The sequence below is a fragment of the Campylobacter concisus genome (assembly GCF_002914195.1).
Classification (GTDB): domain Bacteria; phylum Campylobacterota; class Campylobacteria; order Campylobacterales; family Campylobacteraceae; genus Campylobacter_A; species Campylobacter_A concisus_M.
This window is the reverse complement of the sequence record NZ_PPAU01000090.1, coordinates 1-115,343: the sequence shown is the minus strand read 5'-3', so window position 1 is coordinate 115,343 and position 115,343 is coordinate 1. Positions and strand designations below refer to the sequence as shown.

Genomic DNA, 115,343 nt, shown 5'->3' with positions numbered 1-115,343 from the left:
TATCATCGCCAAATGATAGCCAACTGGTCCAAAGCCCACGATCTGACCTGCAGCAACTGGCGCGATGAGGCTTTTGTGGCGGAATTCTTCTCTTCTATAAACGTTACTGATATGCACCTCGATAACTGGCAGCGCAACCGCACTTAGCGCATCACGGATAGCGATAGAGGTGTGAGTGTAAGCAGCTGGGTTTATGATGATGCCATCAGCATCGCCCAAGCACTCTTGGATCTTATCGACTAGCTCGCCCTCAAGATTGCTTTGAAAAAACTCGATTTCAACGTCATTTTGATCTGCAACGATCTTCATTTGAGAGTGGATATCCTCCATCTTCATTACGCCGTAAATTCCTGGCTCTCTAGCGCCAAGCATGTTAATATTTGGGCCTTGGATGACCATTATTTTTGGCTTCTTATCCATATCTTTCCTTTTTGATTAAATGGCCCAAATTATACATTTTAGTTCCTAAATTTTCGCTACAATAACAAAAATTTAAGGCTCAAATGTGGAAATTTTAAAAGCAAAAAAAATAATCACTGGCGGAGAAAATCCAAAAATTTTAAGAAATTCTTGTGTTGTTATTGAAAATGATAAAATTTTAGAAATTACAAGCGAAAAAGAGGCGCAAAAAAAATTTAAAGATGCAAAAATTTACGACTTTGGTGAGAGCGTGATCGCCCCAGCGTTCGTAAATACGCACGTTCATTTGGAGTTTAGCTCAAATGTTAGCACGCTAAAATATGGCGACTTTATAAAGTGGCTTGGCTCTATCGTCGATAAAGGCGGCGAGCTAGCCAAAATGGACGCTAAAAAGGCTATGAATAAAGCTATAAATTCGATGCTAAAAAGCGGAGTTTGCGCCATTGGCGAGATCTCTAGCTTTGGCTCTGAGCTTGAAATTTTAGCCGCTAGTCCGCTAAAAGTAGTGCTTTTTAGTGAAATTTTAGGCTCAAGCGAGCAGATGGTTCAGCAAAATTTACAAAATTTCTTAGCTAAATTTGAAAAAGCAAAAGGATATAAAAGCCAAAATTTCACCCCAGCCATCTCGCTGCACTCGCCCTACTCTGTGCATCCAAAGCTTGCTAAAGCCGCCCTTGAGATAGCCAAAAAAGATGACTTGCTAGTTAGCACGCACTTTCTAGAGAGCAAGGCTGAAAAGCAGTGGTTGGAGCGTGGCACCGGAGGGTTTAAAAAACATCTTTTAAGATTTAATCCGGCCCCAAAGCCAATGTATGACGCGCAGAGCTATTTTGCGATGTTTCGTGAGACAAATACACTTTTCACGCACTGCGTTTATGTGAGCGATTTTGCTAAATTTAAGCCTCATCACAGCGTGACACACTGCGCCATTTCAAACAGGCTGCTTGGCAAAAAGACACTAAATTTAAAAGAAATTTTCAAAAATAATGTCAGCTTAAATATCGGCACAGACGGCCTTAGCTCAAATATCAGCCTAAATTTCTGGCATGAACTAAGAGCTGCCCTATTTACCCACGCTAGCCTTAATCTAAATGAACTTGCCGCCAGGCTTTTTGTCGCTGCAACGCACGGGGGCGCAAAAGCACTTAGGACAAATAACGGTGAGATAAAAGCAGGACGTGCGGCTGATCTTGCGGTCTATAACGACCTAAAGTGCGATGATAGCGAGCTAATACTTCAGCTAATACTTCATACAAATGAGGCTAAAAAACTATATATCGGAGGCAAAATTTGCAAATTTTAAGGCTTATTTTTAGAGGAATTTTGGGAATTTTTAAATTTATAAATAACTACTTTAAGGCGCTCATATTTTTGCTCATCTTATTTTTTATTTTCGCGCCAGATAGCAAGATGAAAGAGCCAAATTTAGCCCGCATCGACATCACGGACACGATAATGGATACTAGTGAAATTTTAGATGCGCTCGAAAAAGCAAGGCTTGATAGCAACATCAAAGGTGTGCTGCTCTACATCGACAGTCCAGGCGGTGCAATAAGTCCTAGCGTGGAGCTAGCCATGGCGGTCAAGAGGCTAAAAGAGAGCAAAAAAGTGCTCGCATACGCAGCTGGCAACATGGCGAGTGGCAGCTACTACGCTGGCGTAAATGCCGACACTATCGTAGCAAATCCAGGTGCTTTCATAGGCTCTATCGGCGTCATCATGCAAGGGGCAAACATCGAAAATTTAGCCAAAAATTTAGGCGTGAGCGAGCAGGTGGTGAAGGCTGGCGAGTTTAAAGAGGCTGGCACCTTTATGAGGAGCTGGAGCAAGCAGGAGCGTGAGAGCTTGCAAGGGCTCGTAAATGACGCTTACATGCTCTTTGTAAGTGACGTGGCAGAGGCTAGAAATTTAGATATCAACAAAAAAGACGAGTGGGCAAACGCAAGAGTATTTTTAGCTTACAATGCCCTAAAAATGGGTCTAATTGATAGCCTTGGCAGCTACATAGACGCTCAAAACGAGCTAGCAAAAATGAGCCTCGTAGATGAGCCCATCTGGCAAGAAAAACCACAGCTCGAAAAGATAATGGAGAAATTTACAAAGCAAGGCATAAACTCGCTTTTTAGTGCATTTTTTGAGACAAAGCTTAGATAATTTTTCCAAAATTTATAAATTTAAGCACCAAACAATAGACTAAAAGAGTTTTAAATAAATTCTTTTAGCCAAGTCAAATGCTAAATTTTGCAATATTTTTTAGTTTAAACTCGTAAAGTAGATTTTGGATTTTGTCTGCTGATTTTATATCTAAACCAAGATCATTTGCTAAAATTTTGTAATAAATTTGCGGGCTATCTTTTAGATTAATTGGTGGTGATTTTGAGCTTTTTGAGAGCTTTTTGCCATCTTTTAAAAGTAGCTTATGATGAATAAAATTAGCATTATAAAAGTTAAAATTTAGCCTTTTTGCAAGGTATCTTTGAGCTAGCGTGCAAGCCTTTAAATCCTCACCTCTAACAACCAAATTTACGCCCATATCTTCATCATCTATCACGCTTGCAAAGTTGTAAGCAGGAGTAAAATCTTTTTTGTAAATCACAAAATCGCCCATTTGCTCTGCCACAAGCTTACCAATAGGATCACCCTCATCCACGCTTAGTCTAATGGTAGTCTTATCTTTTATAAATTTTAGATTTTTATTTTTACAAATTTTAGCGTAAATGCCGTTTATGTAGGCATTTTTTGTAGTTCTAGAACATTCGCAGATATAAATTTTATCTAGTTTTTCAAGTACATCTTCGTATCTTTTAGCTCTTACTTTAAAGCTAAAATTACGTTCAAAGTCACTTACGCTAATTGGCCCTTTATCATATTCAAGCCCCAAAAATTCTAAAACATCAAAGATATTTTGAACAAATTCTTGCCGATATCTACCAAGGTCATAGTCATCAATACGTAAGTGCAAAACACCACTTGCCGAACGTGTCAAAAGATAAGTTAGGATGAAGTTATAAGCATTGCCAGCATGCAAAAACCCACTAGGCGTAGGAGCTATGCGGGATACTATGCCACCACTTGGTGGCAAATAGTTATTAATCCCTTGGTCTGGCCTCATTTACCCTTAAAGTACGTCCGCCTAGTTCTTTTTCATTTAGCGCGGCTATAGCCTTTTGTCCCTCATTTGCATCGTCCATTTCAACAAAGCCAAAGCCTTTTGAGCGATCAGTTTCTCTATCTTTTACTATTTTTGCTCGCTTTACTTCACCAAATTGTGCAAAAGCTTCCTTTAATTCTGCCTCTGTCGTTCTATACGACAAATTTCCTACATAAATATTCACAGGAGTATTCCTTAAAAAAATTACCGATTTATTCGGTTAGTGTGATAATAGCTAATTTTCGTCAAAAAGATGTAAAAAATCAAAAATTTATTATATTTTTTTGAAAAATATTCTTAAAAGATACAAACTCGTATATATAGAGCTTCTATAACTATCACTAAATAAAATCTAATTTTAAGTTTAAAAAGAATAATTAAATAAAAAATTATTTTATCTTTATAAGCTATTTATAAAGTAAATCATTCTTTACTTTAAGATATACTTCATCACCAAGTAAATTTTTAACTATAAAAAGTGCGAATTCCATTGAAAAAGCAGGACCTTTTGCTGTAATAATATTTTGATCCCTCAATACACTCTTACCGTTATCATAGCCCCTTTTATCACTTCTTACATTTTCTTCAAATCCTGGATAACAAACAAAATGATCTTTTAGCACACCAGCACTCTCGAGCACCATAGGAGCAGCACAAATGGCACAAATAAGCTTATTGCTTTTATCAAAATTTTGCAAGATTGCTTTGAGCCTTGTATCGTTTGCTAGATTGCTAGCTCCTGGAAGTCCACCAGGAAGGACGATCGCATCATAGTCTAGCTCTTTCATCTCGCGAAGTGTCACATCAGCCTTTACACATATATTGTGACATCCTTTGATGTTTACGTCATTTAGCCCAACAATAGAAGCTATCGCTCCAGCTCTACGTAAAACATCAACAGAAGTTAGTGCCTCTATCTCCTCAAATCCATCAGCTAAAATCACAGCAACTTTTTTCATAAATTTATCCTTTACAATAATATGTTTTATTTGTTAAGTAAAATTCTATATAATGTTGGCTTATTTCACAAGAAAGGACAGAGCATGCAAGTAAAAATTATTTACTGCAACTCTTGAAACTATCGTCCGGTAGCTTCTCGTGTAGAAGATGAAATAAAAGCGAACTTTAGTGATGCAAGAGTCGAAAAGGTTATAGGTGATGGTGGAAATTTCATCGTCGAGGTTGATGGAGATGTTATATTTTCTAAGAAAGATCGCATCGGAAATGATGAAGCGAGATTTCCTCACGGTGAAGAGATCACAACCCTTATAAACAAATATCTTAAAGAAAAGTCGGCTTAATGCTAGCTACCGAGACGGGAAACCGTCTCGTTTTTCCCCTGTTTTTGACTTACGGTTCTACTATCTTGATATAAAAATTTTATAGTTAAAACATTTACTTATCTCGCTAAGAATTTTCATTATTTTATATATTTTTTGATTTTTAAATATTTTATGAGCCGATATTTGGCTATATTTGGATTTTTAAAAAATATAAAAATTTTGTGTATTCTAAGCTAACACTGTTTGAAATTTTACAATGTAGAAATGAAGTTTTTGCTAAAGCCAATACTTTTTAAATAGTGACTTTAGCTAAGCATTAGATTTACTAAACGTAAATTTAGTAAGAAAGATTAAACTGCTTTATTTATTCGCACGCTCGATATACTCGCCGCGAACAGTATCCACACGGATAACTTCGCCTTCAAGTACGTGAAATGGTATCTGAACTACCGCACCACTCTCAAGAGTAGCTGGCTTTTTACCACCTTGCGTATCGCCCTTGAAATTTGGTGGAGTCTCAACTATCTTTAGCTCAACTACTTGTGGCACTTCAACGCCGATCGCATTGCCATTGTGAAATAAAATTTCAACCATCATGCCATCGATCATCCATTTTTTAACATCACCCACATCCTCATCGCTAATAGCAACTTGTTCATAAGTAACCGTATCCATAAACTGACAATATTCACCATCGTCATAAAGATACTGCATCTCTTTTTCTTCAAGATGTGGTTGCTCGCATTTATCGCCTGCGTGAAAAGTCTTTTCAAGCACTTTTCCATCGATAAAAGATTTGATTTTTGCACGAACAAAAGCTGCACCTTTGCCCGGTTTAACGTGTTGATATTCTACGATTTTATAAGGAACGCCATCGATCTCGATCTTTAGCCCTTTTTTTAGATCGCCCATTGAATATGAAGCCATTTTTTATCCTTTCAAAATTTTATATAACTGCGTATTGAGCCCAAACGCAAGCTTCAAGTGTGTTTAGTCTCTCTAACGTTTCTGTTTTTATATGTTCATCAACCAAAATGACAGCAAGTGCCATATTGTGATCATCTCTACCAAGGCGGAAGTCTGCGATATTGATCTTTTCATCAGCTAAAATTTTACTAATCTGAGCAATAACACCTGGCACGTCATGGTTTTTAAAGATGATCATCTTGCCTTTTGGCTTAAAGTCGGTCTTAAAGCCATTTATCGTTACGATACGTTGCTGATTTTCACCAAATACCGTTCCACCAACGGTTACAATGCCATTTTCGGTAGTTAAGCGAACGGTGATTTTATTTTTAAAAATACTATCTCCACCAAGGCTAGTTTCAGTCACTATACCTTTTTCATCGCATAAAAATTTAGCATTTACGTAATTTATCGCATCACCAAGACTCTCTTTTAATGCACCAACTATGGCAAATGTTAGCATTGAATTTGCATATTCGCTGATTTGACCATGAGTTTCTATACGGATAGCCTTGATGACGCTTTTATTTATCTGTGCAGCAAGAAATGCCATCTTGCTTGTAAGATCGATATAAGGCTCAACAAATGGTGGTAGATCTTCTGTTTTTATAGGTAAATTTAACGCATTTGGATAGCTTATACCACGAGCTGCTAAAATAGCTTGTTCGACTGCCTCAACTGCGATATTTCGCTGTGATTCAAGCGTATTTGCTCCAAGATGTGGAGTTACACTTACATTGTTTAGATCAAGAAGTGGATGATCAGTTGCTGGCTCTCTTGTAAAAACATCAATACCAGCGAATGCTATTTTGCCACTTTTTAGTCCCTCATAAAGCGCTTCTTCGTTATAAAGACCGCCTCTAGCGCAGTTTATAAGTCTTACGCCATCTTTCATTTTTGCGATCTCTTTAGCGCCTATCATATTGGTCGTCTCTTTAGTTTTCGGCGTATGTATCGTGATAAAATCACATGCTAAAATATCATCAAAATTTTTAGTGTAAGTACCGCCCATGTCGATAACTTTAGATGGGTCAATATATGGATCATAAGCGATGATCTCCATACCAAAAGCTTTTGCACGAACAGCCACCCTTGAGCCAATATTTCCAAAGCCGATCACACCAAGCTTTTTCTTAAAAAGCTCAACCCCATACCATTTCTCACGCTTCCAGATTCTATCTAGCTTTAAATCATTATGAGCGTATTCAAGAGATCTAGCTGAAGCTAGCATATGAGCCATTGTTAGCTCAACTGCAGCAATAGTGTTTGCAGTTGGAACGTTCATAGCTATTATGCCACGCCTTGAGCATCCTTCTATATCGACATTATCTACACCAACACCAGCTCTAACAATAGCTTTTAGTTTTTTACCAGCGTTTAAAAAGGCCTCGTTTACTTCAGTTGAGCTTCTTGTTATAGCAACATCAGCCTCGCCTAAAATTTTTAAAAGTTCATCTTTGGGAGTATTAACTGCGTCTATTACATTTATATCTTGCTCTTTTTTTAAAAGTTCAAAACCTACTGGATGTATCGCATCGCAAACAATGATAGTTTTCATAATTTTACCTCTCTCACACTTGAGTGGATATCATAAACTCTTAGTTCTAAAATGATATTTTGTAGAAGCTTAGAGTCTTGAGTATTTAAAAATATCTGGCTTTTTGCACCATCTTTTACAACAGTAAAATCGACCTCACTTTTTCTTAAAGTCTGCATCAAACAAAACATTGAATAGATATCATTTTTATCTATCAAAAGCTCATATGCAGTAATCTTTGGTTTTTCTATTTTGGGTCGGTTGTATTCTATAAAAATTTCATTTACAGGCAGCACATAATCTCTTTTTTTAATAGTTGCTAGTTCACTCATCCAGTTGGTATTACTGGTTGTGTTTTTGGTTAAATTTTGCTCATTTGTGATATTTTCTTCATGTATCTGGCTGAAATTTACACTTGCAAATTTAACAAGAGAAATTCCAACCAAACCCAATATTACAAATAGCAGGACAACTACTAATAAAAGTACGCGTCTGCCCATTTAAACTAAAGTAATTGTTCTTTTATAATATCGCCGAGTGTTACTTTATCATCGTTATCATTGATCTCATTTAACACTTCACGCTCTTTTTGTTTTGCTAAACGGCGTATGCTTAGGCGAATTCTATTTTTCTTCTCATCGATAAATGCGATAGCTGCTTCGATCTCATCACCGATCTTAAGTGTACTAACATCTACACTACCTAGATCTTCTTTGCGGATCAGCGCATCAACGTTATCGCCAAGCTCTACAAATACGCCAAAGTCTTTGATGTCGCGAATTGTTCCTTTTGCGATATCGCCTACATTAAATTTATCAGCAAATGCTTGAACTGGACTTTGTTTTAGGTCTTTTAGACTAAGTGAAACTTTTTGTTCAGCACTATCGATTTTGATGATTTTTACTTCAAGCTCGTCACCAGCTTTAAACATATCTTTGCATTTATCGTTTCTATCCCAAGACGCGTCTTCATTATGTAGTAAGCCTTCAACGCAGCCTACTCTAACAAATGCACCAAAATTTGTGATAGTTGTCACAACGCCTTTTACTACGTCACCTTCTTTGTGTTTTGCCTTAAACTCATCAAATGGCTTTGGAAGTAAATTTTTAAGACTCACTCTTAAGCGGTGTCCTTTTGCATCTATCTCGATAACCTCAACATCAATCTCTTGACCTTCATTGATGTGATCTTTTGGATTTTTTATATTTTTGTCCCATGAAATTTCAGATATATGCAAAAATCCTTCAATATCATTTCCAAGATCAACAAATGCGCCGTAAGGCTCGATATTGCTAACTGTAACTTTGATAGTGTCACCAACTTCTAGTCCATCATTTATGATCTCTTCCCAAGGATCTGGAGTAGCTGCCTTGATAGATAAAGACAAGTGGCGCTTTTCGTTGTCATAGCTGATAACTTTAACTAAAACCTTATCACCTTCTTTATATAGCGAGCTAGGGTTTACTGGGCCTTTATAACTTATCTCACTATAATGCACAAGCCCATCGACACCGCCAACATCAACAAACATACCATAAGTTGTGATTTTTTTAACTGTGCCCTCTATAACGCTATCGTTTTCTACTATGCTTGATAGAGCTTCTTTACGCTTTTTGCGGTCGTCATCTAAAATTTTCTTTCTAGAGACAACTATGCTATTTTCCTCTTTATCAATTTTTATAACTCTTACTTTATATGTTTTACCAATTACGCCTTCAGCGTTTTTAAAGCCACTGTGAGTTTTTGGTAAGAAAAATTCCACACCATTTACATCTTGAGTTATAAAGCCACCTTTATTTTTTCCAACTACTTTTACATCGATTTCGCCAGAATTTTCAGGATCGTAAGCTTCGATGAAAGCTTTAACTTTCTCTTTTCTAAGTGCTTTTTTGTGCGACACTATAGGTCTTCCATTTCTTGATCCAGTTATTACAACTTTGATCGTATCGCCAACTTTATGCGTCAGGTTACCGTTTGCATCAGTGATCTCAGAAACATTTAAAATGCCTTCTGACTTCTTGCCAACATCAATTAAAACCTCATCGCCATTGATACTGACGATCTTTGCGTCACTATCTTCTTCAGTCTTTTTAAAAGACTCCTCTAACATCGCAGCAAAATCAATATCTTCGATATCCTCGTCTTTTGCTTTTCCTAATTGAACACTTTTGTTCACAGCCATCTTGATCCTTTAAATTTTATTATGCCAGTATGGGCAAATTGGCTTATTATAGTTAATTGTGGCTTTAGCTACGATAAATTTTATACTTTTTTGATTCTATCAACGACTTTTTGTATGATCCAGTCAGGTGTACTTGCACCCGCACTTATGCCACACAAATTTTTACCGTCAAACCATGATCTTTCAAGCTCTTCTTCACTTTCTATCAGGTAGCTATCTTCGCAGAAATTTTTAGATATTAGGTAGAGTTGTTTTGTGTTTGAGCTGTTTTTTCCGCCGATAATTATCATCACATCAGCCCTTTTTGCTAAATTTTTAGCAGCCTCTTGGTTTTCAAATGTTGCGTTGCAGATAGTGTTAAAAACACGTACCTCTTTTATATGAAGCATGAGGTAGCTTGCGATTTGCATAAATTTCTCGACTTTTCTAGTCGTTTGGCTAACAAGTGCGACTTTTTGTTTAAATTTAATACCCTCTAGTTCGCTCTCTTCAAGCACGACGTAGACATTGCCCTTAGCGTATGACTTCACACCTTTTACTTCAGGGTGGTGCATGTCGCCATAGATCACCACATCATAGCCCTCTTCACTCATTTTTTCACAAATTTGTTGTGGTTTTGTCACAAATGGACAAGTTGCGTCGATCACTTTTATATCAGTTTTTTTTAGCTCCGCAAGATCATTTTTAGTAATGCCATGAGTGCGGATGATCGCCTTTTTCTCATCTTTTAGCTCGTCTATACCCTCAAGTGTCTTTACATTGTAGTTTTTTTCAAGCCTGCTTATCTCTTCATTATTATGAATGAGTGGCCCAATGGTTGCAGCATCTCCTGCATTTTCAGCAATCTTTATCGCCCTTTTTACACCAAAGCAAAATCCATAACTACTAGCAAGCTCAATCTTCAACTCTAGCTCCCATTTTCTTCAAAATTTCAGCAAAATTTGGGAATGAGGTGGCGATAAATTCGCTCTTTTCTATCTGCATGCCACATTTTAGCCCAAGTATGGCAAAGCTCATCGCGATTCTGTGATCCCCATGACTATCTATCGTGGCAAATTTAGCCTCTGAACCATTTATGATAAAGCCATCTTCAAGCTCGCTAGCATCAACACCACACTGCTTTAACGCATTTATCGTGACAGCAATTCTATCGCTCTCTTTTACGCGAAGCTCTTTTGCATTTGTTAGCTTGCTTTGACCCTTTGCGCAGGCAAATGCGATGGCTAAAGCCGGGGCTTCATCAATGAGCCACGAGATATTTTCACTCACTTCTATACCTTTTAAATTTGGTGAGTACTTGACCTCGATATCGCCGATATCTTCATATTTGCTTGAAGTTTTATGAAATTTTATTTCAGCTCCCATTTTTTCTAGAATTTTATAAGCTTCGATGCGAGTTTTATTTAGCAAGACATTTTTTAAAATAATATGTGAGCCCGGAATGATAAGTGCTGCGACCGCAAAGAAAAATGCAGAACTTGGATCATTTGGCACATCTATATCAAGTGGTGCAAGTGGCGAGCTCATTGGCTCTAAAGTGATCTCTAGGCCGTCACGCTTTATATCAGCTCCCATGCCAGCAAGCATACGCTCGGTGTGATCCCTGCTTAGCTCTGGTTCGCTAAATTTGCAGCCATTTGAGTAAAGAGCCGCCAGCAAAAGCGCACTTTTTACCTGAGCTGAGGCGATCTTGCTCTCAAAACTAAATCTTTCAAATTTCGTCCCTCTTATGCAAAGTGGAGCGTTGTTTGCGTTGTTTGCGCCATCTATCTTTGCACCCATATCGTTTAGAGGTTTTGCTATTCTAGCCATTGGACGTGAGTTTAAATATCTATCACCACTTAGCACGAAAAAGCCCTCCTGCGCAGCAAGTAGCCCCATAAAAAGCCTCATCGCCGTACCTGAGTTGCCACACTCTAAAATTTCATTTGGCTCTTTTATCTTTTGTGGCGGCATGATCGTTATTTCAGAACCATTGTCCTCAACTTTTGCGCCTAAAAGCTCGACTATCTTTAATGTATTTAGCGTATCACCTGCTCTTAAGTAGTTTCTAACGCAAGATAGTTTATCGCTTAAAAGCGAAAAAATCGCGCATCTATGCGAGATAGACTTATCAGCTGCGATATCATCAATAGTTAAATTTAGACTTTTTTCTAATGGATAAATTCTCATCTTATTCCGATATTTAGTTTCTCTTTTAGCTCACCTAAAATTTTATCCATAAGTGCGTTTATATCATCATCCTCAAGCGTTTTTTCCATATCTTGGAATGTAAATTTAAGGCTAAGGCTGATCGAGCCATTTAGCTTCGCATCTTTATAAATATCAACTGGTAAAAATTCTTTTAGCTCTTTTAAATTTAGTCCTCTTATGCACTCATAAATTCGTCCAGCCTCAAAATTTTCAGGTACGATAAGGCTAAGATCCCTTGTAGTGCTTTGGAATTTTGAGTAAGGCACTGCCAAAATTGGCTCAAATTTAAGCTTAGCAAAATCAATCTCGCAAACATAAGTTTTTGGTAGATCCCTTTTTGCCTCAACCCTTGCATCAACTCTGCCGATATAGCCGATATTTTCGCTATCTTGATAGATGTGTGCTTGTTCGTATGGACTAAGGTACGTGATGCCCTGACAAGGTTTTAGTTCAAATTTGCCTATGACATTTTGTACCATCGATGCAAATGCGTAGAAATTTGCCTCCTCACCTTTTGCGCCGTTTATTAGTGTAGGCTCTTTTAAAAGACCAGACACAACAAAGCCTAAATTTAAGCCCTGATTTGCATTTTCATCAAAAATTTCTCCAAGCTCAAATAGTCTAACTGAGCGTTTCGAGTTTTTGATATTTTTCTCGCTTGAGCTTAGAAGGTGATTAACAAGTGTCGGTCTAAGCGTGTTTAACTCGTTGTTTATAGGATTTAGTATCTTAACTTTGCATGGTTTAAAATTTAACCCGCTAAGCTCATCCTCACTATCAAAGACATAGTGCACGCTTTCAAAAAAGCCATTATCAGCTGCTCTACGTCTTAGATTTAGGGCGTTTTTATAGTCAAAATATGTCTTGTTTAGCCTATTTTTCTCAGAGAAATTTAGTGGTTTTGAGGCGATATTGTCTATGCCTACTATCCTTACGATCTCCTCGCAAACATCGTGAGAATTTACTATATCGTGGCGAAATAACGGCACTTTTACGTTAAAGCTTTCTTGCTCAACATTTACTGCGATCTCAAAGCCAAGTTTCTTTAAAATTTTAACAACGTCATTTCTAGCAATATCTTGACCGATCATATTTTTAAGCTCAAAAAGAGAGATACTTAGTGTTATAGGTTCGGTGTTTAAAAGCGACTGCTGTGAGCCGGCAAAGAGATTTAGAGCATCTTTAAAATTAGCAAGCCTTTTAAATAAATAATCCGCACCATAAGCTAAATTTGGCTCACTACCACGACTTGAGCGATAAATTTGATCACCTTTTGGTAAATTTTTATTTTCAAAAATAGCTTTTGAAACTACATCTGGCTTTACGTAGCTAGCTTCTACTAGGATCACTTTTGACTTCTCATCTACTCTTGCTACATCACTTTGGTAAATTCCAGCAATGCCTAAATTTTTATCCCCGCAATAAATGACACATTCGCCATTTTTGCCATTTTTTATATCAAAAACAGCCTTTTCGCCTTCGCTTACTAGTTTAGCATGATCATAAGCCCTAAATAAAACACCCGTACAAAATGTCGCGTATTCAAGCAGTCTCTCCACTAAATTTGTCTTTTGGCACTCTATTAATGCTAGACGCATACGAGTTATTAGATTTTCATATAGTCCCTCTTTTAACTCAAAAGCCTTATATAAAAATGACCCATTTACTTTATCCTCTGCTCGTACAGAAGCTATTCTGCCAATACCTAGTAAATTTTCGCTTTCATCGTCTTCGTGGCTATCTTTCATATTTAGATCAAGCGCTGCACAAATTTCTCTTGCGATGCCGTGTAAATTTTGGCAATCGCCTCTGTTTGCTGTGACATCGACTTCGATTATCGTATCTTTAAATATCTCAAATTCACTAAGACTTGTACCAAGTTTTAGCTTGCCAATGCTTTCATCAAGTGGCAAAATTCCATCGTTTACCTTTGGAAGTCCCAGCTCGCTTGAAGAGCAGATCATGCCACTTGACTCGATACCTCTTAGCTTTGCTTTTTTTATCTCAAGACCATTTGGCATAGTCGTGCCAATAAGTGCAACTGGCACAAACTGGCCAGCTTCAACATTTTTAGCCCCACACACGATCTGAAGCGTCTCTCCACCAACATCCACTTGACAAATGCTTAGTTTATCGGCATCTGGGTGCTTCTCTCTACTTTTTATGTAGCCAACCACAATACTCTTTGGTAAATTTATCTCTTTATAGCTATCAACCTCTAGCCCGATAGAATTTAATGTCTTTGAAAGTGTCTCGCCGCTAACGTCGCTAAGGTCGATCCACTCGTTTAACCAATGCTTTGAAATTATCATTTAAACTGCTCCAACAATCTTAAATCTCCCTCAAAAAGCGACCTTAGATCAGGCACTCTATGAAGCAACATCGCAAATCTCTCAACGCCAAGACCAAAAGCGTATCCACTTACATTTTTATAGCCAACCGCCTTAAATACATTTGGATCAACGACGCCACATCCAAGCACCTCAAGCCAAGTAGTCTGCTTGCACACCCTGCAACCCTTACCATGGCAGAATATACAACTAATATCAACCTCTGCGCTAGGCTCCGTAAATGGAAAGAAGCTAGGGCGAAAACGCACTTCAACGTCGCCAAACATGTGCTTTAAAAAGCCCTCAAGCATTGATTTTAAATTTGCAAAGCTAACTTTCTCAGCATCCTCTACCACGAGGCCCTCAACCTGGTGAAACATCGGTGTATGTGTTAAATCCATATCACGTCTAAAGACCGTGCCAGGCGCTATCATGCGAATAGGCGGCTTTTGATTTAGCATAGTTCGCACCTGAACTGGACTCGTATGCGTCCTTAAAAGTCTAAAATCATCTAGGTAAAATGTATCTTGCATATCCCTTGCTGGGTGGTATTTTGGTAAATTTAGCGCTTCAAAGTTGTGAAAATCATCTTCTATCAATGGTCCAGTCTCGAGCGAGAAATTTAGAGCTAAAAAATATTCAATTATCTTATCCATCGTGGCCATCACAGGGTGCAGCGCTCCGCTGGCAACAGGCTCATTAAATAGTGTGATATCAGCGGCCTCTTTTTTCATCTTGTTATCTATCTCTTGCTCGCTAAGCTCAGCCTTTTTAGCTTCTATTAGCGCACCAAGCTCATCTCTTTGCTTGTTTAAATTTGCTGCAAATTCCTTTTTCTCATCTTCGCTAAGCCCTTTTAGCTTTGCAAAACCTTGCGCCAAGATGCCCTTTTTGCCAAAAATTTCTACCCTGACTTTTTCCAAATCATCAAGCGTTGAAATTTCATTTTTGATTTTATTAACGAAATCTTGCAATTTTTTGCCTTTATAAATTTTTGAGTCGATTTTATAGAAAAAGAGTTAAAATCAAGATAAAGAGCACGAAATTTAAGCACACTTTGATATAATTTTGCAAAATTTCAAAGGAGCTAAAATGACCATATTTGAAAAGATCGTAGCTGGTGAAATCCCTTGCAACAAAGTGCTTGAAAGCGAGAAATTTCTAGCTTTTAACGACATAAACCCAAAAGCACCAATCCACATCCTAATCATCCCAAAAAAACACTATAAAAATTTCCAAGAGATGGATCCGATTTTAATGGGAGAGATGACTAAATTTATCCAAGAAGTGGCGACCTTAATGGGCGTTGATAAGAGCGGATACCGCCTTATAACAAACTGCGGTGAAAACGGCGGTCAAGAGGTTATGCATCTACATTTTCACCTGCTTGGTGGAGCGAAGCTTGGCTGGAGCGAAGGCGTAGCTGATCCACAAAGCACATTTTAATAACTTCTAAATTTTAGACTCAAAGCCTGAGTCTAAAATTTTATTTTCTTGCAGACTTAATAGCTTCAAGCAACTCTTCAAAACCTACTTTACTTGAGTTTTCGACATCTTTTAATATTTCAACGCCAGGTAAATTTCCTTTGTCTTTATCAGCAAAAATAACCATCGCTTTTTCTAGTCCATGATGAACATTTTCATGATGAGCTGCGATACTTGAGAGAATTTTGGCATCTTTTACAAGAGTATTTTTCACATCTTTTTCATACCATTTGCCAAATCTACACTCATGAACATCTTGAATTTTATTAAATTCATTTAAAAGCACGCCTCTATATCCATTTAGCTTCATATTTATATGATCTATTTTTCCATTGCTTACATAGACTTCATTTGTAACATTTAAAGCCTGATTTAGGATATTTTGCGTATTTGCATTTACGCTTGAGATATTTCCTTCAAATCCACCTAAAATTTTCATAGCATTTGCAGAAATTTTTGAGAAATTCTCACTCATTTCGATCATCGTATTCGCACTTTGCTTAAGGCCATTTATATTTACTTCTACTTCAAGTGTCGCTTTTTGAGTACGCTCGGCTAGCTTTCTAACCTCATCTGCCACGACTGCAAAACCTCGTCCATGCTCACCAGCACGGGCCGCCTCGATAGCAGCATTTAGAGCTAGTAAATTTGTCTGATCTGAGATATCTTTAATTAGATTTATAATCTCAACAATCGAATTTACGCTTCCATCAAGTGAAGATGCGTCATTTGAAAGGTCATTACTCATCTGGCTTACTTGCTCGATCGAGTTTAAAATTTCAGCCGTTTGCGACTTGAGTTCGCCTGTCTCTTTGAAAGTCTTTTCATTTAGTCCATTTATACTTTCAAGCATTTTTAGGTTTTCTTCCATTGTTAATTGCAAGAAATTTATACCATCTTGATAACTTGAAAGCAATAAATTTACAGACTCTTGTTTATCCTTGGCTTGCTCTTTTGGCTCGCAAGTTTTTACATTTTTTAGCTCATTTTTAAGTGCTAAAATTTCAGCCTTTAAAGCTTCATTTTCTCTCTCTAAAGCTTCATTTTTACTACAAAGCTCTTTATTCTTACCATCAAAAAACATTTTTCATCCTTTAAAATTTGTAGATTTTGCATAATTATAACTCTTTTTACTTAAGCCAGTAGTCTAAAATTTCTATCTGCTCATCAACGCTTTTATTTGCCGTGCCGCCCTGCGAACAACGCGCCTCTTTTGAAGCGTGAAGATCTAAAAATTTAATAGCATTTTCGTCTAAATTTTCATCAACACTTTTTAGCTGCTCTTCATTTAATTCACTTAAATCAAGTCCTAAGTTTTCAGCCTTTGCGACAGCTTTGCCTGTGATAAAATGTGCCGTTCTAAATGGGATGTTTTTTTCACGCACTAGATAGTCTGCCAAATCAGTCGCACTTAGATGCCCAGTTTTTGTCGCTTTTAACATGTTTTTTTCATTAAATTTAGCTGTTTTTATCATCTCATTTAGGATAGTAGCCGAGCTTAAAATGGTTGAGACGCTGTCAAACACACCCTCTTTATCTTCTTGCATATCTTTATTGTAAGCAAGTGGTAGGCCTTTCATCGTAGTTAGTAGCGCTACTAAATTTCCATTTACACGCCCAGTTTTACCGCGTATGAGTTCGGCTACATCTGGATTTTTCTTCTGTGGCATAATGGAACTTCCTGTACTATAAGCGTCACTGATGCTTACAAAGCCAAATTCTTGCGAACTCCAAAGTATGAGCTCCTCACAAAGCCTAGAAGCGTGCGTCATAAAAACGCTAATGTTAAATAAAATTTCAAGCGCAAAGTCGCGGTCGCTCACGCTATCCATCGCATTTTGCGTGCAGCCTGCAAAGCCAAGCTCGCTTGCAACGATGTTCCTGTCTATCTTATGTGGCGTGCCAGCAAGTGCTGCTGAGCCAAGCGGACTTAGGTTATTTCGCTCATATGAGCTAATAAAACGCTCGAAATCTCTTTTAAACATAAACGCATAAGCTAGCAAATGGTAGCTAAGGCTTACCGGCTGGGCGTGCTGAAGGTGCGTGTAGCCTGGCATTAGCGTATCCTTGTGGTTTTTGGCTAAATTTGTAAGCGTGGCGATGAGCTCTTTGATGAGAGATGAAATTTCTAAATTTTTCTTCAATACGTAAAATTTAAAATCAAGCGCAACTTGGTCATTTCTACTTCTAGCTGTGTGCAGTCTGCCTCCAAGCTCGGCGCCGATGATCTGGCTAAGGCGCTTCTCAACTGCCATATGTATATCTTCATCTTCTAACTTAAACTCAAATTTACCAGCTCTTATCTCAGATAAAACCTCATCAAGCCCCCTTATGATCGCCTCTGACTTATCTTTTTTCAAAATTCCACAAATTCCAAGCATCTTTGCGTGAGCCTTGCTACTGGCAATATCTTCTTCAAAAAGATTTTTATCAAAATTTATAGAAGCATTAAATTCCTCGAGTAGCTTCGAACTAGCCTCGCTAAATCTGCCCTCCCACATCTTTTTGTGTGCGTTTTTCTCTTCTTTCATAGCTTTGCCTTTAATTAGTTTTGCGTAATTTTAACAAAATAGCACTTAACTGGGTATTTTAACTATAAAGTTGCAAAAAAGTTATAAATATAATTTATCTTTAAGGATATAGAAATATAATTCAAGATATAACTTTTCAAAAACTATTTTAATTTTCTATTGAGATAGTTTAAAATAAAAATAATCTATAAGAGGAAAGATGATATGCAAATAGATGCGAATATGAACTCAAACATTTTCTATCATGATGGCTATACATCTATCTCTTCAAATAGCTCAAAAACAAGCATGCTAGTATCTTCCGGTTATAACAAGAAAGATATTGTTAGAAGCAATGAAGTACATGTAGAACAAAGAGAGGATGCTAAAATTTCCCCTATAATTATTAATAAAGCGAGCACTATACAGTTACAAAAGGACTTAGAAAAATTACAAGATCAAAAGCTAGATATTTCGCATCAAATTTCAAGTATCCAAAGCCTAAAAGATCGTAATTCTATGCAAATGCTTCATTACTTAAATTTAGAGCAATCGGCAATCCAAAATAATATTTTAAGTATTAAAACTCAAATGATAGAAATGGCACAGGCTTAAAACTAAGACTTACCAATAATAGTTTCTAAAACTAAGCAAAAATCCTCTAAAAAATATCCCATTGATTTATAAAAATTGCTAGTTGCGTCTTTTTGGATATCTCTTGAAAGCTGTTTAGCATAAGGCAAGAAAAATGAGACACTAAAAGCTGCAAGAAGTTTCATAGACTCAAGAGTTGCCTCATTTTTTAAAATATTTGCTATTAAAATTAGCTGATTTGAGATGCTATCAAGCTCGCCCATCTTTGGCTGAAAATTTATAGCCTTATAAAATTGAGCTAGATCATCTTTTGCAGACGAAAAATAGCAACTTGCCTCAAATTTTGACTTTAAAATGACAAAATCGTCACATAAAGCAGCACTACTTTCATCTTTGATAAATTTGGCATAAAGCTCATTGCCTTTTTTATTTGCTTCGCTATTAGTCTGCGTTATCCACGCATTTGTCTTTTTGATACGCATAAAAGATGAAACATCCAAAATGCCACTAAAATTTGCAGCAAGCGCAGCCGCTACAACGCTATAAAGTTCTCCAAGTTTCAAATTTTAATCCTTAAGTCGTAGATATCTAAGTCTAAGTGCGTTTAAAACGACAGTAACAGAGCTAAGACACATCGCCATTGAGCCATAAACTGGGCTTAAAAGTAGCCCAAAGACAGGGTAGAGCACGCCTGCAGCCACTGGAATACAAATCGCGTTATACATAAACGCCCAAAACAAATTTTCTTTTATGTTTGCCATAGTAGCATTTGCTAGTCTAACTAGTCCAGTCACGCCACGCAAATCATTTTTAACAAGCACGATATCTCCAGCACCTTTTGCTATATCTGAGCCTGAGTTCATAGCGATGCCAACACTTGCTTCTTTAAGCGATGGTGAGTCATTTACACCATCTCCAACAAAGATAACGCCACCGTGGCTTGCAAGCTCTTTTATCTCATTAAATTTATCTTCAGGCAACATATTTGCGTGATATTTGCTTACATTTAGCTTTTTAGCGATATTTGCAACTACTTTCTTGTCATCGCCTGAGAGGATCACACTTTGTAAATTTAGACTAGTAAGCTCATTTATAACATCGCTTGCTTCGTCTTTTAGCTCATCACTAAGCGTTAAAAAACCGACAAATTTTTTATTTATAGCACAAAGTATTACGCCACTTCCATCATTTGTAGCCTCTTTTATAGCTTTACTTTCATCTAAATTTAAACTCACTTCATTTGCCAAAAGCAACTTTTCGTTTCCGATTATTATATGATTATTCTCATCTTCATAGATGATGCCTTGCCCGACAACATTTTGAAATTTTCCATTTAGCTTTTGTAAATCTATACATTTTTGCTTTGCATATCTAACGATAGCTTTTGAGATGAGATGCTCACTTAAATTTTCAGCAGAAGCGATAAGAGCTAAATCTTGCTCGCTTAAATTTGAGCTTTTGACGCTGATTTGCCCTTTACTAAGTGTGCCTGTTTTGTCAAATGCTACGAATTTAGCATCTTTTATTAGCTCTAAAACTTCTGGATTTTTTACTAAAATTCCAGCTTTTGCACCACGTGCAAGCGAGCTTACGATTGCTATTGGCGTGGCAAGTCCTAGTGCGCATGGGCATGAGATGATAAGCACGCAGATCGCGCTAGAGATCGCATAGGCGAAATTTCCACTAAAAATTATCCATATAAAAAATGTAAGAACTGAGATCGCCACCACACTTGGCACAAAGATGTTTGCTATCTTGTCAGCCAGCCGTCCGATAGGCATCTTTTTAGAGCTAGCGTCGCTTAATAAGCTTAAAATTTGAGATAGCAAGCTTTCAAAAGAACTCTTTGTCACCTTGACGCTTATGTAGCCATTTGTGTTTAGAGTGCCGGCAAATACGCCATCTCCCACCTCTTTATAAACTGGCAAGCTCTCTCCTGTAAGCATAGAAGCATCTATCTCAGCGCCACCTTGAACTATCACGCCATCACTTGGGATGTTGTAGCCATTTTTTACGATGACGATGTCGCCTACTTTTAGCTCATTTACATTTACCTCTTTACTATGTCCATCTGGCATGACCAAAAAGGCGGTTTTTGGAGAAATTTTAAGTAGCGTCTTTAGGTAGTCGCCTGCCTTTGCCTTTGAGCGCTCTTCAAGATACTTACCTAGCAAAACAAAGGCTATTATCATCGCTGCGCCCGAGACATAGACATTTTTTAGATCATCTGGGATGAAATCTGAAAAGATCACAGCAAAAAGCGAGTATAAAAATGCACTGCCGCTTCCAAGAGCTACAAGCACGTTCATATCGTAGTTTTTGTTTTTAACAGCCTCTATGGCGTGAGCAAAGAAGTCTTTGCCACTAAAAGCTAGCACCAAAAAGCCAAGCGCTAAAATGGCTAAATTTACAACCACGCTAGGCCTTACAAACATCTCAAGCGCCATGATGACCATGCTCGCTAGAAATGCAAATATAAATTTATTTCTGATCGCAGTTATATGCTCGTCTCTTTTGGCTTCAAATTCATCAATATTTGTCGCCACAAAATAGCCAAGCTTCTTTATCTTTTGCTCTAAAACTTCACGCACGCTAGCGTCTTTTAGGACAAATTCGCCGCTTGCATTTGCAAAATTTACATTTGCTTCAAGCACCCCATCTATCTTTTTAGAAACTTTCTCGATAGCGTTTGAGCAATTTACGCAGCTCATTCCCGCTATATTTAGCTTGACTTTTAAAGGCATATCAAAGCTCCTTTATAACGTCAAATCCAAGATCAGCCATTTCAGATTTAAATTTTTCAACTTCACTATCTTTAAGATCAACCCTAACTTGTCTTGGCTCTTTGCTAAGATCAACTTCTATCTTGCCAAAGTCATCTTCAAGTGCGTTTTTTATAGTGTTTGCGCAGTTTTGGCAGTGGATATTGTTTGCTTCAAATGTTTTCATATTATCTCCTTTATCATATGGTCGTATTCATGTAAATTTACAATTTTCTTGACATTAAATTTAAAGCCCAAACTCTCGTAAAATTTACGAACTTTTGGCTTATTTGTATCTACTATTAATGAAACCTTTTTATGCCCTAGCTCTTTTGCCTTGACAAACGAATGCCTTATGAGCTCTTTTGCAAGCCCTTGGCCTCTAAAATTTTCATCAACAGCGATACTATCTATATAGAACTCATCGTCAAAACACTCTTTTTCTACCTTGTCATCTTTGCCAAGAGCCATTAAATGCTGTGAAATTTCTCTATCAAGCTGCTCCACGTCGCCACCAAAGTAAGCACACATAGCAGCTATAATTTCCTCGTTATGTTTATAAACAAAGACATTTTTATAGCTAAGTCTATTTGTCTCACTTTTGAAAAAAATTTCTAAAATTTCATCACTTTTAATAGGATCGTCGTAGCCACTTAGCTTGTAGGCAATATCCTCCATTGCTAGATTTAGTAGCTTTATGCAGCTTTTTGCATCTTGTTTTTGGGCATTTTGTATCATGTGCGTCATTATAAAACTCTAGCTTAAATTTTTACCAAATATCAATTTATGATTTACAAATTAATAACCCCAATAGGCAAACTAAAAATGTTTTAAAAAAGTATAAAATTTTTTTAGTTATAATCCGTAAAAAATTTATTTAAGGATATTTATGGGACGAGCATTTGAGTACCGAAGAGCGGCAAAAGAAGCTAGATGGGATAAGATGAGCAAGGTATTTCCAAAACTTGCAAAGGCTATAACAGTAGCGGCAAAAGATGGCGGATGTGATCCGGATATGAACCCTAAACTTCGCGCAGCTATCGCAGCGGCAAAAGCTGAAAATATGCCAAAAGATAACATCGATGCAGCTATAAAAAGAGCAAATGGCAAAGATAGCGCCGATATTAAGACTATTTTTTATGACGGCAAAGTAGCTCACGGCGTGCAAATTATCGTTGAGTGTGCGACCGACAATCCAACAAGAACGGTTGCCAATGTTAAAGCGATATTTAGCAAAAATGGTGGAGAAATTTTACCAAGTGGCAGCCTTAGCTTTATGTTTACAAGAAAGAGCGTTTTTGAGCTTGAAAAACCAAGCGCAGATATCGAAGAGGTCGAACTTGAACTGATTGATTATGGTCTAAGCGATATCGAGGCTGACGATGAAACGCTATATGTTTATGGCGACTATGCAAATTTTGGCACACTTCATGAAGGTATCGAAAAGCTAAATTTAGTAGTTAAAAAAGCTTCACTTCAATACTTACCAAATCAAACCGTGAATCTAAGCGAAGAGCAAATGCTTGAGGTCGAGAGGCTTCTTGATAAGCTAGAAGACGATGATGACGTTCAAGCAGTTTATACAAATATTGAATAAAAAGGATATACATGCGTTTTGATGAATTAAAAATTTATGATATAAATTTAGACGAGCTTAAAAAAGATAAATTTGCAGTTTTAGAGACAGACAAAGGCGAGATAAGACTTGAACTTTTTGCCGAAGAAGCTCCACAAGCTGTCGCAAATTTTGTACATTTGATAAAAACAGGCTTTTATAATGGTCTAAATTTTCACAGAGTTATACCAAATTTTGTCATCCAAGGCGGTTGTCCAAATGGCACAGGTACAGGCGGTCCTGGCTGGAGAATAAAATGTGAATGTGGCAACCAAAAGGTAAAACACGAGCGCGGTAGCCTTAGCATGGCTCACGCAGGGCGTGATACTGGCGGATCACAGTTTTTCATCTGTCATAGCAAACAACCTCATCTTGACGGCGTGCATACAGTCTTTGGAAAATGCGTTGATGAAGAGAGCCTAAAGGTGCTTGACGCTATAAGACAAGGCGATAAGATCATCTCTGCTAAGATCAGAGAAAGCCTATAAAGGGGAAATTTATGAATAATACTAAAAAGCAAGGAAATCTTGCTGTAAGATTATTTACCAATCTTGCCTTTTGGGTTGTGATCGGTATTGTTGGTGGCGTTATCGTTGGCATGGTCGCACCTGAGCTTGGTATAGCAAGCAAGCCAGGCATTGATTATTTTATAAAAGCACTTAAAATTTTAATCGGCCCTATTATCTTTTTAACGATCGTTTCAGGTATCGTTGGGCTTGAGAGTTTGAAGGATCTTGGATCTATTGGATTAAAGGCATTTATCTATTTTGAGATAGTTAGTACGCTTGCGCTTGCTGTTGGTATCATCTTTGGCGAGACACTTCGTCCAGGACATGGCATGAATCTTGACTACACTCAGCTTGATGCCTCAAGCGTAGCTAAATTTACATCTCAGGCTGCAAATATGGACGCAAATAGTGGGTTTGTAGCACATACACTTCATCTTTTAAGAGGTGCTGTGCCAGTAGATGACATTTTTCCTTACGTGCATATACTTGATCCATTTATAAAATCAAACACACTTCAAGTACTTTTCATGGCTATTATCGTTGCCATCGTACTTTCACTGCTAGCTCATGATAAAAAACAAGCTTGCCTAAAGCCACTTGAATTTATTCAGCACTATGTCTTAAAACTTCTTAGTTGGCTTATGCTCTTTAGCCCGGTGGCTGCATTTTCAGCTATGGCTTATCTAATCGGTAAATTTGGTATCGGAACGCTTCTTGGCATGATGGAGCTTTTGGTTGTTATGGCACTTGCAAGTTGCTTTTTTATCTTTGTGGTGCTTGGCGTTATCTGCTATTTTGCGAAAATCAATGTCTTTAAATTTATGCGTTTTATTTCAAAAGAGGTATTGGTAGTCTTTGCGACAAGCTCGAGCGAAACAGCTCTTGCGCCGCTTATGCAAAAGCTAGAATCAGCTGGTATAAACAGAGGCGCTGTTGGCCTTATCATCCCAACTGGCTACTCATTTAACCTTGACTGCACAAACATCTATCTAAGCCTAAGCGTTATTTTCTTAGCTCAAGCATTTAATATACCGCTAAGTTTTGAGCATCTAATAAGCATTTTAATCGTGCTAATGATCACAAGTAAAGGCGCAGTTGGCGTTACAGGATCGGGCTTTGTCGTCCTTGCTGGCACATTAAGCGCACTTCCGAGCACTGGCATACCAGTAGTCACCGTAGCTGTGCTACTTGGTGTTGATAAATTTATGTCAGAGATGCGTGCTGTTGGTAACCTTTGCGGTAATGCCGTTGGCTGCATGATCGTATCTATCTGGGATAAAAAGGTCGATATGGAGAAATTTAGATACGCACTAGATCATCCAGAGGAATTTCACTTTCACTCATAATATACACTTATAACTATAAGGGCAACTTTGCCCTTATTTTTCTTTTTATTCTAAATTTAATGCGCTCTATCTACTTCCTCAAACCTATAAAAATTTTAAAAACAGCATCGCAATAAATGATATTTGATAACTGGTTCAAGCACAAAAAGAAAAACTAGAGGCTAAGTGTAATAGAAAAATTTTATTAGTAACTCATATATTTGGCAATACCTAATATTTTGTTACTTACTAGAATAAATTTGCAAATGTAATACTTGAGCTTGGAATTTGGAAGAGAGATACTTTAAATTTAGCCATATCAAAAATACCAACTAAAAATTCTTGTAAGATATTAGGAACAGCCTTACAAGAAGCTTTGCAAGGCCATATAAATTAAGCTTTTGGTCCAGCTTTAGCGTACTCAACACCCTCTTTTACATCTTCATAACGTTTGAAATTTTCAACAAACATTTTAGCGAGCTTATCACGTGAAGCGTTATACTCAGCAGGATTTGCCCATGTGTTTATAGGGTTTAGCAGTTTTGTCTCGACACCATCAAGCTCTTTTGGTATAGCAAAGTTAAATTTATCAAAATTTTCAAACTCACATTTTGTGATGCTGCCATCAAGGATTGCATTTATGCAAGCACGTGTCGCTTTTATGCTCATACGCTTGCCAATGCCGTAAGCACCGCCGCTCCAGCCTGTATTTACAAGATAGACATTAACGCCGTGTTTATCGATCTTCTCACCTAGTAGTTTTGCATAGACAGTTGGGTGAAGTGGCATAAATGGCTCGCCAAAGCAAGCGCTAAAAGTAGCAACAGGCTCAGTTATACCGCGCTCTGTGCCAGCAACTTTTGCTGTATAGCCACTTAGGAAATAATACATCGCCTGCTCTTTTGTCAGCTTTGCAACTGGAGGAAGCACGCCAAAAGCGTCAGCGCTTAAAAAGATAATATTTTTTGGATGGCCGGCACTTGAGCTTGGCTCGTAATTGTCGATGTGATAGATCGGATAGCTCACACGTGTGTTTTCAGTCTTTGAGCCATCTTTGTAATCAACCACGCCCTTTTCGTCAGCCACGACGTTTTCAAGTAGCGCATCACGCCTAATCGCTGCGTAAATTTCTGGCTCGCTGCTTGGATCAAGGTTGATACATTTTGCGTAGCAGCCGCCCTCAAAATTAAACACGCCATCATCGTCCCAGCCATGCTCGTCATCGCCTATTAGTTTGCGTTTTGGATCAGTTGAAAGTGTGGTTTTGCCAGTACCTGATAGGCCAAAAAATAGCGCTGTATCGCCCTTCTCGCCTACATTTGCAGAGCAGTGCATACTTAGTTTACCTTCAAGTGGCAACCAGTAGTTCATCATAGAAAAAATACCCTTTTTCATCTCGCCGCCGTACCATGTGCCGCCGATCACTGCAACATTTTCTTCGACGTTAAAGATAACAAAGACATCTGAATTTAGCCCATCAGCCTTGTAGTCTTTATTTTTTGTTTTACAAGCGTTATATACTACAAAATCAGGCTCAAATTTAGCTAGCTCCGCTTCACTTGGACGGATGAACATATTTTTTACAAAGTGTGCTTGCCATGCTACTTCAGTGACAAAACGGACTGATTTTTGGCTCTTTTTGCTAGCTCCACAAAATGCGTCTTGGATAAAAATTTCCTTGCCGCTTAGCTGCTCTTTTGCTTTTTTAAGAAGCTTGTCAAAAAGCTCTTTTGTGATAGGCTGATTTATCTTACCCCAAGCGATGTATTTTTGGCTTGGATCTTGCTTGACGAAATACTTATCTTTTGGGCTTCTTCCAGTAAAAATTCCCGTATCAACCATAAATGTACCGTTGCTTGAAACCCTGCCTTCGTTGTTTGCCTTTTCAAGCTCAAAAAGCTCGTCGTAGCTTAGATTGTGATTTATCTTTTTGATCTCTTTTAGACCTAGTTCGTCTAGTTTGTTTATCATGTTATTTCCTTTTAAAATTTCATTTTTTATAAATTCTGACCTAAAAGTCATCAAAATGTTAATCAAATTTCGCTTAACACTCTCTTTTTAAAATGGGCAAATTTATTTAAATTTAGCCACCACTTGATTGTTCGCGACACTTTGACCTTTGCTAACTTCAATAGAGCCTATCACACCATCTTTTGGGGCTTTGACCTCTATCTCCATCTTCATTGCTTCAAGCACGACTACAGCTTGCCCTTTTTTGACTTGATCGCCAGGACTTACTAAAATTTTATGCACAGCGCCTGGCAAGCTAGCAACGATATCATTTTCAGTTGCACCTGCTGCTGCACTTTTGGCATTTTTTACGCTCTTACCTTCAACTTCAGTGATTGATTTTACTTGGATGCTATCGTTAAAGCCCTCGCTTACTTCGACATTGTAGCGGCTACCATTTACGACGACACTATATCTGCCACTTTGAGTTTGTCTGCCCTCGTTTGCTTTAGCATTTGGATCGATCTTTCTTACATTTACTTTGGCTTCACCTTTTAAAAATGCGATGCCCTTTTCTTTACAAGCAGCTGCTATAAATATATTTTCTTCGGTAGTTTTTATATTGTTTTGCTTTAGAATTTCTTTTACATGCGCAAGTGACTTGCTCTCATCTTTATCAGCTATATCAACAGCGTGTTTTGTGGTTGGTTTTAAGCCTAGTTGCTCGCTAGCAAGCTTGATGATCTCTTTATCAGGTGTGACCGGAGTCTTGCCAAAGTAGCCAAGTACCATTTTGCCGTACCCCTCGGCGATCTTTTTCCACTTGCCAAACATCACATTGTTAAATGCTTGCTGGAAGTAAAACTGACTAACCGGGGTCACTGAAGTACCGTATCCACCCTTTTGCACTACTTCACGCATCGCAAGGATAACCTCTGGAAATTTATCTAAGATGTTGTTATCTCTCATCATCTGGGTATTTGCAGTGAGCGCACCACCTGGCATCGGTGAAAATGGTATGAGCGGACTTACTTGCACGGCTTCAGGTGGTAAGAAGTACTCTTTTAAGCAGTCATTCAAAACGCTTTCGTATTTTAAAATTTTCTCCACGTCAAGTCCGCCAAGATCATAGTTTTTGCCTTTAACTGCGTGAAGCATAGTTAAGATATCTGGCTGGCTTGTACCGCCACTTACTGGGCTTGCGGCTAGATCTATGCCATCGACACCAGCCTCAAGCGCTGCAAGATAGCAAGCCACACTTACGCCTGCGGTTTCATGAGTGTGAAGTCTGATATGAGTTTTTTCTGGTAGTAGCTTTCTAGCCATTTTTATGGTTTCATAGACCTTTTGTGGGCTGCTTGTGCCACTTGCATCTTTAAAGCAAACGCTGTGATAAGGGATGTTTGCATCTAAAATTTCTCTTAAAATTTTCTCATAAAATTTAACATCATGAGCTCCCACACAACCACTAGGTAGATCCATCATAGTAACGACGATTTCGTGTTTTAGTCCGTGATGAGCGATCCTCTCGCCTGAATATTTTAAATTTTCAACGTCATTTAGTGCGTCAAAATTTCTGATGGTGGTGGTTCCATGTTTTTTGAAAAGCTTTGCGTGAAGGTCGATTAGCTCACGGCTGCCAGTATCAAGTGTGACGGTATTTACGCCCCTGCTTAGGGTTTGAAGATTTGCTTTTGGTCCTACGATGCTTCTAAATTTATCCATCATTGCAAAAGCATCTTCATTTAGGTAAAAATAAAGGCTTTGAAATCTCGCTCCTCCGCCAAATTCAAAATGCTCTATGCCAGCCTCTTTAGCTGCTTCAAGCGCAGGCAAAAAGTCATTCATAAGCACTCTAGCGCCATAAACTGACTGAAAGCCATCTCTAAAGGTCGTATCCATAACATCGATAAATTTCTTCGCCATATTTCACCTCATTAAATTTATAAATTTACTAAAAAGCGGTCATAAAAAATGGCTAAATTGGCAAGAAACTCAAATTAGCCATTTTGCTTGTTTTTTGGTATTTTACAACCAAAAACTTTTATATCATTTAAAAAGTGAGAGTAAGAAGTTTAATAATCCGCCGTGGCTCGCATCAAGCATTGGCTTTAATTCCATTAGAAAGACGCAGAAAAATACAAGTACAGCAAGCTGAATAAAAATATAAGGCACAACACCTTTATAAATAGCAGTCGTTTTTATCTCAGCTGGTGCGACTGATCTTAGGAAAAATAAGCTAAATCCAAATGGCGGCGTCAAAAATGAAGTTTGTAAATTCATAGCAACTAAGATTGCTAGATAAATTGGATTTATACCAAGCTTTGCGGCTATTGGCACCAAGATAGGAAGCACAATGTATGAAATTTCAACAAAGTCGATAAAAAAGCCAAGCACAAAGATGACAACCATACTAAAAATAATAAAGCCCCACTTCTCGCCTGGTAAATTTGTCATAAATTTTTCAACAATCTCATCTCCACCAGTATAACTAAATACCATAGAAAAAGCTGTCGCACCAACAAGTATGGCAAAGACAAGTGCTGTAGTTTTTACGCTTTCTGCCAATGCCTCTTTTATCATAGAAAATGAAAACGTCCTATAAAAAATAGCTAAAATAATGGCTCCAACGCAGCCAAAAGCTGAACTTTCAGTTGGTGTAGCGATACCTGCAAATATAGAGCCCAATACACAAATAACTAGTAAAAGCGGCGGAAAGATAGCGATTAATGCTCTCATAATCTGCTTAAATTTACTAACACCGCTCTCATCTTTTACTACCGGTGCTGTATCTGGTTTCAAATAAGCAACAATCAAAATATAAATGATATAAACTGCTACTAGCGTGAGTCCTGGGATGATGGCTTGATGAAAAAGTTCACCAACTGGCACTGAAAATATATCACCCAAAATAATCAACACGATAGAAGGTGGAATGATCTGCCCAAGCGTACCAGCGGCACATATAGTGCCACAACCTAGCGCTTGGTCGTATTTATACTTTAACATAACAGGCAAGCTTATAACGCCCATTGCAACGACACTTGCACCAACAACACCAGTTGAAGCTGCAAGAAGCGCTCCAACCAAGATAGTGCTAATAGCAATACCTCCGCGAATTTCTCCAAAAAGCATACCCATGCTCTCAAGTAGCCTCTCAGCTAGTTTTGACTTTTGAAGCACGACGCCCATAAATACAAAAAGTGGAACTGCTATAAAAATTCTACTCTCCATGATAGAGAAAATTCTATAAGGCATGAAGTTAAACATATCTTTGAAAACTTCGATGCTTCCAAGTAGCCCATCTCCGTCTCCAATGCTCTCAACAATACTACCAATCATGCCAAATATCATCGAAACTGCACCAAAGGTAAAGGCTACTGGAAAGCCAATACCTAGCATTAAAAGTGCAGCTATAAACATTATCAAACCAGCCATTACTCCCCCCTTTTAGCTTTTTTGTAAAGATTAAAATTTCTTATAAAAAAGCCGATCGCAAAAAATACAAGCAGATAAAAAGAAAAAGGAATAAGTGCTTTTATGATCCATCTGTGAGTAAGACCGCCTGGATCTGCACTAGCTTCAGCTGAAGTATAAGCATCACTCACAAATTCAAACGATAAATTTGAAACCAAAAGTGCAAATGGAATTACAAAAATAACAGTTCCTATCATATTTACAAGAGCTTTATTTTTTGGTGAAAATTTAGCATAAAAGATATCAACTCTAACGTGTGCATCTTCTTTTAACGCATAGCTCATACCGAGCAAAAATATTACGGCAAAAAAATGCCACTCAAGTTCCTGAAAAGCGACATTGCCGTAAGAAAAAAAGTATCTTGCTACGACGTTAAAAAAGACGTCTATTATCATCAAAGCCATAATAAACATGCAAATATAGCCGACTATATCGCCAACCTTATCAAAAAATTTCTCAACTTTTTGCATAAACAACCCTTAAAAAAACAATTTATTTATCATGATGATAAATACGCAAACTGGTGCCACATATCTTAATAAAAAATACCATGCACTAAATACAAAGTCGCTCATATATGGACTAAATAGCACATAAAGTGCCTCTCTTTTCATAAAATATCCAACAAATATCGCTCCACCAATACCACTAATTGGAAGCAAAACATTTGAAGCGGTAAAGTCAAGAAAATCAAAGAAATTTTTACCAAAGAGCATAAATTTGTCGCCAACGTTTTCTATATTTGATAAAAGACATAAAAATCCTAAAACAAAAATACCGACTCCAACTATGCTAAGAGCTTTTATCCTGCTAATGCCATACTCTCTGATCAAGAAAAATACAAACGGCTCTACGATAGAGATAGCTGAAGTAATGCCAGCAAAGATAAGTGCTGCAAAAAATGCCACAGCTAAAATTTGACCTATCACACCAAGCTTAGCAAAGAGCGTTGGAAGCGAGATAAAGACAAGTCCTGGTCCTTGAGACGGCTCGGCACCAAATTCAAATATAAATGTAAAGATAACAAGACCCATCATGATGGCTAAGACGATGTTTATAAAAACGATACTTAGCGTAGAAGTAGCTAAATTTGTATCATCACTTAAGCTAGCTGAATATGTAATGATCGCTGCCATACCAAGAGATAGTGTCCAAAAAGCAAGCCCAAGAGCAAGCAAGAGCGAGTTAAATGAAATTTTACTAAAATCAGGAACAAGTAAAAACTCAGCCGATTTTGTAAAGCCATTCATCGTCATAGAAAAGATAAGCATGATTAAAACCATGATAAATAGGCTTGGCATCATCCAAACATTTAGCTTTTCAATGCCACTTTTCACTCCTCTTGAAAGGATAAAAAAGCAAGCTACAAATGCTATAACAAAATAAAGTGTCTGCTCGCCAAGACCATGTGTAAGAAGCTCGTTAAATATTACTTTTGAACTTTCTATATCGTTTGGAAGACCGGTAAAAGATAGTGTGAAATACTTAAAGACCCAACCGATGATCACGATGTAGTAAGATGAGATTATAGCTGCGGTTACCATAGCTAAAATTCCAACCAGTTGCCATAAATTTTTATTTTTATTCGCTAACTTTCTAAAGGCATTTACACTATCGCTCTCACTAAGTTTGCCAATACTTAGCTCTGCCATAAAGATAGGTATGCCAACTAAAAACGTTATCAAAAGATATAAAATAACAAATGCTGATCCGCCATTTTCACCGACCATATATGGAAATTTCCATGCATTTCCAAGTCCAACAGCTGATCCTGCAACTGCTAAAACATAACCTATTTTAGAAAACTGTTCTTTTGCCATTATGCAATCTCCCTTACTAACACCACAAAAACTAGAACTGGTGCCACAAACCTTATTAAAAAATACCAAATTTTAAAAACAATCTCACCCATATAAGGCAAAAATAGTTCTTTTAAAAGCTCAAATTTCATAAAGTACCCAACAAAAATGGCAAATATAATGCCACCAAGTGGGAGCATAATGTTTGAGCTAAGATAATCAAGCAAATCAAAAAAGCTCTTACCAAAAAATGTAAGTGCTTCTTTAAAATCGCCAATGCCGCTTAATGCACATAAAATCCCTAAAACATAAACTACGGCACCGACAATAATAATTGATCTATTTCTACTAAATCCCAAACTTTTATTTAAGAAAAATATAAATGGCTCAACTAGCGAAATAACCGATGTTATACCAGCAAAAAATAAAGATGTAAAAAATGCAAAAGCCAAGAAATTTCCAAGCAAACCAAGCTTTGCAAAAAGCGTTGGAAGCGAGATAAATGCTAACCCTGCACCCTTTGATGGCTCTGAGCCAAATTCATAGGTGAATGTAAAAACTATAAGCCCTATAATTACGCTAATAATTATATTTGCAAAGACTACATAAAGTGATGAAGTGAATAAATTTGTATCATTGCCTAGGCTTGATGAGTAAGTTAAAATGCAGCCAATGCCAATACACATCGTAAAAAAAGCTAGCCCGAGAGCATTTAAGATAGCGCCTTGATCTATCTTTGAAAAATCAGGCACTAGTAAAAATTTAGCCGCCTCATCAAATCCATTCATGCCAAAAGAGTATCCAAGCATAAGCAAAAGCAAAATAAAAAGTGCTGGAATGAGATATACATTTATACGCTCTATTCCACTTTTTATACCTTTTGTAAGTATAAAAAAGTATGTAAAAAAAGCGATGCTAAAATATAAAATTTGCTCCTCTATACCCTTTGAAGTAAAATTTACAAAAAGCGCTTCTGAGCTTGCCATATCTTTTGGAAGCTCGCCAAGACTTAAGATAACGTATTTTAAAACCCAGCCGATAATAAGCGTGTAAAAAGATGCGATGAATAGCCCTGTCACCATCACAACACCAGCAAATTTCCAAGAATTTGCCCCCTTTGTAGCTAGACTTTTAAATGCTCCAACCGTGTCAAGGCGTGAAATTTTACCCATTGCCATCTCGGCAAAAAATATGCTAAGCCCAACCACAAAAGCAAAAAATAGATATATAAGAATAAATGCTGAACCGCCATTACTACCGACCATATATGGAAATTTCCATGCATTACCAAGGCCAATAGCCGCTCCAATGATAGAAAGAACAAAACCAACTTTACTAAATCTATCCATCATTTACCTGCTATTTGATAGATCATGATGGCGCAAATTGCGATTGGTACGATGTATCTTAAAGCAAAATACCAAATTTCAAAAAATACTTTTCCCATAAATTCGCCAAAGAGTAGATATAGGCTCTCTTTTTTAAGTTTATAGCCAACAAAAAAACTAAAAATTATAGCACCTATTGGCATCATTATGTTTGAAGTAAGAAAATCAAGTGCATCAAAGACTGGCTTACCAAAAATACTAAAGATATTAGCCGTCTGCGCATAATATGAAAAAATACAAAAAAGGCCTAAAATATAGACAAAAATTCCAATATAAACAAGAGCCATTTTGCGTGAAATTTCAAATTTTCTAACCAAATAATAAGCAAATGGTTCTATCATCGAAACAGCACTTGTAACACCAGCAAATAAAAGTGAAACAAAAAATGCGATAGCCATAACATTGCCAACTATCCCAAGCTTTGCAAAAAGCGTAACAAGTGAGATAAAAATAAGCCCTGGTCCACTTGCCGTACTATCAGCTCCATAAGCAAATATAAATGTAAAGACCACAAGTCCCATCATAACGCCTATTAATATGTTTATAAAGATGATAGAAAGCGTTGATTTTATAAGATTTGTCTGCTCTGGTAAATTTGCAGCGTATGTCGGTATTACACCAACACCCATAGATAGCGAGAAGAATGCAAGTCCAAGAGCTTGCAAAACAACATCTGGCGTGATCGCGCTAAAATTTGGTACAAATAAAAATTTAGCCGCCTTAACAAAGCCATCACCCATACTAATTGCATAAAAAAGTATACAAACAAGCAGTATAAAAAGGCCCGGCATCATCCAGATATTTAGCTTTTCAATGCCACTTTTCACACCTTTTGAAACAGCAAAAAATACCATTAAAAAGACTAGACTAAAGCAAAGCACGGCACTGGTTAGATCATTTGCCAAAAGTGTATTAAACTGCTGGGCTGCCTCTTCTTGATTGCTTAAAAGTGGCGAAAAGCCAAGATAAATATACTTTAATATCCAGCCAATGACAACCATATAAAACGAAGCAATAAGTATCGCTCCTATCATAAAAAAGCCTGAAAAAGACCATATTTTTTTGTGTTTTGGAGCAAGTTTATAAATGGAGCTTACAACGTCACTCTCACCAAGCTTACCAATGCTAAGCTCTGCTAAAAACGCTACAAAAGCGATAGCAAACGTGAGAAGTAAATATAAAATTATAAACGCTGAGCCGCCATTGTTTCCTACCATTGTTGGAAATTTCCATGCATTACCAAGTCCAACAGCCGATCCCGCCATAGCAAGAACAAAGCCTATTTTTGAAAATTTTTCATTTATCATTGATTACCTGAGATTAAGAATAAATTAATTTTTTCAAAGATAACATAAAAAAACTTTTATTTTTCTAAGCCAAGAATTTTTTATGGGCAATTTAAATTTTTAGTGTTTTTATTTGAAACAAAGTTTTGTTTTTGTAATATTACGGCTCATAAAGTTTAAGTAGGGGACAGATCCGAAAGAGCTTTAAAATTTTAAAGGAGCAACGATGAAAAAGATCGTGTTTTTAATTCTTGGTCTTGCTGCATTCGCATTTGGCGCTGATGGCGAGATGATTAGATCATATTCAGTTATCGCTGGTGGTATTGGCCTTGGCCTTGCAGCTCTTGGTGGCGCTATTGGTATGGGTAATACAGCTGCTGCAACAATTAGCGGAACAGCTAGAAACCCAGGTGTTGGTAGCAAACTTATGACTACAATGTTTATCGCTCTTGCGATGATCGAAGCACAAGTTATCTACGCACTTGTTATTACACTTATCGTTCTTTACGCAAACCCAATGCTTGGCTAAGCGTAAAGCTTAAATTTAGCCCCTCTTTGGGGCTTTAATCTTTTTGCGATCATGGTGGAATTGGTAGACACGCTATCTTGAGGGGGTAGTGCCGCTAGGTGTGCGAGTTCGAGTCTCGCTGATCGCACCATCTAATCTTACACTTAAAAATCTAAAATCTTACAAAATTTAAAAAGGGGAATTTATGCTAGATAAAAAGCGTGCTTTAAAACAGCTACAAAATGAAGCGGATGATACCGCTATCTATACGCTACTTGAAGCTAGTGAAAAAAATGAAGAAAATAAAAAAATACTTCGTAAATTAATCACTGAGGAAAAACGACATTATGCTTTTTGCCAAAAGATAACAGGTGAGAGCAGAACTGCAAATTTATTCAAAGTCGTCTTCTATACGATACTTGTTAAAATTTTTGGTACATCTTTTACTTTAAAATTTATGGAGTCACGTGAAGAAGACGCAGAGCAATTTTATCTTGGTATTGTTGATGAGTATCCTGAAGCTAGAGATATTTATAATGAAGAAGTAAATCATGAAAATAATTTAATCTCTATGCTAAAAGACACGAAACTAGTCAATGCCGGTGGTATCGTTCTTGGTATGAATGACGCATTAGTTGAACTAACTGGCACGCTAAGTGGCATCGCTCTAGCTTTTTCAAATACAAAATCAGTTGGTGCAACGGGCCTTATCATGGGCATTGCAGCTGCTCTTTCTATGGCAGGGTCAGCATATCTTGAGTCAAAAGAAAATCCAAGTGACGAGATCAAACCGCTTACCTATTCGCTCTACACAGGTGGTTCGTACATCATAACAACGGCGTTTTTAATACTTCCATTTTTCATCTTTTCAAGTGGTGTTTACGCTGTCTTGTCGATGTTTTTCTTTGCCTTTGTTGCCATTATCACTTACAACTTTTACATAAGCGTGGCAAAAGAGCTTAAATTTTTGCCAAGAGTGATTGAAATGTGCGTGATAACTTTTGGTGTTGCGATCATTTCGTTTGGCATTGGTTTTTTAGTTAAGCACTATTTTGGCCTAGATATTTAATCCAAAATTTCATACCAAGTGTAGCTATCGTCTCCAAAATTTCCACTAAATAGTGGCTTTAAATTTAGATCAAGGCTCAAGTTTTTACCATCCCTAAAATTTGAGCTTTGATAGATAAGTAGCCATTTTACGTTTGCTAGCTTGCCATCTTTTGCAAGTTTTAAAAACTCGCCAGCACCTTCAAACATGCTAAGTCCTGTTAAGCTAAGCTCTTTTTGAATGCTGACTTTGCGCCCTGGCACGCTAAAAAGTGGTATCGTCTTATCAAATTTATCACTTCTTGAGTAGATTATGACATCTGGATTTTTGCCGCCACTTACTAGCCTACTATCAAGCTTTGGGCGATCAACTCGCACTGTGTTGCCGCCGATCACTAGCGTATCTATGACGCTTCTTAGTTTATGGACATGCGTGCGACTAAGTTCATTTGTGATGATACCACCACTTGCTACGCCATTTTTACTAATTGCGATTTTTAAAAAAATAAAACCACCATTTTGATATGCCAAAAATGGTTCAAGCAGCTTATCGCAGCGCTCTTTTAAAACGCCAAATTTAACTTTTATACCAGCGCTCTTGAGCAAATTACCACCGCCACTTGCTATTTTATTTTCATCGTGGCTTCCTATTATCACCTCGCTAAAGCCAAGTTCTTTTAGTAAATTTGCACAAGGTGGCGTTTTACCATGATGAGAGCAAGGCTCAAGTGTGACGTAAGCTTTTGCATTTTTTAGTAAATTTGAGTGGTTGTTTAGTATAAATTCGTAGGTAAATTTTGGCTCTAAAGGTTGATCTTCAAGATCAATAGGCTTTAAATTTAAGAAAAATTTTTCATTATATGCTTTTAGAAATTTATCTTGGAAATTTTTACTTTTCCTGCAAAGCGCAAAGACTATCGCCGTTGGCTCAGCGTGCAAATATCCAGCCTTTTCATGAGCCTTGCAAGATAAAATTTGTCCATTTTCATCAAGTATAAGGCATCCAACGGCTGGATTTGGATAGGTTAATATTTGAAATTTCCAAGCCTCGCTTAAAGCAAGATCCATGTAAAATTCGTCGTTCATCTATACCTCTTAAAAAAGATACTGGCGTTTGCCAGTATCTTTTTCATAAATTTACGACAAGCCGTCGATCTTGCCATCTGCGTCTATCTTCATATTGACCGCAGCTGGCACTTTTGGAAGTCCTGGCATAAGCATGATCTTACCGCAAACCGCGACAATAAAGCCAGCTCCAGTTCTAATGTCAAGGTCTTTTACGCTAAATGTAAAGCCCTTTGCTCTGCCCAAAAGTTTCGCATCGTCGCTAAATGAATACTGAGTTTTTGCGATACAAACTGGCAAATGGCTCAAATTTAGCTCTTTTATCATCTCAAGCTTTTTAAGAGCGGTCTCTTCAAAGACTACCTCACCAGCTCCATAAATTTCCTTAGCGACTTTTTCTATTTTAGTTTTCGTATCATCGCTCATCTCGTATGTAAAATTTATCTTGCTTGGCTTGTCACACGCCTTTAAAACTAGCTCGGCAAGCTCAAGCGCACCTTTACCACCTTTTAAGAAATTCTCACAAACTGCCACTTCTACACCAAGCTCACGGCAATACCCTTTTACAAAATTTATCTCTTCATCTGTGTCAAAGCCAAATTTATTAAGCGCCACAACTACGTTTTGACCAAATTTACCTTTTAAATTTTCGATGTGTCCGCCAAGGTTTTCGATACCTTTTTTAAGGGCGTTCATATCTGGTTTTGTGATCTCATCTTTATTTGCTTCGCCGTTATATTTTAGCGATCTGATCGTGCTTACAAGTACCACAGCGCTTGGTTTGATATCAGCAACCCTGCACTTTATATCTAAAAATTTCTCCGCACCAAGCTCCGAGCCAAAGCCAGCTTCTGTGATGACGTAGTCGGCTAAATTTAGAGCTGTTTTCGTTGCGATAACTGAGTTGCAGCCGTGTGCGATGTTTGCAAATGGACCACCATGCACGAGCGTAGGTGTGTGCTCTAGTGTTTGAAATAAATTTGGCTTGATCGCATCTTTTAAAAGTATGCAAACAGCGTCTTCGCAGCCTAGATCACGCACATAGATAGGCTTTTTATCGCTATCATAAGCAACCATGATATTTGCTACGCGCTCTTTTAGATCAGAAAGACTTGTGGCTAGACAAAGCACAGCCATGATCTCGCTTGCAGCGGTTATATTAAAGCCATCTTCCCTTGGCACGCCATCAGTCCTGCCACCCTGTCCTACTGTGATAAATCTAAGCGCACGGTCATTCATATCCATACAGCGCTTCCATAAAATTTTCTCTATCTTTAGTGGGTTTTCTTGATAGAGGCTATTATCTATCATCGCTGAAATCAGGTTATTTGCCGATGTTATCGCATGAAAATCGCCAGTGAAGTGTAAATTTAGATCCTCCATCGGCGCAAGCTGTGAGTAGCCACCACCTGCTGCTCCACCTTTTATGCCAAAAACTGGTCCAAGAGATGGCTCACGAAGCGCTAAGCAAACCTTTTTATTAAGCGAATTTAGCGCATCAGCTAGGCCGATCGACATAGTCGTTTTGCCCTCGCCGTATGGGGTTGGATTGGTCGCGGTGACTAAGATTAGCTTTGAGTTTGACGGCTCAAGCCTTGGAGAAATTTTAGCCTTATATTTGCCGTAAAGCTCAAGCTCGTCTTCGCTTAAGCCTAGTCTTGCGGCAACTTTACTGATGTGTTCTAGTTTTGTTTGGTGAGTTATCTCGATGTCGCTTAGCATTTACCACTCCAAATATGTTTTTGCTTTTTTTATCTCACTGATGTTGATCTCAAAAATTCCCTCTTCATTTTCTATTGCAATGCTCTCTTCGTCCGCTTTTACGAGCCTTCCTGCAAATTTCTCAGCCTCGGTTTGAACTTTAACTAGCTCGCCGATGCTTGATTTAAAATGAGATGGCTTACTAAGCTTTCTCTCAAGGCCAGGCGAGCTAACTTCGAGGTTATAATCCCCGCTAACTGGCGGTGTCACGTCAAAAATAGGCGAGAGCAATCGACTCACTTTTTCACAGTCGTCAAGGCTCACTCCGCCATTTTTTGTAATATAAACTCTAAAAATAGCCCTACCATTTTCATTTGCAATCTCGCTGTCATAAAGCTCAACGCCACATTCACGCACTAGTTTGTCTAAATTATCCATTTTTGTTTAAATCCTTTGAAATTTTATCAAACAACTTATCCATATGGTTTTGATACTCTAATCTATCGTCAAATTTAAAGTGAAAATTTGGACATCTATACCAACCCTCAGCTGCCATGCAGTGGTTTTGCAAATGCCTACAAACTCGCTTTAAATGTCCCAAAATATACTCTTGTTCACGCTCATCAAAAGCCATTTTATCAAGATAAACAAAGGCGTCATATCTGCCCTTTTTACACTCGACATCGGTGACGCAAAGCCCCTTTAAAATACCATCTTCAAGAGTAGCTAGAGCCTCTGGGATGAGCTCTTTTAGCACACTCTCTGTTCTCATACGCTTTATTTCGTTAGCGTTCATAGAGTAGCTTTCTCCTTGACTTCTTTGAAGCTTTCGATGTAGTCATTTTCTCTGATGTCATTGAAATTCTCGATACCAACGCCACACTCGTAGCCTTTAGCGACCTCTTTTACATCATCTTTGAAGCGTTTTAGTGAGCTTACTAAGCCCTCATAAACGACTACACCTTCCCTAATAAGGCGAATTTTTGCGCCTCTATTTATCATGCCCTCAGTGACGATACATCCAGCAATAGTACCAACTTTTGGCACATGGATCACTTGGCGAACCTGAGCTTGACCAAGCTGCTCTTCTCTGATGATAGGTGACATTAGTCCACCTAAAATCGCCTTCACGTCGTCGATTAAATTATAAATAACGTTGTAAGTTTTAATCTCAACGCCGCTCTCTTTTGCCTTTTCTTTTATCTCGCCAGTCGGTCTTATGTTGAAACCAAGGATTATACAGTCTTCGCTCGCACTAGCAAGTGCTACATCGCTTTGTGTGATACCGCCAACACCTGAGTGGATGACATTTACCCTGATCTCATCATTTGCTAGTTTTTCTAGGCTTGCTTTTAGCGCCTCAAGTGAGCCACCAACATCAGCTTTAATAATAACTGGAAGCGTCTTTAACTCACCCTCAGCAATCTTAGCGCTAAGCTCATCAATACTAACTTTTATACTCTTACTAAGCTCTTTTTGGCGGATATATTCAGCCTTTTTCTGCGCGTATTCACGAGCCTCTTTATCTGTTTTTACACCTATTAGCGTCTCGCCAGCCTCTGCTATTTCGCTAAGACCTACTATCACACCACATTCGCCTGGTTTTATATCTTGCAAAGGCTTACCTTGGTCATCAAGCAAGCTTCTTATCTTTCCATATGCGACACCAGCAACGACAGTATCTCCAACATGAAGCGTGCCATTTTCAACGATAATAGTAGCTACTGGGCCACGGCCTTTTTGAAGTGAGCTCTCGATAACAGTTGCTTTTGCATTTGCCTTTGGATTTGCTTTTAGTTCTAAAAGGTCAGCTTGTAAAAGTACGATCTCAAGTAGATCATCTATACCCATGCCTGTTTTTGCAGAGATTGGCACAAATTCATACTTTCCGCCCCACTCTGTTGGCATGATATCAAGCTCAGCAAGACCTGTCTTTACTAGGTCAGGATTTGCTGACTCTTTATCCATTTTATTTATAGCGATGATTATCGGTACGCCTGCAGCTTTTGCGTGGCTAACCGCCTCTTTTGTTTGTGGTTTTACGCCGTCATCTGCTGCAACAACTATAATAACTATATCGGTTACACCAGCTCCCCTTGCACGCATAGCAGTAAACGCTTCGTGACCTGGAGTGTCGATAAATGTGATATTTTTGCCGTTTTTATTTACCATGTAAGCACCGACATGCTGAGTGATACCACCAGCCTCTCCTGCTGCTACACGTGATTTTCTTATGTAATCAAGCAATGAAGTTTTACCATGATCAACGTGACCCATGATGGTTATGACTGGTGCTCTTGGCTGGAGATTTTCATCGTCTTTTATCTCTTCTTCATAGGCTGCTACGTAGTCAAATTCTTTTTGATCGTCGATGATATTAACCTCTACATTAAACTCATCGGCTAAAATTTCTATCGCATCTTCATCCAAAAAGTCATTTTTAGTTGTCATCATACCAAGCATAAATAACTTACCTATGATCTCGCTTGGCTGTTTGTTTAGCTTTTCAGCAAATTCATAAACACGAATTTCTTTTGGAATATTTATAGACGTCACGGCTTCATTGTTTTGTTTATTTTCAGGCTTTTTGTGTTTTTTTCTAGCTCTTCTTTGAATGCCGCCTTCGCCAAATGAATTTATCGTATTGTTGACCGTAGTTCTCATAACATTTGGCTGTTTTGTCTTTTGAGCAGGTGCTGGTACCGGAGTTTTAAAACTAAAATCAGGAAGAACAACTACATCTTCATCTTCTAGCACTATGTCACCAAAGTCACTTCCGCCAAGTAGATCCATCTTCTGGGCGCTATCCTTTTTACTTGCAACAACTACTTTTTTATCTTTTTTCTTTTTCTTAGCTAAATTTTCATCATTTGCTGAAAACATACTTTTAAAATCGCTTATATTAGCTATGCTTGGTTCAGGCTTTTTCTCTTCTTTTGTAGCAATTGGCGCTTCATAGTCTTTTTTCTTTTTTACTATCACAAGGCCACGTCTTTTTTGAGTCACATCAGCCAAGCTCTCTTTTGGTCTTGGAGCTTCGACTTGTTTTTGCTCTACTTTGATTTCTTCTTTTTTAGGCTCAATTTTTTGTTTTTCTTCTAAAATTTGTGCCTCTTTCTTAGGCTCAGCTTTTACCGACTTTGACTCAGTTTTAGTAGTAGTTTTTTTAGATTCACTTTTTTGTTTTTCTTCTTTTTTTACTGACTCTTTTTCTACTTCTTTTTTAGGCTCTTTTTTTGGTTTAGGTTCACTCTTTTTCTTTTTAAATTTATCTGGTATCACGCCAGTTTGAACATATTCATATATAGCTTCGGCCTCTTCAAGGCTAACTGCATTTGAGTGAGTTTTGACTTTTAATCCTAACTCTTGAGCTTTTTCTACTATCTCTTTACTTGGATAGCCAAGCTCGTTTGCGATCTCTGAAATCCTAACATTGCTCATTTAAGAGTATCTCCTTTAACTTCGGTGCATCACAAATAAAAGCACCTTTAGTTTGTTTATCAATTATTTTTTTTAAAATTTTTATATCTTTTTGCATACATTTGTCGCACAGATAAAAGCTACGACCATTTCCTTTGCCATGCTCTAAATTCTTACCTACCAAGCGGTATCTTTTTAGCAAGCTCTGAGAAATTTTAATTTTACAAGCGACACATGTCCTTACAGGATTATTTTTGTTCATTATATCTTTTTAAACTTGTTTTTAGCTTTGCGTAATTTCGTATCCATCGTTATCAAATGAAAAAACCTCAACCCTAAAATCACTAAATTTACTCTTTAAAATATCTTGTAAATTTTTAGCGTCATCTTTGTAAGCGATATTTAAAAAACTTGAACCTGAGCCTGAAAGCGTGCTCATTAAAGCACCATTTTCATAAGCTACTTTTCTAACTTCAAAAAGCTCTTCTAAAGCGTGCATTCTACGCTCTTCGTGCATCAAATCTTTGCTTGCTATTTTTAAGAGATCATACTTTTTTTCATAAAAACAAGACGTTAAAAAAGCGGCATGAGATAAGTTATTTACGCATTCTTTCATCGTATAGTTCTTTGGTAAAATTTGTCTTGACGAGGATGTGCTCATCGGTTTATTTGGGATAACAACTACTGCTTTTATCTCATCGCTTAAACTTATTTTATTTGCGTAAACATTACCATTTTTTACGATCGCGCTGATAAATCCACCGTGAACTGCTGGCGAGATATTATCAGGATGGGTTTCATAGATGATAGCTTTATTTAAAACTGTCTCTTTGCTTGCCTTAAAGCCAGCCATTTCGTACGCTGAAGCAATGGCCCCAACGATAACAGCAGAGCTACTGCCAAGCCCCCTTGAAAATGGGATATTATTTTCAAAAACGACTCTAAAATTTTCATTTTTACCAGTTAGCTCAAAAAAAATTTCATTAAAAATACTTAAGAATATATTGTTTCTCTTTAAATTTACACTTCCACTGCCTTCGCCGTTTATCGACACTGAGCTAAATTTTGCTGACTCGATTTTCACACTATTAAAAAGCTTCAAACTAAGCCCCAAAGCATCAAAACCAGGACCCAAATTTGCACTTGTTGCAGGCACTAAGATGTTCAAAATTTCTCCTAAACTGCTTGGATGATATAATCTGGAAGTGTATCTGAATTTAGTTTTAATTCATCTAAATTTAAAGGCAACCTAAATCCTACTGGCTCCACTTTTTCAAGTGAAATTTTGCCATCTTTTAAAACAAAACTTAAATTTTTATTTGCTCTGATCGCTTGGCCTCCATTTAAGCTAAAGCCGCTAACCGCATAAAATTCGCAACCCTTTGCTAAAGAGAAAGTCTTTAAAATGACATAGGCCACCTTTAACCCCATAAAGCTTCCTGGCGTATTTGCATAGATAATTTTTGTGATATTAAATTTAGAGGATAAATTTTCTAAGATTTTTATCAAAGCTTCACTGACATGTTCATCAGTAGTAATTTCATCAAATTTTACGCCGTCTTTATAAACCCCAACCAAGAGTGGAGTCGATAAAGAGACAACTAAAATTTCAATATTTTCTATGCAAATACCTTTTGATACTCTTTTAGAAGTTCGCCATTTAGGGTTGCGATCTCGTAGTTTTTCTCATCGGCCATCAAAGCAAGAGTTAATTTGTGATTTAGATCGTGACTTCCAGCAAATGCTGTATAATCGCCCAATAAAGGCGCTCCAAGCAAGCTTAAATCACCAATCGCATCTAAAATTTTGTGCCTTACAAACTCATTTTCAAATCTCAAACCCTCTGGATTTAGGATATGCGTATCATCGATTGCCACGGCATTATCAAGTGATGCACCAAGAGCTAAATTTTGAGCTTGTAAACGTTGTAAATCTTTCAAAAAGCCAAAAGTTCTAGCACGAGCTATATTTTTTATAAAAGAGCTTTTACTAAAATCAAAAACATATCTTTGTTCACCAATAACTGGATGATCAAATTTTATCGTATAGTCAAATTTTGGACTTCTTGAAGGTGAAGTTCGTACAAATTTAGAACCCTCAACGACTTCAACCTCGCGGCGGACAAGAATTACTTTTTTGCCAGCATCAAGATATCTTATGCCAGCCTCATCAAGTAGCATGCAAAAGCTTATTGCACTACCATCCATGACTGGAATTTCATTTGCATCAACAGAAATTCTAATATTATCAATACCATAACCATTTATGGCTGACATCAGGTGTTCGATCGTACTAATAAAGCCCTTTTCGTTACCAACAACGGTTGCCATTTGCGTATTTATAACATTTTTAGGTTCAGCTTTAAAACTAATACCAAGATCTTCGCGGTGCAAAATAATACCAGAATTTGCATCAAGAGGTTCTAGTATAAGTCTTATCGGCTCACCTTTATGAAGCCCTATACCAACGGTCTCAACGCGTCTTGCGATAGTAGTTTGTTTCAAGAATTTTCCTTATATTTTTAATGCGCTTATGATAGCACTAAAAAATCAATTTTGCAAATTTTTAGTTCTTGTCTATCATCGCTTTTGCAGCATCTAAGACACTTGTGATATTATCTTTTATCCACTTTTTGTCCATCCATTGTTGTGGTCTCACCTCTTCACCTTGGACTAAAATTCCAAAGTGAAGGTGATCGCCAAGCGCAAGACCACTAGTTCCAGTAGTACCTATTTGATCGCCAGCTGCCACCATATCGCCCTCTTTTACTCTAGTGCTTGAGCAGTGTCCATAAAGCGAATAAAGCCCAAATCCATGATCGATCACAATATTTAATCCATAAATTCCATTTTCAGATGCTAGCACAACACGACCAGCATTGCTAGCTATTATAGGAGCTGCTGCCACACTTGCAAAGTCTATTCCCATATGCCATGATTCGCTTACTTGCTCGTTATTATATGTATAGTATCGGTGATCGGCGAAGTCAGCCACTTTTTTACCATTTCTTAGTGGATAAAATGGTGTCACACTAAAGCCAGTTAACATCTCATCACCAGGATTTGTAGTAAGTGCTGTTATTTTTTCTTCGTTTGAATTTCTAAGCGTTTCATTGACAAATCTCATTTTCTCAAGCCTTGAAAGCGCACTTGGATCTTTTGCATATTGATCAGTTAGATCGACTATTTTGCCATCTAAAAATCTATCGTTTAATGCAATAGTTGAAGTTTTATACTTTACATTTTCGTAAAAATATCTAACATGAGACTTGCTTTCATTGCCTGCAAAGTCTCTTGCAATGACCTCAGCACTAAAATTTTCAACCTGAACTGGCCAAGCAACGAGTGCTGCATAAAAGCCCTCTTTATAAAATGGGACAGCCTTAAATTTCTTACCAAAATTTGTCTGCACATAAACCTCTTTTAGCTGATTATCAGTCGCTCTAAAGACCACAACCGCGCTACCACCTTTTGAGATAGAATAGGACTGCGAAAGCACGTAAAGATCAGGCTTTGAAGTATCAAGCACTACTTCAACCTTTTTGCTAGCTTTATTGCCAGTAAAAAAGCTCCATTTGCTAGTATCTACAGCTTCGATATTCATTTCATAGGTATCTTTTTGAGCAAAAAAGCCAGTCTTTGGAAAGGTTAAATTTACATCAAGCTCGGTACTTGGATTTTGTACGATTTGATTTAACAAATTTAGATCATTTTTCCCATCATTCATACTAATTCGTACAAATTTTATGCCACTATCGTCTTTAAATTTAATATTCATTGGGGTTCTAAGATTCCAATAAACCTTATCAGCAACACCAATTATCGGCTCATTTCGCTCAAAATCTTTTGACATCAAAGCATAGCCAAAACCACCGGCTAAAATTAAAATTAGTAAAAGCACAACAATACCAAAACCACCAATTCCACGTCTATACATATATTTTTACCTTAAATTTAATTTGCAAAATTTTACACGTAAATCAATAAATTTTTAGTTAATTACAAAATTTCTCTTACAGCCCTAGCGTCGCTCATCCAGGCAAAAAGTTCGTCCCAGCGTTCATCTTTCATGAGATCTTTGCATAAATTTAGCTCTTTTTCAAACATATTTATGGCTTCAACAACATTATTTTTATTTTGCTTAAAGATATCGCTCCACATAAAAGGCGAACTCTTTGCGACACGTATCATACCCTTAAATGTAGGTCCGCCAAGTGCTACGATGTGCCTTTTATCCTCTTCTTTTAAAATTCCACTAGCAAGAGAAAATGCAATCGCATGAGGCAAATGCGAAATAAGACCCACGTGATGATCATGCTCTTTCGCACTCATAAAAATGATTTTCATGCCAAGGCAAGAAAATAACTCCACGCTTCTTTTTACATGTTTTTCTGCGCTCTCAGCAAAGTCACAAACGATAACAGTTGCTCCTGTGTAAAGTGATTTAAAAGCGGCTTCTGGACCAGAGTACTCAGTACCTGCCATTGGATGAGCTGGGATGAAATTTTTACGAATTTTTTCTGGCACGGCTTCTATTATCTTTTGTTTGGTTGAGCCAAAATCAACAATAGTTGTATCTTCGCTAATATCGGTTAAATTTTGCACGATACTCACGATAGCCTCGACTGGCACAGCTAAAAAGATGATGTCACACTTCTTTTTCATCTCGTCAATGCTTAAAATTTCATGCACCAAGCCAAGCTCTAAGGCCTTTTTGCTATGATTTTCATCTTTGTCGTATCCACTAACACAAGAGATTAATTTTTCATCTTTTAGTGCAAGACCAAGCGAGCCACCCATAAGACCAAGTCCGATGATACCTATTTTCATAAAAAACCTTCAAAATTATAAAATTTAAATTTATTAAAAATAAAATATGATATTATACGCACTTATACTAAAACTCTAGGTTAAATTTAATGAAAAAGAAATTATTTTTATTAGCATTAGCTTTCAGCGGCCTAAGCGCACAAACAATCCAGTCAATAAATTTTAAAGGCCTAATTCACCTTTCGCCTGAAGTAGCAAGCCAAATAATGGGCCTAAAAGTCGGTCAGGATTTGACTCCAAAGCTTAGCGATAAGGCGATTACAAATTTATACAAACAAAACTATTTTGACGATATCTATATAGAAGATACAGGCAATGGCAATCTTTTAGTAGTTGTAAAAGAGAAGCCAAGTGTTGCTAGAGTTGATCTAAAAGGCGTTGTAACAAATGACAAAACTGCCATAGAGTCGTTAATCAACATCAAACCAGGCAATATGTACGATGAGCTTACAATAGAAAAAACTAAAGAGAGAATTCGTCAGTATTATGAGTCAAAGGGCTATTTCGATACCGTTGTAGACGTAGAAAAGCAACCAGTTGCAGATAACGACAGCTCACTTTTTATAACACTAAATATAAACCGCGGCGAAAATATGATAATCAAAAATGTAAATTTAGTCGGTGCAAAAGAGTTTGATTATGACGACATTGAGCCAGTAGTTGCAAATAAAAGTAGAGAATTTATGGGTTGGCTGTGGGGCAGAAATGATGGTAAAGTTAAACTTTTTGAGCTTGAAAATGATCCGGCAAGAATACAAGACAAATATTTCCAAAAAGGCTATTTAGACGCGACTATTTCTTCACCTTATTTAAATTCATCGTTTGATAATTACACAGCAGATCTTACTTATTATGTTCATGAGGGTGAGCCTTATAAGGTTTCAAATGTAAGCATTACGGCACCTGAAGAGCTAGAGCTTGACAATAAAAAGATCATAGATGACTTTAGGCTTGAGGCTGGTGATACGATGAACTCAGCAAGACTTCGCCAAGATATGAAAAAGCTCGATGATATGGTTGCTGATAAAGGTTATGCGTTTGTAAAAGTCTATCCAAAGACTGATAAATTTGATGAAAATAAAACTGTCGATATTGACTACGAAGTCGATCCTGGCGAAAAAGTATATATAAGAAATGTTCAAATTTCAGGAAACGATAGGACCGTTGACCGCGTTGTAAGACGTGAACTTTATCTAACTGAAGGAAATTTATATAGTAGAACCGACCTTCAAGACTCAAAAGATGCGCTAAAAAGAACAAGCTACTTTGATGATGTTGAGATAGAAGAAGATCCGGTTGATAAAAATACAGTTGATCTAAAAGTAAAAGTAAAAGAGGCTTCAACTGGCTCGATAAGCGGTGGTATCGGATACGGCAGCAGTGACGGACTACTACTAAACGCGGCACTTTCTGACACAAATATCTTTGGCTCTGGTCTTCAAGGACAAGTAAGCGTAGATAAAAGCGACAGAGAGCTTTCAGGCCAGATAAGTCTTACAAACCCAAGAATTTTTGACTCAGAGTATAGCCTTGGCGGAACACTTTACGCAAATGACTATGACTGGAGAACATACAAAGAGAGAAGCTATGGCTTTAGCACAACACTAGGTAGAAAACTAACTAGAAATTTAAGCGCATCGCTTACTTACAACATTGAGCAAAGCAAAATTACTTTAAAAGATGATGAGCTAAGAGATATCAACACAAAAACTAAAAAAGAAATTTATAGAGAAGGTAAAGCCATAAAAAGCGCCATAACTCCAGCTTTAACATATAATAGCACCGACGATTATTACTTGCCAAGACGTGGCATCATAGCTGGCACATCATTTGAGATAGCTGGACTTGGTGGCGATATAGACTTTATCAAAAATCGCACAAATTTTAACTACTATCTAGGTCTTAGAGAGTACATCGACTACGATCTTATCTTAAGATACAAAGCAAGCTTTGGCAAAATTTGGGAAAGAGGATATACTCCGATTAACGAAAGACTTTACCTTGGTGGCATAAGAAGCTTACGTGGTTACGAGAGCAGAACTGTATCTCCAAAGGTAAAATATAATGGCGACTACTACGAATACGGCGGTGAAACTTCGTTTAATAATTCAGCTGAAATAAGCTTCCCTATAATAGATCGTGTCAAAATGCGTGGCGTTGTATTTTATGACTATGGTATGATCGGCGAAAATAGCCTAAATGAGATAAAAAGATCATCAGTTGGTACTGGTATCGAGTGGATAACTCCTATCGGACCACTTCAACTAATCTTTGCAAAAGCTCTTAAACCTAAAGAGGGCGATGATACAAATACATTTGAATTTACTATCGGAAGACGCTTCTAATAAGATACTTTAAGGGGGCCAACTTGCCCCTTTAAACCTCTACAAATAAACAAACTTTAAGTCATATAAGAAAAAGCAAGGCAAACATTAGATATAATCCCACAATTTTTAATATAAGTGGGTAAAAATATGAATTTCTCAGATATTTTTTCAAAGATAAGAAAAGCTCAACCTCGTCCAGAAGAAGCGCCTACACACTGGATAAAATGCGACAACTGTCACTCACTGATGTACTACAAAGAAGTTGAAGCTTGTTTTAATGTATGCCCTAAATGCGGCTATCATATGAGATTAAAAGCTACTGATCGCATAAATTTGATCTGTGATGAAGATAGCTTTGTAGAATTTGACGCGAATTTAAAACCGGTAGATCCATTAAATTTTGTTGATAAAAAATCATACAAAAAAAGAATCACGGAAAATAAAGAAAAAACAGGACGCACAAGCTCAGTGATATGTGGCGAAGGCAAATGCGATGGGCAAGAAATCCAGCTAGTTGTCTTTGACTTTGGCTTCATGGGTGGTTCGCTAGCTTCAGTTGAGGGTGAAAAGATCGTAAGAGCGATAAAACGAGCAATAGAAAAACGCCAAGCTTTAGTCATAGTGAGTGCTTCAGGTGGAGCTAGAATGCAAGAGAGTACATTTTCTTTGATGCAAATGTCAAAGACATCAGCCGCTTTAAAACTACTTGATGAAGCAAAGCTGCCTTATATCTCAATACTTACTGATCCAACAATGGGTGGTGTTAGCGCCTCTTTTGCTTGGCTTGGAGATATAATAATCGCTGAACCTGGCGCATTGATAGGTTTTGCCGGTCAAAGGGTCATCAAACAAACCATTGGTGCTGATTTACCAGAGGGATTTCAAAGAGCCGAATTTTTATTAGAACATGGCTTAATCGATGCTATTGTGCCAAGAAGCGAACATAAAAAATATATAAGCGATATGGTTAAATTTCTCACAAACAATAAGACAATACATCAAAAAGATAACCAAGATGAGAGTGGAAGCAACTTTGAACTAAAGCTAAAAACCAAAGGCTAAATTTGGAAATTTCAGTTTTTAGCATTCAAAAATCATCACGTGATAACTTTGAAAACGAAATACAAGAATATATAAAAATGAGTGCAAAATTTGCCAAGATAAACGATAAAGTCTTTTTCAATGAAAAAATAGCAAAAGCTCAAAGTGCCGGAAAAAGCGAAGCATTAAGAGCCTATAATGAAATTTACGAGCCAAATTTAAAAGGCTTTTGCGTAATGCTTGATGAAAATGGCTTGCAACTTGATAGCCAAGAATTTGCACAAATTTTAAACTCAAATTCACAAATTAACTTTTTCATAGGTGGAGCTTATGGCCTTAGCCAAAATTTAAAGAATAAAGCGCAAAAAATTATAAGCTTAAGCAAGATGACGATGGCTCATAAGGTTGCCAAGCTTGTACTTTTTGAGCAAATTTTTAGAGCACTTTGCATAAATGCAAACCACCCATATCACAAATAAAGGAATATAAATGACACAAACTGAGCTAAATTTTTTTAAAAAATTACTTGAAGAAAGAAAATTACAGATCAAAAAAAATATCTATGATTCATCTGTTGAAGTAAATGGCTTAAGAGATAGTGGTGTAAGCGATGAGTTTGATATAGCCTCAGTAAATACAGACCAGTTAATCGAGCATTCCATCTCTACGCAACAAAGAGCGGAGCTATCAGAGATAGATGAAGCGCTAGAGAAGATAGCAAATAAAACTTATGGGATTTGTGATATGTGCGAAGAGGAGATCAGTATACCGCGACTAAAGGTAAAGCCACATGCAAAATACTGCATAACTTGCCGTGAAATAATCGAAAAAACAGCAAAAAACTAAGGAGAAAATATGAAAACTAGAAAATTTCTCGTCTATTGCATAATCTATATAGTAGTTGTTGCAGGGCTTACTTATTCTCTTAATAGTTCTGATTATACATTTGAGCTTTTAGGCCAAACTATAACTTTGCCAATTGCTATTTGGGTCGCTCTTCCGGTAGCTGTTTTAGCACTTCTTGCTCTACTTCATATCGCTTATCATGGATATGCTTTTTATAGATATAAAAAATGGATCAAAAAAGATAGCCAGCTTTATAAAGACTTAGCTAAAGAGACGCTTCTTGGCTTTGAGAGCAATAAAGACTTCAAAACCGACACTTACAAGATCGCCTCACAGCTTACTCGCTCTATCTCACCAGTAGGCGAGCTTAAAGATGTCGGTGTAGATGATGCTGAGATAAACAATATCTTACAAACTATAAAAAGTATAAAAAATAAAGAGATCGTCGATCTAAAGAAATTTAGATTAGCAAAAGATAGCAAGTTAAATATCCTAAATGAGCTAAATAAGATCGAGCAACTACCTACTTATTATCTTGACATACTTAAAAATCAAGATCAAAACGATAGCCTTAAAAAAGCTGCATTTGATAAACTCATAAAAGTAGCTTCTTTTAGCGAGATCAAAAGATTAAATTTTGAGCTAGCAAGTGAAGATATAATGCTTATTATTACCCGATTTGTAAATGACGAGATCGATCTAAGCAGTGATGAAATTTTTGATCTTTTAAACAATGCAAAAGTGACAAAAGCTCAATACGATAAAGCCGCTGTAATGCTTAAAAATAAACTAAAACCAGATGCATTTATTGGCATCTTTGAAAAACTAAAAAGCATCCATGCTGACGCTGATGAGGCTTACGTATATGCACTGTTTGAGCTTCAAATGCTTGATAAAGTAAGAGAAGCTATCGAAGGTAGCGATCCAGATGAGTTTAAAGAGATAAAGGTTTTACTATTTTTGCGAGATAACGGTAAAATGGTGCCTAGCTCGCTATTTTTTAAATGATAGACTTTAGTAAAAAGCCACTTTTCTTAGCGCCACTTGCTGGCTTTTCTGACCTGCCGTTACGAAGCGTCGTCAAGAAATTTGGCTGTGATGTCACTGTTAGCGAGATGATCAGCGCAAATGCTCTGGTCTATGAGAGCAGTGACAAAACTCTTGAAATGCTTAAAAAATCCCCAAGCGAAGAGCCTTATGTCGTTCAGATAGCTGGTAGCGACATAGAAAATATAAAAAAAGCCGTGCAGATCATCAATAAATTTGATGGGATTTATGGGCTCGATCTAAACTGCGGCTGCCCAGTACCAAAGGTCGTTAGACAAGGTGCGGGTTCTGCTTTACTAAACGATCTTGACAAACTTCAAAATATAATCTCAGCCACAAAAAGCGTCTCAAACAAAGAGAGCCTGAGTGTTAAATTTAGACTTGGCTTTAACGATAAAAATGAAGAAAAAATCGCAAAGGCCTGCGAAGAAGCCGGCGCAGACTATATCGCAGTGCATGGGCGCACCAGAGCTGGCGGATACAGCGCAAAGGTTGATTACGAAGCGATCGCTAGGGTAAAGGCAAGCGTGAAAATCCCAGTCATCGCAAATGGCGATATCAACGCACAAAATGCAGATGAAATTTTAAACCTTACAAAGTGCGATGCCCTAATGATCGGCAGAGCAAGCATCGGCAACCCTTGGATATTTCACGAGATAAAGACCAAAACTAGCGTAGATAAGGCGCTAAAACAAAAGATCATCCTAGCTCACTTTGATGCGATGATCGAGCACTACGGAGAGCATGGGCTTTGCATATTTAGAAAACACTTGCACCAATACAGCAAGGGCATCGACGGTGCAACAACCTTTAGAAACGATATAAATTTCATCAAAGACGTGACAGCGATGAGAGAGCGCATAAGGGAGTTTTTTGCCTAGATGCAAGGCTATATCCTGCGCGTGCAAAAGGTCAGAGACGAGGACCTTTTAGTCTTTGTGCTAACGCCAAATTTGCTCGTAAAGTCATATAGATTTTTTGGCGCACGCCACTCAAATATCATGACTGGCTACAAGATCGACTTTGAACTAGAGCAAGAGGCGAAATTTCTACCAAAGCTTAGAAACATACTTCACCTTGGCTTTAAATGGCTGCTAGAGCGCGACAAACTCATCATTTGGCAGCAGTTCATGCGCCTACTTTATGATCATCTAAAAGAGGTCGAGCAGCTCGATGAAATTTACTTTAACGAGCTTGATCGCTGCGCCAAACAGATGCAGCTACAAAATCCAAAACGCCTTATCATCGAAAGCTACGTTAAAATTTTAGAGTATGAAGGCAGGCTTCACAGCGAGCTTGAGTGCTTTATCTGCGACGAGGAGATAGAGAGCGAGCTTTGCTTAACTCGTGGCTTTTTGCCCTCTCACAAGCACTGCCTTGATAGGAGCGAATTTGACGCTAGCAAGATCAAAAATTTATTTGATACAAAAAGCACGATCGAGCTAAATGACGATGAGATAAACCGACTTTATAAAATTTTACTTGACGGACTTTAAGCCATAGCTTGCTATTTTAAATAGCTATTTCTTAATGTTTAAAGCACATGACTATTTTTTAAGCTTCAATTTTCTAAGTTATAAAATTCTGACCAGTAGTTTTTGTACTAAATGCTTTTGTATTTATTGTATATGATAGTTTTGATTTATTAACAAGTACAAGAATTTCATCTATTCATACATTTTTTTATTTATTTTGATACGAGCTAATTAAAATAGAAATATTTATAGCTCGCTTCTTGGGATTAGTCCCAAGAAGCAAGTAAAATTTTACTCTTCACTACTGCTATTGAGAGCAAAAAAAGTATCAGTATGAATATTTTCAAATGCTGCTTTTAGCGAAGTAAAAAGTTTTGGATTTTCTTTTTCTAAGGTTGCTAAAAGCTGTTTGGTTTCATATCTAGCATGCGGCATCTTTACGTCAAATCTCATTGCAGGGCATGCTTCATCGCCAATGACTCTTAATTCATTTTTGATAGCATTTTCGCGAAGCTGTCTCTCGCGAACAAAGATAAATGGCCTAATAACCGTGATGCCATTTTTTGCAGTATATTTTGGAGCAAGCGTCCTTAGTGCACCATTATAGGTAAAATTCATAAAAAAGCTCTCCGCTGCATCGTCTAAATGATGAGCAATCGCGAGCTTATTAAAACCATGCTTTAAGGCGTAAGTATAAAGATAGCCTCTTCTCATACGAGAAAAGAAACTACAAAAACTAGAATTCTTGCGGATTTTCTCTTTTGAAATCTCAAAGATTGAGCTATCTATCACTTCATGCTCTATTCCGTGCTCATTGCAATGCTTCGTAAGATAAGCGTAGTCCTCACCCATGCCGTAGCTTAGTGTTACTGCTTTAAACTCAAATTTTTCAGGTGTAACGTTTTGGATATGCTTTAGTACGTGAGCTAGTGCGAGGCTATCTTTACCTCCGCTAAGACCAAGCAAGATCTTATCTCCGCCCTCTATCATCTTGTATCTAGCATTTGTCTGACCAACTTGCCTAAGAAGCCTTTTACTAAGCTCTATCATAAATTTTCTACCATTTCAAGTATAAATTTTGCACTAATATTTGCTGAATCTTGCAAAAATTTATCAAAGTCAAACTCTGCTGCATCACCAGCTCCATCGCTGATAGCTCTTAGTATAAAAAATGGCACACCAAGTGTTTCGCAAACTAGTGCAACGCTAGCACCTTCCATCTCGGTAGCGCTCGCATTAAATATCTTTTTAATCCAAGCTTTCTTTTCATTATCGCAGATAAACTGATCTCCGGTCGCAATAATACCAGCGCTTAAGCTCATATCTTTTTTATCAGCTATCTTTTTTGCCAGTTCATTTAGCCCTTCATTGCTTTTGACAAATATACTTGTGCCTGGTACATAGCCATAAGGATGGCCAAAAGCCGTGATATCAAGATCATGTTGCACTAAGCTAGTAGCATAAAGCATATCGCCTATTTTTAGACTCTCATCAAGTGAGCCAGCTACGCCAGTAAAGAGCAATTTTGAGGCCTTAAATTTTTCTACCATTAAAGTTGCCGTTATAGCTGCATTTACTTTACCTATCTTTGAATAGGCAATGACTAGCTCTTTTCCTTTATAGTTTGCTAAGTAAAATTTATTATTTGCATATTGAACAGTTTTATATTCACCAACCATTTCAAGGATCGGTGTTATCTCCTCTTGCATAGCTCCAAGTATCGCTATCATCTCTCCTCCAAAATTTTCACAACTTCTTCAAGACTTGCCATATCAGTAATACTATAAGTTGGCTTTTCGGTAATTTTTTTATTGATGCCCTTTAGCGTCGTAGCGCCAAGCTCGATAAAACAATCAACATCATTTTCATAGTTTTTAATGCTTTGTTTATAGCAAACTGGTTTTATTAGCTGCTCTTTTAGCAAGACTAGCGCTTCACTTTTATCGGTATAAATTTTAGTATTTACATTTGAGACAACAGGAGAAAATTTGGTAGCCAAAGTACTCTCAAGCTCGCTTGCTAGTCTAACACTAGCTGGCTCAAGTATCGGACAATGGCTTGCTACTGACATATTTAAAAGCATTGCTCTTTTTGCGCCAGCTTCTTTAAATTTTGCTTCATAGCTAGCAAGATCAGCTCTTACACCAGCGACAACGATTTGTCCATCGCAGTTGTAGTTTGCAGCATAAATTTGCAAACCTTCTTCTCTTGCTTTTTTACAAATTTCTTCAACCACTTCATCACTAAGTCCAAGAACTACCATCATGCCAGCATCTTTGCCAACGCAGGCTTCTTGCATAAATTTACCACGTAAATTCACAAGCCTAATCGTATCAATAAAATTAAATGCTCCACTAACTGCAAGAGCGGTAAATTCTCCAAGTGAGTGCCCGAGACTAAATTCTGGTTTTTCTTTAATAAAATTTGAAAAAGCCAAATAAGTCATTAGTGAGTTTAAGACGATAGCTGGCTGAGTAAATTCTGTTTTATCTAACTTATCGTTTTGTGTAAATAAAAGCTCTTTGTAATCAATGCCAGTGTCATTACAAGCATCATTTAAAAGCAGTTTAGCATTAGAAAAATTTTCGTAAAAGTCTTTTCCCATACCAATACTTTGCGAGCCTTGGCCCGCAAAAACAAAAGCAAATTTTTTCATTTTAGCTTCTTAGTGATGGTGATGTCCGTGTCCACCACAACCGCAACCACCATCCTCGTGTCCGTGTCCATGCCCGTGTCCATGACCCCCGCAGCACTCATGCTCATGCTCATGATCGTGACCACCACAACCGCAAGTATGAGCCCCAGCTACCATACCTGTTGCTTTTTCATCTTCTGTCGCATCTCTAACTTCTAAAACTTCAACATTAAATAGCAAATCTTTACCAGCATATGGGTGATTAAAATCAACTGTTACTTCGTCATCTTTGATCTCTTTAACAATAACACGAACGCTTGAGCCATCCTCATTTTGACCAAAAAGTTCCATTCCTTCATGCAAATCTATACCAGCAAATTGCTCTTTTGGTAACGACTGAATGGCTTCATTATTATATTCACCACAACCCTCTGCTGCCTTTACGCTTATAGTTGCTCTTTCGCCTGATTTTAATTTACTTACTTCTTCTTCAAGCTTTTCTATAATATGGCCATGCCCTGTTATAAATGAAATTTGGCCACCTTCTTGCATATTTGACTCTAGAATTTCACCAGTGTTGGCATCTTTTAGTTCGTAAAACATAGTTATGACTTGATCTTTACTCACAATAATCTCCTTAGATTTGGTTTTTTGATTAATGTGGGATTATATCTAAAAAAGATTAAAATTTAGTTTCTATTAGGAGAGGCTTTGGCTTCTTTGCTATCTGGATAGCCGACTTTTAAAGCCTTATAAAATCTATTTGCACTTTGCGTATCACCTATCTTATCAAAACTTATAGCTGTGTGATACAAAAGTTTTGGAGTGTAGTCAGCCTTATCTTCACTTTGTATACTTTTTTTATAGTATTGTATGGCTGTGCTGTATGATTTTTGACTATAAGCAACTTCGCCTAGATAATAATTTGAAGCACCAGTTTTATAGCCTTTTTTATTTAAGTATTCAAAATATTCAGCTGCTTCTGTGCTATTGCCAGAATTTAAAAGCTTAATGCCATCAGCTAAAATATCTTTGTCGCTTTTGCCACTAAAATTTGAAGTTGGCTTATTTTGTTGTTTTGGATTTGCATTTTGCTTTGGTTGAGCAGCATTTTTATCCATTATCGCGCCTAATTTATTTAAGGCAGCAGTAATATTTTTATAGTTTTTATCTTGTATATCCCTAGTCTCATCAACATAAGCCTTCAATGATGTCAAACTTACACCAGAATCACTTATGCCACCATTTACCTTCGTCTCTATATCATTTATTCTTTGCTCAAGCTTATTCATTCTAGCACTCATGCTCTCAATCAAGCTTTGCAAACCTTGAAGTTGTTCTGAAACATTATTCATATTCTCTTCAATATTTTGAACACTTCGCTTATTATTTAGGGTAACTTTTTCATTGTCCGTTAGACCATATGGATTCGCACTATCCATATTGCCTGCATCAAAAGCTGAAATCTCTTGGCCGGAGGTAATAGAGATAGTGGCTCCTATCAGAGCCACTACAATTATTTTTTTATTCATTATTATTTAATTATAAATTACGGAAGTACTTTGAAATCTGCACGTCTATTTTGAGCGTCGCAAGCTTTTGTTTTGTCTGTACAAACTGGATTGCTTTCTCCAAAACTAACTACAGCGATTCTATCAGCACTAACGCCATTTCTTACAAGAGCGTCTTTAGCACTTTTAGCACGTTTTAAACCAAGAGCATAGTTGTACTCATCTGTACCCCACTCATCGCAGTTACCTTCTACTTTTATAGAAAGAGCTTGAGCGTCAGCTTGGTTGAATACTGATGCATTTGAGCTAACAACGCCTTGTTGATCGGCTTTGATATTAAATTTATCAAAGTCAAAGTATACACTTTTAACTTGACTCTCGATGTTAGCAATAAGAGCTGCTAATCTATCAGCATCACTCATGCTACCTGAATTATCTGCAGATTGATTTGAATTTGAATTCATATCAACTTCAGGGTTTTTTGAGCTACAACCGCTCAACAATAAAGTTGCAACTGCAACACTTGCTAGAACTACTTTTTTCATTCCTTATCCTTTTTTAGAAATTTGGTCGAATTATATCACAAAAATTTTAAATTTTATCAGAATCTTACCAATCTATAGACTGAATTTTTCCTACTTTTAAAGGAAACTGAAAACTTCTGTTTTCATTTAACCTAACAACCCCTAGTGAACTTTGACCGCCAAGCTCTTTTATAAAGACGACACTTTGCCCATCGCTTGAGAATCTTGGATAGTTATTTTTGCCATTTGCTGTAAGCTGGCGTATAAAATCCGTTTGAGTTGAAATTAGATATATATTAAAACTACCGCTTGCTTCTCTACTTGAATAAACAACATAATTTTCAAATGTGCTTACAGAGTTGTTATTCTTACCATGAAATACCATTTGTTCAACGCTTCCACCAGAAATCGCTGGGGTTGCAAAAACGTTAGGATAACCAAGCCTATCTGATACAAAAACTATCTTACTGTCATTATCTACAAAATTTCCATTTACATCTATACCTGGATAATTAGTAATCTGCGTCAAATTTTTACTATTTGTATTATAGATAAAGATGTCTGGTTGATCTTTTGGTGCCATAGTTAATAAAATTTTACTTCCATCCTTACTAACATCTGAGGCTATAAGCATGCCAATGCTATCAATTATCTTTGTTTTTGTACCAGAATTTAGATCATATCTAAATAAAGTTGGCTTATTATTCACATAAGATGTATAGTAAAATTTACTTTGATCGGCGCCTGCCCATTTTGGGAAAATGTTTAGTCCGCCACTTACTATAGTCTTTTGATATGTAAGTGTATAATCAGCAACTATGATAGAGCTTTGGCGAGCTGAAGTATATTTTGAAAGAATAATAAATTTTTCCATCCAGCCAACTGGTGGTAAATTTAGCTCATTAGTAAGCTCAACTATACTTTTATGCGCCAAAAACGGATACTTTGCACCGTCTGGCATAGTGTAAACTTTCTCATACCTTGTGGTTGCTGCTTTAGCATTTATCAGTTTTACTCTCAAAGTAAGAGGTGAGCCCATAGAGCCTTCAAGAGCATATCTAAAGATAAGCTCGACGCCTTTATCACTCATTGTATTAGTAGTCGCATCTCCTTCATAGGTAGAAGGCACATGATCTTCGATTACTTCAAAATCGGAACTAACCTTTAGATCTCCTAGCATGATTTTAAAGAATTTATCTTTAAAACCCATATCGCTAACAGCAGTTGTTGCATCTTGCAAAGCTATCTTTGGCAAGGCAATACCTTGATTTACAACAGATATGGTCGCATCAGCAGCATAAAGCCCTAGAGCAACACATAAAAAAAGAAAAATTTTCTTCATCTCTACTCCATAATTTTATAAATTTTAGTTTATTTTATCTTCTAAATTTAAATTAAAAGTAGTGCTTTTGTCTGGATTGAATGGAAATTTCTCCGTTGTAAGTTTTTCTAAGCACTCTCTTACTTTTGCGTTAAATTCTTCATTATATGATAGCTCTAAAATTTCATAGCTAAAATTTCCGCTCTGATCTATCATAACTTTAACTTTAGCCAAATTTGCAGAATCGGCCTTATAGCTTTGCCATCTTCTTTGAATTTGTTTTGTTATCGCACCCATTAGTGGATCGTAAGTACCGGTAGATTGTGATTTTGGAGCAGTTGGATTTTGATCTATCTTTAAACTCTTTATTATATCACTAGCTTCTTTTGCGGCTTTTGAACTAGAAGCTTCGCTTTTTTTACGGCTTTGAACTTTATTTTCGGTCTTTTTTATACCATCGTCTTTTTTAAGTTTCGTAGGATCTATATCACTAAAGAGATCTTTTATATTTGGCTCTTTTGGTTTTGGCTTTTCAACTGGCTTTGGTGCAGGCTTAGGCTCAGGTTTTGGCTCTGGCTTAATATCTTCTTTGGGTTCTTCACTTGGTTTTAAAATTTCTGGTTTTGGTTCCGGCTTTGGCTCAGGTTTTGGTTCCTCTTTTGGAGGAGTTGGTAAGCTTGGCGTAGGCAATGGTTCATCTGGTACAACAGGCTTATTTGTAGTCTCTTGCTTATCTTCCTCTGACTCCTTTTTAGGTTCAGGCTTTGTCTCTTTAACTACTTCATCTGCTTGTTTTGGAGCTTTAATGGTTTGATCAACTTCTCTATCAACCATAACCACATCCATAATAGCATCTTTATCATCGGTATATTTCTTAGGAGGTTCTACAAAAAAAGTAAGCTTTATAAATAAAATAAGTATAATAGTAACGTAAATACAAAACGCTACAAGAAACGAACTAAGCGTTGGAAATTTAACTTTATTTGACATCTTAACCGTTTGTCTCTAAAGCTACTTTATTAAAACCAGCACCTTTCAAAGTCTTTAATACAAACATAACATCATCGTATTTTAAATTTTTGTCAGCTTTTATATAGATAGGCGAGGTTTTATCGTATTTTGTACTCATTAATGCGATATTATCAGGAAACTCAGCAAGGCTCATAGTACTTTGATCAACTCTAACTTGTCCCTGCGAATTTATAGATACTATAAGGTCTTTTTGCTTAGATGTTGAAGTTTTTGCCTTTGAACCATCCGGAAGAGTAATATCCTCTTGATATGTTATGGTCGGCATAGTAACCATTAAAATGGCTAGTAAAACAAGCATAATGTCAACAAGAGGAGTTATATTTAGCTCTGGTGTCTCATCGGTAAATTTAACGGCCATTTATAGTATCTCATCATCTTTTTTAAGTGCTATCATTACATCAGCCTGACGCTCAATAACACTCATTAGTTCATAAGCTTTTCTTTTTATGAGTAAGTTAAATGTATATGCTGGGATGGCAACAAAAATTCCGCAACCAGTTGCAACAAGTGCCTCTGAAATAGCTGGAGCGATAATACCAAGTGATGAACCTCCACCATTTCCAAGCTGTGAAAATGTCTCTAAAATAGAAACAACGGTTCCAAAAAGACCGATAAAAGGCGAAGTAGATGCTATTACACTTAGCCACGTTAGTCCACTTGTAGCATTTTTCTCGGCTATACTTATACATACGTTTAGTTTTTCTCTTGAGATTCTTCCGTTTGCACATTTTCTCAAAGACGAATCATTTGGAATATTTTTAGCACCCATAAGCAGTGCTTCAAGTGCATTTTGCTCACGTTTTTGCCAAGCTCCAATACCAGCCATTCTTGAAAAAAGAATTGTGAAACTAACTATAAAATATATTGACAGCCAAGTTAAAACAATAATTGTAATAAAACTACTTCTTTGAATGTAATTTAAAAATAAATCTATACCGCCCACTTATCTAGTTCTCACTACATTTTCCATTTTAGATATAGTTGCTGCAAAAGCATTTGTATCACTGCTCATGCTCTCTATCAAATTTCTAGCAGCTTCCAATGAATTTGCAAGCTCACTTTCACTATCACCAGAGACGTAAACCGCACCGTCAGCAAGTATTACTACCTTACCTTCGTCAATCTTTGCATAGCCCCAGTTAATCGCAACAACATCATGTTTTTTATTTTTATGTTCTATATCTATAATACCTGCTTTTAAAAGAGATATTAATGAGGCATGGTTTGGTAAAACACCAAACTCACCCTCGCTACCTGGAAGCACTACACTGCTCACGTCATCATTAAATATCTGACCTTGAGGAGTTACGATCTCTAAATGTAATTTATCCATTACGCTTCCTTTTTAAATTTAAGCCTTAAGTTTCTCAGCTTTAGCTAAAGCCTCATCTATATTTCCAACCATATAAAATGCTGCTTCTGGTAAATGGTCATATTTACCCTCTAAAATTCCCTTAAAGCCAGCAATATTTTCGTCAAGACTTACATATTTACCAGGGCTACCTGTAAATACTTCAGCAACAAAGAATGGCTGAGATAAAAATCTCTCGATCTTTCTTGCTCTATCAACTGTTAGCTTATCTTCTTCGCTAAGCTCGTCCATACCAAGGATAGCGATGATATCTTGAAGATCTTTATATTTTTGGAGCACAGCTTGAACGCCACGAGCTACCTTATAGTGATCTGCTCCTAAAATTTGAGGATCGAGCATTCTTGATGTTGAATCAAGCGGATCAACAGCTGGATAGATACCTTTCTCTGCGATCGATCTGTTAAGAACTGTCGTAGCATCAAGGTGAGCAAAAACAGTAGCAGGAGCTGGATCCGTAAGGTCATCCGCAGGAACGTAAACAGCTTGAACAGATGTGATTGAACCTTTTTTAGTTGATGTGATTCTCTCTTGGAATTTACCCATCTCACTTGCAAGAGTTGGCTGGTAACCAACAGCTGATGGGATACGTCCAAGTAGAGCTGACATTTCTGCACCTGATTGAGAAAAACGGAAGATATTATCGATAAACATCAAAACATCAAGCCCCATCTCATCACGGAAGTACTCGGCCATTGTAAGACCAGTTAGTGCGATACGGTTTCTTGCTCCTGGTGGCTCATTCATTTGACCATAGCACAAGGCAACTTTATCCAAAACATTACTTTCTTTCATTTCATGATAAAGGTCATTTCCTTCACGAGTTCTCTCACCAACACCAGCAAATACAGAATAACCGCTGTGTTTAAACGCAACGTTATGGATAAGCTCCATAATAATAACCGTTTTACCAACACCAGCACCACCAAATAGACCTACCTTACCGCCCTTTGCGTAAGGAGCTAGAAGATCGACTACCTTGATACCAGTTTCAAAAATTTCACTTTTTGTACTTTGCTCTTCAAATGGAGGAGGATCGCGGTGAATAGACCAATGCTTATCAAAATTTATACCCTCGCCCTCGTCGATCAAATCACCAACTACATTAAAAATTCTACCTAGAACTTTTTCACCAACTGGCACACTAATAGGTGCACCAAGTGCTTTTGCCTCTAAGCCACGAGTCAAGCCCTCACTCATATCCATAGCGATCGTTCTGACTCTATTGTCTCCTAGGTGAGCAGCAACCTCTAATATTAGTTTATGTTTCTTGCCCTCAACCTCAAAGAAAACTTCGATAGCTTCATTGATCTTTGGCAAGTAGTCATTAAAGTCAACATCGACCACAGGGCCCATAACTTGACTAATAACACCCTTCATTCATACTCCTTTTATTTCATTGATTCAACACCACTGATGATCTCGATAAGCTCAGTGGTAATAGACTCTTGTCTTGCTTTGTTGTAAGCAAGATTTAACTGTTTGACTCGTTGTTTAGCATTGTTTGTTGCATTATCCATAGCTTGCATTCTAGCGCTGTGCTCAGCCGCTAAAGAGTCAACTAAAGCATAATACATACTATACTCAAAATATTTATTAAGCAATTCATCCATAATCTTAGTATAGTTGTCCTCTGGTTCAAATTCCATCAAAGAATTTGTCTCAACAGCAACTATCTTAGACGGCTCAATGGGCACAATATCATTTACTCTAATCTCTTGAGAAATCATATTTTTATAACCATTGTGTATTAGCACGACTTTATCAGTTATGCCGTTTGTAAAGTCATCGATGGCATCTTTTATGATTTTTTGAGCTTTTTCATATGTAGGAGAAGAGCTAGCTCCGACGTAAGTCTCAAGTAGTTCAACGCCTTGAAAATTGAAAAATTCTATACCTTTTTTACCAACAGCTCTTAGTCTGACCTTGATCTTTTTGGCTTTTAGCTCATCAATCATGCGCCTAACTGTCTTTATAGTTTGGACATTAAAGCCACCGCAAAGCCCTTTATCAGCGGTAACAAATATAATATCAACCTTTTCCACACTCTTTGTTGTGTTAAAAAATTTACTCTCAGTCATAACTGATGCATATTGATTGATCTTATAAGCTATCTCTGATAAAACCTCATTGATCTTAAGAGCGTAAACTCTAGAGTAGCGAGCAGCCTCTTCAGCTTTGCGAAGCTTTGCTGTTGAGACAAGTTTCATCGCACGCGTCGTCTTTTGAGTATTCTGGACGCTCTTAATCTTTCGTTTTATATCTTTTAAATTTGACATATCTTAGCCCTAGTTAGCGGCAAAAGTCGCTTTAAAATCTTTCAACGCTTTATGTAAAATTTCTTCTACTTCTTTATCAAGAACCTTTTTAGTTCTGATTTGCTCAAAAATTTCAGGGTATTTTGCCTCAATATATGGATATAGCTCAGCCTCAAATTTTGTTACATTTGCAGTTGCAACATCATCTAAATAACCTTTAGCACCAGCAAATATGATAACTACTTGATTCTCAACTGGAAGTGGAGAATATGGAGGTTGTTTTAGTACTTCAACCATCTTTTGACCGCGCTCTAGTTGTTTTCTTGAACTCTCATCAAGGTCACTTGCAAACTGAGCAAACGCCTGTAGTTCACGGTACTGAGCAAGGTCTAGTCTTAACGTACCAGAAACTTGTTTGATAGCTTTGATCTGAGCTGCACCACCGACACGAGAAACAGAAAGACCAACGTTGATCGCTGGGCGGATACCTGAGTTAAATAAGTCACTTTCAAGGAAAATTTGACCATCTGTAATAGAAATAACGTTTGTTGGAATATAAGCTGAAACGTCACCTGCTTGAGTCTCAATAATAGGTAGAGCTGTCAAAGATCCAGCACCTAGTGCGTCATTTAGCTTACTTGCTCTTTCTAGAAGTCTTGAGTGAAGATAGAAAACGTCGCCTGGGTAAGCTTCACGGCCTGGTGGTCTTCTTAAGATCAAAGACATCTCACGGTAAGCAACCGCGTGTTTTGACAAGTCATCATAGATGATTAATGCATGGCGAGAGTTATCTCTAAAGTATTCACCCATTGTTACACCAGCATAAGGAGCAAGGTATTGAAGAGCAGCTGCATCACTAGCACCAGCATTTACAACTATCGTGTAGTCCATAGCGCCGTACTCTTCAAGTTTTTTAACGACTTGAGCAACGGTTGATTGTTTTTGACCGATAGCTACATAGATACAAATAACATCTTGACCCTTTTGGTTGATGATAGTATCGATAGCAACTGTTGTTTTTCCGGTTTGGCGGTCGCCAATGATTAGCTCTCTTTGTCCTCTACCGATTGGCACAAGTGCATCGATCGCTTTAATACCTGTTTGAAGTGGCTCATGAACGCTCTTTCTAGCCATAATACCTTTTGCTTTTTCTTCAACAAAGCGAGATTCGGTAGCTTCAATTGGGCCTTTTGCGTCGATTGGCTCACCTAGTGAATTTACAACACGGCCGATCAATGCGTCGCCAACTGGCACACGTAGAAGTTTTTTTAGTCTTTTTACAGAGCTTCCTTCTGTGATACCGCTAGTTTTTCCAAGGATAACTATACCAACACTGCTCTCTTCAAGGTTAAGAGCCATGCCCTTTTCGCCGCTTTCAAACTCAACCATCTCACCAGCCATAACGTTTTTCAAACCATAAACGTTAGCAACGCCATCAGCAACTGAGATGACTTTACCGGTCTCTTCTACATCAACACTTAAATCAAAATTTTCAATACGCTCTTTGATTATCGTGCTAATTTCGTCAGCTTTAATTTTTGCACTCACGCTTTCACTCCTTTTTAAATTGCTTTTAATATATATTCACTCATTTGACTTTTTAGTCTGTCTATAGAGAAATTTACCTCGACACCTAAATCATCTAACTCAACTTTTACGCCGTTGTAATCGCTCTTTGAGCCATTAAGCTTGATCTTAGAGTTAAATTTCTTAGAGAAATTCTCTTCTAGAGCTTTTAACTGATCAGCGCTTAGATCAAAATTTCCAATAACCTCGCCACGATATGTATTTTCAAGCAAAGATTGCTCTATCTTCATCTCGTTTAAGATCGCTGGGATAAGCTCCAGTCTTTTATTTACGCCAAGAAGCTTAATAAAATTTGCAAATTTGACATCTTGACTTTTAACCAAAGATAGTACAAAATCAACCTTTTGTGAAGCCTTTAATGTTGGCAAACTTATAATGCTTTTAAATTTATCGCTAGCAAAAGCTGCTGCCAGCTCTGATAAATTTTCAACAAATGCATTAAGTTCATTGGATTTTACGTCGCTTAAGATCGCTTTTACGTATTTTTTAGCTACTACTTCATTCATTAGCTAACCTTTTTAAGTATGATATTTACAAGCTCTTTTTGATCGACTTTTAGGCTATCGCTTGAGAAAATGTCGCTCAAAATTTCATTTACAACGCCTTTTGTCATCTTGCGCTCTTCAAATTCTTTTTGCTCTTTGTAGCTCTTTTGAAGATTTACTATATCATTTTGAGCATCACTTTTAACCTTAGCAGCTAAATTTAAAGCCTCTTTTTTTACAGTTTCGATTAAGGAATTTGCATTTTGTTTAGCTTCCTCAACACGTTTTAGAGCATCATCTTTTTTGGCCTTAGAATCACGGAGTTTTTCTTGTATATTTTCAAGCTTGTTTGCGATCCTGTCAATTCTGCTTTGATAAAGAGCTTTTAGTGGCTTAGCTGCAAAATATACCAAAATAGCAAAGAAAAGTAAGAAGTTTAGCGTTCTCTCGACTATATCGTAGTTTGTTCCACCATGCCCACTAGCATAAGCTAGAAATGGAAGTGCTAGAAAAAATAAAATTTTTATCTTCATAAAATTCCTTTAAATTTTAGAGAGCTTGGCATTTAAAGCCGCTCTAAGTTCAGGTAGTTTAGCTGATAGATCTGCCTTTAAGTTGGCTTTCTTGGAGCTTAGAGCATTTAAAAATTCATTGTAATCAGCCTCTAAACTAGTTTTTACAGCATTTACTTCTTTTAAAGACTCTTCTTTTGCCAAATTTAAGGCTTCTTGCCTTATTTTATTGGCCTCAGTCCTTGCGTTTAATATAATCTCTTCAATCTCTTTTTCATGAACACTTAGATCACTTGCATTTTTACTAGTACTCTCTTCATCATTTTTTATAGAGGCATTTCTGTCATCTATAAATTTGAGCATTGGCTTATAAAGCAAGGAATTCAAAATAGCGATCAATACCAAGAAAACGATAGCCGTTAAAAGCATCAATGGCACATCTATTTCTAACATCCACTCTCCTTATTTTATCATTAAGTTTTATTTAATATTCAAATTAAAGCCTGATTTTACAATAAATTACTAAAAATAAAAATAAATTTGTAATTCTATTTTAGCCTAGCAATAAATTCTTCCACCTGTGAAATATTATTAAATTCTAAAACTAGATTGCTAGATTTTACTTTTGCTTTTATCTTTAAATTTTTAAAAATTTCTTGTAAATTTGATAGTTTTTTACTCATTTCCTCAGAAATTTTTGGCTTTTTGTCTTTTATCTCTTCCTTATTTTTTATCTTTTTTACTAAAATTTCTGTGTCTCTAACGCTTAGTTTTTGACCGATGATCGTATCAACAACCATCTTTTCTTCTTCGGCGCTAAGTCCTACTATAACTTTAGCGTGACCTTGCGTTAGCTTATCTTCTTGTAAAAGTTTTTGCGTGTAGTCACTAAGAAGTAAAAGCCTCATCGTATTTGTTATTTGTGTTCTACTTTTATGAATAATATTTGCCAAGCCGTCTTGTGTGATCTTATACTCATTTATGAGCTCTTTATACGACTTTGCAAGTTCGATTGGGTTTAAATTTTCACGTTGAATATTTTCAATAAGTGCAAGCTCTCTTAAATTTTGAGACTTGATATCAGCGATGATCGCCTTTATCTTGCTTGCTCCGAGCATCTTTGTGGCGCGGTATCTGCGCTCACCGGCTATTAGCATATAACCATCATCTTTTTTGATAACAATTATTGGCTGGATCAGTCCGTGCCTTTTGATGCTAGCACTTAGCTCCTTTAAGGCTTCTTCGTCAAAATGCGTTCTAGGCTGGTATGGGTTTGGTAAAATTTCATCTATATTTATCTCTTCGACTATCTCAGAGTCGTTTAAATTTGCAATCTCTTTGCTGTAGGCTTGCTCTACATCTTCAAGTATCGCGCTAAGTCCTCGCCCTAATCCACCTTTTTTAGCCATTTTTTTCCTTATTTTTTAGTTTAAAATACAATATGCCAAATTTTGATACGCAATTGAGCCAGGTGATTTTATATCATAAAGTATGACTGGCTTACCAAAACTTGGGCTTTCAGCAAGTTTGACGTTTCTTGGGACGACCACAAATTCCTCTTTGCTATCCTTACTCTTAAAAAGTTTATTTTCAAAATGCTGTTTTAAATTTGCAATGGTCTCTTTTGAGAGATTATTTTGCGAACTAAACATAGTCGGCAAAAAGCCCTTTATATTTAGCTTTGGATTTATCGTTTTTTTGATAATCTTAACTGTATTTAGTATCTGCGCTAAGCCTTCAAGCGCGTAAAATTCGCACTGAATCGGGATGATAACACTATCACTTGCACTAAGAGCATTTATCGTAATGCTACCAAGTGCCGGAGGACTATCAATTATAATAAAATCATAATCGTTTACAACTTCTGAAATTTTATTTTTAAGGATTAGTTTATAGTCCTTATTTTGGTCGTTAAATTCTTGCTCAATGCCGACAAGTCCTATATTTGACGGAGCTAAAAAAAGTGTTGGGATCTCAGTTTTTAATACGATTTGCGAGAGCTTTTTTCTATCTGTTAATACGTGATAGATGTTAAACTCATAGTCACTTCTGCTAAAACCAAGTCCAGTTGTCGCGTTTGCCTGTGGATCGATGTCTATTAATAATACTTTTTTCTCAGCAACTGCCAGTGATGCGGCTAAATTTACGGCTGTTGTGGTCTTGCCAACGCCGCCTTTTTGGTTAGCTATTGTTATTATCTCGCTCATCTTAACGAATATACCTTTTCCCCATTTAGTAAGATCGCTCCATCATCGCAAATTTCAGCATCCTGAAGCGAAACAGCCCTATTTGCAATATGCGTAATAAAACCTTTTGACTTGCAAAAGTCTATCCTAAATTTGCTAAAAATTGGCTTCCATAAAATCTTTTTATCAAGCATGCTAACAAAGCCCCAAACTAGCTCATCTACGCTAGTTTTTATGTCTAAAATGCCCGCATTTTCAGGCGCAATCGTTAAATTTATCCCCATGCCACAGATATAAATTTCATCCACTTTATTTGTTAAAGTGCCGCCTATTTTGCGATCATCTACGTAAAAATCATTTGGCCATTTTAACCAGCACTTTGAGCCAAGTTCGCTCAAGACCTCACGCATCAGCATAGAAAAATATATCGAGATCGATGGGGGAGGTATGTCGCTTGGTAGCTCATCTTCACTTATGCAAAATGACATGAATAAATTTCCGCCAAGCCCCTCCCAGCTGTTGCCACGGCTGCCGATGCCTTTGGTTTGATTATACGCTACAACCATATACGGAGCTTTTATCTCGCCGTTTTTTAGGGCGTCTATCAAAAATTCCTGCGTCGAAGGCAGACTTTGAAAAAACTCAACCTTCAAATCACACCTTAAATTTATAGAAGTGATTTACCGGATTTTGTCCGCCGCCGATGATAACCGCGTTTTTGATAGCGTTAAAGATATAATCATGCGCATTTTTTACGCTCTCTTTTAGGCTTTGGCCATTTGCTAAATTTGAAGCGATAGCGCTTGATAGCGAGCAGCCTGAGCCGTGAGTTGCGGTAGTTTTTATGCGCTCATCACTAAAAATTTCATATTCACTGCCATCATAAAATATATCAAGCGACTTGCCATTAAGTTCGCCACATTTTAGATAGACGCTTTTTGTACCAAATTTCAAAAGATCCTTGCAAGCCTCTTTTAGCTCGCTCTCGCCTTTTAGCTCATGCTTTAAAATTTCGCGCGCTTCAAAAATATTTGGCGTGATCACGCTTGCAAGTGGGAAAAGCTCCTCCACGATCGCGTCTTTTGCAGCACCCTCTAGCCAGATGTCGCCATTTTTACAGCTCATAACTGGATCAAGCACGACTAGTGGTAAATTTTTGATCTCTCTTAGCGTTTTTGCGACGCTTTTGATGATCTCAACGCTTGGGACAACGCCTATTTTTATCACATCAACTCTTATATCATCAAATATCGCCTTGATCTGATCCTCGATGAGCTTTGGCTCAACTAGTTGCATGCCAAAGATACCCTTTGTATTTTGAGCAGTGACCGCCGTGATCGCCCCCATCGCATATACGCCGTGTGCTATAAAGACCTTTATGTCAGCTAAAACTCCAGCTCCACCGCTTGGATCAACACCTGCTATACTTAACGCATTTTTCATAAATTCTCCTATAAATTTTTGATTATTAATCTATCTTGTCACCAACACTAAGACGCTTGCCATTTATATATGCTTTTGCGTTTGTTGGCTTTTTACTTGGCTCTTGAAGCTCGTAAATTTTAACCGCCCCGCCCTTGCAAGCAACTACGACATGGTCCTTTTCTATGCTTAAAATTTCTCTACTTTCACCACTTTTTTCACTTAGTTCAAGCGATAAAATTTTTAGTCCACTTGCCAAAAAAATCCCCGGCCAGGGTGTGAGCGCACGAAATTTATTATAAATTTGCCCCGCATCTTCATCAAAGCTAAAAAGCCCGTCGCCCTTGCTTATCTTTTTGCAGTGCGTAGCTTGTGCGTCATCTTGCTTTTGTGGTTTTAAATTTTCAAAATTTTTAAGCACTTTTACGATTAGCTCACCGCCAAGCTCGCCTAGCTCACTAAAAAGCTCGCTTGACATCTTGTTTTCGCAAGGTGTGTAGATGAAGTCCAGCATATCGCCAGTGTCAAGCCCAGCGTCCATTAGCATAGCTGTGACGCCAGTTTGCTTCTCGCCTGCTAAGATCGCGCTTTGTATAGGGCTAGCACCTCTATATTTTGGCAAGATCGAGGCGTGCAAATTTATGCAAGGCGCCACGTCAAGCACACTCCCAGGCAAAATTTTGCCATAAGCTGCCACTACGATAAATTTAGGCTCAAATGCCTTTAGCTCGGCAACCACCGCCTCATCTTTTAGCGTATTTGGCGTAAAGACTGGCACGCCTACTAGCTCACTTTGCGCGTAAATTTTAACCTCGCTTGGGGTTAAAATTTGCTTTCTGCCAACTGGCTTATCAGGCTGGGTAAAGACCGCTTTTATGTTAAAGCCAGCTTCTTTTAAATGCCTAAGTATCCTAACAGCATAATCAGGCGTCCCCATAAAAACTACATTCATTACTTTCCTTTAAATTTCAACGACTTTTATTTTGATCTACGTTTTTACTGCCAGTCAGCCAAGAGGCGCATGGATCTTCTTGCCAGTCAATCTTTTGAAATATCAAACTTCCTAGCTCATTAATGCTAACTTTGCCACTACGATCAAGATCCAGCCTCTTAAATTCCTCACTAGTGCATAGATCTGGTGCTATTTTTAGCGCTGATGGCACTTTGCAGGACGTCCACTCATCTAAATTTAGCATGCCGTCACGATCTATATCATTGTAATCCAAAAACATATACGCCGGATCCACTGGATCACAGCTATATACACCAAGACAAAATATCATAATGTAAAAAATTTTCTTCATTTTATACTCTTAAAAATCTATGCCCAAAGCACTAAAAAGTCGCAACTCAAAGCTCATTTTTAAGTAGCTCAAGAAGTGCGAATTTAAGCTCGTCGATGTTCTCGTTTGTCGCTGATGAGATCGGCAAAATAAAATATGGCTTTAAATGATCAAAGCTTAGTAAATCTTGTTTGTAGATAAATTTACCGTTTTGCTCTGGTTTTAGCTTTAAAAATTTCATAAATTCTTTTATATTTTCATCTAAATTTTCCGCCGCATCGACTCTGGTGATAGCGATAGCATAGTCCCTGCTAGCAAGTACGCTTGAAAATTTAGCGACTTCTTCTTTTAGCACACTAAACTGCTCGCTCATACCTCTATAGTTTGCTCCGTCTATCATGAAAAGTAAAATTTTATTTCGCTCGATATGTTTTAGAAATTTAACGCCCAAACCGCGTCCATCGCTCGCCCCCTCGATAATACCAGGAATGTCAGCCATGACAAAGCCACTAAACTCATCGACCTCAACAAGGCCAAGCTTTGGCGTAAGCGTTGTAAATTCGTAGTTTGCGATCTGTGGTTTGGCGTTTGATACTGTTGAAATAAGCGTTGATTTACCAACATTTGGAAAGCCCACTAAACCAACATCAGCAATGAGCTTTAGCTCGAGCCTGACCTCTATGCTCTCTTCTGGCATACCTTTTTGTGCATATTCTGGAGCTTGGTTGATAGAGCTTTTAAAGTGAAAATTTCCGAGTCCACCTTTACCACCCTTTAAAAATAGCGTCTTTTGACCCTCGCTAACTATATCACAGAGTAGTTCATTTGTCTGTGCGTCATAAACAGCTGTGCCAGGAGGGACTATGAGTTCTAAATTTTCGCCCTTTTTGCCAGTCATTCGCTTGCCCATGCCAGCTTCACCATTGCCAGCCTTCATGGCTCTTTTACCCTTATAATTTGCTAAAGTATGGGTATTGTTGTCACAAACAAAATAAACATCTCCGCCATCTCCGCCATCTCCGCCATCAGGACCACCTAAAATGACGTGTTTTTCACGGCGAAAACTCACAGCTCCAGCTCCACCATGCCCCGAACTTAGAGTCAATCTTGCACTATCTATAAACATTTTTTACCTTAAATTTTTTATTTGGATTATATCCAACTTTACTGAAATTAAATCGTGATATCTTGATTAAAATAAAGCAAATATAAACACCATGAAGCTCGAAATATAGAGTTGTGATTGATTTAAAATTTCTCTCAAACAGCTATTTGAAAAATTCTAAACACTAAATAAAAATTTTGATTTTTGAATAATTTTAAGAAAGAAAGGGGCGATTGCCCCTGAGATTATGCAGCTGGATAAACAGATACTTTTTTTCTGTTTTTATCAAGTCTTTCAAATTTTACAAAGCCATCGACTAATGCAAAAATTGTGTGATCTTTGCCAAGACCTACGTTATTTCCAGCGTGAGTTGCTGTTCCTCTTTGGCGGATGATTATATTTCCAGCACGAACGAACTCACCACCAAATTTCTTAACACCTAATCGGCGTCCGATACTATCACGGTTATTTTGGGTTGAACCTTGACCTTTTTTGTGTGCCATATCTTATCTCCTTAAGCTGCGATACTTACGACTTTTACACGTGTAAATTGTCTTCTAAAGCCGCGTTTTAGTTTTGAGTCTTTACGTCTGCGTTTTTTGTAGATAACTACTTTTTTGTCTTTGCCTTCATTAACGACCTCAAGAACAACTTTTGCACCCTTCACAAATGGCACACCTACCTTTACTTCGCCGTCATTTACAGCCAAAACTTCTGTAATCTCAACGGTTGATTTAGCTTCAGCACTAAAGTGATCTAGTTTAAGGTACTCGCCCTCGCTAACACGATATTGCTTACCGCCATGCTTAAATATAGCGTATTTTGACATACTCTACCTTTCTAAAATTTGGTAAGACCAAAAAGCACTTTTTTTGCAAAAGATTTATGGAGCTTTGTTGGTTGTAAGGTGTGAATGTTAGCTAAAAGTTTATAAATTCTACTTTAATGCCCCTGATCTTATGATCTCATCAGCTAAATTTCTTATCATAGATGTGTGATCTAAGAAAAACGTTTTGTCACTTGGCAAATGTGGCTGATATATCAGCGTCTTGGCTACTGGAGCGCTTAAGATCACATTTATCAGTTCAAGCTCGGGTGGAAAAGTAAAATAAAGTTTTGGCTTAGGAATTTCTTCTTGAAAGAGCCTTTGTGCGTAAAAATTACTAAAATTTTCATTCTTTGGAAGCTTTATCTCTTTAAAAAGATCAAATGGCAAAAAGTAGCGCGCTAAGGCGTGAAGTCCGTGTGCGAAAATATAAAGCCTTTTTTCAAATTTAGGCGCATCTGTCCTGCCAAATGTGGAGCAAAATTTCTGCAAATGCTCGCTGATGGCAGCCGTATCTTTTTCATGCAAAGCCAGCACAAATTTAACTGCCTCTCTTTCGTTTGATGGCTTTTTTGACTGCGCAAAAGTATGAGCTTTTTCTAGAGCTGGGGCAAGTAAATTTTCATCCTGCCAAAGTATCGCCGTGAGCAAATCGTGCATGACGCATAGAAATTTATAGCCGTTTTTACTTGATGGCAGACCTTTTGGAAAGATGCTTGCCATACTATCTGTGTCACCACAAGCGATAGCAAAAAATGCCGGTATTAGTCTCTCACACTGATCGTATCCACCGCTACATCCTGGGAGTAAATTTAGCTTAGCATATTGAAAAATGAGATCATTTAGTGCCTCGGCGTCGCCTTCAGCTAGGCATTTTTCAAGATAAAAGTCGTAGTCTCTAGCTCTTGAAAAAGAGAGTAATCGTATGAGCTCACATAAAAAGTCATATTCGTTTAAATTTTTCTCTTTTATCTGGGCGTAAATGCTTGCATACTCGTCTAAAAGTAGCTCTTCATCGCTTTTTGGTAGTTCTTTGGTTTTGAAAATATTAAGCAAGTCTTCTAAAAATGACATTTTGCGTTTCCTTATTTTTGCTAATTCTAGCCAAAAAGGCCTAATTTTCCACGTGCAAAAGGTGGCTTTAGCGGATAGTTTAACCGTATTTTGGCTATAATCGCCCCAAATTTAAGCACCCTTAGGATAAAGATGGCAGGCGAAGATCAGGAAAAAACCGAAGAAGCGACCCCCAAAAAGATAGAAGATGCCAAAAAAGACGGCAACGTTCCCAAAAGTCAGGACCTAGCTGGGTTCGTGACCCTTGTCATTGCTATTGGCGTACTACTTGCGATGCTAAATTTTATGAAAGAACAGATCATCTCACTTTATATATACTATTCAAAATTTATCGGTCAGCCACTTACCTTGCCAACTGTAAAAATGATAGTCTTAAATACCTTTGCAAGGTCGCTTCTTATGATACTTCCAGTTTGTATCTGTGTGGCGATCGCTGGTGTAATCGCAAATGTAATGCAGTTTGGATTTATCTTTACCACAAAGCCTATAATGCCAAATTTTGGCAAGATAAATCCACTAAAGGGACTAAAAAATTTATTCTCGATGAAAAAAGTGATAGACAGCATTAAAATCGTGCTAAAAGTTAGTATCGTCTTTGGAGTTGGATTTTATTTTTTCTTGCAATTTATAAAGGAACTACCACACACTCTCTTTTTTTCTATGTTTGATCAGCTTGCTTGGCTAAAAGAAAAGCTCATCATCCTTGTTAGTGTCATGCTTTTTATCCTTTTTGTAATCGGACTTATTGACCTTCTCATCGTGCGTTTTCAATATTTTAAAGACCTTCGTATGAGCAAGCAAGAGATAAAAGATGAGTATAAGCAAATGGAAGGAGATCCTCAGGTAAAAGGCAGAATTCGTCAAGCGCAAATGCGTGCAGCCAAGCGTCGAATGATGCAAAATATCCCACAAGCTGACGTAGTCATCACAAACCCTACTCACTACGCCGTGGCGATAAGATATGATAAAAGCCGCGACGAGGCACCGATAATACTTGCCAAAGGTGTTGATTTTTTAGCACTGCAAATCAAAAAAATAGCCGTTGAAAATGGTGTGCAAATTTATGAAAATCCACCACTCGCAAGAGAGCTTTATAAAATTTGTGAAGTCGATGATACGATACCAGCACATCTTTTTAGAGCCGTAGCCGAGGTGCTAAGCTTCGTTTATATGAGCAATAAACAAAAATTTAAAGATAAGCTTTGATAAATTCTACTCTTGCTGCTAGAAGTTACTAGCAGCAAGAGAATTTATCTATTATAGATATCCAAAAGCAGTTGCAAAAATATAGCCAAATATACAAGAGGATATAACGCCAATAAGACCCGGAATGATAAAGCTGTGATTGATAACAAATTTACCAATATGTGTCGTACCGCTTCTATCAAACTGGATAGCCGCAAGGTCGCTTGGATATGTTGGCAGGATGTAGTATCCGTAGCAAGCTGGTGCAAAGGCTAGAATGATAGCAGGATTAACATCGATATTTAATGCTAATGGTACAAATGCAACCAAGGCCGCAGCTTGAGAATTTACAAATTTTGAGATAATCAAAAGCATAACCGCATAAGTCCAAGGGTGCTCTTTTACGATGCTTCCTAGCGCCTCTTTCATCATCGGAGTGTGTACTGCAAACATAGTCTCAGCCATCCAAGAGATACCAAATACTGCAACAAGAGCGATCATGCCTGATCTAAATATCTCGTTTTTACCGATCTTGCTAGCATCTGTTGGTGTAAAGATTAAGATGATAGCGCCAGTTAAAAGCATGAAAATTTGGATAACATGAACCATACTTAGGCTCTTTGAAGATGCTTGTTTGTTACTTATATTGATGTAAGCACCTTGGAATTCTTCTTTTGCGCCTTTTTCATTTATATATGTTACTGCACCATCAGCTGTGCGAGTAAGAGTTTGATTTGCATCTTTGCCGATGATTTTGACTGATTGAGCTTTTTGATTAGCATTTAGCTTATCGTTTGCTACTTTTAACTCAGCCGCCTCTGTTTGGATGCTAGCATCTTTTATTTTTAAGGTTTTTAAGACTTTTTGTTCAGTTGGAAGGTTAGCTATTACTTGAACGACTGTTGCGTCTTTGTAAGTAGTCCAGCTTGGACGAAGATCTTTAAAATATCCAAGAAGCGCAACTACAAGGATAGAGCCTAAAAATATCCACATCGCAGCCCATTGATAGCCAGGAAGCTTTTTGCCTAAAAGTGTCGCACTATCGCCATAAACATATTTTTTAAACTCAGGATCTTGAAGCTTTGCTTGAAATACTTCGTCTTTATCAAGATCTTTGCCTCTAAACCAGCTAAAAATTCCTACCACCAAAACGCCACAAAATGTTGATGGAATTGTAATCTTTAAAAGATCTAAATACCCATCAAAGCCAGCTAGGTGAGTTTTAGCATTAATAAGAAAGCTTGTAAGAGTTACAACAGCAACTGAAACTGGACTTGCTATGATGCCCATTTGTGAAGCTATTGAGCTTGCTGCCATTGGTCGCTCTGGGCGGATACCATTTTTGATAGCAATATCATAAACGATAGGAAGCACAGTATAAACAACGTGTCCAGTACCGCATAAAATAGTAAGCGTACATGTTACAAAAGGAGCCAAGATACTTACATATTTTGGATTTTTTCTAAGTATAGTTTCTGCTATTTGAAGCATAACATCAAGACCACCACTAGCTTGAAGCGTAGCACTTGCCACAACAACAGCAAGGATAGTTAGCATAACATCAATTGCTGGCTTACCAGGCTCGATATTAAATCCAAAAACAAGAACTATAAGACCGATACCGCCTAGCATACCAAGTGCGATACCGCCTTTTTTAGCTCCGTAGAATAAACAGATAAGGACGATGAGAAGCTGGATAGCAAACTGCATGCCTTCACTTAAATTCATGAGAAAATCCATGAAACCTCCTAAGTTAATATAAATTTAATCAAGATTATATCTCTTATGGATTTAGATTAAACTTATATTTTAAGGATAATTTGATACAAATATAACATTTTGATTAAGAAGGCTTATTTAGAATAAATTTTTATTAAGATTATCTATTGAAAAAATTTATTTGATTTTGAAGATTTTATTTGTATTAGAATATATAAAATGAAAATAGCATTGTTATATTTTAAATTTATTAATAGTAAAAATTTATTTAAATTTTATAAATAATCTAGAAAAATAGCATAAAAGTCTTGTAAATGCGAAATTTAATAGAGCTAAGAAAAAAAGGATTGATGTTTAAAGAAAGGTAATGGTGGTTAGAGGCAGAATCGAACTGCCGACACGCAGATTTTCAGTCTGCTGCTCTACCGACTGAGCTATCCAACCACTCGTTAAAGAAAGTCAGATTATACATGTTTAATATTTAAAGCAAGTTTAAAATACACACTTTTTTAAATAAAATAAGTTATGTTTTTCTATTTTGACTTGAAACATAAAAGAAATTCTATAAAGCAGATAATAAATTACAAGCTTAAATAAGCTTGTAATTTATTTTAGTGTATACGAAATAGGAAAGCGCAGATAACGATCTTGTTTAGGCTTTGGAAACTCAGAACTTGCTCTTTGAATATTTTCTAAAGCACCATTATCAAGCGACTCAAAACCAGAGCTTTTACTAACTTTAAGTTCATCTATGCTGCCGTCTTGCTTAAGTAAAAACCTAACTTCTACAACACCTTGATGCTTCATACGTCTAGCATTATTTGGGTAACTCTTATGTCTCTTAACTGCGATTATAACCTTCGTAAAATCTTCATCACCTTGTGAATTTGATAAATTTAGCTCAGGTGTTACATTTTGAACTGGGGCTGCAGCGATAGACTTGTTATTGGCTGGCAAATTTGTATTTACACTAGCTGGCGGTACAATAGGTTGCACTGGCTGAGCAATTACCGGTTCAGGCTTGGGCTCTATTTTTTTCTCTTTTTTAGGCTCTACCTTTTTTATTTCACGCTTTGGTTTCTCCACCTTTTTAGGTTCAGGTTTTGGTTCTGGCTTTGGTTCAGGTTTTGGTGGCTCTAGTGGTGGCGGTGGAGCTGGTGGAGTTGGCTCTGGGATAAGCATTTGCTCCGCTATTTGAGGTGCTGAGACTTGTGGCACTGGAGTAAATGAATTAAGAGCTATTTTTATCGGTTTTTGCTCACCTATTTTTATCTCATCAAAATTATGTGAAAGCAAAAAATATACTGCTGCTCCATGCACTATAAGCGAAACAGCTAAGCCACTATAATTTGAAATTTTATTCAGAGATTGTTTGGATTGCAAAATTTTCGTGGCCCTTCTCTTTTAATATATCAATTACTTTGACAAAGCTATCAAATTTCGAATTTTTATCGCTTTTTAGTTCGATCAATGTCTTTATATCAACCGCATTTAGCTTATCTTTGAGTTCGTTCTCAGAAATTTCTACATCATCTATAAAAAATTTATTATCCTTATCAATTACTACGCTTACCTTTTTATCGTCCTCTTTGCTTTGCTCAGCACTGTTTGCACTTGGAAGATCAATAGCTATCTTGCCTTGAGCAATAAAAGTCGAAATACTAAGCACGATGGCGAGCAAAACAAGCATAATATCAATAAATGGGACAATATTTAACCCATCTTTTTTATTTAGACGCATTTTCAGCCTTGTATCTATTTAGCATTACATCTACTTTTCTGACAAAACCATTGTAAATCATCAAAGTCGGTATCGCCACAAGTAGTCCAAAAGCAGTTGCTTTTAGCGCAAGAGAGAGGCCGACCATTATACTTTTAGTATCGATTCCGCCTGCCATACCCATATCATAAAATGTGATCATAATTCCAGCAACTGTACCAAGAAGTCCTACATATGGTGCATTTGAGTAGATAATGTAAAGTGTGGTTAAATTTTTGGTTAGTTCCTCTTCAAGCGCTTCGATACTTTTGTAGCCTTTTATATCAACGCGTGAATAAAAAATAATACGCTCAATCGTATACCAAAGTACAAAAAAACTCATAATGCCTAAAATCGCAATAATTACATGATCAATGTGATGTTTAATTAGCTCCATAATACCTTCTTAGTAAAAATTTTTGCGTGATTATAGCTATATTGATAACCAATGTCAAATATTTGGTAACAATGCAATCAAATAAAACTAAAATTTTTAATTTTGTATGTATATATTTAATTATATTTAGAATTTCAAAAATTTAATTTTTTTCTTAGCAGCTCTATTTCAGTGATGACCATTTTTGGAGTAAGTTCCTTCATGCAGGCATGTGTTTTTATGGGACACACTCGCTTCATGCATGGCATACACTCTAAATTTAAGTGCACTATCTTTACACTTTCATCTCGCCATGGGCTAGTCTCTTTAAATTTTGTCGGTCCAAAAAGAGCCACAAGTGGCACTTTATAGGCGGCTGCGATATGCATAGGACCACTATCATTTGTCAAAAAGATGCCATTTTTTATAGAGCCTATTAGTTCACAAAGCTCTTTTATACTCGTTTTTCCAGCTAAATTTTCACATTTCATACCATTTTGTAAGAGTATTTGCTCGATTTCATTGCAAATTTCAAGCTCCGCTTTTGAGCCAGTGATCTTCACATTAAATTCGTCTTTAAAATGAAGTGCAACCTCTGCAAAATAGTGCGGATACCACCTTTTGGCACTTCCGTAGCTAGCACCTGGATTTAGCACGAGGAGCTTTTGCTCGCTTTTTTTGACTTCATAATAAATTTTTAGTTCGTTTGAAATTTCTTTTAAATTTAGGCTTTGCTTTATGAAATTTAGATATTTTTGCACCTGATGCAAGCTCTCGCTACTCTTTTTAAAGCAAAATTTTTGCGTTGCTTTTAGAAAAAATAGCAAAAATTTACTAGCAAATGAGCTTCTAAAACTAATAGCGATATCAAATTTTCCAAGCTTGCTAGCCGTTTTTATAAGGCTTAGATATCTTGAGTTTTGCTTTTTACTATCGTCAATGACTACTTTTTCGCACTTTGGATGTGATTTATAAAGCTCACAGGCCACATAAGAGCCAAAAAATACAATATGTTTAGCATTTTTACTTAAATTTTCTATCGCTGCACTCGCCATCACGGCATCTCCAAGCCAAGTTGGAAGCTCTATAAACACTCTCACTTTTGCTCCAAATTTAGCACTTCGTTTATGATTTTAAGAGTTTTGCTTGCATTTTCTTCTATACTAAATTTTTGTGAAAGTAAAAATGACTTCTCTTGCAGCTCTCTCATCATGTCATTATCATTAAGCACCTGCTCCACTAGCTCCAGTATACTTTCATCGTTTGGTTCACGCATGATAAAACGATTTTCTAAAATTTCAGCTGCTCCATTTTGAGCTGTCGTAAAGACAATGTTTTTAAAGCTAAGTGCCTCTAGGACGACATTTGAAAATGGTTCGTAGTGTGTTGGAAATATAAAAATATCACTTGCTTCATAAAATTTTGCAGTCATTTTTTGCTCACCTGTAAAAAATGCCTTTATCTTTAGCTTTTTTGCTAGCTTCTTATATGAATTTAAATTTTTATCTTTGCCTACTATTAGTGCGTTTACTGGTGTTTTTAGCTTTGAGACAAGAATCAAAAAGTCCTTTGCTCCTTTTCTTTTAAAGCCATTTCCGACAAAAAGCACAATTGGCAAATTGTAATCGAGTCCAAATTCTTCGCATACGCTAAGTTTTGCTTCTCCTTTTTCTACTTTTTGTGGCAAATTTATACCGTTGTAAATGGTAACGATTTTTGACTCATCGACACCGTAAGCTAAAATGATTTGCTCTCTTATGTAGTTTGAATTTGCGATTATCTTTTTAGAATTTTTAAAGCAACGTTTTTCTAAATATGGATAGACAAAATTTAGAGGATTAACCCACCAAAATGGCTTTGTGGCACGATAAATTTTATGCACGCCGTCCCCTGCTCTATAAATATCTGCACAGCTTACTCGCTCCAAGCTAAAATATACCTCATCGCTTTGTTTCTGGCGTTTTACCTGTGCGTTAAATCTCAAAGCCTTTTTCCATGACGAGATCCTAGCCTCTCCTAGATATGAGCGTATAGATGTATCTATACCTACGTCTTTTAGGGCTTTAGTAAGCCTTCTTAGATAGCGTTCGGCACCACCGACTGCGTTTGGATTGATACGTAAAAAAACTATTTTTTTCATGACCTCAAAGCTTTTTGTTTTTGTGATTTTTTATTTGTAATGTCCGCCATAATATCAAAAATTTTTATAAATCAGCCTATTTTTTGCCTAAATTTCATAAAATTACACAAAGGATAAAAATGAAAACACTTACGATTATTGACACTTTTGGTTTCTTTTTTAGGCTCTACTACGCCATGAGCGGACTTAAAAACAGAGAAGGCAAGCCAAGCGGTATGATTAGTGGCTTTGCAAATTTTATAGCAAGCCTCAAGGATGAATACCAAAGCGACTACCTCATCTTCGCACTTGATAGCAAAGGCAAGACCTTACGTCACGAAATTTTAGGTGATTACAAAGCAAACAGGAGCGAGCCGCCAGCTCAGCTAAAAGAACAGCTTCCAGTTTGCATAGATATGATAGAAAAAATGGGGCTTTACAGCCTTAGCCGAGAGGGCTACGAGGCCGATGACATCATCGCAAGTGCGGTTAAATTTTGTAAAGACAAAGATATATTTGTGCGAATAGTCACGCACGATAAAGACCTTTACCAGCTCATAGAAGACGGCAAAGTGAGCATCTACAGCCCGCAAAGCAAGATCGATCACGACAGTGCTAGCTGCTTTGAAAAGTATGGAGTTTATCCGGCACAAGTAAGGGACTTTCTAGCGATCGCAGGCGATAGTTCAGACAACATTCCAGGTGTCAAAGGCATCGGCGCAGTGGGAGCTAAAAAGCTTTTGGCTGAGTATGGCAGCTTAGAGGGAATTTATGAAAATTTAGCCCTTCTTAGAAACGAGCGCACTAAAAATATGCTTGCCGCAGCAAAAGACGAAGCATTTTTGAGCAAAAAGCTAGCCACTTTATTTGATGACGCAGTTAGTTCATTTGATCTTGAGCACTCTAAATTTCCAGAGCAAAATCCTTTGATAAATATCTCAGAAATTTTAAAAGAGTATGATCTAAATAGGCTTCTTAAGAGCTTGCAAAAAGAGGAAAATGCTGAATTTAAGCTTGGCTTTAGAGCAAATTTACTCCTTGATAAAGCTAGCATTGAAAAGCTCTTATCAGACGTCACACCAGAGACCATCGTCGCCTTTGACACTGAGACCACGGGCGTTGATAGCAGGAGCGCAAAGATCGTTGGCTTTAGCTTTTGCTTTAACGACGAGGACGCCTACTACGTGCCGATAGCTCACAACTACCTTGGTGTGCCGCAGCAAATCAGCCTAAAATTTGCAACTTGGGCGATAGGTCAAATTTATAAAGGCTGCGTGATCGGACAAAATTTGAAGTATGACTTTGAGATAGTTAAAAATAACCTAGGTCTAAATCCTCCAGCAAATTTTAAAGACACGATGATACTTGCTTGGCTTAGCGATCCAAACTCGAGCGTTGGCATGGACGCGCTGGCAAAAAGGCTCTATGACTACGACACGATAAAATTTGAAGATGTGGTCAAAAAGGGGCAAACTTTTGGCGATGTGCCGCTAGAAAATGCCGCAAAATACGCGAGTGAGGATGCTTGGATAACGCTTAAATTTTATAAAACTTTTCAAAACACACTTGATAAAAATTTACTCGCCCTTGCCGATACGCACGAGTTTCCTTTTATCCTCACACTCTTTGACATGGAGCAAAACGGCATCAAGATAAATGAAGCCAAAATGCAAAAGCTCATCCTTGAAAACGACACCAAACTAAAGGTACTAACAAGTGAAATCTACGAGCTAAGCGGCGAAAATTTCAATATAAACTCAGTAAAACAGCTTGGCGTAATACTTTTTGAGCACTTAAAACTTCCTACTAAAAAGAAGACAAAAACAGGATATAGCACCGATGAGAGCGTACTAGCTGAGCTTACGGACGCTCATCCAGTGATAGAAAAAATTTTAGCTTACAGAGAGCTATATAAACTACAAAGCACCTACTGCGAGCCACTTTTAGCACTTGCGAAAAAGGATGAGGGCTCACGAATTTACACGAGCTTTTTGCAAACTGGCACGAGTACTGGCAGGCTTTCAAGTAAAAATCCAAATTTACAAAATATCCCAGCTCGTGGCAGTCTCGCAAAGGACGTCAGAGAGTGCTTTGAGGCGCGCGAGGGCTATAGCTTTGTAGGGCTTGACTACAGCCAGATCGAGCTTAGGCTGCTAGCTCACTTTAGCCAAGATCCTGCGCTGCTTGAGGCGTTCAAAAATGACGAGGATATCCACGCAAGGACGGCTATTAGCATATTTGGTAGCAGTGACGGGCAAAATAGAGCCGTGGCAAAGAGTATAAATTTTGGCCTCATTTACGGCATGGGCTCAAGCAAGCTGGCGAATCAAGTAAATATCACAAGAGCCGAGGCAAAAGAGTATATAGAGCGCTATTTTAAGGCGTTTGAGACGATCAAAGAGTTTTTGGAGAGTATAAAAATTTCAGCCAAAAATGACGGGTTTGTGCAGACACTGCTTGGCAGAAGGCGTTACTTTGACTTTAAAAGTGCCACACCTATGCAAATAGCTATGTTTGAGCGCGAGGCGGTAAATACGGTCTTTCAAGGCTCTGCGGCAGATCTTGTCAAGATGGCGATGGTAAAAGTTAGAGCAAATTTAAATGAAAATGCAAAAATGTTGCTTCAGATCCACGACGAGCTGATTTTTGAAGTAAAAGACGAATTTGCGCAGGAATTTGGCAAGACGACGCAAAAGACGATGGAGGAAATTTACACGTTAAATGTGCCACTTAAAACATCGCTAAATATCGCCAAAAACTGGGGCGAGCTAAAGTAGAAGGGAGAAAAATATGAAAATTTATGATGAGTTAAAATCGACCTTAAAAGAGAAAAATGATCTCTTGGATGAAAACGGTGAGATAAAAAAATGGGTCATAATGGAAAAAGCTAGGAATTATGATAATGAGCTAATTGGGCTTTTGTTAAGAAATGAGAGACTAAAAAGTGAATTCTTTAAAAAAATAGATGAAACTACTATATTTTTGCAACAAAAATTTTGTGATTTTTTAGAGTTAAAGAGTTTTATGTCAGATAGTTTTACTAGTTTTAAAAATAAAATAGGTCTAACTAGTAGCAATAAATTTATCTCCAAGGATAGTCATGTGGTTTTAAATTTTCCATATAAAGACTGCATTTTAGAAGGTGGAGCAAGCCACGATGAAGACAAAGAGAAAGAGATATTTTTTAATGAAATTTTAGCTCGTGATGAGATCACGCAACTTTTTAATCCAAAAATTTTAACAAACTTTAAGCGAGTTCAATCAATCAATCAATCAATCAATCAATCAATCAATCAATCAATCAATCAATCAATCAATCAATCAATCAATCAATCAATCAATCAAATTTAACCGCGATGAAAATATAAATTTATCTCGTGGACTACCCAAAGATACAATAACTGACAATCTTTTAATAAAAGGCAATAATCTTTTAGCTTTACACTCTTTAAAAAAGGAATTTGCTGGACGCGTAAAACTTATCTATATAGATCCACCTTATAACACTGGTAGCGATAGCTTTAACTATAATGATAGTTTTAATCACTCCAGTTGGCTTGTCTTTATGAAAAATCGCCTTGAAATAGCAAGAGAACTTTTAAAAGATGACGGCGTTATTTTTGTACAATGCGATGATAACGAGCAGGCATATTTAAAGGTACTGATGGATGAAGTTTTTGGGAGAGAGAATTTTATTTCTTGCGTTACTTGCAAAGTAAAAAGTGCTGGCGGATTAACCACTGATACTGAAATGTTTTTTGATTGTGCTGAATACCTAATCGTGTATTCTAAATTTACAGAAAAGCTGCAATACAATACTATAAAAATTCAAACAGAAACTATAAATTCTCACTCAAAAACAGCGAAGCAATACAATAGCATTATTAACAATATCGACTTTAGCAAGAAGGAATTTGTAACGAAGAAAGATGAAATTTCATATTATAAAATACCAAAAGGAAGTTTTAATATTGAAACTTTACCAATAAAAACAATGTCAGAAAAAGATTTTTTCAAAAAAAGAAATGAAATTTTTAGACTTACTGCATTGAGCGGAGGAATAGGTAAAAAAATTAAAAGACATATTGAAAATTTTACAAATAATGATGATTTATTCTTATTTGAGTATGTGCCTAGCAGAGGACGTGATAAAGGAAAATTATCCCAATATATGCTTTATAAGAGCCAAACTGTCACAATGTTAAACAAATTAATACATGTAGATAATAATAAGCAGGTTATTGTAAAGCTAGAGCCAATTAGCAATATCATAACAGATGACTTGTGGCAGGGAATTTCAAATGAAGGACAAATCAAATTTAAAAACGCCAAAAAACCCGAAGGTCTCATAAAACGAATTATCCAAATTTCAACCCAAGAAAACGACATTGTTTTGGACTTCTTTGCTGGAAGCGGAACAACTGCGGCAGTTGCAATGAAAATGAATAGGCAATTTATCGCTATCGAGCAGATGGATTATATAGAAACGATAACCAAAGAGAGGCTTAAAAATGTGATTGAGGGCGAACAAGGCGGTGTAAGCAGGGCTTTAGGTTGGCAAGGCGGCGGTGAATTTGTATGTTTTGAGCTTAAAAAGCACAATGAGCTTTTTAAAGAAAAAATCCTTAAAGCAAAAAATAAAAAAGAGATGTTAGAAATTTTTAAAGAGATAGATAATAACGCATTTTTAAGCTACAAGGCCGATATCAAAGAATTTTACGAAGATATAAACAAGTTTGAGGCTTTAAGTCTAGAGAAGCAAAAGCGGAAACTAGATGAGTTTTTAGACAAAAATCAACTTTACGTAAATTTAAGCTCTATTAATGATGCAGACTTTGAAATCTCAGATGACGAAAAAGAAGCGAGCGCTAGTTTTTATGGAGAGATAAAATGAAATTTCTGTATGAAATTCTAAGCGAAGAGTTTGGAAAGCGTGGGATCGAAGCTGCAAATTTACCAAAAAACGTCAGTGAAAATATAAAATTTGAAATCAGAGAGTATCAAAAAGAGGCATTTAAGAGATTTATTCTTTTATATGAATATGATTTTAACGGTAAGCTGCAGTTACCTTTTCATACGATGTTTAATATGGCAACCGGAAGCGGCAAAACGCTTGTTATGGCGGGGCTTATACTTTATCTTTTTGAGAAGGGATATAAAAATTTTATATTTTTCGTAAATAGCGACAATATCATCAAAAAGACAAAGGAGAATTTCTTAAACGCAAATTCTAGCAAGTATCTTTTTACCGATCGGATTTTTATAAACAGTAAGGAAATTTTTATAAAAGAGTGCGAGAATTTTGAGGGTATACAAAACGAAAATGAGATAAATATCAAATTCTGCACGATCCAAAAGCTGCACGAAGACTTAATAAAATCGCCAAAAGAAAATGCAGTTACATTTGAGGATTTGGCAGATAAAAATATTGTCTTGATCGCCGATGAAGCTCATCACCTAAGTGCTGATACAAAGAATAATGCTGAAATTTTAGAAGAGTTTCAAACACCAAGTTGGGAAAACACGGTCGCTAAAATTTTAAAGCTAAATTCCAAAAATATCTTGCTTGAATTTAGTGCTACATTAGACTATGAAAGTGTAGAAATAGCTGAAAAATATAAAGATAAAGTGCTTTTTAAATATGACCTGAAAGCATTTAGAGAGCATGGCTACTCAAAGGAAATCGAGCTTTTTAAAAGTGATATGAGCGATAAAAATAAGATGATGTGTGCTGTTATTTTTAATTTATATAGAAGTACTTTAGCAGCAGTCCATGGGATAAATCTAAAACCTGTAATTTTGTTTAAATCAAAAACTATAAATGAATCAACTGAAAATGAAGAAAAATTTAGAAAGCTAATAGATAATTTGGATGAAAATTTTATAGATAATTTTAGAGAAGAAATCAAAGATGCAACAATAACTAAGGCTTTTGAGTTCTTCAAAAAACAAAATATATCATGTATTGAAATTTCTAAAAGAATAAAACAAAATTTCAAACAGCAAAACTGCATAAATGTAAATAAAGAAGAAGAAATCAAAGAAAATCAACTAATCATAAATTCGCTAGAAGATGATCAAAACCCTATAAGAGCGATATTTGCAGTAAATAAGTTAAATGAGGGCTGGGACGTGCTAAACCTTTTTGATATCGTTAGGCTTTATGAAAGCAGAGACGGTAGAAACGGTAAGCCTGGTAAAACAACCATAAGCGAAGCTCAGCTAATCGGACGAGGGGCTAGATACTTTCCTTTTAAAATAAGCAGTGAAGATGATAAGTTTAAACGAAAATTCGATAAAGACTTAGATAATGAACTGAGAATTTTAGAGGAAATTTATTATCACACAAGCAATGATAGTAGGTATATAAGTGAGCTAAAGACGGCATTAAGAGATATCGGGATTTATGATGAAAATACAGTTCGTAAAGAGCTTAAGTTAAAAGATAGGTTTAAAAAAACTAGCTTTTATGAAAATGCTATAGTATGGCATAACGATAAAATTTTAGTCGGATATAACAATGCTTGCTTTAAGGATATACCAAGTGAAATTGATTTTATACTCGGATCAAATTTATCCTCCAAAGAAGTAGTGTTTAATGATGAAGATTTTAATCCTGCGTCGTATAGTAAATCACTTAAAGAAAAGAAAATTCCAAAGCATATTTTAAAAGCAGCCATGAGTACAGATGAATATTTTTACTTTGAAAATTTACAAGAAAATTTCGTTGAAATAAAATCTACAAGTGAGTTTTTAAAACTTTTAGAAGATAAATTTAGTATAAATTTTAAAAGCGATAGTGACGATAGAGATATTTCAAGTGATGAATACTTTGCTGCTGCAAAAAAACTTTTAAACCACATAAAAGATAATCTCGAAAAAATTTCAAAGTATAAATCCAGTGAATACAAAAGTACAAAATTTAAAGAAATTTTCAAAGATAAAAGCTTAAATATTACCAAAGATGATGAACGAGTTAACGGGCAAGAAAATGTCATAGGAGATAAAGAATGGTATATATTTAATGCAAACTATGGAACAAGCGAAGAAAAAGCTTTTGTAGAATTTTTTATGAGCCATTTTGATGAAATTAAGAAAAAATATAATGAAATTTACTTGGTAAGAAATGAGCAAGAGTTAAAAATTTATAATGAGAACGGTCGAGCTTTTGAGCCTGATTTTTTACTATTTTGCAAAGACAAATCAGGAGATGAGGTAAATTTTCAAATATTTATTGAGCCAAAAGGAGACGGGTATATAGCAAATGATAAATGGAAAGAGGAATTTTTAAAGAAAATTTTTAACGATAGAATAACTAAAAATTTAAGCAGTGAAAGCTTTCTAATAACAGCCATTTCGAAGTTTTATAATAAAAACAGTGAAAATGAGTTTAAAAAAGAATTTGAAGATTTGCTACTAAAATAGATCTTTTTTGAATGTAGTTGTAAAAATACTTTATATTTTTACAACTACAAATTTGCTATCTACTAAAACTCTCTATAAGGTCTTTAAAAACTTCATAAAGTTTATTTACTTCACGGACGCTAACTCGCTCGTTTTTGGCATGTATGCGGTCGTTTATGACGCCAAATTCTATCGCATCTACACCAAATTCAGCAAAGTGCCTTGCATCACTCGTACCACCTTTTGTATTTAGAACCGGTGTAACGCCTGTGAACTTTGTGACAGAAGCCATTAATTTTTTTACGATTTTGCTATCTTTATTCGTTAAAAATCTCTTTGAGCTTTGCTTTATACTAAGCTCGTAATCAAGCCCTTTTAAGACCTCTCTAAGATAGCTCTCAACGTCATTTACGTCGGTTAAATTTGAGTTTCTCACATTAAACATTATACTAAGCTCACTTGGCGTGACGTTGCAAACTTGCATACCACCTCTGATATCAGTTATCACAATCTTGCTTGGGCTAAAAAACTCGCTCCCAGCGTCCATATCGTGATCAGCTATCTTATTTAAAAGTGGAGCTATCAAATTTACCGGATTTACACACTTTTCAGGATATGCCACGTGCCCTTGAATGCCCTTTATCACGATCTTGCCATTTATTGAGCCACGTCTGCCAACTTTTATGCTATCGCCAAATTCTTTATCGCAAGTTGGCTCAGCCACTACGCAAAATTTTGGCAAATCATTTATTTCGCGTAAATATTCAAGTGCTAAAGGCGTACCATATGTGCCATCGCCCTCTTCGTCGCTTGTTAATATGAGGCTTAGCTTCCCATCAAATTTTGCGTCTTTAGCAGCGCAAACAAAAGCAGCCACGCCACTTTTCATATCCTGTGCGCCTCTTGCGTAGATGTAGCCATCTTTTTCTAATGGAGTAAATGGCTCACTATCCCAGCCCTCACCTGGAGGCACGACATCAACATGTCCTGCAAAAGCTAGATGCTCGCCGTCTCCATAAATTTTAGAAAGTATGAGATTTTTGGTGCCATTTTTTTCTATAAATTTCGCCTCAAAATCAGGTAAAAATTTAGCGATAAATTCTAAGCTTCCAGCATCATTAGGTGTGATAGAGCAAAAGCTTAAAAGCTCTTTTAAAAAGCTAATTACCACTAAGTGCCTTATGAGCCAGCACGCTCTGGTGCACCAAAGTAAAAGCCCTGGAACTCATCTACGCCGATCTCTTTACAAATTTCAAATATCTCTTTTGAATGCACATATTCAGCAATAGTTTTTATACCAAGGTCTTTTGCAAATGCCACGATCGCACTTGCGATAGAGTGTGAATCTTTATTTATGTCTATATCTTTTATAATAGAGCCATCGATCTTCACATAGTCAGGCTTGATCTTTATAATGTAAGAAAAATTTGAATATCCTGAGCCAAAATCATCAATAGCGATCTTTGCACCCATGCTTTTTACACGCTCGATAAAATTTGAAACTCTCTCTAAATTTTTAAGCTCTTCATCTTCAACGATCTCAAATACTACTCTATCAGCAACATTGTGCTTGTTCAATAAATTTAAAACAAGCGAGCTAACATCACCATCGATCATATCTCTACTGCTTAAATTTATGGAAAGTACTAAATTCTTATCCTCTACAAGCTGCTTAAAACACTTTTTAATGAGTTGTTTCTCAAGATCAGCATAACGCTTAATACGCTTTGAGATATCTAAAAAGACATTTGGTGATATAACATCGCCTCTATCTAAAAGTCTTATTAAGCATTCGTATTTTACAGGTACCTTTTGGTCATTAACTATCGGCTGAAAATAAGGAACAATATTGTTATTTATAGTGGCGTATTGTATCAGTTTAGAGCGTTCTATTTGAGTTGCGTATTCCTCTTTTTGATTTAGCCCTTTGAAATAGCAAACATAGTCTTTATCTTGCTCTTTTGCTGTTTTTAACGCTATTGTTGCTTTTCTTAGTGTTTGGTCACTATCAAGAGCAAAGCCTATTGTACTATGTATCTCGATACCTTCTATCTCCCTACCATCTTCATCGACTATACTTAGCATACGACCTTTAAAAATTTCTATCAAATTTTCAACCATATCTTCATATCTATCGATAAAGCTATCGCTATCTTCTACCAAAGCAAACATATCTGCTTCTATGCAGTAAGCCTTCATATTCTCATCTTTGGCAAATTCACTGATCAAATCAGCCATCTTGACCAAAATCTGATCACATACAAATTTACCGTAAAAGTCATTCATCTTACCAAAGTCGTCAATATCTATAAGCACTACTTTAGGATTTTCATAGCTATTAATATCACGCACCAATGCTGTTTTATTTAAAAGTCCAGTCATCGGATCGATATAAAGCTTTTCTCCAAGCTCTTCTATCTGTTTTTTAGCATCTGTTTTTAATGCGTTATAGTTATTTTTTTCTTTTATGTACTTGACCGCATACCATATACAAGTAGACAAAGCAACTATTGCGCCAACGAAGCTTAAGATGAATGTTAAGGCCATATTATTTAAAAGCCACTCAAAAAAGTACTCATCATGCGTACCAGTAATACGTTGATCAACCTTTCCTTTAAAGCCTAATATATACTCTCCGACCGGCACAAACATACAAACTTGAGCAGCATTTTCTGGCAAAATTTTTGCCCAAAAATAATCTTTTTGGAAATTATGAGCAAAGATATTTCCACAGCTTTTGTCGTTAAATTCTTGATTTATTATTCTTTTATCTGAAGACGCTACGACCTTGTATCCATTTTTATTATCATCCTTTAATAAAAGGACATCACCCATAGCGCTATCGTTAATGTAAGATTGAAAATTTGCGACATCATATTTGCTGACATTTTTGAAATAATCAACATATTGATATGTCAAATAATCAACTTTCTTTCGAAGATTAAAACCATTTTCAGCAGAAGCATTATTAAATTTAAAATAAAAAACTGCCAGGTTTTCGACTAAAAAAATACTTCCCAAAACAAACACCAAAACAACAATCGTCTTAGTGATATTTAAGTGCTTACTTGCCCGTTCGTCCTTGTTACTCAAAAGTTACTTCCCTTATTTTGTGTACTTGCCCTGATTATATCAACCTTAAAATAAATTTTAACTTTTGGGAAAAAGTTAAAGTCTGACTATTTTAGCTCCATATCCACCCTGATTTGCTGGTGCATCAAAAAACTCTTTCACACTTGGATGCTCTTTTAAGAAATTTTTAACTGCAAAGGCAAGCTTCCCTGTACCGATACCGTGAAATACGCTAACCTCATCAAATCCCATAACAAGACTATCCGAGATAAATTTATCAAGCTTTGCTATCGCCTCGTCAGCTCTCATGCCGTGTAGATCAATTGAGAGTGAGGCCGACTTTGGCTTATCAACATTTAAGCTCACGCTACTTTTTTTAGGCAGCACCACTTCGTTGCCATTTTTTCTTAAAAGCTCAAGTGGTACGCGCAAATTTATACCATTTGATTCGATCATCGCATCATTTTTAGAGATGCTTAAAACCGTACCTTTGATATTTTCATACTTCACTCTATCGCCTACTTTTAGGCTCTCGCGCTCAGTTTTTTTAGGCTTAACGATAGCAGCTTTTTTCTCATTTGCCACATTTAGCGCTCTTTGTTTGTCTTTTATATCCTTGAAATTTATAACCGCTTTTGCTGCATTTATCGCTTCATAATACTCTTTTTCCAGACGTGAAATAGTCGCATTTAGCTTGATCTCATTTTTCTCTTTTAGCTCTTTTTGCTCTTCAAGCAAGCGCTCCAGTCGCTCCTCTTTTGCCGTAACCTCTTTTATCCCCTCATCAAGCTTGGTTTGTAAATTTAGCGTCTTAGTGATGATCTCGTTTAAATTCTCTTTATCTTCGCCATAAATTTTCTTAGCCTGAGCCACTAAATTTTGAGATATGCCGTATCTTGCCGCTGTTTCAAAGGCGTAAGACTTGCCGATCGTGCCCTTTAAAAACTCAAATTTAGGCCTTTGAGCCACCTCGTCGTAAAGTGCCGCCACTAGCTCAACCTCTGGATTTTTAGCTAATAGCATCGCAAGGCGCTTGTGGTGGGTCGTGATGATCATTTTGATATCTTGAGTGATGAGGCGCTCTATCATGACGCCATACAAGCTCGCAGCCTCCTCAAAATCGGTGCCAAGCTCGATCTCGTCGATGCCGATGATGATCGATTTTTTAGTAAAAAGCTTTGCAAAATGCACCATCCTGCCAGCAAAGGTCGAGATGTCGTTTTTCACACTTTGCGGATCTTCTATGATCGCGTCAAATTCTTTAAAAGAGCCAATAGTTGAGCGGTTTGCGTCTATACGCATAGGTAGTAAATATTTTGCAAGCAGTGTGGCTGAGATGATAGATTTTAAAAGCATCGACTTACCGCCAGCGTTTACGCCGGTTATTAAAAGCACCTTTTTACTAAAATCTACACTCACGCTTTTTGGGTTTTTAAGCGCTGGGTGGGCAAATTTCTCAAGCTTGATAACGTGTGAGCTGTTTGACAAAACAAACTCATAGTCACGCGATCTAGCTAAATTTACGCGCGCCTGATACGCATCAAACTGATCAAAAGCGCTGTTTATAAATTTCAAAAAAAGCAGGCTCTTGCTCATCTGCAAGCTAAATTTCTTACAGTGCTCAAAAATGATCTCCTCTTTTCTATCAAGCAGCTCGCTTTGCTCCTTTTTTAGACGCTCGGTGCTTGCAGGTGCGACATAGAAGTAGCCGCCTGAGCTTCTAGCGATCACGGTGCCTTTTAGGGCGTGATTAAAACCGCCACGCACCAAAAGTGCCTCTTGTGAGTTTATGTAGTGCGTCTGGGTATCGACTAGATAGGGTGTGATGTGCTTTGAGTAAATAAGCTTTTTAAGCTCGGCATCTATCTGACGCTTTTTCTCGCTAAAGGCCTGCTTTATCGCCTGAAATCTCTCATCCACGCTGTCACTAAACTCGCCGTTTTCATCAAAGCTGTTTGCCAAAGTGATCATCGCTTCAGGAATTTCTACCTTTGCGATCCACTCGCCAAGTCTGCCTTCAAATTTTTGCTTTTTTAGATATGAAAAATACTTAATAATCTTTGCAAACTCATAAATTTCACTGATGTGAAGCACCGCTTGCTTGCTAAGTCTAATTAGCGCGTCATCTAGGTTTTTTATCTCGTCTGGTGCCTTGAAGTCATACTTTGAAAGCTCGTTTATGTTTTCAAAGTGAATTTTGCTATCGCCTTGTAAAAATAGCGGTTTTTGCCTTGCTAAAAAGGAGTGAAATTTATCCAAATACTCGCCCAGATCGAGCTTTGCAAATATATCTTGAGTCATTGTTCGCAACTCTTTATAGGAACAATCACGCCTGAAAATTCATTAAATTCTCGTTTTGGCAAAAATGATGCCGTGCCAAATTCGTAGTTAAATTTTTTATTGCTCACATTATAGTCGCCACATTTTAGAGTTTTGCCCTGTTTAAAATCACTAACTAACTTTGAAATAGCATCCTCATTTCTTGACAAATTGCTCTCATAAATATAACCACAAACAAGCACTGCAAGCAAAATGGCACTAACAATAGCCTTTGTTTTTTTGTTTATCTTTTCATCTTTTATCGCCCAGATCGCTCCAAAAAGCAGCATCACACCGGCGATTATTATCAAATTTCTTACCATTTTACGCCCTTATATTTTGCGATGAGCTCTTTGTAAAGCTCAGAATGAGGCTCGATCTTTTCTAAAATTTCAGCCTTAACCTCACTGATATCTTGTTTTTCAACTAGCAAGCAAACAGCCATATACGTGGCATTTGGCAGCATCTCTTTTATCTGAGTGCTACTTAGCTTTTGCGACCTTGCAAGCGCGATCAAGATATCTTTTTTACCTAAATTTATAAGGCTTGAAATTTCTTCTTCACTAAGCTCTTTTTCTTTTATCTCTTTTAAAATTTCATTTTCATCTTGAGGCTTGAAATTACTTAGATCCATTAATATCCGCCTCTTAGCTGCACGCTGATATCGCCCGCTCCAAAGCCAACTACGATGCCATCACTTAGGCGGTTTTTCACGCCAAATTCATCTGTAAATTCTATCCCCTCTTCAACCCTCTCGACCTTGTCTGTAAAGATCGGGTTATATTCGCTAAATTCGCTCTTCATATCAACTTCGATCGGACTTTCTCCAGCTGCATAAACTGGCAAGATGACAAGCTCATCAACGCCCTTAAAGCACTCTTTAAAGCCAGGTAAATTTGTGCTAAGTCTTGTGTAGCGGTGTGGCTGAAATATCGCTGTGACGCTGTTTATGCCTAAAATTTTGGCGTATTCAAAGACTGATTTTAGCGTCGCTTTTATCTCGGTTGGATGGTGCGCGTAGTCGTCGATTAGGACGAAATTTTTGTTTGCGCTAAGGATATCAAAACGCTTTTTAATACCTTTAAAATTTAGTAAATTTTCTCTGATGTCTTTAAGCGGTGTCTCATGCATCGCAGCAAGAATTGCCAAAGATGCGTCTATGGCGATGTGCTCGCCCATGCCAAAGGCTTCAAATTTGCCTAAATTTTTAAGATTAAAGCTGGTATATGGCTGATAATCTCTTACCACCATCGTAAGCTCGGTGATATCGGTACTTGGGTAAAGCCTGATCGCATCAAGCTTAAGCGTGCTTAAAAACTCGTCTTCAGCGTTTATCACTCTAACTTTTGCGCGCTCCAAAAAGCCCTTGTAGGCTGCGTAAAATTTAGCTAAATCGTAGTCGTAGTGTTCCATGTGCTCTGGCTCTGCGTTTGTGACGATGGCGAGGTATGGGTTTGAGTTTAGAAAGCTCGAATCGCTCTCATCAGCCTCAAATACGACGTTGTCACTCTTTGCATAGCGCATATTTGAGCCAAACTGCTTTGAGATGGCGCCGATTATGACTGAGCCTTCGATTAGGCTTGCTAGCATCGCTGAAGTCGTGCTCTTGCCGTGCGCACCAGCTACTGCAAAAACACACTTATCCTCAAGCACGTAAGGCAAAATTTCTTTTCTTGAAAAGCACTTTATGCCCTTTCTTCTAGCCTCCACTAGCTCGATATTATCCTCTTTTATCGCAGCTGAATAGACCACAAAGTCTTGGTCCTTTATCGCCTCTTTGCAGTGCGGCGTGATGACCTCGATGCCTTCATCTTTTAGCTCTAGCGTCGTTTTGCTCTCTTTGATGTCGCTGCCGCTTATCTTGTGGCCTTTTTCGTGTAAAAATCTAGCGATGGCTGAGATGCCGATGCCGCCGATGCCTATGAAATGGACTTTTTTGATCTCGTTGTTTAGCTCTTGCAAATTTTATCCTTAAGTTTTTCGTGATTTTAACAAAAACTACTAAATTTAAGGCTGAAAATGGCTTTTATTTGCTTAAGGTAAAGCTTTCATCTATCAGATCAAAAACGGTTTTTTGTGAGATTTTGGAGTTTAAATTTACGCTTATCCAGTGCTTTTTATTCATATGATATGCCTTAAAAATTTGCACCTCATCAACTAGCACCATCGCTAGATCAGGGCTGCATTTTAGATTTAAAACTTCTATCATTTCATCACTTTCAAGCCCAAGTTTGCTAGCGCTTAACTGCATAAGTAGCGCAAACCACTTCTTGTTATTCTTGTGACGAAAGGCGCTAAATTTTGGATACTTTAGGAAAAGTTGCTCGCCTAAAATGTCAAATTTATCTTTTATATACCTTTCAACTTCACTTCGTTTCAAATTTCACTCCAAAATTCCTTTAAAGAGCACTCATTCTTGTTAAGCTCGCTTTCCCGTCCAGTTACGGTCTTCTTTTATCTTTTAAATTTCGCCTCTATCTGCATAAAACCCCAAGTGCTTCTAGCCTCACTAAGCTCCTTTTTGCTAAGCTCATCTATCATCATCTCTTCGTTCTTGCCGAGTCTATTTTTAACTTCACCAAACGGATTAATAAGCATCGAATCGCCGTAAAAGCTCCACTGCGTATCGTCACTTTTATGGCTTCCTACGCGGTTTACGCGCAGCACGTAGACGTTATTTGTAAAGGCCCTAACCTTTAAAAGCTCCTCCCAGCGCGCCTGAGAAAAAAATGTACAAGCCGTTGGCACGAGCACGATATCGACCTTTTTAGCGCTCATATAGGCCCAGCACACATCAAAGTGCGCCTCATAGCCAAACATGACGCCAACTTTAAATTTATCGTATGTAAAAATAGGCAAATTTAGCTCATCGCTTGTGTTATTAAAGAATTTCACCTCGTTCCAGTGAGCGTAAGGCATGAGAATTTGCTGATCATATAGCTTGACTTGTGTTGGGGTAAATTTGGCTAGACTTTTAAAAATTTCCTTGCCTTTTAGATTTACAATGGGTGCAACGATATTTAGATCATACTTTTTTGCCATTGCAAAAAGAGCCTCTTTCTTGCGCTCGCTTTGCTCTTTTATGAGGCTTTTTGGCATGCTAATGAGCTCTTTAAAAAAGCTATTTAGCACATATTCACCAAGAACAACAAGCCTTGCGTTTTCATCCGCGCAAATTTTTAGATAATAATCAAGCCTTGCCTCACTTAAAGGCTGAGTTGGTAGCTGAAGAGCACAAATTTTACTCATCATCCACCTGCTTTATGCTAAGTTTTGCATTTTCTAAAATTTCTCTTGCTTCATTTAAGAGCTTTTTACCCTGCTCGTGCAGCTTTATGCTATTTTCTAGGCTCACATCATCTTTGTTTAGATCGTTTAAAATTTTATCTGCTAGGGCCAATTTCTCTTCAAAGCTTTGCTCTTTTTGCTCCATTTTCTATCCTTTTAATATATTTTTTATATATCCATCAAATTTTTCTATCTCGACCAAAAATGCGTCGTGGCCGTAGTTGCTATCTATCTCTACAAAATTTGTCTTTGCGCCTCTGCCCATCTCGCAAAGTGCGTCATAAATTTCTCTCATACAGCTTGGCGGAAAGAGTAGATCGCCTTTGAAAGCGATTAGATGCAAATTTGCTTTGATCGGCGCAAGGGCGTCTTTTAGGTTGTCATAGTGCCTTGTACAGTCAAAGATGTTCATCATTTTTACGATATATAGGTAGCTTAGCGGATCAAACCTCTTTGGGAAGTTGTAGCCGTTGTACTCCATGTAGCGATCCACCTGAAAGCGCCCAGAAAGCTCGTAAAGACCGTCTGTCTCGACGTAGTTTCGTCCAAATTTCTCATCCATGCTATCAGGACTTAAAAAGCTGATATGCCCTGCCATCCTGCCATAAGCCATACCTTTTAGACCATTTTTTCTTATAAATTCCGCGTCGTATTCGCCGTTTTTGAAATTTTCATCATTCAAAATGGCTTCGATGGCGATTTTGTTAAACGCTATCGCCCATGGCTTAGTCTGGTAGGTGCTTGCTAGCATTATGATATCTTGGGCAAATTCTGGAAACTCGATAGCGTAGCAAAGTGCTTGCATACCGCCAAGACTACCACCTATCACGGCTCTTACCCTTGTGATGCCAAGCTCGCTAAATAACCTCATTTGCGCCTTTACTACGTCGCTTATGGCAAGGACTGGGAAATTTAGCCTATACTCTCTACCGCTACTTCTATCCACACTTAGTGGCGAGGTCGAGCCAAAGCACGAGCCTAGGATATTTACGCAAATAACGTAAAATTTATCCGTATCGACCGCCTTTTTACTGCCTATTAGCCCGTCCCACCAGCCAGCTTTCTCATCGCCTGCGTAGGTGCCAGCTGCGTGGTGCGAGCCAGTTAAGGCGTGACAGGTCACAATAACGTTGCTTTTATCGGCATTTAGCGTGCCATAAGTCTCATAAATAAGCTTGAAATTTGATAGGATACGGCCACTCTCAAGATAGAGTGGCTCGTTAAATTTAATAGTTCTAGTTTGCAGATTTAACACTAATTAACTTTGTAGTTTGGTGCCTCGTGAGTGATAACTACGTCGTGGACGTGGCTCTCTTTTAGTCCAGCGCTTGTTATCTCGACAAATTCGGCTATTTCTTGAAGAGTTGGGATATCTTTTGCGCCAACATAGCCCATAGCGCTTCTTAGTCCGCCTATTAGCTGATGGATCACATCTTTTATGCTGCCAGCAAATGGCACACGGCCCTCGATGCCTTCAGGCACAAGCTTGTCTTGAGCGGTGCCCTCTTGGAAGTAGCGATCCGAGCTGCCCTTTGTCATAGCGCCTATTGAGCCCATGCCGCGATATACTTTGTACTGGCGACCTTGGAAAGTGATGAGCTCGCCTGGACTCTCCTCACAACCTGCTAGCAAGCTACCAGCCATAACGCATGCTGCACCTGCTGCAAGGGCTTTTGCCACGTCGCCTGAGTATTTTAAGCCACCATCTGCGATAACTGGGATGCCATATTTTGCTGCTTCGCTTGCGCAGTCGTCAATAGCTGAAATTTGAGGCACGCCAACACCAGCAACGATCCTTGTGGTGCATATTGATCCTGGTCCGATGCCCACTTTTATGCCGTCAGCTCCTGCTTCTGCTAGGTCTTTTACGGCTGCTGGGTTTGCGATATTGCCAGCTACTACATCGACTTTAAAATTTGCTTTTACCTCTTTTAAGGTGTCAATGATGCCCTTTGAGTGGCCGTGAGCTGAGTCGATAACGATGACATCTACGCCAGCATCAACTAGTGCTTTAGCACGCTCTATCTGACCCACGCCAATAGCCGCCGCCACGCGAAGTCTGCCGTAGCTGTCTTTGTTTGCATTTGGATACTCTTTGCGTTTTTTTAGATCTTTTATGGTGATAAGCCCGTCAAGTCTGCCGTCTTTATCGACGATAGGAAGCTTCTCAACTCTATTTTGAGAGAAAATTTTCTCCGCATCATCAAGCGTGCAGCCCTTTGGTGCGGTTATAAGCGGTGCTTTTGTCATGCGGTCTTTTACCAAAACGCTCATATTTGTCTCAAATCTCAAATCGCGGTTTGTTAAAATTCCTATTAGTTTGCGGTCTTTGTCGATGACTGGAACGCCTGAGATATGAAGATCTGACATAAGACTTAGAGCTTCAGCCACGGTCGCTTCTGGATTTATAAAGATAGGATCGATGATGACGCCGCTTTCGCTTTTTTTAACGCGCTTGACCTCTTTTGCTTGGCTTTCGACGTCCATATTTTTGTGGATGACGCCGATACCGCCGAGCCTCGCCATCATGATAGCAGTTCTATGCTCAGTCACAGTATCCATCGCAGCAGAGACCACTGGGATATTTAGCGTGACATTTTTGCTGATCCTGGTTTTCACATCAACTTGCTTTGGCAAAATTTCAGAGTATTGCGGCACAAGAAGCACATCCTCAAATGTTAAAGCTCTCTTTACTATCTTCATATTTTTATCCTTTTATTAAATTTTCTAGGCTCTTAGCACCATTTATCAAGGTCTGTTCGTCCCACGCTTTTGCGATGAGCTGGGCGCTCACGTTCAAATTTTGATCATCTTTGCCAACTGGCACAGAGATAGCTGGTAGGCCTGCTAAATTTACGCTGATAGTGTAGATGTCGCTTAGATAGGCCTGAAGCGGATCGCTGTGTGCTCCGAATTTATAAGCTGTACTTGGAGCAACTGGCATAAAAATAAGGTCATTTTCTTCTAAAATTTTCTCATACTGAGCTTTTATATGCGCTCTTGCTTTTTGCGCTTTGATATAGTAAGCATCGTAGTATCCGCTACTTAACACAAATGTACCAAGCAAGATTCTTCTTTTCACCTCTTCGCCAAAGCCTTCAGATCGCGAATTTACATATAGCTCTTTTAAATTTCTAGCATCTGCGCGTCTGCCATATCTCACGCCATCGTAGCGGCTTAAATTTGCGCTTGCCTCTGCGGTTGCGATGATGTAGTAAGCTGCGACGTCATATTTTGAGTCTTCAAAATTTGTGTAAGTTACGCTGTGTCCGTGTGATTTTAGCTTCTCGATAGCTAAATTTAAAGCAGCTTTTGTCTGCTCGCTTGCGTTTTCTACGTAATTTTTGATGACACAAATTTTTAGCTTTTTGTTGCCATCTATCTTGTCGCTAACGCTCGCAAACGGCACATCTGCGCTCGTGCTATCTTTTGGGTCATGTCCAGCGATCGCGTCATATAAAATGGCAGCGTCTTCTACATTTTGTGCGATAGGGCCTATCTGATCAAGGCTGCTTGAGTAGGCGCCAAGGCCATATCTGCTCACTCTGCCATAAGTTGGCTTAAGTCCTACACATCCACAAAATGCCGCTGGCTGGCGGATCGAGCCACCAGTGTCACTACCAAGTGCGGCTACTGCAAGGCCAGCTGCAACTGCTGCTGCTGAGCCACCGCTACTGCCACCTGGGACGTGAGCGTGATTTAGTGGGTTTAGTGTTTTGCCGTAAAATGAGCTCTCAGTCGTGCTTCCCATCGCAAATTCGTCCATATTTGTGCGGCCAAATGGAGCTAAATTTTTGCTAAGTAGCTTCTCGATAACGGTTGCATTATAAGGTGCTACGTAGCCTTGTAAAATTTTTGAGGCACACGTGACGCTCCAGCCTTTTACTTGGATGTTATCTTTTATAGCGATAGGCACGCCCTCGCCTAGTTTTGCGATCTCTAAATTTGCTAGCTGCTCGACATAAGCGCCAAGCTCTTTTTCTTTTATGATCTTCGCCTCAAGCTCAGCTCGTAAATTTTTTATCTCTTCAGCTGAAAATTTCAAAGCTTCTTTCAAAGTTACCACTATTTTTATCCTTTAAATTTATTAACCAAAAATATGCCAAACAAGCTAACAACGACCACCGCAGCGATCGTTGCTATTATGATAGTTGCGCTTACTGGCTCACTTAGCACTTATGACCCCTTCACATCTTGGGCATAGCGCATCTTCTTTGCTAGCGTTAAATTTCCAGCACCTTGGGCATTTGTGAAGGTTGCTTGCTATGATCTTAAATTTATCCCCCTCTAGCTCAAACTCAGCTAGTGGCTCGCTATCATCATAAGCTCTAACTGAGCTTACCATGTAAAGATCTGCCACTTCGCGCTCGTCGTAGCTTGTGATGCTGTGGCTTGTGGTCTCTAGGCTTAGCTCTAGAGTTGATTTTATCTTTTTCTCTTTTTTAAGAACGTCTACGATCTCGTTAAATTTCTCCCTGCTGGCAAAGAGCAGCTCATCTTCAAAGCTAAGATCAAAAATGATAGGCTCATAGACTAGATCAAACGCGTCTTTTGCGTCGCCTTTGATGATCTTTGGAGCGTAGTCCATCACTTCATCAACAGTGTAAGTAAGCGTTGGAGCGATGAGTGGCAAAAGTGCCTTTGTGATGATCGCCATCGCGCTTTGAGCTGATCTTCTTCTTGGAGCGTCCTTTGCGTCGCAGTAGAGCCTATCTTTGCAAACGTCAAGATATACGCCGCTAAGATCGGCTGATAGGAAATTTAAAAGGATGTTAAAGCCCTTTGAAAAGTCGTAGTTTTTAAAGCAAGCACTCGCCTCATCAAAAACCTTTTTAGCGCGTGCTAAGATCCATTTATCAAGGATGTTAAACTCTGTATTTAGGCTTTCTAGGTCATTTACGTTTGCTAGTAAAAAGCGTATAGTGTTGCGGATTTTGCGGTATTGCTCGCTGATTTGTTTTAATATATCTTCGCTTATCTTTAGGTCACTTGAATAATCACTCATACCAACCCAAAGGCGCAAAATTTCTACACCATGAGTTTTCGCCACGTCTTGTGGAGCGATGACATTGCCCTTGCTCTTGCTCATCTTTTCGCCCTTAGCATCAACTGTAAAGCCGTGAGTTAATATACTCTCATAAGGTGCGTGAGAATTTATAGCTGTACTTACTAGAAGCGAGCTTTGAAACCAGCCGCGGTGCTGGTCTGAGCCCTCTAGATACATACTTGAAGGGTATTTGCCAGCGTCGTAGTTGTCACTTTGTAAGACCGCATGCCACGTCGAGCCGCTATCAAACCAAACGTCAAGGATATCCATCACTTTTTCTAAATTTTCAGCCTTGTATTTTGAGCCTTTTGGTAAAAGCTCGTCTATGCTTAGCGCCCACCACGCATCAGCGCCTTTTTCTTTAAAAATACCTGCGATGTGGTCTAAAATTTCACTATCAAATATAACTTCTTTTGTCGCCTTATCTCTGAAAAAAGCAATCGGCACGCCCCAGTCACGCTGACGAGAGATGCACCAGTCTGGGCGATTTTCTATCATTGAGCCTATTCTTTTTATGCCCACACTTGGATAAAATTTAACCTTTTCAAGCTCCTCACGTGCTGTTTGTCTAAGCGTTTTTCCGCCTAGTTTTGCCTCGTTCATAGCGATGAACCACTGCTTTGTGGCTCTATAAATAACAGGCTTATGCGTTCTCCAGCAGAATGGATAAGAGTGTCTAAATTTAGAGACGCTAAGTAAATTTTTGCCAAGTAGCTCTAAAATTTTCTCATTTGCTTTAAAGATGTGCATACCGACAAACTCGTCTACCACATCGCTTCTAAATAGTCCGTGATGCTTTAGGCTCTCATCGTAGCAGCCACTATCATCAACTGGCATCAAAATTTCACTAAAGCCATATTTCAAACAGACGTAATAGTCGTCCTCGCCGTGTCCTGGAGCTGTATGAACAAGTCCAGTACCCCCGTCCATCATGACGTGATCGCCTAGTAAAAATCGCGACTTTCTGCCGTTTAGTGGATTTATCGCGTGAGTGTTTTCAAGTAGGCTTGATTTGAACTCTTTTTTGATCTCGCCCTTGCTTAGACCGCTTTCCACGATACTCTCAAGTAGTGGCTTTGCAAAGATCAAATTTTCAGCCGTTAGCACGTAAATTTCATCTGGATTTAGGCTTATAGCTTGATTTGCTGGAAGTGTCCAAGGCGTGGTCGTCCAGATGACAGCGCTTGCCTCTTTTACGCCAAGCTTTTCTAGCGCGTCGCCATCAAGCTCAAATGCTACGTAAATAGAGTAGTCCTCTTTCTCCTCGTACTCGACCTCAGCCTCGGCTAGCGCCGATCTAGCCGCCCAGCTCCAATAAACCGGCTTGCTTCTCTCTATCAAAAGGCCTTTTTTAGCGATCTCGCAAAGCGCTTTGTAGATATCAGCCTCAAACTCAAATTTCATCGTCATGTATGGATTTTCAAAGTCACCGATGATGCCAAGAGTCTTAAACTCATCTCGCTGGATATCTATAAATTCTCTCGCATGCTGTCTGCAAAGTTCCCTGATCTCGACCTTGCTAAGCTCTTTTTTCTTATCACCAAGCTTGACTTCAACTTGCTGCTCGATAGGCAAGCCATGACAGTCCCAGCCTGGCACATAGCGGACATTTTCGCCATAAAAATAGTGCGTTTTTGTGATGATATCTTTTAAAATTTTATTTAACGCGTGGCCGATATGAAGGTGGCCGTTTGCATACGGAGGGCCGTCGTGGATGTTGAAGTTTTTAACCGCTTTTTGGCGGTTTTTCTTCATTTTTTCATAAACCTTGCGCTCTTCATACCATGATTTTAGTCTTTGTGGTTCATTTTGTGGGAGATTTCCGCGCATCGGGAAATTTGTCTCTGGGAGTAAAAGTGTCTCTTTGTAGTCCATTTTTTACCTTGATTTTAAAATTTGCTAATTTTACACCTGTGCTGGTTAAATCACACTGAAAAATAGTATAATGAGGCAAAAAAAGGAGCTTAAAAATGAGACAAAGTATCTTGATAATAGGCGAAGATCTTGAGATAAATAGAGAATTTCTAAACTACATTTTTCAAAGTTACGAGGATCATTTTGGCGAGCTTGGAGTGGTCAGTTTTGCTCCCAAAAATAGCAAAGAGCTACCTTTTATCATCGAAAATTTATCAAAAGATTACGACTTTGTAAGCATTTTTGGCTCAGATGAAAATTTTGCCATCGCTGCAAAGATCGTAGCGACGCTAACTGGGGGCTCGCTCGAGCTAAAAGATAGCACGACCCTTGCGCTTAAAGATAGCTTAGACTACTCTAAAAATAGCTTTTTAGCCAGCCTAAATAACGCTCAGATAAATCTCATAAAAGCTAATCCAAATGAAGAACTGGGCGAGTTTCTCACCGACTATGAGCCTGATTTTAGCTACTTTCATCTAATAGACATCGACGCAGATAGCGCGAAGATCCTTATGCTGCCACTTGCTAAAACTTATGAGGTCGATATAACCCTTGCGCAGATACTGCCAAATTTGATACTAGTAAGGGCAAAAAGCAATAAATTTGGCCAGATCGAGAGCTTTTTGCAAGGGGTAAAAACGCTATTTTCGCAAAAATTTATCCCGCAAAAAGATGTGATCAAATTTGTAGCAAAGAGGCTCATACAAAAAGGGCTTAAAATTTCATTTGCCGAGTCTTGCACGGCTGGGCTGGCGGCGGCTAAATTTGCAAGATACGGCGGTGTTTCAGCTAGCTTTGATGGCTCCTTGGTAACCTACGCAAATCACATAAAGCACGAGTGGCTGGGCGTTGAGGATGAAATTTTAGATACCTATGGCGCCGTGAGCGAGCCTTGCGTAAAAGCGATGGTAAAAGGTACGCTAAGCACGACAAATGCGGACTTTGCGCTTGCTATTAGTGGTATCGCTGGACCAGGTGGTGGCACAGTCAGCAAGCCAGTTGGCACGGTATATGTCGCAGCTGGCGATAGAAACGGCAACATCGAGATTGAGAGGCTACTTTTAAAAGGGGAGCGCAACTACGTAAGAGAGCAAAGCGTGCTAAGTGCGTATCTATGCCTACTTCGTCTAAAAAGTGAGATATTTTTCGCGTAAATTTTGCCTTTTTAAAAATTGCACTAAATTTAACGGCGATATTCGCAACAAAATATCAAGAATAAAAAGCCAAATTTAGGAGGCTAAAGATGTTTAAAAAGATATTGTTTCTAGCCGTTTCTTCGTTATTTGCATTTGGTGCTCTAGCTCAAGCAGGCGAGATAAAAGCAAGCGACTCGCCCTTTGATTACGCTAGCATTGGTGCAGAGCAAAATTTTGGCGGATACGCCGGCAAAGAGAGCAAAGAAGTCGTCGTAAAAGATAGGCAAGAGCTCGTAAAATACGCTCAAATTGGTGGTTACGTCATCTATGTGGATGGGCTCATAGACCTTAGCGAAGGCAAGATCCCACAAAATGGCAATAGCGATGGGCTGGATAAATTTATAAGTGAGATTAGCGGTGGTGAGTTTAGCTCTTATGCCAAATTTATACAAGCTTAAGGCGCCTCATGCCGTACAATTTTAGTAATTCATAAGTGTATTTTTGAAAGAGGTAAATAAAGCTTTCAAAAAGGGCAGTATTTGCAAAAAGCTAGACAAATCGCTATTTAAGCTGCCATATAAATTTGATCCCAATAAAGGTTCAAACACCTAGAACGAGGCAAATAAAATGCAGACATAGGCAAACCAGCCGTTATAATGTAAAAACCAAAGCCCCGAGCTAGACAAGCCACTTGGGGCCTGAAAATCAAACTAAATTTTTATATTTTTACAAGATAAAACGCTAGCACATAGCCCGTATATCAGCACGCAAAGGCTAACACTTAGTCCAAAGACGCTAAGAGCCGCGGTCTGGCTAAAAGAAAGAGTAAAAAACGAGATAAAACTCGTGATAAATGCGCAAAATATCCCATAAATTCGCTCTTTTTCACTAAGGCTCTCATTTAGCGCAAATATCATGTAATCAATCCCAACAGCACTTGCAAGTATGAGTCCAAAGACACCAAAAATGCTTAAATTTACGCCAAAAATGGCAAAGATAAAGAGCGTAAGAAGCACCCTAAAGATGATGATGCCCATCACTAGTACCGATACAGCCGCGCTAAAATAAAACCACAGCAGCAAAAATGCGACAACAAGAGCTGCTATTTTTAGCTTTAGAGCAAGCTCTTTTGCCTGAGTTAAGCTCTCATTTAGCGAGTCAGTAAAATTTAGGCTATGAGAAAGACAGATTTTACCTCGCATCTTTGCTTTAAATTTTAAGTAGCGAGATATTTTAAATGAGTTTTGTTTTATCAAATTTGGGTATTTTTTTACTCTTCTGCGATCTTTTTTATCTAGCATTTTTGGGCTAAATTTATCACCGCAAAAGCTGATAAAAAGACGAATTTCACCCCTTTTTATAGGCATTTAATCTCTTTTTATAATTTTCATCAAATTCTAAGGCTTTTTCAAACTCAGCAGTAAATGCTCTAAGACGATCATTTTTTTGCTGATTTTCATCGCTAAATGATCTAATACGTGACGTAAAAGCAATCTCATCTTTTCTAAAATTAGCCTCTTTTAGATCAAAGTTTAAATTGCTCATTTTGCTATTTAAGATATGCAAGGCACATTTTCTTGGCCCAAAGATAAAATTTTGCCCGCTTAAGGGCTTTAGGCTTCTTACTAAAACGCCACCATAAAGCGATAGATTGCTTTTAAAAGATATGTCAAAGCCAAAGTTGTGAAAGTAAATCTCTCCTACCTCACACTGCCTTTTGTAGGTATTTGCGTCAAAACAAGTATAAATTTCAAGCTCACTAAATTTATACTCTTTGCCAGAAACAATTAAAACTTTACTTTGCATAAGCTCGCATAAAAAACTCTGAAATTTATCGTCAAAAAACTCTTTAAAACCAGCAGTCCCAACTATCTCTTGCTTTATATTTTTATCTAAAATTTTAAAGTTATTTTGTTTAAGTAGGCCAAATTTTTCTTTATCAAAATGACTTTGCTCTAAAAATTTACTAAGCACTGCCACTAGATCAAATTTAGCAAAATGGCTTTTAAGCAGCTCACCAGCTAGCATCTTTGCTCCTAAATTTTTATATATTTTAAAGGGTTTGAGCTTTACAAGCTAATCTTTGATGAAATTTTACCAACTACCACTTGCTCCGCCTCCGCCAAAACCGCCTCCGCCGCCACTAAAGCCACCACCTCTTGAGCTACTTGAATGACCGCTACCACTGCTATTTGAGTCTGATCTATCACGCCTAAAACCACTATGTGCATTTTTGCTTTGAGTATTTTTTTTAAAGGCATTTTTTAAAATAATAAAAAATATTACAAACACGATGGCAAAGACAATGAAGTAATTTTGCACGCCAAAAAATTGCTCAAATACCGTAGATGTAAGCCCTGCAAAACACGCACTAAAGCCAATTCTCATAAAAAATTTACCTAAAAAGCCAGAGATAAAACACGAGATCATGCCAGCAAAAAAGGCAACTATTCCAAATGGTATCTCTTCATCTTCACTCACGCTTTCAAATTCTTCGCCACTAGCTACCTTTATGATGGCTCTTATGCCATCTATCACGCCACCACCCATATCTCCTTGCTTAAATTTAGGCACTATTACATCATTTATGATCTGGCTAGAAATAGCGTCAGTTAGTACGCCTTCAAGCCCATAACCAACTTCTATACGTACTTTTCTCTCGTTTGGAGCGATTATTAAAAGCACTCCATTACTGCTTTGTTTTTGTCCCAGCTTGTAGCCTCTAGCTATCTCAAGAGAGATCTCTTCTATGCTTTTATTTTCTAGTGATTTAAGCGTCACGATAGCAATTTGCGTCGTACTATTTTGCTCGTAATTTTGCACTAAGTTTAAAAGCTCAGCTTTCTCATTTTTAGAGAAAATTTGAGCCTCATCATTTATCTGCTCATTAAAATTTATGGCAAAACAAAAGCAAAATGTAAAAAATAAAAGAGCAAAAATTTTCTTCATCATTTCTCAAATGAAACTTTTGGATTTATCTTCTCTTCGTTGCTTATTTCAAGATTTTGTTTTGGCTTTAGCTCAGGATAAAAAGTACTTGCTATAAATTTATTTGGAAAGCTTCTAAGGGCTACGTTATACTCTTTTACAGCTTCGATATAATCATGCATTGCTACGCTTATGCGGTTTTGCGTACCTTCAAGCTGACTCTGAAGAGATAAGAAATTTTGATTTGCTTTTAGCTCTGGATAGTTCTCACTAACTGCCATAAGCCTGCCAAGTGCCAAGCCAAATGAGCTTTGTGCTGTCATAAATTCTTTCATCTTAGCTTCATCGCTAAGACCACTTGCATCAACGCTTACTTGCATGCTCTTGCTTCTAGCATTTGCCACATCTTCAAAAATTTTTTGTTCATGGGCTGCGTAGCCTTTTACAGTTTCAACCAAATTTGGCACAAGCTCAGCTCTTCTTTTATATTGATTTAACACCTGTGACCACTTTGCATTTACATTTTCATCAAGCGCAACAAATGAATTTATATACTTAAAAACACCAAAAGCAAGTGCAGCAATAACTATAATAACGGCTATTAAATTTTTCACATTTTCTCCTTTAAGGAGCAAATATTAGTAAAACAAGACTTAAAAAATAATGTGAGTTTGAGTTTAAAATGAGTGCGAATTTACGCACTCATTTTGGGGATTAAAGATCGGTGTGGATTTTGTCGTCTATTTGGATATGGATAGTCTTTCCATTTATTTGATCTATGCTTGAGTAGCCTTTAAAGCCACTAGCGTCGTAGTTAGAGTCACGATCCCATTTGTGATCTAGATCAACTTTTGTGATTTTATTGCCATTAGCATCAACATCACCACCTTTTATCTTAAGCACCGTATCAGGGTTATCAGTGATATCAAGGATATTTTGTACATTAAATTTGATCTCTGTCTTTCCTTTAAGCTCAAGATTTTCAAAGCTTTCCACTTTTGAATCAAGATTAGAAATATTGTTAAAGTTAACTTTGTCGCCATCAAAGACCAAAGTATCGTTGCCTTCGCCACCTTTCATGTCTTTACTTGCGTCAAATTTAACCGTATAGTTTTCAACGCCTATATGAAGTGGTTTATAAGGCTCGTAAGACTTGGACTCTAAGCCATCTGAAGTTTTAAGTGAGGCTTTAACATTTAGATCATAGGCTGATCTTGCATTGATATCAAGCTCTTGGTCAAATGTGCCTTTTGCTATATCTGCAGCTGATAGAGTATATGTTGCGGTCTTAGTTAATGCATGGTGGTTGTCTGGATCAGTGTATTTAAACTCTACCGTATCTCCATTTCTAGCATCTTCATTAAGATAAACTTTAACCGTAGTAGATCTTTCGCCATTTTCTGAGGTTTTTATATCCTTATTAAACATGATGCCTCTTATAGCATCGGTCTCAGCATGTGCTGTATCGCTTACTGTTTTGCTCTCGCCAAATGTGTCAGTTAGAGTAACTTCAGCTTTTGTTTCTTTATCAACTGCGATAGTAGCATCAAGATCAAGTGGAGTATCTCTGCCAAGCGTTTGTTGAGAATTATCATCTAAATTTTTAAGTGTAATTTTTCCATTTACATCTTTTCCCATAACTTCATAATGTTTAGTTAAGATAGATCCGTTAGGATTTGTTATCTTAACATCTATCTTATCGCCAGCTATAACACTTCCTGGGATAGAAACATGAACCTTTGAAATTTTACTACCTGACTCATCTCTTGAGATAATGCCATTATCATTTTTATCAGCAACTATGCTTACACTTAATCCCGCTTCACTTAAAGGTGCAAGTTTAGCTTTTGCTTCGCTACTAGTTGTAGTCTCAGCACCATTTGTTATAGTAGCTACTGCACTAGTTTCGCGACCTGGAAGCATAGCAACGCCAGGAATTTTTATAGTATTGTTTGCTAACTGTGTAGTAATATGAGTAGTATCATCTGTAAGTGAAATTTTACCATTAGCAGTTTTTGAAACTGTGTAATTTATGGTTCTAGACCCTGTTGTACCATTAGCTTGAGGTTCTTTTATTGTTACTGCTACCTTATCACCATTTGTGACATTATATGGCACTTGAACGCTTATGGTTGTTAATCTTAAGTTATTGTCAGATATGTCCTCATCTCTATCTATTGTATTATCTCTACTTGCATTATCTTCTACAAATTCGACTTTTATATCTTTTGTGTCTATCGCTTGAAGCGTAGCTTTAGCTGTTTTTACTACTTTACTTCCTGTATTAATATCTTTTATAGTAGCTTCAACCACTGCTGGATGATCTTTATCTATATGAACATTAGAAATTTCTAGTTTATTGTCTGCTGGAAGTAAATCAGTGTGATTATCTGGAAATTTTAGAGTAATGCGATTGCCGACATTTGAAACAACAGTATATTCTTGTTCTGCTCCACCATTTACCTTAACTTTTATAGTATCACCACTATTTACAGTGGTTGGGATTTGAAGTGTTGCCGAAGTGGTATTTAATTTTCCATCCTTCATAGCTTCATCTCTACTTAAAACTCCGTTTCTATCTTTATCCTCATCAATAAATAGCCTAAAGCCTGTTCCAGAACCGCTACCTTGAGCATCAAGCGTAATATCGCTATTTGTCTCAACCTTATCAGCACCAGTATTATCAGTAACCTTGGCATTAATGATAGTCTTATGATCTTCTGTTAAGCCAAGTGTATATTTGACCACCTTATTGCCATCAGTATCATCGGTAATATCAAGCTCTTCACTACCATGTTTGGCTATTAATTTGCCGTTATTGTCTTTTACTATCTCATATATCTTGGTCGTTTTATTGTTTGGCGTGTCTTCGTTGTGTGACTCTACTATTAATTTATCACCTAAAACAAAATTTGAAGGAAGCTTGATAGTTGCTATAGTAGTCGCTCCAGTTGCCTCTGTGCTGCCCAAAATACCATCATTATTGGTATCTTTTTCAAAAGTTATCTCCATGTCTTCATGAAGCTTTTCAAGAGTATTATGATTTTGAGCTTCGGCTTTCTTGCCGCCACTTGCATCGGTGGTCTCAGTAGTTACATTGATGGTCTTGCCAGCAATGATCTCTACGCCAGGAATTTCTATCTCATTTTTATCACTTGCAGTTATAGAAGTATGAGTAGAAGTATCTTCTAGCATGATTTTACCGCTTGGATCTCTACCTGTAACCTTATAAGTTTTAGGTGAAGTGTCATTATCCATTTTTACAGTTACCACATCACCAGCTATAACGTTATTTGGCACTTTTACTACTACTGTCGTTTTATGTAGGTCGCCATCTGCGTCCTTGCTCTCTGCTCTCGTTAAAGATACGTTACGGTCAGCATCCTCTTTGAAATATACTGCCATATCGTTTATATTTGAGATAGTAACCGTGCTTGTATCTTCTGCATGCTGAATACCATCTTTATCTTTTATCTCAGCTGTTACTTTAGTTTCTAGACCAGTCGCTGTTTTAATGCCAGAAATTTTAAAACTTCTACCATCTGTATCTGTATCTATTTTATTGCCGCCACTATCTTCTACATAAAACTTACCATTAGGATCTTTTCTAACAGTGTATTCTTTAGGATCTTCTTTATGAAATTTAGATTTTCCATTTGAATCTTTTTCGTCTAATTCATTTTCTATAGTTACAGTTAGTTTGTCTCCACTTACTGCATTTTTAGGAAGCTTGATGGTAACTGTCGTGCTATTAAGATTATCATCACTCATAGCCTGCTCTCTACTCATAGTTTTAGCTCCATCAGCTTCTTTAAAGATAACTTCAGGTTTTTTTACATGCTCTAAACTAGCTGATACTTCTGGCTCATTTATGGATGTATGTCTATCTGGTGTCATGTTTGTGATGCTAGCTCTGATAGTCGTATCTTGTCCATTTCTTAGATCAAAGCCTGGTACTTTAAATGAGTATTGATTATAACTCTCTTTTGTCAATGGGAAATCTTGTCCGCCATTGCCGATCTCTGTTATACTTGTTACCTCACCTTTATTATTCATATTTATAGTGAAATTTCTTGTATAAACGCCATTTGTAGGCTCGTTTATAGTAAGTGTAACTATGTCACCATTATCTATTTTATTCGGAAGTCTTATAAGAGCTGTTGTCTCATTTACTTCATGCTCATCCATACTCTCTTGTCTTGAAATTTCATGAAGAGTCTTTTCTTCTGGTAATGTCATTTCTAAATTTCTGCCAATAGGCATTACACTATCTTGATCTGACTCTTCACTTTTTCGAACATTGTTTTTATCTACCACATGAACACTAGCAGATGTTCTTACATCTGGAAATATTGGAAGAGATGTATTTACTTTTTGATTATCAATCATCTCTTGTGTAAGAGTGATAGATTTTTCTAAATTTTGAGATATATGTAATGGATCAGTATAAGTTATGACAATCTTATCACCAACAACCACATCTTTTGGTAAAGTTATCTCTACTGTCGTGCTTCTAAAGTTATTGTCTTGACTATTTTCTGGATCATATAAATAGCCATTGTTGTCTTGATCTTCTGTAAATGTCAAAGTCGGTTTTACATCAAGAGTAGTAGAGTCGCTTGCAGTTGCACTTCTCATCGTGTTTGTGCTATCTGCTACATAAGCTTCTACTTTTGAAGGCTTACCGTGCTCAACTGGCATATTACTTATCTTATATCCATTATCTATTATGTTTTGATCAATAGATACATTTCTAACCTCGGTTGTGCCATTAGGCTTTGTTAAAGTCACGTGAAGCACATCTCCAACAATCACATCTTTTACAGTTATAAGCACTGGAGTTTCATTTAATTTGCCATCTTTAGCATTTTCAGTATATGTTAATAGATTATTATCAGGACTGTTATCCTCTGTAAATTTAACCTCTGGAGCACTAAAGCCACTTGAAGTTACGCTATCTTCACTTCTACCACTAACATTTCCTTGAAAATTTGTAATAGTTGCATCAACTTTTGAAATTTTGCCAGTCTGTATTGGTGCATCAAACTGATAACCATTGCTTATGATAGTTGGAGTGATAGGAATTGTTTTATTTTCAGTATTACCATCTGGCTTAGTTATAGTGATATTTAGTATATCTCCGGCCCTTACTGTGCCATCATTTGGAATTGTAATAAGAACTTTTGATGTATTTAAATTTGTATCGCGTGCATGCTCAACCCTACTTAAAGTACCATCGTTATTAAGATCGCTTATAAAAGTTACAAGAGGATTGCTTGGGATTATAGTATCATCTCCACCATTGTATCCGCTTATTGGGCTATCGTATGATGCAAAAGCTCTGTTTGTATCACTTAAATTTCTATATGTTGCATTAATGTTTGAGTAATGGCCACCCTCAGCAAATTTAGCATCACTTAGGCTAACACCATCTCCACCACCAGCAGCAGTGTTTCCACCAGCAGCAGTCTCTTCAAGCTTTGTTAAATCTCCACCATTTAAAATAGCATTTTGCAAATCACTAACATCTGCCAAGCCTTCCGCTCCTATGGTGCTTTGATTTAACGCAAGCGTATCATTGCCTACAATCGTAATCTCTTTTCCATTATTTGAAACGATTGTTATTTTATCAGCGGCATCGCTTGTCTTGATGCTCTCTCCCATATAAAGGATGTCACCTACTTTTAGCTCTCTCTCATTTCCGTTTTGATCGATAGCAACTGCCTTGCCACTAATAAATTTTACTACTCCAGCTTCTTTAGCCAAGATTACTCCTTATTATTATTTTTTGTATTATTTAAATTTTTGCGTGATTATATACTATCTTTATAGGATATAACGTTATGTGATATATTTTATCTTTTTAGAATAAAATATAT

General features: G+C 37.4%; 110 protein-coding genes, 2 tRNA genes and 2 pseudogenes (1 of these 114 running past the window's edge). 25 read left to right on the top strand and 89 right to left on the bottom strand.

Going from position 1 to position 115,343, the window contains the following annotated elements; all coding sequences use genetic code 11:
• Nucleotides 1-420, bottom strand: the 5' portion of a protein-coding gene (gene aroQ, locus CYP28_RS02795; protein ID WP_103593007.1) for a type II 3-dehydroquinate dehydratase. 60 nt of this gene lie to the left of the window's left edge; 420 of the gene's 480 nt are visible here — the first part of the coding sequence; it begins with the start codon at nucleotides 418-420; its stop codon lies beyond the left edge, outside the window.
• A gap of 85 nt (nucleotides 421-505) precedes the next feature.
• Here aroQ and mqnF point away from each other — a divergent pair, with 85 nt between their 5' ends.
• Both mqnF and sppA read left to right on the top strand, forming a co-directional pair.
• On the top strand, nucleotides 506-1,723 hold the full coding sequence (gene mqnF / locus CYP28_RS02790; protein WP_103593006.1) for an aminofutalosine deaminase family hydrolase: 1,218 nt from the start codon (nucleotides 506-508) through the stop codon (nucleotides 1,721-1,723).
• Nucleotides 1,711-2,574 carry a signal peptide peptidase SppA gene (sppA, locus tag CYP28_RS02785; RefSeq protein ID WP_103593005.1) on the top strand — a complete coding sequence of 288 codons (864 nt, stop codon included), beginning with the start codon at nucleotides 1,711-1,713 and terminating at the stop codon, nucleotides 2,572-2,574. The genes mqnF and sppA overlap by 13 nt, the downstream gene beginning before the upstream one ends.
• 73 nt (nucleotides 2,575-2,647) lie before the next feature.
• Here sppA and CYP28_RS02780 read toward each other — a convergent pair whose 3' ends face one another.
• The 3 genes from CYP28_RS02780 to CYP28_RS02770 form a co-directional block, all read right to left on the bottom strand.
• The gene (locus CYP28_RS02780) at nucleotides 2,648-3,532 is read right to left on the bottom strand and encodes a glutamate--tRNA ligase family protein (RefSeq protein WP_103593004.1); all 885 of its coding nucleotides are present in this window, start codon (nucleotides 3,530-3,532) and stop codon (nucleotides 2,648-2,650) included.
• Nucleotides 3,510-3,755 (bottom strand): RNA recognition motif domain-containing protein, encoded by a 246-nt coding sequence (locus tag CYP28_RS02775; RefSeq protein ID WP_103593003.1) that lies wholly within the window; start codon nucleotides 3,753-3,755, stop codon nucleotides 3,510-3,512. Before CYP28_RS02775 ends, CYP28_RS02780 begins: the two co-directional genes overlap by 23 nt.
• Nucleotides 3,756-3,978: 223 nt before the next feature.
• A complete protein-coding gene (locus CYP28_RS02770) occupies nucleotides 3,979-4,530 on the bottom strand; it encodes a DJ-1 family glyoxalase III (protein ID WP_103593002.1) in 552 nt (183 codons plus the stop codon).
• An 84-nt stretch (nucleotides 4,531-4,614) separates the two neighbouring features.
• Between CYP28_RS02770 and CYP28_RS02765 the strand changes: the two genes are divergently transcribed.
• On the top strand, nucleotides 4,615-4,872 hold the full coding sequence (locus tag CYP28_RS02765) for a SelT/SelW/SelH family (seleno)protein (protein WP_255349566.1): 258 nt from the start codon (nucleotides 4,615-4,617) through the stop codon (nucleotides 4,870-4,872).
• Between the two features lie 342 nt (nucleotides 4,873-5,214).
• On the opposite strand, the gene efp is transcribed toward CYP28_RS02765, so the two are convergent.
• The 8 genes from efp to pheS form a co-directional block, all read right to left on the bottom strand.
• A complete protein-coding gene (gene efp, locus CYP28_RS02760) occupies nucleotides 5,215-5,781 on the bottom strand; it encodes an elongation factor P (protein ID WP_021090997.1) in 567 nt (188 codons plus the stop codon).
• Nucleotides 5,782-5,800: 19 nt separating this feature from the next.
• On the bottom strand, nucleotides 5,801-7,381 hold the full coding sequence (gene serA, locus CYP28_RS02755; protein WP_258034134.1) for a phosphoglycerate dehydrogenase: 1,581 nt from the start codon (nucleotides 7,379-7,381) through the stop codon (nucleotides 5,801-5,803).
• Nucleotides 7,375-7,803 (bottom strand): hypothetical protein, encoded by a 429-nt coding sequence (locus CYP28_RS02750; RefSeq protein WP_242047001.1) that lies wholly within the window; start codon nucleotides 7,801-7,803, stop codon nucleotides 7,375-7,377. Before CYP28_RS02750 ends, serA begins: the two co-directional genes overlap by 7 nt.
• A gap of 59 nt (nucleotides 7,804-7,862) precedes the next feature.
• The gene (locus CYP28_RS02745) at nucleotides 7,863-9,539 is read right to left on the bottom strand and encodes a 30S ribosomal protein S1 (RefSeq protein ID WP_103592999.1); all 1,677 of its coding nucleotides are present in this window, start codon (nucleotides 9,537-9,539) and stop codon (nucleotides 7,863-7,865) included.
• An 80-nt stretch (nucleotides 9,540-9,619) separates the two neighbouring features.
• The gene (locus tag CYP28_RS02740) at nucleotides 9,620-10,444 is read right to left on the bottom strand and encodes a 4-hydroxy-3-methylbut-2-enyl diphosphate reductase (protein WP_103592998.1); all 825 of its coding nucleotides are present in this window, start codon (nucleotides 10,442-10,444) and stop codon (nucleotides 9,620-9,622) included.
• On the bottom strand, nucleotides 10,434-11,711 hold the full coding sequence (gene aroA, locus CYP28_RS02735) for a 3-phosphoshikimate 1-carboxyvinyltransferase (protein WP_103592997.1): 1,278 nt from the start codon (nucleotides 11,709-11,711) through the stop codon (nucleotides 10,434-10,436). The genes CYP28_RS02740 and aroA overlap by 11 nt, the downstream gene beginning before the upstream one ends.
• Nucleotides 11,708-14,044 (bottom strand): phenylalanine--tRNA ligase subunit beta, encoded by a 2,337-nt coding sequence (pheT, locus tag CYP28_RS02730; RefSeq protein WP_103592996.1) that lies wholly within the window; start codon nucleotides 14,042-14,044, stop codon nucleotides 11,708-11,710. The genes aroA and pheT overlap by 4 nt, the downstream gene beginning before the upstream one ends.
• Nucleotides 14,041-15,036 (bottom strand): phenylalanine--tRNA ligase subunit alpha, encoded by a 996-nt coding sequence (pheS, locus tag CYP28_RS02725; protein ID WP_103580437.1) that lies wholly within the window; start codon nucleotides 15,034-15,036, stop codon nucleotides 14,041-14,043. Before pheS ends, pheT begins: the two co-directional genes overlap by 4 nt.
• Before the next feature lie 118 nt (nucleotides 15,037-15,154).
• Between pheS and CYP28_RS02720 the strand changes: the two genes are divergently transcribed.
• The gene (locus tag CYP28_RS02720; protein WP_072594719.1) at nucleotides 15,155-15,508 is read left to right on the top strand and encodes a histidine triad nucleotide-binding protein; all 354 of its coding nucleotides are present in this window, start codon (nucleotides 15,155-15,157) and stop codon (nucleotides 15,506-15,508) included.
• Nucleotides 15,509-15,548: 40 nt separating this feature from the next.
• Here CYP28_RS02720 and CYP28_RS10865 read toward each other — a convergent pair whose 3' ends face one another.
• The 3 genes and pseudogenes from CYP28_RS10865 to argH form a co-directional block, all read right to left on the bottom strand.
• On the bottom strand, nucleotides 15,549-15,857 hold the full coding sequence (locus CYP28_RS10865) for a CZB domain-containing protein (RefSeq protein ID WP_374048490.1): 309 nt from the start codon (nucleotides 15,855-15,857) through the stop codon (nucleotides 15,549-15,551).
• An 84-nt stretch (nucleotides 15,858-15,941) separates the two neighbouring features.
• Nucleotides 15,942-16,220: pseudogene (locus tag CYP28_RS10860) on the bottom strand (methyl-accepting chemotaxis protein); the annotation flags it as partial.
• A gap of 457 nt (nucleotides 16,221-16,677) precedes the next feature.
• Nucleotides 16,678-18,078 carry an argininosuccinate lyase gene (gene argH / locus CYP28_RS02710; protein WP_103592994.1) on the bottom strand — a complete coding sequence of 467 codons (1,401 nt, stop codon included), beginning with the start codon at nucleotides 18,076-18,078 and terminating at the stop codon, nucleotides 16,678-16,680.
• A gap of 204 nt (nucleotides 18,079-18,282) precedes the next feature.
• On the opposite strand from argH, the gene CYP28_RS02705 reads away from it, so the two are divergent.
• Complete coding sequence (locus tag CYP28_RS02705) at nucleotides 18,283-18,672, top strand: hypothetical protein (RefSeq protein WP_103592993.1); 390 nt, start codon at nucleotides 18,283-18,285, stop codon at nucleotides 18,670-18,672.
• A gap of 2 nt (nucleotides 18,673-18,674) precedes the next feature.
• Here the strand turns inward: CYP28_RS02705 and CYP28_RS02700 are convergent, their stop codons facing one another.
• The 4 genes from CYP28_RS02700 to CYP28_RS02685 are packed head-to-tail and all read right to left on the bottom strand — an operon-like array spanning nucleotide 18,675 to nucleotide 22,151.
• The gene (locus CYP28_RS02700) at nucleotides 18,675-19,214 is read right to left on the bottom strand and encodes an oxidoreductase (RefSeq protein ID WP_103592992.1); all 540 of its coding nucleotides are present in this window, start codon (nucleotides 19,212-19,214) and stop codon (nucleotides 18,675-18,677) included.
• Nucleotides 19,215-19,217: 3 nt separating this feature from the next.
• Entirely contained in the window at nucleotides 19,218-21,395 is a 2,178-nt protein-coding gene (locus CYP28_RS02695) for a heavy metal translocating P-type ATPase (protein ID WP_103592991.1), read from the bottom strand.
• A 1-nt stretch (nucleotide 21,396) separates the two neighbouring features.
• Nucleotides 21,397-21,600, bottom strand: coding sequence for a heavy-metal-associated domain-containing protein (locus CYP28_RS02690; RefSeq protein WP_087579699.1), 204 nt, complete (start codon nucleotides 21,598-21,600; stop codon nucleotides 21,397-21,399).
• The gene (locus CYP28_RS02685) at nucleotides 21,597-22,151 is read right to left on the bottom strand and encodes a GNAT family N-acetyltransferase (protein WP_103593354.1); all 555 of its coding nucleotides are present in this window, start codon (nucleotides 22,149-22,151) and stop codon (nucleotides 21,597-21,599) included. The genes CYP28_RS02690 and CYP28_RS02685 overlap by 4 nt, the downstream gene beginning before the upstream one ends.
• Before the next feature lie 151 nt (nucleotides 22,152-22,302).
• Here CYP28_RS02685 and CYP28_RS02680 point away from each other — a divergent pair, with 151 nt between their 5' ends.
• From CYP28_RS02680 to CYP28_RS02670, 3 genes are read left to right on the top strand one after another with little or no spacing between them, the layout of a single operon-like run.
• Entirely contained in the window at nucleotides 22,303-23,010 is a 708-nt protein-coding gene (locus CYP28_RS02680; RefSeq protein ID WP_103592990.1) for a YebC/PmpR family DNA-binding transcriptional regulator, read from the top strand.
• Between the two features lie 11 nt (nucleotides 23,011-23,021).
• A complete protein-coding gene (locus CYP28_RS02675; protein WP_103592989.1) occupies nucleotides 23,022-23,516 on the top strand; it encodes a peptidylprolyl isomerase in 495 nt (164 codons plus the stop codon).
• Between the two features lie 11 nt (nucleotides 23,517-23,527).
• A complete protein-coding gene (locus CYP28_RS02670; protein WP_103592988.1) occupies nucleotides 23,528-24,883 on the top strand; it encodes a cation:dicarboxylate symporter family transporter in 1,356 nt (451 codons plus the stop codon).
• Between the two features lie 372 nt (nucleotides 24,884-25,255).
• On the opposite strand, the gene pckA is transcribed toward CYP28_RS02670, so the two are convergent.
• The 7 genes from pckA to CYP28_RS02635 all read right to left on the bottom strand — a co-directional run bounded on the left by pckA (nucleotide 25,256) and on the right by CYP28_RS02635 (nucleotide 34,783).
• Entirely contained in the window at nucleotides 25,256-26,830 is a 1,575-nt protein-coding gene (gene pckA / locus CYP28_RS02665; RefSeq protein ID WP_181000421.1) for a phosphoenolpyruvate carboxykinase (ATP), read from the bottom strand.
• A 105-nt stretch (nucleotides 26,831-26,935) separates the two neighbouring features.
• Nucleotides 26,936-28,738, bottom strand: coding sequence for a biotin/lipoyl-containing protein (locus tag CYP28_RS02660; protein ID WP_103592986.1), 1,803 nt, complete (start codon nucleotides 28,736-28,738; stop codon nucleotides 26,936-26,938).
• A 123-nt stretch (nucleotides 28,739-28,861) separates the two neighbouring features.
• Nucleotides 28,862-30,250: a TRAP transporter large permease gene (locus CYP28_RS02655; RefSeq protein WP_054196248.1), complete on the bottom strand. Its 1,389-nt coding sequence runs from the start codon at nucleotides 30,248-30,250 to the stop codon at nucleotides 28,862-28,864.
• Complete coding sequence (locus CYP28_RS02650) at nucleotides 30,250-30,759, bottom strand: TRAP transporter small permease subunit (protein ID WP_103592985.1); 510 nt, start codon at nucleotides 30,757-30,759, stop codon at nucleotides 30,250-30,252. Before CYP28_RS02650 ends, CYP28_RS02655 begins: the two co-directional genes overlap by 1 nt.
• Before the next feature lie 9 nt (nucleotides 30,760-30,768).
• Nucleotides 30,769-32,109: a sodium-dependent transporter gene (locus CYP28_RS02645; protein WP_103592984.1), complete on the bottom strand. Its 1,341-nt coding sequence runs from the start codon at nucleotides 32,107-32,109 to the stop codon at nucleotides 30,769-30,771.
• Nucleotides 32,109-33,440 carry a sodium-dependent transporter gene (locus CYP28_RS02640; RefSeq protein WP_103592983.1) on the bottom strand — a complete coding sequence of 444 codons (1,332 nt, stop codon included), beginning with the start codon at nucleotides 33,438-33,440 and terminating at the stop codon, nucleotides 32,109-32,111. The genes CYP28_RS02645 and CYP28_RS02640 overlap by 1 nt, the downstream gene beginning before the upstream one ends.
• Nucleotides 33,437-34,783, bottom strand: coding sequence for a sodium-dependent transporter (locus CYP28_RS02635; protein ID WP_103592982.1), 1,347 nt, complete (start codon nucleotides 34,781-34,783; stop codon nucleotides 33,437-33,439). The genes CYP28_RS02640 and CYP28_RS02635 overlap by 4 nt, the downstream gene beginning before the upstream one ends.
• A gap of 205 nt (nucleotides 34,784-34,988) precedes the next feature.
• Between CYP28_RS02635 and CYP28_RS02630 the strand changes: the two genes are divergently transcribed.
• The 3 genes from CYP28_RS02630 (at nucleotide 34,989) to CYP28_RS02620 (ending at nucleotide 36,339) form a co-directional block, all read left to right on the top strand.
• A complete protein-coding gene (locus CYP28_RS02630; RefSeq protein WP_004317263.1) occupies nucleotides 34,989-35,291 on the top strand; it encodes a F0F1 ATP synthase subunit C in 303 nt (100 codons plus the stop codon).
• Nucleotides 35,292-35,336: 45 nt separating this feature from the next.
• Nucleotides 35,337-35,421 (top strand) — tRNA-Leu (locus CYP28_RS02625).
• Between the two features lie 54 nt (nucleotides 35,422-35,475).
• Entirely contained in the window at nucleotides 35,476-36,339 is an 864-nt protein-coding gene (locus CYP28_RS02620) for a VIT1/CCC1 transporter family protein (protein WP_103592981.1), read from the top strand.
• Here the strand turns inward: CYP28_RS02620 and ribD are convergent.
• The 11 genes from ribD to CYP28_RS02565 form a co-directional block, all read right to left on the bottom strand.
• The gene (gene ribD, locus CYP28_RS02615) at nucleotides 36,336-37,403 is read right to left on the bottom strand and encodes a bifunctional diaminohydroxyphosphoribosylaminopyrimidine deaminase/5-amino-6-(5-phosphoribosylamino)uracil reductase RibD (RefSeq protein ID WP_103592980.1); all 1,068 of its coding nucleotides are present in this window, start codon (nucleotides 37,401-37,403) and stop codon (nucleotides 36,336-36,338) included. The two genes, CYP28_RS02620 and ribD, sit on opposite strands and share 4 nt — an antisense overlap.
• Before the next feature lie 51 nt (nucleotides 37,404-37,454).
• A complete protein-coding gene (locus CYP28_RS02610) occupies nucleotides 37,455-39,104 on the bottom strand; it encodes a formate--tetrahydrofolate ligase (protein ID WP_103592979.1) in 1,650 nt (549 codons plus the stop codon).
• Nucleotides 39,105-39,521 carry a ribosome maturation factor RimP gene (gene rimP / locus CYP28_RS02605; protein ID WP_103592978.1) on the bottom strand — a complete coding sequence of 139 codons (417 nt, stop codon included), beginning with the start codon at nucleotides 39,519-39,521 and terminating at the stop codon, nucleotides 39,105-39,107.
• Nucleotides 39,514-39,879: a 30S ribosome-binding factor RbfA gene (gene rbfA, locus CYP28_RS02600; RefSeq protein ID WP_084108756.1), complete on the bottom strand. Its 366-nt coding sequence runs from the start codon at nucleotides 39,877-39,879 to the stop codon at nucleotides 39,514-39,516. The genes rimP and rbfA overlap by 8 nt, the downstream gene beginning before the upstream one ends.
• Nucleotides 39,876-42,524 carry a translation initiation factor IF-2 gene (gene infB, locus CYP28_RS02595; RefSeq protein WP_103592977.1) on the bottom strand — a complete coding sequence of 883 codons (2,649 nt, stop codon included), beginning with the start codon at nucleotides 42,522-42,524 and terminating at the stop codon, nucleotides 39,876-39,878. The genes rbfA and infB overlap by 4 nt, the downstream gene beginning before the upstream one ends.
• On the bottom strand, nucleotides 42,511-42,765 hold the full coding sequence (locus tag CYP28_RS02590; RefSeq protein ID WP_072594698.1) for a hypothetical protein: 255 nt from the start codon (nucleotides 42,763-42,765) through the stop codon (nucleotides 42,511-42,513). Before CYP28_RS02590 ends, infB begins: the two co-directional genes overlap by 14 nt.
• A gap of 21 nt (nucleotides 42,766-42,786) precedes the next feature.
• A complete protein-coding gene (gene thrB / locus CYP28_RS02585; RefSeq protein WP_103592976.1) occupies nucleotides 42,787-43,671 on the bottom strand; it encodes a homoserine kinase in 885 nt (294 codons plus the stop codon).
• Between the two features lie 8 nt (nucleotides 43,672-43,679).
• Nucleotides 43,680-44,081 carry a glycoprotease gene (locus CYP28_RS02580; protein ID WP_103592975.1) on the bottom strand — a complete coding sequence of 134 codons (402 nt, stop codon included), beginning with the start codon at nucleotides 44,079-44,081 and terminating at the stop codon, nucleotides 43,680-43,682.
• Between the two features lie 41 nt (nucleotides 44,082-44,122).
• Nucleotides 44,123-45,007 carry a UDP-3-O-acyl-N-acetylglucosamine deacetylase gene (gene lpxC, locus CYP28_RS02575; protein WP_084041565.1) on the bottom strand — a complete coding sequence of 295 codons (885 nt, stop codon included), beginning with the start codon at nucleotides 45,005-45,007 and terminating at the stop codon, nucleotides 44,123-44,125.
• A gap of 61 nt (nucleotides 45,008-45,068) precedes the next feature.
• A complete protein-coding gene (locus CYP28_RS02570; protein WP_103592974.1) occupies nucleotides 45,069-46,439 on the bottom strand; it encodes a M23 family metallopeptidase in 1,371 nt (456 codons plus the stop codon).
• A gap of 62 nt (nucleotides 46,440-46,501) precedes the next feature.
• Nucleotides 46,502-47,332 (bottom strand): prephenate dehydrogenase, encoded by an 831-nt coding sequence (locus CYP28_RS02565; RefSeq protein ID WP_103592973.1) that lies wholly within the window; start codon nucleotides 47,330-47,332, stop codon nucleotides 46,502-46,504.
• An 89-nt stretch (nucleotides 47,333-47,421) separates the two neighbouring features.
• On the opposite strand from CYP28_RS02565, the gene bamA reads away from it, so the two are divergent.
• From bamA to recO, 7 genes are all read left to right on the top strand, one after another.
• Nucleotides 47,422-49,677, top strand: coding sequence for an outer membrane protein assembly factor BamA (bamA, locus tag CYP28_RS02560; protein ID WP_103592972.1), 2,256 nt, complete (start codon nucleotides 47,422-47,424; stop codon nucleotides 49,675-49,677).
• Between the two features lie 129 nt (nucleotides 49,678-49,806).
• Nucleotides 49,807-50,721 carry an acetyl-CoA carboxylase, carboxyltransferase subunit beta gene (gene accD, locus CYP28_RS02555; RefSeq protein WP_103593353.1) on the top strand — a complete coding sequence of 305 codons (915 nt, stop codon included), beginning with the start codon at nucleotides 49,807-49,809 and terminating at the stop codon, nucleotides 50,719-50,721.
• 2 nt (nucleotides 50,722-50,723) lie between these two features.
• The gene (locus CYP28_RS02550; RefSeq protein WP_103592971.1) at nucleotides 50,724-51,179 is read left to right on the top strand and encodes a 23S rRNA (pseudouridine(1915)-N(3))-methyltransferase RlmH; all 456 of its coding nucleotides are present in this window, start codon (nucleotides 50,724-50,726) and stop codon (nucleotides 51,177-51,179) included.
• A gap of 10 nt (nucleotides 51,180-51,189) precedes the next feature.
• Nucleotides 51,190-51,546 carry an RNA polymerase-binding protein DksA gene (gene dksA, locus CYP28_RS02545; RefSeq protein WP_035167251.1) on the top strand — a complete coding sequence of 119 codons (357 nt, stop codon included), beginning with the start codon at nucleotides 51,190-51,192 and terminating at the stop codon, nucleotides 51,544-51,546.
• A 9-nt stretch (nucleotides 51,547-51,555) separates the two neighbouring features.
• Nucleotides 51,556-52,554 carry a uroporphyrinogen III synthase HEM4 gene (locus CYP28_RS02540; RefSeq protein ID WP_103592970.1) on the top strand — a complete coding sequence of 333 codons (999 nt, stop codon included), beginning with the start codon at nucleotides 51,556-51,558 and terminating at the stop codon, nucleotides 52,552-52,554.
• Complete coding sequence (locus CYP28_RS02535) at nucleotides 52,551-53,474, top strand: tRNA dihydrouridine synthase (protein WP_103592969.1); 924 nt, start codon at nucleotides 52,551-52,553, stop codon at nucleotides 53,472-53,474. The genes CYP28_RS02540 and CYP28_RS02535 overlap by 4 nt, the downstream gene beginning before the upstream one ends.
• Entirely contained in the window at nucleotides 53,475-54,089 is a 615-nt protein-coding gene (recO, locus tag CYP28_RS02530) for a recombination protein RecO (RefSeq protein ID WP_103592968.1), read from the top strand. It begins immediately after the preceding gene.
• Nucleotides 54,090-54,359: 270 nt separating this feature from the next.
• On the opposite strand, the gene CYP28_RS02525 is transcribed toward recO, so the two are convergent.
• The 27 genes from CYP28_RS02525 to CYP28_RS02395 form a co-directional block, all read right to left on the bottom strand.
• Nucleotides 54,360-55,118 (bottom strand): tRNA 2-thiocytidine biosynthesis TtcA family protein, encoded by a 759-nt coding sequence (locus tag CYP28_RS02525; protein ID WP_021090654.1) that lies wholly within the window; start codon nucleotides 55,116-55,118, stop codon nucleotides 54,360-54,362.
• Nucleotides 55,115-55,798 (bottom strand): 5'-methylthioadenosine/adenosylhomocysteine nucleosidase, encoded by a 684-nt coding sequence (locus CYP28_RS02520; protein ID WP_103592967.1) that lies wholly within the window; start codon nucleotides 55,796-55,798, stop codon nucleotides 55,115-55,117. The genes CYP28_RS02525 and CYP28_RS02520 overlap by 4 nt, the downstream gene beginning before the upstream one ends.
• Complete coding sequence (fabD, locus tag CYP28_RS02515; RefSeq protein WP_103592966.1) at nucleotides 55,795-56,724, bottom strand: ACP S-malonyltransferase; 930 nt, start codon at nucleotides 56,722-56,724, stop codon at nucleotides 55,795-55,797. The genes CYP28_RS02520 and fabD overlap by 4 nt, the downstream gene beginning before the upstream one ends.
• A gap of 9 nt (nucleotides 56,725-56,733) precedes the next feature.
• A complete protein-coding gene (locus CYP28_RS02510) occupies nucleotides 56,734-57,336 on the bottom strand; it encodes an FKBP-type peptidyl-prolyl cis-trans isomerase (protein WP_223154487.1) in 603 nt (200 codons plus the stop codon).
• A gap of 56 nt (nucleotides 57,337-57,392) precedes the next feature.
• On the bottom strand, nucleotides 57,393-58,145 hold the full coding sequence (locus CYP28_RS02505) for a tetratricopeptide repeat protein (RefSeq protein WP_242047000.1): 753 nt from the start codon (nucleotides 58,143-58,145) through the stop codon (nucleotides 57,393-57,395).
• A 107-nt stretch (nucleotides 58,146-58,252) separates the two neighbouring features.
• Nucleotides 58,253-58,759 (bottom strand): OmpA family protein, encoded by a 507-nt coding sequence (locus CYP28_RS02500; protein ID WP_021090913.1) that lies wholly within the window; start codon nucleotides 58,757-58,759, stop codon nucleotides 58,253-58,255.
• Nucleotides 58,760-58,823: 64 nt separating this feature from the next.
• Complete coding sequence (tolB, locus tag CYP28_RS02495) at nucleotides 58,824-60,080, bottom strand: Tol-Pal system protein TolB (protein WP_103592964.1); 1,257 nt, start codon at nucleotides 60,078-60,080, stop codon at nucleotides 58,824-58,826.
• A 24-nt stretch (nucleotides 60,081-60,104) separates the two neighbouring features.
• A complete protein-coding gene (locus CYP28_RS02490; RefSeq protein ID WP_103592963.1) occupies nucleotides 60,105-61,049 on the bottom strand; it encodes a TonB C-terminal domain-containing protein in 945 nt (314 codons plus the stop codon).
• Nucleotide 61,050: 1 nt separating this feature from the next.
• Entirely contained in the window at nucleotides 61,051-61,449 is a 399-nt protein-coding gene (locus CYP28_RS02485; RefSeq protein ID WP_021090535.1) for a biopolymer transporter ExbD, read from the bottom strand.
• Nucleotides 61,450-62,034, bottom strand: a complete 585-nt coding sequence (locus CYP28_RS02480) for a MotA/TolQ/ExbB proton channel family protein (RefSeq protein ID WP_051288435.1) — start codon at nucleotides 62,032-62,034, stop codon at nucleotides 61,450-61,452. It lies immediately after the preceding gene.
• The gene (gene atpC, locus CYP28_RS02475; protein WP_021090667.1) at nucleotides 62,035-62,424 is read right to left on the bottom strand and encodes an ATP synthase F1 subunit epsilon; all 390 of its coding nucleotides are present in this window, start codon (nucleotides 62,422-62,424) and stop codon (nucleotides 62,035-62,037) included. It lies immediately after the preceding gene.
• An 18-nt stretch (nucleotides 62,425-62,442) separates the two neighbouring features.
• Nucleotides 62,443-63,840 carry a F0F1 ATP synthase subunit beta gene (gene atpD, locus CYP28_RS02470; protein ID WP_002939420.1) on the bottom strand — a complete coding sequence of 466 codons (1,398 nt, stop codon included), beginning with the start codon at nucleotides 63,838-63,840 and terminating at the stop codon, nucleotides 62,443-62,445.
• A gap of 11 nt (nucleotides 63,841-63,851) precedes the next feature.
• Complete coding sequence (gene atpG / locus CYP28_RS02465) at nucleotides 63,852-64,739, bottom strand: ATP synthase F1 subunit gamma (RefSeq protein WP_002939426.1); 888 nt, start codon at nucleotides 64,737-64,739, stop codon at nucleotides 63,852-63,854.
• 9 nt (nucleotides 64,740-64,748) lie between these two features.
• Entirely contained in the window at nucleotides 64,749-66,266 is a 1,518-nt protein-coding gene (atpA, locus tag CYP28_RS02460) for a F0F1 ATP synthase subunit alpha (protein ID WP_009294343.1), read from the bottom strand.
• Nucleotides 66,267-66,280: 14 nt separating this feature from the next.
• On the bottom strand, nucleotides 66,281-66,811 hold the full coding sequence (locus tag CYP28_RS02455; RefSeq protein WP_103592962.1) for a F0F1 ATP synthase subunit delta: 531 nt from the start codon (nucleotides 66,809-66,811) through the stop codon (nucleotides 66,281-66,283).
• Entirely contained in the window at nucleotides 66,811-67,323 is a 513-nt protein-coding gene (locus tag CYP28_RS02450) for a F0F1 ATP synthase subunit B (protein WP_103592961.1), read from the bottom strand. The genes CYP28_RS02455 and CYP28_RS02450 overlap by 1 nt, the downstream gene beginning before the upstream one ends.
• Before the next feature lie 9 nt (nucleotides 67,324-67,332).
• Entirely contained in the window at nucleotides 67,333-67,755 is a 423-nt protein-coding gene (locus CYP28_RS02445; RefSeq protein WP_103592960.1) for a FoF1 ATP synthase subunit B', read from the bottom strand.
• Nucleotides 67,756-67,850: 95 nt separating this feature from the next.
• Entirely contained in the window at nucleotides 67,851-68,711 is an 861-nt protein-coding gene (locus tag CYP28_RS02440; RefSeq protein WP_103592959.1) for a ParB/RepB/Spo0J family partition protein, read from the bottom strand.
• Between the two features lie 15 nt (nucleotides 68,712-68,726).
• Nucleotides 68,727-69,509, bottom strand: coding sequence for a ParA family protein (locus CYP28_RS02435; RefSeq protein WP_021090449.1), 783 nt, complete (start codon nucleotides 69,507-69,509; stop codon nucleotides 68,727-68,729).
• On the bottom strand, nucleotides 69,506-70,141 hold the full coding sequence (locus CYP28_RS02430) for a biotin--[acetyl-CoA-carboxylase] ligase (protein ID WP_103592958.1): 636 nt from the start codon (nucleotides 70,139-70,141) through the stop codon (nucleotides 69,506-69,508). Before CYP28_RS02430 ends, CYP28_RS02435 begins: the two co-directional genes overlap by 4 nt.
• A gap of 1 nt (nucleotide 70,142) precedes the next feature.
• The gene (thiD, locus tag CYP28_RS02425; protein WP_103592957.1) at nucleotides 70,143-70,931 is read right to left on the bottom strand and encodes a bifunctional hydroxymethylpyrimidine kinase/phosphomethylpyrimidine kinase; all 789 of its coding nucleotides are present in this window, start codon (nucleotides 70,929-70,931) and stop codon (nucleotides 70,143-70,145) included.
• A 25-nt stretch (nucleotides 70,932-70,956) separates the two neighbouring features.
• A complete protein-coding gene (gene fmt / locus CYP28_RS02420; protein ID WP_103592956.1) occupies nucleotides 70,957-71,862 on the bottom strand; it encodes a methionyl-tRNA formyltransferase in 906 nt (301 codons plus the stop codon).
• A gap of 16 nt (nucleotides 71,863-71,878) precedes the next feature.
• A complete protein-coding gene (locus CYP28_RS02415; protein WP_103592955.1) occupies nucleotides 71,879-72,214 on the bottom strand; it encodes a GDP-mannose dehydrogenase in 336 nt (111 codons plus the stop codon).
• Between the two features lie 46 nt (nucleotides 72,215-72,260).
• Nucleotides 72,261-73,319 carry a GTPase ObgE gene (gene obgE, locus CYP28_RS02410; protein ID WP_103592954.1) on the bottom strand — a complete coding sequence of 353 codons (1,059 nt, stop codon included), beginning with the start codon at nucleotides 73,317-73,319 and terminating at the stop codon, nucleotides 72,261-72,263.
• Between the two features lie 224 nt (nucleotides 73,320-73,543).
• The gene (rpmA, locus tag CYP28_RS02405) at nucleotides 73,544-73,801 is read right to left on the bottom strand and encodes a 50S ribosomal protein L27 (protein WP_002942569.1); all 258 of its coding nucleotides are present in this window, start codon (nucleotides 73,799-73,801) and stop codon (nucleotides 73,544-73,546) included.
• A gap of 11 nt (nucleotides 73,802-73,812) precedes the next feature.
• Nucleotides 73,813-74,127: a 50S ribosomal protein L21 gene (gene rplU, locus CYP28_RS02400; protein ID WP_103592953.1), complete on the bottom strand. Its 315-nt coding sequence runs from the start codon at nucleotides 74,125-74,127 to the stop codon at nucleotides 73,813-73,815.
• Nucleotides 74,128-74,235: 108 nt separating this feature from the next.
• Complete coding sequence (locus CYP28_RS02395; RefSeq protein ID WP_103592952.1) at nucleotides 74,236-75,198, bottom strand: hypothetical protein; 963 nt, start codon at nucleotides 75,196-75,198, stop codon at nucleotides 74,236-74,238.
• A 132-nt stretch (nucleotides 75,199-75,330) separates the two neighbouring features.
• On the opposite strand from CYP28_RS02395, the gene flhB reads away from it, so the two are divergent.
• Nucleotides 75,331-76,404 carry a flagellar biosynthesis protein FlhB gene (flhB, locus tag CYP28_RS02390; RefSeq protein WP_103593352.1) on the top strand — a complete coding sequence of 358 codons (1,074 nt, stop codon included), beginning with the start codon at nucleotides 75,331-75,333 and terminating at the stop codon, nucleotides 76,402-76,404.
• Between the two features lie 51 nt (nucleotides 76,405-76,455).
• Here flhB and CYP28_RS02385 read toward each other — a convergent pair whose 3' ends face one another.
• The 7 genes from CYP28_RS02385 to CYP28_RS02355 form a co-directional block, all read right to left on the bottom strand.
• Complete coding sequence (locus CYP28_RS02385) at nucleotides 76,456-78,123, bottom strand: anaerobic C4-dicarboxylate transporter (RefSeq protein ID WP_054196208.1); 1,668 nt, start codon at nucleotides 78,121-78,123, stop codon at nucleotides 76,456-76,458.
• Between the two features lie 347 nt (nucleotides 78,124-78,470).
• Nucleotides 78,471-78,546, bottom strand: a tRNA-Phe gene (locus tag CYP28_RS02380).
• 162 nt (nucleotides 78,547-78,708) lie between these two features.
• Nucleotides 78,709-79,398, bottom strand: a complete 690-nt coding sequence (locus CYP28_RS02375) for an energy transducer TonB (RefSeq protein ID WP_258034130.1) — start codon at nucleotides 79,396-79,398, stop codon at nucleotides 78,709-78,711.
• 61 nt (nucleotides 79,399-79,459) lie between these two features.
• Entirely contained in the window at nucleotides 79,460-79,843 is a 384-nt protein-coding gene (exbD, locus tag CYP28_RS02370) for a TonB system transport protein ExbD (RefSeq protein WP_072593836.1), read from the bottom strand.
• Nucleotides 79,830-80,258, bottom strand: coding sequence for a TonB-system energizer ExbB (gene exbB, locus CYP28_RS02365; RefSeq protein WP_103592950.1), 429 nt, complete (start codon nucleotides 80,256-80,258; stop codon nucleotides 79,830-79,832). The genes exbD and exbB overlap by 14 nt, the downstream gene beginning before the upstream one ends.
• Nucleotides 80,259-80,392: 134 nt before the next feature.
• A complete protein-coding gene (gene waaF / locus CYP28_RS02360; protein WP_103592949.1) occupies nucleotides 80,393-81,337 on the bottom strand; it encodes a lipopolysaccharide heptosyltransferase II in 945 nt (314 codons plus the stop codon).
• Nucleotides 81,334-82,377: a glycosyltransferase family 4 protein gene (locus tag CYP28_RS02355; RefSeq protein ID WP_103592948.1), complete on the bottom strand. Its 1,044-nt coding sequence runs from the start codon at nucleotides 82,375-82,377 to the stop codon at nucleotides 81,334-81,336. The genes waaF and CYP28_RS02355 overlap by 4 nt, the downstream gene beginning before the upstream one ends.
• Before the next feature lie 119 nt (nucleotides 82,378-82,496).
• Here CYP28_RS02355 and polA point away from each other — a divergent pair, with 119 nt between their 5' ends.
• The 4 genes and pseudogenes from polA to CYP28_RS02335 all read left to right on the top strand — a co-directional run bounded on the left by polA (nucleotide 82,497) and on the right by CYP28_RS02335 (nucleotide 89,781).
• Entirely contained in the window at nucleotides 82,497-85,133 is a 2,637-nt protein-coding gene (gene polA / locus CYP28_RS02350; RefSeq protein ID WP_103592947.1) for a DNA polymerase I, read from the top strand.
• Between the two features lie 13 nt (nucleotides 85,134-85,146).
• Nucleotides 85,147-85,707 carry a site-specific DNA-methyltransferase gene (locus tag CYP28_RS02345; RefSeq protein WP_103592946.1) on the top strand — a complete coding sequence of 187 codons (561 nt, stop codon included), beginning with the start codon at nucleotides 85,147-85,149 and terminating at the stop codon, nucleotides 85,705-85,707.
• A 55-nt stretch (nucleotides 85,708-85,762) separates the two neighbouring features.
• Nucleotides 85,763-87,250, top strand: a pseudogene (locus tag CYP28_RS10585) (site-specific DNA-methyltransferase); the annotation flags it as partial.
• Entirely contained in the window at nucleotides 87,247-89,781 is a 2,535-nt protein-coding gene (locus CYP28_RS02335; protein ID WP_103592945.1) for a DEAD/DEAH box helicase family protein, read from the top strand. The pseudogene CYP28_RS10585 and the gene CYP28_RS02335, both read left to right, overlap by 4 nt.
• A 55-nt stretch (nucleotides 89,782-89,836) precedes the next feature.
• On the opposite strand, the gene dapE is transcribed toward CYP28_RS02335, so the two are convergent.
• From dapE to ileS, 13 genes are all read right to left on the bottom strand, one after another.
• Nucleotides 89,837-90,931: a succinyl-diaminopimelate desuccinylase gene (gene dapE / locus CYP28_RS02330; protein ID WP_103592944.1), complete on the bottom strand. Its 1,095-nt coding sequence runs from the start codon at nucleotides 90,929-90,931 to the stop codon at nucleotides 89,837-89,839.
• A gap of 8 nt (nucleotides 90,932-90,939) precedes the next feature.
• Entirely contained in the window at nucleotides 90,940-92,853 is a 1,914-nt protein-coding gene (locus CYP28_RS02325; RefSeq protein WP_103592943.1) for an EAL domain-containing protein, read from the bottom strand.
• Between the two features lie 75 nt (nucleotides 92,854-92,928).
• Nucleotides 92,929-95,133 (bottom strand): endonuclease MutS2, encoded by a 2,205-nt coding sequence (locus tag CYP28_RS02320; RefSeq protein ID WP_103592942.1) that lies wholly within the window; start codon nucleotides 95,131-95,133, stop codon nucleotides 92,929-92,931.
• Complete coding sequence (locus CYP28_RS02315; RefSeq protein ID WP_103592941.1) at nucleotides 95,130-95,474, bottom strand: hypothetical protein; 345 nt, start codon at nucleotides 95,472-95,474, stop codon at nucleotides 95,130-95,132. The genes CYP28_RS02320 and CYP28_RS02315 overlap by 4 nt, the downstream gene beginning before the upstream one ends.
• Nucleotides 95,468-95,785, bottom strand: coding sequence for a hypothetical protein (locus CYP28_RS02310; RefSeq protein ID WP_103592940.1), 318 nt, complete (start codon nucleotides 95,783-95,785; stop codon nucleotides 95,468-95,470). The genes CYP28_RS02315 and CYP28_RS02310 overlap by 7 nt, the downstream gene beginning before the upstream one ends.
• Nucleotides 95,785-97,092 (bottom strand): UDP-N-acetylmuramate--L-alanine ligase, encoded by a 1,308-nt coding sequence (murC, locus tag CYP28_RS02305; protein ID WP_103593351.1) that lies wholly within the window; start codon nucleotides 97,090-97,092, stop codon nucleotides 95,785-95,787. Before murC ends, CYP28_RS02310 begins: the two co-directional genes overlap by 1 nt.
• An 85-nt stretch (nucleotides 97,093-97,177) precedes the next feature.
• Nucleotides 97,178-97,531: an MmcQ/YjbR family DNA-binding protein gene (locus tag CYP28_RS02300; RefSeq protein WP_103592939.1), complete on the bottom strand. Its 354-nt coding sequence runs from the start codon at nucleotides 97,529-97,531 to the stop codon at nucleotides 97,178-97,180.
• A gap of 74 nt (nucleotides 97,532-97,605) precedes the next feature.
• Nucleotides 97,606-98,400, bottom strand: coding sequence for a carbon-nitrogen hydrolase family protein (locus CYP28_RS02295; protein ID WP_103593350.1), 795 nt, complete (start codon nucleotides 98,398-98,400; stop codon nucleotides 97,606-97,608).
• Nucleotides 98,393-98,584: an exodeoxyribonuclease VII small subunit gene (xseB, locus tag CYP28_RS02290; protein WP_004317712.1), complete on the bottom strand. Its 192-nt coding sequence runs from the start codon at nucleotides 98,582-98,584 to the stop codon at nucleotides 98,393-98,395. Before xseB ends, CYP28_RS02295 begins: the two co-directional genes overlap by 8 nt.
• A gap of 3 nt (nucleotides 98,585-98,587) precedes the next feature.
• The gene (gene metX, locus CYP28_RS02285; RefSeq protein WP_103592938.1) at nucleotides 98,588-99,694 is read right to left on the bottom strand and encodes a homoserine O-acetyltransferase MetX; all 1,107 of its coding nucleotides are present in this window, start codon (nucleotides 99,692-99,694) and stop codon (nucleotides 98,588-98,590) included.
• On the bottom strand, nucleotides 99,694-101,142 hold the full coding sequence (gene guaB / locus CYP28_RS02280) for an IMP dehydrogenase (RefSeq protein WP_103592937.1): 1,449 nt from the start codon (nucleotides 101,140-101,142) through the stop codon (nucleotides 99,694-99,696). Before guaB ends, metX begins: the two co-directional genes overlap by 1 nt.
• 4 nt (nucleotides 101,143-101,146) lie before the next feature.
• Nucleotides 101,147-102,505, bottom strand: a complete 1,359-nt coding sequence (gatA, locus tag CYP28_RS02275) for an Asp-tRNA(Asn)/Glu-tRNA(Gln) amidotransferase subunit GatA (protein ID WP_103592936.1) — start codon at nucleotides 102,503-102,505, stop codon at nucleotides 101,147-101,149.
• Nucleotides 102,506-102,604: 99 nt separating this feature from the next.
• A complete protein-coding gene (gene ileS / locus CYP28_RS02270; RefSeq protein WP_103592935.1) occupies nucleotides 102,605-105,361 on the bottom strand; it encodes an isoleucine--tRNA ligase in 2,757 nt (918 codons plus the stop codon).
• Nucleotides 105,362-105,456: 95 nt separating this feature from the next.
• Here ileS and CYP28_RS02265 point away from each other — a divergent pair, with 95 nt between their 5' ends.
• On the top strand, nucleotides 105,457-106,554 hold the full coding sequence (locus CYP28_RS02265) for a CinA family protein (protein WP_103592934.1): 1,098 nt from the start codon (nucleotides 105,457-105,459) through the stop codon (nucleotides 106,552-106,554).
• A gap of 89 nt (nucleotides 106,555-106,643) precedes the next feature.
• On the top strand, nucleotides 106,644-106,994 hold the full coding sequence (locus CYP28_RS02260) for a hypothetical protein (RefSeq protein ID WP_242047034.1): 351 nt from the start codon (nucleotides 106,644-106,646) through the stop codon (nucleotides 106,992-106,994).
• A gap of 252 nt (nucleotides 106,995-107,246) precedes the next feature.
• Here the strand turns inward: CYP28_RS02260 and CYP28_RS02255 are convergent, their stop codons facing one another.
• From CYP28_RS02255 to CYP28_RS02235, 5 genes are all read right to left on the bottom strand, one after another.
• Nucleotides 107,247-107,903, bottom strand: a complete 657-nt coding sequence (locus tag CYP28_RS02255) for a hypothetical protein (protein ID WP_181000416.1) — start codon at nucleotides 107,901-107,903, stop codon at nucleotides 107,247-107,249.
• Nucleotides 107,884-108,564, bottom strand: a complete 681-nt coding sequence (locus tag CYP28_RS02250; protein WP_021090857.1) for a hypothetical protein — start codon at nucleotides 108,562-108,564, stop codon at nucleotides 107,884-107,886. Before CYP28_RS02250 ends, CYP28_RS02255 begins: the two co-directional genes overlap by 20 nt.
• A gap of 66 nt (nucleotides 108,565-108,630) precedes the next feature.
• Nucleotides 108,631-109,485 (bottom strand): TPM domain-containing protein, encoded by an 855-nt coding sequence (locus CYP28_RS02245; RefSeq protein WP_051288437.1) that lies wholly within the window; start codon nucleotides 109,483-109,485, stop codon nucleotides 108,631-108,633.
• Entirely contained in the window at nucleotides 109,485-110,078 is a 594-nt protein-coding gene (locus CYP28_RS02240; RefSeq protein WP_021090548.1) for a LemA family protein, read from the bottom strand. Before CYP28_RS02240 ends, CYP28_RS02245 begins: the two co-directional genes overlap by 1 nt.
• Before the next feature lie 100 nt (nucleotides 110,079-110,178).
• Entirely contained in the window at nucleotides 110,179-115,230 is a 5,052-nt protein-coding gene (locus CYP28_RS02235; protein ID WP_103592933.1) for a retention module-containing protein, read from the bottom strand.
• Nucleotides 115,231-115,343: the final 113 nt, after the last annotated feature.

Excerpts from the sequence above, each read along its gene's own strand:
- dksA (WP_035167251.1), top strand. The coding sequence starts at position 51,190 with ATGACACAAACTGAGCTAAATTTTTTTAAAAAATTACTTGAAGAAAGA.
- CYP28_RS02745 (WP_103592999.1), bottom strand. The coding sequence starts at position 9,539 with ATGGCTGTGAACAAAAGTGTTCAATTAGGAAAAGCAAAAGACGAGGAT.
- CYP28_RS02610 (WP_103592979.1), bottom strand. The coding sequence starts at position 39,104 with ATGCTAAGCGACATCGAGATAACTCACCAAACAAAACTAGAACACATC.
- CYP28_RS02310 (WP_103592940.1), bottom strand. The coding sequence starts at position 95,785 with ATGGATCTAAGTAATTTCAAGCCTCAAGATGAAAATGAAATTTTAAAA.
- atpD (WP_002939420.1), bottom strand. The coding sequence starts at position 63,840 with ATGAAGGGTGTTATTAGTCAAGTTATGGGCCCTGTGGTCGATGTTGAC.
- CYP28_RS02590 (WP_072594698.1), bottom strand. The coding sequence starts at position 42,765 with ATGAACAAAAATAATCCTGTAAGGACATGTGTCGCTTGTAAAATTAAA.
- bamA (WP_103592972.1), top strand. The coding sequence starts at position 47,422 with ATGAAAAAGAAATTATTTTTATTAGCATTAGCTTTCAGCGGCCTAAGC.
- flhB (WP_103593352.1), top strand. The coding sequence starts at position 75,331 with ATGGCAGGCGAAGATCAGGAAAAAACCGAAGAAGCGACCCCCAAAAAG.
- CYP28_RS02435 (WP_021090449.1), bottom strand. The coding sequence starts at position 69,509 with ATGAGCGAGATAATAACAATAGCTAACCAAAAAGGCGGCGTTGGCAAG.
- CYP28_RS10865 (WP_374048490.1), bottom strand. The coding sequence starts at position 15,857 with ATGAAGCTAAATGGATATAGAGGCGTGCTTTTAAATGAATTTAATAAA.
- obgE (WP_103592954.1), bottom strand. The coding sequence starts at position 73,319 with ATGTTTATAGATAGTGCAAGATTGACTCTAAGTTCGGGGCATGGTGGA.
- CYP28_RS02450 (WP_103592961.1), bottom strand. The coding sequence starts at position 67,323 with ATGAAGATAAAAATTTTATTTTTTCTAGCACTTCCATTTCTAGCTTAT.
- CYP28_RS02355 (WP_103592948.1), bottom strand. The coding sequence starts at position 82,377 with ATGAAAAAAATAGTTTTTTTACGTATCAATCCAAACGCAGTCGGTGGT.
- fabD (WP_103592966.1), bottom strand. The coding sequence starts at position 56,724 with ATGAAAAAATTTGCTTTTGTTTTTGCGGGCCAAGGCTCGCAAAGTATT.
- rbfA (WP_084108756.1), bottom strand. The coding sequence starts at position 39,879 with ATGAACGCTAACGAAATAAAGCGTATGAGAACAGAGAGTGTGCTAAAA.
- recO (WP_103592968.1), top strand. The coding sequence starts at position 53,475 with ATGCAAGGCTATATCCTGCGCGTGCAAAAGGTCAGAGACGAGGACCTT.
- CYP28_RS02520 (WP_103592967.1), bottom strand. The coding sequence starts at position 55,798 with ATGATAGCGATACTTGGAGCTATGCAAGAGGAGATAACACCGATCCTT.
- ribD (WP_103592980.1), bottom strand. The coding sequence starts at position 37,403 with ATGAACGACGAATTTTACATGGATCTTGCTTTAAGCGAGGCTTGGAAA.
- CYP28_RS02705 (WP_103592993.1), top strand. The coding sequence starts at position 18,283 with ATGCAAATAGATGCGAATATGAACTCAAACATTTTCTATCATGATGGC.
- xseB (WP_004317712.1), bottom strand. The coding sequence starts at position 98,584 with ATGGAGCAAAAAGAGCAAAGCTTTGAAGAGAAATTGGCCCTAGCAGAT.
- CYP28_RS02670 (WP_103592988.1), top strand. The coding sequence starts at position 23,528 with ATGAATAATACTAAAAAGCAAGGAAATCTTGCTGTAAGATTATTTACC.
- CYP28_RS02260 (WP_242047034.1), top strand. The coding sequence starts at position 106,644 with ATGTTTAAAAAGATATTGTTTCTAGCCGTTTCTTCGTTATTTGCATTT.
- fmt (WP_103592956.1), bottom strand. The coding sequence starts at position 71,862 with ATGAATGTAGTTTTTATGGGGACGCCTGATTATGCTGTTAGGATACTT.
- CYP28_RS02250 (WP_021090857.1), bottom strand. The coding sequence starts at position 108,564 with ATGCTAGCTGGTGAGCTGCTTAAAAGCCATTTTGCTAAATTTGATCTA.
- argH (WP_103592994.1), bottom strand. The coding sequence starts at position 18,078 with ATGAAAGAAGAGAAAAACGCACACAAAAAGATGTGGGAGGGCAGATTT.
- CYP28_RS02690 (WP_087579699.1), bottom strand. The coding sequence starts at position 21,600 with ATGAAAACATTTGAAGCAAACAATATCCACTGCCAAAACTGCGCAAAC.
- infB (WP_103592977.1), bottom strand. The coding sequence starts at position 42,524 with ATGAGCAATGTTAGGATTTCAGAGATCGCAAACGAGCTTGGCTATCCA.
- CYP28_RS02680 (WP_103592990.1), top strand. The coding sequence starts at position 22,303 with ATGGGACGAGCATTTGAGTACCGAAGAGCGGCAAAAGAAGCTAGATGG.
- CYP28_RS02655 (WP_054196248.1), bottom strand. The coding sequence starts at position 30,250 with ATGGCTGGTTTGATAATGTTTATAGCTGCACTTTTAATGCTAGGTATT.
- CYP28_RS02385 (WP_054196208.1), bottom strand. The coding sequence starts at position 78,123 with ATGGATTTTCTCATGAATTTAAGTGAAGGCATGCAGTTTGCTATCCAG.
- CYP28_RS02255 (WP_181000416.1), bottom strand. The coding sequence starts at position 107,903 with ATGCCTATAAAAAGGGGTGAAATTCGTCTTTTTATCAGCTTTTGCGGT.
- CYP28_RS02315 (WP_103592941.1), bottom strand. The coding sequence starts at position 95,474 with ATGGTAAGAAATTTGATAATAATCGCCGGTGTGATGCTGCTTTTTGGA.
- CYP28_RS02265 (WP_103592934.1), top strand. The coding sequence starts at position 105,457 with ATGAGACAAAGTATCTTGATAATAGGCGAAGATCTTGAGATAAATAGA.
- CYP28_RS02505 (WP_242047000.1), bottom strand. The coding sequence starts at position 58,145 with ATGGATAGTGCGAATCCATATGGTCTAACGGACAATGAAAAAGTTACC.
- CYP28_RS02675 (WP_103592989.1), top strand. The coding sequence starts at position 23,022 with ATGCGTTTTGATGAATTAAAAATTTATGATATAAATTTAGACGAGCTT.
- CYP28_RS02490 (WP_103592963.1), bottom strand. The coding sequence starts at position 61,049 with ATGTCAAATAAAGTTAAATTTCCAACGCTTAGTTCGTTTCTTGTAGCG.
- CYP28_RS02685 (WP_103593354.1), bottom strand. The coding sequence starts at position 22,151 with ATGATACAAAATGCCCAAAAACAAGATGCAAAAAGCTGCATAAAGCTA.
- rimP (WP_103592978.1), bottom strand. The coding sequence starts at position 39,521 with ATGGATAATTTAGACAAACTAGTGCGTGAATGTGGCGTTGAGCTTTAT.
- atpC (WP_021090667.1), bottom strand. The coding sequence starts at position 62,424 with ATGGATAAATTACATTTAGAGATCGTAACTCCTCAAGGTCAGATATTT.
- CYP28_RS02320 (WP_103592942.1), bottom strand. The coding sequence starts at position 95,133 with ATGACTCAAGATATATTTGCAAAGCTCGATCTGGGCGAGTATTTGGAT.
- CYP28_RS02455 (WP_103592962.1), bottom strand. The coding sequence starts at position 66,811 with ATGAATGAAGTAGTAGCTAAAAAATACGTAAAAGCGATCTTAAGCGAC.
- CYP28_RS02650 (WP_103592985.1), bottom strand. The coding sequence starts at position 30,759 with ATGCAAAAAGTTGAGAAATTTTTTGATAAGGTTGGCGATATAGTCGGC.
- CYP28_RS02445 (WP_103592960.1), bottom strand. The coding sequence starts at position 67,755 with ATGTTAGAAATAGATGTGCCATTGATGCTTTTAACGGCTATCGTTTTC.
- accD (WP_103593353.1), top strand. The coding sequence starts at position 49,807 with ATGAATTTCTCAGATATTTTTTCAAAGATAAGAAAAGCTCAACCTCGT.
- pheT (WP_103592996.1), bottom strand. The coding sequence starts at position 14,044 with ATGATAATTTCAAAGCATTGGTTAAACGAGTGGATCGACCTTAGCGAC.
- CYP28_RS02440 (WP_103592959.1), bottom strand. The coding sequence starts at position 68,711 with ATGGCTAAAAAAGGTGGATTAGGGCGAGGACTTAGCGCGATACTTGAA.
- exbB (WP_103592950.1), bottom strand. The coding sequence starts at position 80,258 with ATGGAGCTAATTAAACATCACATTGATCATGTAATTATTGCGATTTTA.
- polA (WP_103592947.1), top strand. The coding sequence starts at position 82,497 with ATGAAAACACTTACGATTATTGACACTTTTGGTTTCTTTTTTAGGCTC.
- CYP28_RS02620 (WP_103592981.1), top strand. The coding sequence starts at position 35,476 with ATGCTAGATAAAAAGCGTGCTTTAAAACAGCTACAAAATGAAGCGGAT.
- CYP28_RS02565 (WP_103592973.1), bottom strand. The coding sequence starts at position 47,332 with ATGAAAATAGGTATCATCGGACTTGGTCTTATGGGTGGCTCGCTTGGT.
- CYP28_RS02485 (WP_021090535.1), bottom strand. The coding sequence starts at position 61,449 with ATGGCCGTTAAATTTACCGATGAGACACCAGAGCTAAATATAACTCCT.
- guaB (WP_103592937.1), bottom strand. The coding sequence starts at position 101,142 with ATGAAGATAGTAAAGAGAGCTTTAACATTTGAGGATGTGCTTCTTGTG.
- CYP28_RS02500 (WP_021090913.1), bottom strand. The coding sequence starts at position 58,759 with ATGAAAAAAGTAGTTCTAGCAAGTGTTGCAGTTGCAACTTTATTGTTG.
- CYP28_RS02770 (WP_103593002.1), bottom strand. The coding sequence starts at position 4,530 with ATGAAAAAAGTTGCTGTGATTTTAGCTGATGGATTTGAGGAGATAGAG.
- CYP28_RS02535 (WP_103592969.1), top strand. The coding sequence starts at position 52,551 with ATGATAGACTTTAGTAAAAAGCCACTTTTCTTAGCGCCACTTGCTGGC.
- CYP28_RS02295 (WP_103593350.1), bottom strand. The coding sequence starts at position 98,400 with ATGAGTAAAATTTGTGCTCTTCAGCTACCAACTCAGCCTTTAAGTGAG.
- CYP28_RS02395 (WP_103592952.1), bottom strand. The coding sequence starts at position 75,198 with ATGTCATTTTTAGAAGACTTGCTTAATATTTTCAAAACCAAAGAACTA.
- rpmA (WP_002942569.1), bottom strand. The coding sequence starts at position 73,801 with ATGGCACACAAAAAAGGTCAAGGTTCAACCCAAAATAACCGTGATAGT.
- CYP28_RS02540 (WP_103592970.1), top strand. The coding sequence starts at position 51,556 with ATGAAAACTAGAAAATTTCTCGTCTATTGCATAATCTATATAGTAGTT.
- ileS (WP_103592935.1), bottom strand. The coding sequence starts at position 105,361 with ATGGACTACAAAGAGACACTTTTACTCCCAGAGACAAATTTCCCGATG.
- CYP28_RS02635 (WP_103592982.1), bottom strand. The coding sequence starts at position 34,783 with ATGATAAATGAAAAATTTTCAAAAATAGGCTTTGTTCTTGCTATGGCG.
- CYP28_RS02660 (WP_103592986.1), bottom strand. The coding sequence starts at position 28,738 with ATGGCGAAGAAATTTATCGATGTTATGGATACGACCTTTAGAGATGGC.
- tolB (WP_103592964.1), bottom strand. The coding sequence starts at position 60,080 with ATGAAGAAAATTTTTCTTTTTTTATGTGTTGCTCTAGGGCTTTATGCT.
- efp (WP_021090997.1), bottom strand. The coding sequence starts at position 5,781 with ATGGCTTCATATTCAATGGGCGATCTAAAAAAAGGGCTAAAGATCGAG.
- CYP28_RS02695 (WP_103592991.1), bottom strand. The coding sequence starts at position 21,395 with ATGCCTTTAAAAGTCAAGCTAAATATAGCGGGAATGAGCTGCGTAAAT.
- CYP28_RS02525 (WP_021090654.1), bottom strand. The coding sequence starts at position 55,118 with ATGATAGAGCTTAGTAAAAGGCTTCTTAGGCAAGTTGGTCAGACAAAT.
- CYP28_RS02645 (WP_103592984.1), bottom strand. The coding sequence starts at position 32,109 with ATGGCAAAAGAACAGTTTTCTAAAATAGGTTATGTTTTAGCAGTTGCA.
- CYP28_RS02640 (WP_103592983.1), bottom strand. The coding sequence starts at position 33,440 with ATGATGGATAGATTTAGTAAAGTTGGTTTTGTTCTTTCTATCATTGGA.
- atpG (WP_002939426.1), bottom strand. The coding sequence starts at position 64,739 with ATGTCAAATTTAAAAGATATAAAACGAAAGATTAAGAGCGTCCAGAAT.
- CYP28_RS02720 (WP_072594719.1), top strand. The coding sequence starts at position 15,155 with ATGACCATATTTGAAAAGATCGTAGCTGGTGAAATCCCTTGCAACAAA.
- CYP28_RS02630 (WP_004317263.1), top strand. The coding sequence starts at position 34,989 with ATGAAAAAGATCGTGTTTTTAATTCTTGGTCTTGCTGCATTCGCATTT.
- CYP28_RS02415 (WP_103592955.1), bottom strand. The coding sequence starts at position 72,214 with ATGAAGAAAATTTTTTACATTATGATATTTTGTCTTGGTGTATATAGC.
- CYP28_RS02245 (WP_051288437.1), bottom strand. The coding sequence starts at position 109,485 with ATGAAGAAAATTTTTGCTCTTTTATTTTTTACATTTTGCTTTTGTTTT.
- exbD (WP_072593836.1), bottom strand. The coding sequence starts at position 79,843 with ATGCGTCTAAATAAAAAAGATGGGTTAAATATTGTCCCATTTATTGAT.
- CYP28_RS02335 (WP_103592945.1), top strand. The coding sequence starts at position 87,247 with ATGAAATTTCTGTATGAAATTCTAAGCGAAGAGTTTGGAAAGCGTGGG.
- CYP28_RS02345 (WP_103592946.1), top strand. The coding sequence starts at position 85,147 with ATGAAAATTTATGATGAGTTAAAATCGACCTTAAAAGAGAAAAATGAT.
- CYP28_RS02780 (WP_103593004.1), bottom strand. The coding sequence starts at position 3,532 with ATGAGGCCAGACCAAGGGATTAATAACTATTTGCCACCAAGTGGTGGC.
- CYP28_RS02570 (WP_103592974.1), bottom strand. The coding sequence starts at position 46,439 with ATGTATAGACGTGGAATTGGTGGTTTTGGTATTGTTGTGCTTTTACTA.
- rplU (WP_103592953.1), bottom strand. The coding sequence starts at position 74,127 with ATGTCAAAATACGCTATATTTAAGCATGGCGGTAAGCAATATCGTGTT.
- thiD (WP_103592957.1), bottom strand. The coding sequence starts at position 70,931 with ATGAAAAATGCGTTAAGTATAGCAGGTGTTGATCCAAGCGGTGGAGCT.
- aroA (WP_103592997.1), bottom strand. The coding sequence starts at position 11,711 with ATGAGAATTTATCCATTAGAAAAAAGTCTAAATTTAACTATTGATGAT.